General features: G+C 73.4%; 97 protein-coding genes and 1 tRNA gene (1 of these 98 running past the window's edge). 28 read left to right on the forward strand and 70 right to left on the reverse strand.

Annotation, left to right across the window (positions count from 1 at the left end; genetic code table 11):
- A protein-coding gene (locus HOQ23_RS17265; protein WP_367650555.1) for a DNA-3-methyladenine glycosylase I crosses the window boundary here: on the reverse strand, window positions 1-165 show its start. It extends 432 nt beyond the left edge of the window; only the first 165 of its 597 coding nucleotides appear in the window; the start codon lies at window positions 163-165; its stop codon lies beyond the left edge, outside the window.
- 4 nt (window positions 166-169) lie between these two features.
- On the reverse strand, window positions 170-1,168 hold the full coding sequence (locus HOQ23_RS17270; protein ID WP_172216138.1) for a pirin family protein: 999 nt from the start codon (window positions 1,166-1,168) through the stop codon (window positions 170-172).
- Between the two features lie 38 nt (window positions 1,169-1,206).
- Between HOQ23_RS17270 and HOQ23_RS17275 the strand changes: the two genes are divergently transcribed.
- The 4 genes from HOQ23_RS17275 to HOQ23_RS17290 all read left to right on the forward strand — a co-directional run bounded on the left by HOQ23_RS17275 (window position 1,207) and on the right by HOQ23_RS17290 (window position 6,778).
- Window positions 1,207-1,953 (forward strand): hypothetical protein, encoded by a 747-nt coding sequence (locus tag HOQ23_RS17275; RefSeq protein ID WP_172216140.1) that lies wholly within the window; start codon window positions 1,207-1,209, stop codon window positions 1,951-1,953.
- Window positions 1,954-2,233: 280 nt separating this feature from the next.
- A complete protein-coding gene (locus HOQ23_RS17280; protein WP_172216142.1) occupies window positions 2,234-3,184 on the forward strand; it encodes a metallophosphoesterase in 951 nt (316 codons plus the stop codon).
- Between the two features lie 179 nt (window positions 3,185-3,363).
- Complete coding sequence (locus HOQ23_RS17285; RefSeq protein ID WP_172216144.1) at window positions 3,364-6,207, forward strand: FAD/NAD(P)-binding protein; 2,844 nt, start codon at window positions 3,364-3,366, stop codon at window positions 6,205-6,207.
- A 172-nt stretch (window positions 6,208-6,379) separates the two neighbouring features.
- On the forward strand, window positions 6,380-6,778 hold the full coding sequence (locus HOQ23_RS17290) for a thioesterase family protein (RefSeq protein WP_301539836.1): 399 nt from the start codon (window positions 6,380-6,382) through the stop codon (window positions 6,776-6,778).
- 12 nt (window positions 6,779-6,790) lie between these two features.
- On the opposite strand, the gene HOQ23_RS17295 is transcribed toward HOQ23_RS17290, so the two are convergent.
- A complete protein-coding gene (locus HOQ23_RS17295; RefSeq protein ID WP_172216146.1) occupies window positions 6,791-7,393 on the reverse strand; it encodes a cysteine hydrolase family protein in 603 nt (200 codons plus the stop codon).
- A gap of 146 nt (window positions 7,394-7,539) precedes the next feature.
- Window positions 7,540-7,622: transfer RNA gene (locus HOQ23_RS17300), tRNA-Tyr, on the reverse strand.
- A 129-nt stretch (window positions 7,623-7,751) separates the two neighbouring features.
- Between HOQ23_RS17300 and HOQ23_RS17305 the strand changes: the two genes are divergently transcribed.
- Window positions 7,752-8,243, forward strand: a complete 492-nt coding sequence (locus HOQ23_RS17305) for a YajQ family cyclic di-GMP-binding protein (RefSeq protein ID WP_172216148.1) — start codon at window positions 7,752-7,754, stop codon at window positions 8,241-8,243.
- Between the two features lie 202 nt (window positions 8,244-8,445).
- On the opposite strand, the gene cysA is transcribed toward HOQ23_RS17305, so the two are convergent.
- The 4 genes from cysA to HOQ23_RS17325 form a co-directional block, all read right to left on the reverse strand.
- Window positions 8,446-9,417 (reverse strand): sulfate/molybdate ABC transporter ATP-binding protein, encoded by a 972-nt coding sequence (gene cysA / locus HOQ23_RS17310; RefSeq protein ID WP_172216150.1) that lies wholly within the window; start codon window positions 9,415-9,417, stop codon window positions 8,446-8,448.
- Between the two features lie 79 nt (window positions 9,418-9,496).
- On the reverse strand, window positions 9,497-10,375 hold the full coding sequence (locus HOQ23_RS17315; protein ID WP_367650556.1) for a sulfate ABC transporter permease: 879 nt from the start codon (window positions 10,373-10,375) through the stop codon (window positions 9,497-9,499).
- Complete coding sequence (gene cysT, locus HOQ23_RS17320; protein ID WP_172216152.1) at window positions 10,368-11,219, reverse strand: sulfate ABC transporter permease subunit CysT; 852 nt, start codon at window positions 11,217-11,219, stop codon at window positions 10,368-10,370. The genes HOQ23_RS17315 and cysT overlap by 8 nt, the downstream gene beginning before the upstream one ends.
- A gap of 26 nt (window positions 11,220-11,245) precedes the next feature.
- Window positions 11,246-12,274, reverse strand: a complete 1,029-nt coding sequence (locus HOQ23_RS17325) for a sulfate ABC transporter substrate-binding protein (RefSeq protein ID WP_172216154.1) — start codon at window positions 12,272-12,274, stop codon at window positions 11,246-11,248.
- 371 nt (window positions 12,275-12,645) lie between these two features.
- On the opposite strand from HOQ23_RS17325, the gene HOQ23_RS17330 reads away from it, so the two are divergent.
- The 3 genes from HOQ23_RS17330 to rarD all read left to right on the forward strand — a co-directional run bounded on the left by HOQ23_RS17330 (window position 12,646) and on the right by rarD (window position 16,821).
- Window positions 12,646-14,655, forward strand: coding sequence for a 2-oxoacid:acceptor oxidoreductase subunit alpha (locus tag HOQ23_RS17330; RefSeq protein ID WP_172216156.1), 2,010 nt, complete (start codon window positions 12,646-12,648; stop codon window positions 14,653-14,655).
- Between the two features lie 29 nt (window positions 14,656-14,684).
- The gene (locus HOQ23_RS17335; RefSeq protein WP_216654372.1) at window positions 14,685-15,764 is read left to right on the forward strand and encodes a 2-oxoacid:ferredoxin oxidoreductase subunit beta; all 1,080 of its coding nucleotides are present in this window, start codon (window positions 14,685-14,687) and stop codon (window positions 15,762-15,764) included.
- A gap of 145 nt (window positions 15,765-15,909) precedes the next feature.
- A complete protein-coding gene (gene rarD / locus HOQ23_RS17340) occupies window positions 15,910-16,821 on the forward strand; it encodes an EamA family transporter RarD (protein ID WP_172216160.1) in 912 nt (303 codons plus the stop codon).
- 46 nt (window positions 16,822-16,867) lie between these two features.
- On the opposite strand, the gene HOQ23_RS17345 is transcribed toward rarD, so the two are convergent.
- The 16 genes from HOQ23_RS17345 to HOQ23_RS17420 all read right to left on the reverse strand — a co-directional run bounded on the left by HOQ23_RS17345 (window position 16,868) and on the right by HOQ23_RS17420 (window position 35,012).
- On the reverse strand, window positions 16,868-17,872 hold the full coding sequence (locus HOQ23_RS17345; RefSeq protein ID WP_172216321.1) for a polyprenyl synthetase family protein: 1,005 nt from the start codon (window positions 17,870-17,872) through the stop codon (window positions 16,868-16,870).
- Window positions 17,860-19,449, reverse strand: a complete 1,590-nt coding sequence (gene nuoN / locus HOQ23_RS17350) for an NADH-quinone oxidoreductase subunit NuoN (RefSeq protein ID WP_172216162.1) — start codon at window positions 19,447-19,449, stop codon at window positions 17,860-17,862. Before nuoN ends, HOQ23_RS17345 begins: the two co-directional genes overlap by 13 nt.
- A complete protein-coding gene (locus HOQ23_RS17355; RefSeq protein WP_172216164.1) occupies window positions 19,449-21,134 on the reverse strand; it encodes an NADH-quinone oxidoreductase subunit M in 1,686 nt (561 codons plus the stop codon). Before HOQ23_RS17355 ends, nuoN begins: the two co-directional genes overlap by 1 nt.
- Window positions 21,134-23,056: an NADH-quinone oxidoreductase subunit L gene (nuoL, locus tag HOQ23_RS17360; RefSeq protein ID WP_172216166.1), complete on the reverse strand. Its 1,923-nt coding sequence runs from the start codon at window positions 23,054-23,056 to the stop codon at window positions 21,134-21,136. The genes HOQ23_RS17355 and nuoL overlap by 1 nt, the downstream gene beginning before the upstream one ends.
- A gap of 12 nt (window positions 23,057-23,068) precedes the next feature.
- Window positions 23,069-23,371 carry an NADH-quinone oxidoreductase subunit NuoK gene (gene nuoK / locus HOQ23_RS17365; protein ID WP_172216168.1) on the reverse strand — a complete coding sequence of 101 codons (303 nt, stop codon included), beginning with the start codon at window positions 23,369-23,371 and terminating at the stop codon, window positions 23,069-23,071.
- Window positions 23,368-24,168, reverse strand: coding sequence for an NADH-quinone oxidoreductase subunit J (locus tag HOQ23_RS17370; protein ID WP_172216170.1), 801 nt, complete (start codon window positions 24,166-24,168; stop codon window positions 23,368-23,370). The genes nuoK and HOQ23_RS17370 overlap by 4 nt, the downstream gene beginning before the upstream one ends.
- On the reverse strand, window positions 24,165-24,731 hold the full coding sequence (gene nuoI / locus HOQ23_RS17375; RefSeq protein WP_172216172.1) for an NADH-quinone oxidoreductase subunit NuoI: 567 nt from the start codon (window positions 24,729-24,731) through the stop codon (window positions 24,165-24,167). Before nuoI ends, HOQ23_RS17370 begins: the two co-directional genes overlap by 4 nt.
- On the reverse strand, window positions 24,731-26,059 hold the full coding sequence (gene nuoH, locus HOQ23_RS17380) for an NADH-quinone oxidoreductase subunit NuoH (RefSeq protein ID WP_172216174.1): 1,329 nt from the start codon (window positions 26,057-26,059) through the stop codon (window positions 24,731-24,733). Before nuoH ends, nuoI begins: the two co-directional genes overlap by 1 nt.
- Window positions 26,059-28,527, reverse strand: coding sequence for an NADH-quinone oxidoreductase subunit G (locus tag HOQ23_RS17385; protein WP_172216176.1), 2,469 nt, complete (start codon window positions 28,525-28,527; stop codon window positions 26,059-26,061). The genes nuoH and HOQ23_RS17385 overlap by 1 nt, the downstream gene beginning before the upstream one ends.
- Complete coding sequence (nuoF, locus tag HOQ23_RS17390) at window positions 28,524-29,831, reverse strand: NADH-quinone oxidoreductase subunit NuoF (protein ID WP_172216178.1); 1,308 nt, start codon at window positions 29,829-29,831, stop codon at window positions 28,524-28,526. The genes HOQ23_RS17385 and nuoF overlap by 4 nt, the downstream gene beginning before the upstream one ends.
- The gene (gene nuoE, locus HOQ23_RS17395; RefSeq protein WP_172216180.1) at window positions 29,824-30,597 is read right to left on the reverse strand and encodes an NADH-quinone oxidoreductase subunit NuoE; all 774 of its coding nucleotides are present in this window, start codon (window positions 30,595-30,597) and stop codon (window positions 29,824-29,826) included. The genes nuoF and nuoE overlap by 8 nt, the downstream gene beginning before the upstream one ends.
- The gene (locus tag HOQ23_RS17400; RefSeq protein WP_172216182.1) at window positions 30,594-31,940 is read right to left on the reverse strand and encodes an NADH-quinone oxidoreductase subunit D; all 1,347 of its coding nucleotides are present in this window, start codon (window positions 31,938-31,940) and stop codon (window positions 30,594-30,596) included. The genes nuoE and HOQ23_RS17400 overlap by 4 nt, the downstream gene beginning before the upstream one ends.
- Entirely contained in the window at window positions 31,941-32,690 is a 750-nt protein-coding gene (locus tag HOQ23_RS17405; protein WP_172216184.1) for an NADH-quinone oxidoreductase subunit C, read from the reverse strand.
- Window positions 32,687-33,241: an NADH-quinone oxidoreductase subunit B family protein gene (locus tag HOQ23_RS17410; protein WP_172216186.1), complete on the reverse strand. Its 555-nt coding sequence runs from the start codon at window positions 33,239-33,241 to the stop codon at window positions 32,687-32,689. The genes HOQ23_RS17405 and HOQ23_RS17410 overlap by 4 nt, the downstream gene beginning before the upstream one ends.
- A gap of 78 nt (window positions 33,242-33,319) precedes the next feature.
- Window positions 33,320-33,679, reverse strand: a complete 360-nt coding sequence (locus tag HOQ23_RS17415; protein ID WP_172216188.1) for an NADH-quinone oxidoreductase subunit A — start codon at window positions 33,677-33,679, stop codon at window positions 33,320-33,322.
- 643 nt (window positions 33,680-34,322) lie between these two features.
- Window positions 34,323-35,012: a demethylmenaquinone methyltransferase gene (locus tag HOQ23_RS17420; protein ID WP_172216190.1), complete on the reverse strand. Its 690-nt coding sequence runs from the start codon at window positions 35,010-35,012 to the stop codon at window positions 34,323-34,325.
- A 122-nt stretch (window positions 35,013-35,134) separates the two neighbouring features.
- Between HOQ23_RS17420 and HOQ23_RS17425 the strand changes: the two genes are divergently transcribed.
- Window positions 35,135-36,016 carry a L,D-transpeptidase family protein gene (locus HOQ23_RS17425; protein ID WP_172216192.1) on the forward strand — a complete coding sequence of 294 codons (882 nt, stop codon included), beginning with the start codon at window positions 35,135-35,137 and terminating at the stop codon, window positions 36,014-36,016.
- A gap of 64 nt (window positions 36,017-36,080) precedes the next feature.
- On the opposite strand, the gene HOQ23_RS17430 is transcribed toward HOQ23_RS17425, so the two are convergent.
- The gene (locus HOQ23_RS17430) at window positions 36,081-36,683 is read right to left on the reverse strand and encodes a hypothetical protein (RefSeq protein WP_172216194.1); all 603 of its coding nucleotides are present in this window, start codon (window positions 36,681-36,683) and stop codon (window positions 36,081-36,083) included.
- A gap of 96 nt (window positions 36,684-36,779) precedes the next feature.
- Between HOQ23_RS17430 and HOQ23_RS17435 the strand changes: the two genes are divergently transcribed.
- On the forward strand, window positions 36,780-38,051 hold the full coding sequence (locus tag HOQ23_RS17435; protein WP_172216196.1) for an isochorismate synthase: 1,272 nt from the start codon (window positions 36,780-36,782) through the stop codon (window positions 38,049-38,051).
- A gap of 55 nt (window positions 38,052-38,106) precedes the next feature.
- Complete coding sequence (locus tag HOQ23_RS17440) at window positions 38,107-38,682, forward strand: hypothetical protein (protein WP_172216198.1); 576 nt, start codon at window positions 38,107-38,109, stop codon at window positions 38,680-38,682.
- 4 nt (window positions 38,683-38,686) lie between these two features.
- Here the strand turns inward: HOQ23_RS17440 and HOQ23_RS17445 are convergent, their stop codons facing one another.
- Complete coding sequence (locus HOQ23_RS17445; RefSeq protein ID WP_172216200.1) at window positions 38,687-39,325, reverse strand: MBL fold metallo-hydrolase; 639 nt, start codon at window positions 39,323-39,325, stop codon at window positions 38,687-38,689.
- Window positions 39,326-39,414: 89 nt separating this feature from the next.
- Between HOQ23_RS17445 and HOQ23_RS17450 the strand changes: the two genes are divergently transcribed.
- Window positions 39,415-40,293, forward strand: a complete 879-nt coding sequence (locus tag HOQ23_RS17450; RefSeq protein ID WP_172216202.1) for an SDR family oxidoreductase — start codon at window positions 39,415-39,417, stop codon at window positions 40,291-40,293.
- Window positions 40,294-40,398: 105 nt separating this feature from the next.
- Here the strand turns inward: HOQ23_RS17450 and menD are convergent, their stop codons facing one another.
- From menD to HOQ23_RS17465, 3 genes are read right to left on the reverse strand one after another with little or no spacing between them, the layout of a single operon-like run.
- Entirely contained in the window at window positions 40,399-42,039 is a 1,641-nt protein-coding gene (menD, locus tag HOQ23_RS17455) for a 2-succinyl-5-enolpyruvyl-6-hydroxy-3-cyclohexene-1-carboxylic-acid synthase (RefSeq protein ID WP_172216204.1), read from the reverse strand.
- Window positions 42,036-43,007, reverse strand: a complete 972-nt coding sequence (locus HOQ23_RS17460; RefSeq protein ID WP_367650557.1) for an o-succinylbenzoate synthase — start codon at window positions 43,005-43,007, stop codon at window positions 42,036-42,038. Before HOQ23_RS17460 ends, menD begins: the two co-directional genes overlap by 4 nt.
- Window positions 43,004-44,080, reverse strand: coding sequence for an AMP-binding protein (locus HOQ23_RS17465; protein ID WP_172216206.1), 1,077 nt, complete (start codon window positions 44,078-44,080; stop codon window positions 43,004-43,006). Before HOQ23_RS17465 ends, HOQ23_RS17460 begins: the two co-directional genes overlap by 4 nt.
- Before the next feature lie 36 nt (window positions 44,081-44,116).
- Between HOQ23_RS17465 and HOQ23_RS17470 the strand changes: the two genes are divergently transcribed.
- Together HOQ23_RS17470 and HOQ23_RS17475 are read left to right on the forward strand one after the other, a co-directional pair.
- Window positions 44,117-45,394 (forward strand): MFS transporter, encoded by a 1,278-nt coding sequence (locus tag HOQ23_RS17470; protein ID WP_367650558.1) that lies wholly within the window; start codon window positions 44,117-44,119, stop codon window positions 45,392-45,394.
- Window positions 45,395-45,425: 31 nt separating this feature from the next.
- A complete protein-coding gene (locus HOQ23_RS17475; RefSeq protein WP_172216208.1) occupies window positions 45,426-46,310 on the forward strand; it encodes a 1,4-dihydroxy-2-naphthoate polyprenyltransferase in 885 nt (294 codons plus the stop codon).
- 94 nt (window positions 46,311-46,404) lie between these two features.
- Here HOQ23_RS17475 and HOQ23_RS17480 read toward each other — a convergent pair whose 3' ends face one another.
- Window positions 46,405-47,130, reverse strand: a complete 726-nt coding sequence (locus tag HOQ23_RS17480; RefSeq protein ID WP_172216210.1) for a hypothetical protein — start codon at window positions 47,128-47,130, stop codon at window positions 46,405-46,407.
- 243 nt (window positions 47,131-47,373) lie between these two features.
- Window positions 47,374-47,640: a DUF4229 domain-containing protein gene (locus HOQ23_RS17485; RefSeq protein ID WP_172216212.1), complete on the reverse strand. Its 267-nt coding sequence runs from the start codon at window positions 47,638-47,640 to the stop codon at window positions 47,374-47,376.
- Between the two features lie 55 nt (window positions 47,641-47,695).
- On the opposite strand from HOQ23_RS17485, the gene HOQ23_RS17490 reads away from it, so the two are divergent.
- Window positions 47,696-47,929 (forward strand): hypothetical protein, encoded by a 234-nt coding sequence (locus HOQ23_RS17490; RefSeq protein ID WP_216654362.1) that lies wholly within the window; start codon window positions 47,696-47,698, stop codon window positions 47,927-47,929.
- Window positions 47,930-48,043: 114 nt separating this feature from the next.
- On the opposite strand, the gene ccsB is transcribed toward HOQ23_RS17490, so the two are convergent.
- Genes ccsB through hemL form a run of 6 tightly spaced genes read right to left on the reverse strand, consistent with a single transcriptional unit; the run spans window position 48,044 to window position 54,197 of the window.
- Window positions 48,044-49,099 (reverse strand): c-type cytochrome biogenesis protein CcsB, encoded by a 1,056-nt coding sequence (gene ccsB / locus HOQ23_RS17495; RefSeq protein ID WP_172216214.1) that lies wholly within the window; start codon window positions 49,097-49,099, stop codon window positions 48,044-48,046.
- Window positions 49,096-50,835 (reverse strand): cytochrome c biogenesis protein ResB, encoded by a 1,740-nt coding sequence (locus HOQ23_RS17500; protein WP_172216216.1) that lies wholly within the window; start codon window positions 50,833-50,835, stop codon window positions 49,096-49,098. The genes ccsB and HOQ23_RS17500 overlap by 4 nt, the downstream gene beginning before the upstream one ends.
- Window positions 50,835-51,590 carry a cytochrome c biogenesis CcdA family protein gene (locus tag HOQ23_RS17505; RefSeq protein WP_172216218.1) on the reverse strand — a complete coding sequence of 252 codons (756 nt, stop codon included), beginning with the start codon at window positions 51,588-51,590 and terminating at the stop codon, window positions 50,835-50,837. The genes HOQ23_RS17500 and HOQ23_RS17505 overlap by 1 nt, the downstream gene beginning before the upstream one ends.
- Window positions 51,591-51,593: 3 nt before the next feature.
- Entirely contained in the window at window positions 51,594-52,178 is a 585-nt protein-coding gene (locus HOQ23_RS17510; RefSeq protein ID WP_172216220.1) for a TlpA disulfide reductase family protein, read from the reverse strand.
- Window positions 52,179-52,182: 4 nt separating this feature from the next.
- Window positions 52,183-52,866, reverse strand: a complete 684-nt coding sequence (locus tag HOQ23_RS17515) for a histidine phosphatase family protein (protein ID WP_172216222.1) — start codon at window positions 52,864-52,866, stop codon at window positions 52,183-52,185.
- Window positions 52,863-54,197, reverse strand: a complete 1,335-nt coding sequence (gene hemL / locus HOQ23_RS17520) for a glutamate-1-semialdehyde 2,1-aminomutase (protein WP_367650564.1) — start codon at window positions 54,195-54,197, stop codon at window positions 52,863-52,865. The genes HOQ23_RS17515 and hemL overlap by 4 nt, the downstream gene beginning before the upstream one ends.
- Window positions 54,198-54,612: 415 nt before the next feature.
- Here hemL and HOQ23_RS21335 point away from each other — a divergent pair, with 415 nt between their 5' ends.
- Entirely contained in the window at window positions 54,613-55,872 is a 1,260-nt protein-coding gene (locus HOQ23_RS21335) for a lytic transglycosylase domain-containing protein (protein WP_172216224.1), read from the forward strand.
- Between the two features lie 52 nt (window positions 55,873-55,924).
- Here HOQ23_RS21335 and HOQ23_RS17530 read toward each other — a convergent pair whose 3' ends face one another.
- From HOQ23_RS17530 to HOQ23_RS17565, 8 genes are all read right to left on the reverse strand, one after another.
- Entirely contained in the window at window positions 55,925-56,698 is a 774-nt protein-coding gene (locus HOQ23_RS17530) for a TSUP family transporter (RefSeq protein ID WP_172216226.1), read from the reverse strand.
- A gap of 34 nt (window positions 56,699-56,732) precedes the next feature.
- A complete protein-coding gene (hemB, locus tag HOQ23_RS17535) occupies window positions 56,733-57,761 on the reverse strand; it encodes a porphobilinogen synthase (RefSeq protein WP_172216228.1) in 1,029 nt (342 codons plus the stop codon).
- A gap of 107 nt (window positions 57,762-57,868) precedes the next feature.
- Window positions 57,869-59,536, reverse strand: coding sequence for a uroporphyrinogen-III synthase (locus HOQ23_RS17540; protein ID WP_172216230.1), 1,668 nt, complete (start codon window positions 59,534-59,536; stop codon window positions 57,869-57,871).
- Window positions 59,533-60,522: a hydroxymethylbilane synthase gene (gene hemC, locus HOQ23_RS17545; protein ID WP_367650559.1), complete on the reverse strand. Its 990-nt coding sequence runs from the start codon at window positions 60,520-60,522 to the stop codon at window positions 59,533-59,535. Before hemC ends, HOQ23_RS17540 begins: the two co-directional genes overlap by 4 nt.
- Window positions 60,519-61,805, reverse strand: a complete 1,287-nt coding sequence (locus HOQ23_RS17550) for a glutamyl-tRNA reductase (protein WP_172216232.1) — start codon at window positions 61,803-61,805, stop codon at window positions 60,519-60,521. Before HOQ23_RS17550 ends, hemC begins: the two co-directional genes overlap by 4 nt.
- Window positions 61,802-62,491 carry a redox-sensing transcriptional repressor Rex gene (locus HOQ23_RS17555; protein WP_172216235.1) on the reverse strand — a complete coding sequence of 230 codons (690 nt, stop codon included), beginning with the start codon at window positions 62,489-62,491 and terminating at the stop codon, window positions 61,802-61,804. The genes HOQ23_RS17550 and HOQ23_RS17555 overlap by 4 nt, the downstream gene beginning before the upstream one ends.
- Window positions 62,492-62,770: 279 nt before the next feature.
- Entirely contained in the window at window positions 62,771-63,016 is a 246-nt protein-coding gene (locus HOQ23_RS17560) for a glutaredoxin family protein (RefSeq protein ID WP_172216237.1), read from the reverse strand.
- Window positions 63,017-63,020: 4 nt separating this feature from the next.
- Window positions 63,021-64,628, reverse strand: coding sequence for a class I adenylate-forming enzyme family protein (locus HOQ23_RS17565; protein WP_172216239.1), 1,608 nt, complete (start codon window positions 64,626-64,628; stop codon window positions 63,021-63,023).
- A 67-nt stretch (window positions 64,629-64,695) separates the two neighbouring features.
- Here HOQ23_RS17565 and HOQ23_RS17570 point away from each other — a divergent pair, with 67 nt between their 5' ends.
- The 3 genes from HOQ23_RS17570 (at window position 64,696) to HOQ23_RS17580 (ending at window position 67,898) form a co-directional block, all read left to right on the forward strand.
- The gene (locus HOQ23_RS17570; RefSeq protein ID WP_172216241.1) at window positions 64,696-65,577 is read left to right on the forward strand and encodes an HAD-IB family hydrolase; all 882 of its coding nucleotides are present in this window, start codon (window positions 64,696-64,698) and stop codon (window positions 65,575-65,577) included.
- 103 nt (window positions 65,578-65,680) lie between these two features.
- Window positions 65,681-66,484: a sigma-70 family RNA polymerase sigma factor gene (locus HOQ23_RS17575; RefSeq protein ID WP_253945644.1), complete on the forward strand. Its 804-nt coding sequence runs from the start codon at window positions 65,681-65,683 to the stop codon at window positions 66,482-66,484.
- Between the two features lie 151 nt (window positions 66,485-66,635).
- Window positions 66,636-67,898 carry a DUF5667 domain-containing protein gene (locus tag HOQ23_RS17580; RefSeq protein ID WP_172216243.1) on the forward strand — a complete coding sequence of 421 codons (1,263 nt, stop codon included), beginning with the start codon at window positions 66,636-66,638 and terminating at the stop codon, window positions 67,896-67,898.
- Between the two features lie 10 nt (window positions 67,899-67,908).
- Here HOQ23_RS17580 and HOQ23_RS17585 read toward each other — a convergent pair whose 3' ends face one another.
- The 9 genes from HOQ23_RS17585 to HOQ23_RS17625 all read right to left on the reverse strand — a co-directional run bounded on the left by HOQ23_RS17585 (window position 67,909) and on the right by HOQ23_RS17625 (window position 75,580).
- The gene (locus tag HOQ23_RS17585; protein ID WP_172216245.1) at window positions 67,909-68,952 is read right to left on the reverse strand and encodes a lysophospholipid acyltransferase family protein; all 1,044 of its coding nucleotides are present in this window, start codon (window positions 68,950-68,952) and stop codon (window positions 67,909-67,911) included.
- Window positions 68,945-69,970 carry an NAD-dependent epimerase/dehydratase family protein gene (locus HOQ23_RS17590; protein WP_172216254.1) on the reverse strand — a complete coding sequence of 342 codons (1,026 nt, stop codon included), beginning with the start codon at window positions 69,968-69,970 and terminating at the stop codon, window positions 68,945-68,947. The genes HOQ23_RS17585 and HOQ23_RS17590 overlap by 8 nt, the downstream gene beginning before the upstream one ends.
- A 23-nt stretch (window positions 69,971-69,993) precedes the next feature.
- Window positions 69,994-70,095 carry an AURKAIP1/COX24 domain-containing protein gene (locus HOQ23_RS17595; protein WP_008356322.1) on the reverse strand — a complete coding sequence of 34 codons (102 nt, stop codon included), beginning with the start codon at window positions 70,093-70,095 and terminating at the stop codon, window positions 69,994-69,996.
- A 153-nt stretch (window positions 70,096-70,248) separates the two neighbouring features.
- A complete protein-coding gene (locus HOQ23_RS17600; protein WP_153321904.1) occupies window positions 70,249-70,455 on the reverse strand; it encodes a helix-turn-helix domain-containing protein in 207 nt (68 codons plus the stop codon).
- 197 nt (window positions 70,456-70,652) lie between these two features.
- Complete coding sequence (locus HOQ23_RS17605; RefSeq protein ID WP_172216256.1) at window positions 70,653-71,834, reverse strand: acetoin utilization protein AcuC; 1,182 nt, start codon at window positions 71,832-71,834, stop codon at window positions 70,653-70,655.
- 163 nt (window positions 71,835-71,997) lie between these two features.
- Window positions 71,998-72,801, reverse strand: coding sequence for a pyrroline-5-carboxylate reductase (gene proC / locus HOQ23_RS17610; RefSeq protein ID WP_172216258.1), 804 nt, complete (start codon window positions 72,799-72,801; stop codon window positions 71,998-72,000).
- 40 nt (window positions 72,802-72,841) lie between these two features.
- Window positions 72,842-73,774, reverse strand: a complete 933-nt coding sequence (locus HOQ23_RS17615; protein WP_253945645.1) for a proline dehydrogenase family protein — start codon at window positions 73,772-73,774, stop codon at window positions 72,842-72,844.
- 10 nt (window positions 73,775-73,784) lie between these two features.
- Entirely contained in the window at window positions 73,785-75,128 is a 1,344-nt protein-coding gene (codB, locus tag HOQ23_RS17620; protein ID WP_172216260.1) for a cytosine permease, read from the reverse strand.
- Window positions 75,125-75,580, reverse strand: coding sequence for a nucleoside deaminase (locus tag HOQ23_RS17625; RefSeq protein WP_172216262.1), 456 nt, complete (start codon window positions 75,578-75,580; stop codon window positions 75,125-75,127). Before HOQ23_RS17625 ends, codB begins: the two co-directional genes overlap by 4 nt.
- Before the next feature lie 204 nt (window positions 75,581-75,784).
- On the opposite strand from HOQ23_RS17625, the gene HOQ23_RS17630 reads away from it, so the two are divergent.
- Window positions 75,785-77,314: a PucR family transcriptional regulator gene (locus HOQ23_RS17630; protein WP_172216264.1), complete on the forward strand. Its 1,530-nt coding sequence runs from the start codon at window positions 75,785-75,787 to the stop codon at window positions 77,312-77,314.
- Window positions 77,315-77,321: 7 nt separating this feature from the next.
- Here the strand turns inward: HOQ23_RS17630 and HOQ23_RS17635 are convergent, their stop codons facing one another.
- Both HOQ23_RS17635 and HOQ23_RS17640 read right to left on the reverse strand, forming a co-directional pair.
- Window positions 77,322-78,110 carry a sugar phosphate isomerase/epimerase family protein gene (locus HOQ23_RS17635; protein ID WP_367650560.1) on the reverse strand — a complete coding sequence of 263 codons (789 nt, stop codon included), beginning with the start codon at window positions 78,108-78,110 and terminating at the stop codon, window positions 77,322-77,324.
- Complete coding sequence (locus HOQ23_RS17640; protein ID WP_172216268.1) at window positions 78,107-79,111, reverse strand: Ppx/GppA family phosphatase; 1,005 nt, start codon at window positions 79,109-79,111, stop codon at window positions 78,107-78,109. Before HOQ23_RS17640 ends, HOQ23_RS17635 begins: the two co-directional genes overlap by 4 nt.
- Window positions 79,112-79,176: 65 nt before the next feature.
- Between HOQ23_RS17640 and HOQ23_RS17645 the strand changes: the two genes are divergently transcribed.
- From HOQ23_RS17645 to disA, 5 genes are all read left to right on the forward strand, one after another.
- The gene (locus tag HOQ23_RS17645) at window positions 79,177-79,965 is read left to right on the forward strand and encodes a hypothetical protein (protein WP_172216270.1); all 789 of its coding nucleotides are present in this window, start codon (window positions 79,177-79,179) and stop codon (window positions 79,963-79,965) included.
- Between the two features lie 161 nt (window positions 79,966-80,126).
- On the forward strand, window positions 80,127-80,765 hold the full coding sequence (locus tag HOQ23_RS17650) for a VOC family protein (RefSeq protein WP_172216272.1): 639 nt from the start codon (window positions 80,127-80,129) through the stop codon (window positions 80,763-80,765).
- Between the two features lie 89 nt (window positions 80,766-80,854).
- Window positions 80,855-81,466 carry a class I SAM-dependent methyltransferase gene (locus HOQ23_RS17655; RefSeq protein WP_367650561.1) on the forward strand — a complete coding sequence of 204 codons (612 nt, stop codon included), beginning with the start codon at window positions 80,855-80,857 and terminating at the stop codon, window positions 81,464-81,466.
- A gap of 46 nt (window positions 81,467-81,512) precedes the next feature.
- The gene (radA, locus tag HOQ23_RS17660) at window positions 81,513-82,916 is read left to right on the forward strand and encodes a DNA repair protein RadA (protein ID WP_172216274.1); all 1,404 of its coding nucleotides are present in this window, start codon (window positions 81,513-81,515) and stop codon (window positions 82,914-82,916) included.
- Between the two features lie 112 nt (window positions 82,917-83,028).
- Entirely contained in the window at window positions 83,029-84,108 is a 1,080-nt protein-coding gene (disA, locus tag HOQ23_RS17665) for a DNA integrity scanning diadenylate cyclase DisA (protein ID WP_263457792.1), read from the forward strand.
- Between the two features lie 10 nt (window positions 84,109-84,118).
- On the opposite strand, the gene HOQ23_RS17670 is transcribed toward disA, so the two are convergent.
- A complete protein-coding gene (locus HOQ23_RS17670; RefSeq protein ID WP_172216276.1) occupies window positions 84,119-84,964 on the reverse strand; it encodes a hypothetical protein in 846 nt (281 codons plus the stop codon).
- A 70-nt stretch (window positions 84,965-85,034) separates the two neighbouring features.
- On the opposite strand from HOQ23_RS17670, the gene HOQ23_RS17675 reads away from it, so the two are divergent.
- On the forward strand, window positions 85,035-85,910 hold the full coding sequence (locus HOQ23_RS17675) for an A/G-specific adenine glycosylase (RefSeq protein ID WP_216654364.1): 876 nt from the start codon (window positions 85,035-85,037) through the stop codon (window positions 85,908-85,910).
- 95 nt (window positions 85,911-86,005) lie between these two features.
- Here the strand turns inward: HOQ23_RS17675 and HOQ23_RS17680 are convergent, their stop codons facing one another.
- The 9 genes from HOQ23_RS17680 to HOQ23_RS17720 form a co-directional block, all read right to left on the reverse strand.
- Window positions 86,006-88,585, reverse strand: coding sequence for an ATP-dependent Clp protease ATP-binding subunit (locus HOQ23_RS17680; protein WP_172216280.1), 2,580 nt, complete (start codon window positions 88,583-88,585; stop codon window positions 86,006-86,008).
- A gap of 296 nt (window positions 88,586-88,881) precedes the next feature.
- Window positions 88,882-89,220: an Lsr2 family protein gene (locus HOQ23_RS17685; RefSeq protein ID WP_172216282.1), complete on the reverse strand. Its 339-nt coding sequence runs from the start codon at window positions 89,218-89,220 to the stop codon at window positions 88,882-88,884.
- 213 nt (window positions 89,221-89,433) lie between these two features.
- Window positions 89,434-90,222 carry a type III pantothenate kinase gene (locus HOQ23_RS17690; RefSeq protein WP_172216284.1) on the reverse strand — a complete coding sequence of 263 codons (789 nt, stop codon included), beginning with the start codon at window positions 90,220-90,222 and terminating at the stop codon, window positions 89,434-89,436.
- Window positions 90,222-91,133 carry a carboxylating nicotinate-nucleotide diphosphorylase gene (gene nadC, locus HOQ23_RS17695; RefSeq protein ID WP_172216286.1) on the reverse strand — a complete coding sequence of 304 codons (912 nt, stop codon included), beginning with the start codon at window positions 91,131-91,133 and terminating at the stop codon, window positions 90,222-90,224. Before nadC ends, HOQ23_RS17690 begins: the two co-directional genes overlap by 1 nt.
- Window positions 91,130-92,836 (reverse strand): L-aspartate oxidase, encoded by a 1,707-nt coding sequence (locus tag HOQ23_RS17700; RefSeq protein WP_172216288.1) that lies wholly within the window; start codon window positions 92,834-92,836, stop codon window positions 91,130-91,132. The genes nadC and HOQ23_RS17700 overlap by 4 nt, the downstream gene beginning before the upstream one ends.
- 9 nt (window positions 92,837-92,845) lie before the next feature.
- Window positions 92,846-93,265 carry an aspartate 1-decarboxylase gene (gene panD / locus HOQ23_RS17705; protein WP_172216290.1) on the reverse strand — a complete coding sequence of 140 codons (420 nt, stop codon included), beginning with the start codon at window positions 93,263-93,265 and terminating at the stop codon, window positions 92,846-92,848.
- On the reverse strand, window positions 93,265-94,206 hold the full coding sequence (gene panC / locus HOQ23_RS17710) for a pantoate--beta-alanine ligase (RefSeq protein ID WP_172216292.1): 942 nt from the start codon (window positions 94,204-94,206) through the stop codon (window positions 93,265-93,267). Before panC ends, panD begins: the two co-directional genes overlap by 1 nt.
- Window positions 94,203-95,126: a Rossmann-like and DUF2520 domain-containing protein gene (locus HOQ23_RS17715; RefSeq protein ID WP_172216302.1), complete on the reverse strand. Its 924-nt coding sequence runs from the start codon at window positions 95,124-95,126 to the stop codon at window positions 94,203-94,205. Before HOQ23_RS17715 ends, panC begins: the two co-directional genes overlap by 4 nt.
- 296 nt (window positions 95,127-95,422) lie before the next feature.
- The gene (locus tag HOQ23_RS17720) at window positions 95,423-98,197 is read right to left on the reverse strand and encodes a glycosyltransferase (protein WP_172216304.1); all 2,775 of its coding nucleotides are present in this window, start codon (window positions 98,195-98,197) and stop codon (window positions 95,423-95,425) included.
- A gap of 124 nt (window positions 98,198-98,321) precedes the next feature.
- Between HOQ23_RS17720 and HOQ23_RS17725 the strand changes: the two genes are divergently transcribed.
- On the forward strand, window positions 98,322-99,413 hold the full coding sequence (locus tag HOQ23_RS17725; protein ID WP_367650562.1) for a glycosyltransferase family 2 protein: 1,092 nt from the start codon (window positions 98,322-98,324) through the stop codon (window positions 99,411-99,413).
- Between the two features lie 49 nt (window positions 99,414-99,462).
- On the opposite strand, the gene HOQ23_RS17730 is transcribed toward HOQ23_RS17725, so the two are convergent.
- Genes HOQ23_RS17730 through HOQ23_RS17740 form a run of 3 tightly spaced genes read right to left on the reverse strand, consistent with a single transcriptional unit; the run spans window position 99,463 to window position 101,905 of the window.
- A complete protein-coding gene (locus HOQ23_RS17730; protein WP_172216306.1) occupies window positions 99,463-100,410 on the reverse strand; it encodes an ABC transporter substrate-binding protein in 948 nt (315 codons plus the stop codon).
- A gap of 29 nt (window positions 100,411-100,439) precedes the next feature.
- Window positions 100,440-101,183 (reverse strand): ABC transporter permease, encoded by a 744-nt coding sequence (locus HOQ23_RS17735; RefSeq protein WP_172216308.1) that lies wholly within the window; start codon window positions 101,181-101,183, stop codon window positions 100,440-100,442.
- Window positions 101,180-101,905, reverse strand: coding sequence for an ABC transporter permease (locus tag HOQ23_RS17740; RefSeq protein ID WP_367650563.1), 726 nt, complete (start codon window positions 101,903-101,905; stop codon window positions 101,180-101,182). The genes HOQ23_RS17735 and HOQ23_RS17740 overlap by 4 nt, the downstream gene beginning before the upstream one ends.
- Window positions 101,906-101,908: 3 nt before the next feature.
- Here HOQ23_RS17740 and HOQ23_RS17745 point away from each other — a divergent pair, with 3 nt between their 5' ends.
- Window positions 101,909-102,928, forward strand: a complete 1,020-nt coding sequence (locus tag HOQ23_RS17745; RefSeq protein WP_253945646.1) for an ABC transporter ATP-binding protein — start codon at window positions 101,909-101,911, stop codon at window positions 102,926-102,928.
- Between the two features lie 84 nt (window positions 102,929-103,012).
- Here the strand turns inward: HOQ23_RS17745 and HOQ23_RS17750 are convergent.
- Window positions 103,013-103,278 (reverse strand): IS30 family transposase (locus tag HOQ23_RS17750; RefSeq protein WP_172216310.1); only part of this gene is annotated, 266 nt, incomplete at its 5' end.

The raw sequence follows: 103,278 nt of genomic DNA on the forward strand, positions 1-103,278 counted from the left end.
GGACTGGAACGCCTCCAGCGTCAGCCGCTCCAGGTGGGCCGCCTCGCCGCGGACCGGGCGCCCCCACTCGGTGTCGTGGTAGTCGCGCATCATCCCCGGGCCGCCGGCCCACGGGCAGCGTGCAACGCCGTCCTCGCCGACGACCGGGCCGGTCCCCGCGGTCACCGGCTCAGCCGCGCTCGCGCAGCCGCGCGTTGGGCAGCGGCGGCGCGGGGATCGGGGGCAGGTGGTCGCCGACGACGACGCCGAAGCGTCCCGGGCGCACCAGCTGGGAGTCCGTCACGACGCCGCCGCCGTCGGCCCGCAGCTGGGCCTGCCACTCCTCGCGGTGCGCGACGACCTCCTCGTGGGAGCGGCCCACGAAGTTCCACCACATCACGATCTTCTCGCCGAACGGCGTGCCGCCGAGCAGCAGCAGCCGGGTCGGGGCGTCGCCGGCGACCAGGACCAGCCGGTCGCGCCCGGTCGGCACGTGGGCGAGCTCGGCGCGCGCGACGTCGTGGCCCTCCACCTGCACCGCGCCGGTGTCGACGAGCACGCCGTGCTCGAAGGCGGGGTCGACGTCGAGCTCGACGCGCGCGCCCGGGCCGAGCAGCAGCTCGGCGCCGAGGAGGGGCGTGAACGTCGGCACCGGGGAGGTCGTGCCCAGCAGCGAGCCGAGGAAGACCCGCGCCTCGAAACCGGTCCCGCGCAACGGCTCCGGGACGTGGTGGGCGAACCCGGGTGCGGCGTCGCGGTGCGCGGCGGGCAGCGCCACCCACAGCTGCGCGCCGTGCAGGGTGCGGGTCGTCTCCGGCGAGACCTCGGAGTGGCTGATCCCGCGCCCCGACGTCATCAGGTTCACCTCGCCGGGACGCACCATCGCGTGGTTCCCGGCGCTGTCGCGGTGCTCGATCTCCCCGGTGAACAGCCAGCTCACCGTCTGCAGGCCGGTGTGCGGGTGCGGGGCGACCCTCATCCCGCCGCTCAGCGCCACCTCGTCGGGGCCGTAGTGGTCCAGGAAGCACCACGCGCCGATCAGCGAGCGCTGGCGAGAGGGCAGGGTGCGCCGCACGGTCATGCCCCGAGGCCCGCCGAGCGGCACCTCGCGCGGCACCAGCACCTCGATCGCGTCGGCTGGCGTGCTGACGCAGGTCACCACGCCCGGGTCCCGCTCCTGGTTGGTCATCGGGTCATCGTGGCACGCGGGGTGGATACCGTGAAGCGGTGACCGACCGCGTTCCCGCCGCCCTGGAGTCCCTGCTCGACGTCGCCGACCCGACCGCCCCCGCCGCGGTCCTCGACGACCCGCTCACCCGCTCGGTGCGCGTGAGCGACACCGACCTGCCCGCCGTGCCGCGGGCCGAGGGACGGGACGTGCCGGTGAGCGTCGTCCTCACCGGCGGCGCCGGCCAGATCGCCGGCCCGGCGGCGTACTGCGCGCGGCCGGGGCTGCGGCTGAGCGCGCTCGTCGTGACCCTGCGCGACCCCGGCGACCTGGCCGGCAACGCGCGGCGGGTCGTCGCCGCCGTGGACGCCGCCCGCGCCGAGGGGGCGCTCGGGGAGGACGACACGGTGCAGGTGGTGCTGCCCGCCGAGGACCCGACGTATGCCTGGCTGGCGGCTGCCGACGAGGTCGCCGGCGCGGAGCTGGGCCTGTGCCTGCCGGCCGGCGGCCCCGCGGGACCCGCAGTGCCGCCCGGCACGCTCGCCGCCTGGATCGACGCGGCGCTCGACCGGGAGACGCCCTTCGCGGTCTCCGGCGGGTACGGCGTGCTCCCGCTGCTCCGCGCCACCGTGGCGGCGTTCGACGGTGCGGGACCCGCCGCCGTCGCGGACCTGCTGGAGGAGCCGGCGCGAGCGGCCGACGACCTCGAGGAGCTGGTGCGGGCGCGCCGCTGGTGCACCTCGGTCGCGACCACCGATCTCGCCGCCGTGCGCGCGGAGCTGGCCGGGCTCGGCGCCCTCGGCTGAGGCCGGTTCGCCGCCGCTGCGTGAGCGGCGTGGGTGCGCCACGAGCGCCAGCGGCAGCGGGCCCACCGGGGCCGGCCACCGGTGGCGGAGCACCGACGTCGTTCGTCGGACCTCGCACGTGGGCACGGCCCGGACGCTAGCCATCGGCGTCGACGCTGCGCCGACCGTGCGCCGACGGCGAGGTGAACGCGCTGTGGCGATCCGCCGACGGCTCGCCACCACGGAGGGGGTTCACCCGAAAGTGTCACGAGAGCGCCGTGCCCGCGCATAGCCTGCGCGGATGCAGCTCGGCCAGTACCCCGCGCCCACGCACACCCTCGCCCACCTGAGCGACCCGCACCTGCTCGACGGCGGCGTGCGGCAGTACGGAGTCGTCGACACCGAGGCCCGGCTGCGCCGGGCCCTGGAGCGGCTGCGTCACCTCGACCCGGTCCCGCAGGCACTGGTGTTCACCGGCGACCTGGCCGATCTCGGCGACCCCGCGGCGTACACCCGGCTGCGCGAGCTCGTGGAGCCGGTCGCCGCGGACCTGGTGGGGCCCGACGGGTGCGCTGCAGAGGTGGTCTGGGTGATGGGCAACCACGACGAGCGCGCGGCGTACTCCCGCACCCTCTACGGCGCCGAGTCCACCCGGCCCCAGGACCGCGTGCACGACGTCGCCGGGCTGCGGGTGGTCGCGCTGGACACCAGCGTGCCGGGCTACCACCACGGCGAGCTCGACGAGGACCAGCTGTCCTGGCTGGCCGACGTGCTCGCCACCCCCGCCGAGCACGGCACCCTGCTCGCGCTGCACCACCCGCCGGTCCCGGTGCCGGCGCTGCCCGCCGCGGCGCTGATCGAGCTCGCCGACCAGCACCTGCTCGCCGAGGTGATCGCCGGGACCGACGTGCGCGGCATCCTCGGCGGGCACCTGCACTTCACGACCTTCTCCACCTTCGCCGGCGTCCCGGTCTCGGTGGCCTCGGCGAGCTGCTACACCTCCGACCCGGCACCGGTCGGGCGCTTCATCTCCGGCGTCGACGGCAACCAGGCCTTCACCCTGGTCCACGTGTACGACGACCGGATCGTGCAGACCGTGGTCCCGCTGCCCGAGGCGCCGGAGGTGACCGGCTACGGCCACGACGCGGCCGAGCAGCTCGCGGCCCTGAGCCGTGAGGAGCGGCGCGAGCTGCTGTCGCGCAAGGACTCCCCGTTCAACGCCGTGTGGGAGGACCACACCTCGCCTCGCTGACGGGGAGGACGGGGACGAGGCGCACCTGGCCCCGCGACCCCCTGTCGGCCGCCCGTGGCCGGTGCCACACTGCCCGGATGCGTGAGAGGACACAGTCCCGGAGATGCCGCGCCGCCCGCGTCGCCCGGCTAGCCTGTTCATTGTCTCTCAGGTTTATCGACTAGAACGGACTACGCGACATGGCCGACCCCCGCCGCCCCCGCGCCCACCGACCCACCGTCGCCATCGTGGGCGCCGGCGCCGCCGGGACGCTCGTCGCGCTCCACCTCACCCGCGCGGCCGCGCGCCGCAGCACCGGCGTCGACCTGGTCCTCATCGACCCCGCCGACCACCGCGCCCGTGGTGTCGCGTTCGGCACCACCGACGACCAGCACCTGCTCAACGTGCCGGCCTCCGGCATGACCGCGCTGCCCGAGGACCCCGGCCACTTCGTCGCCTGGCGCCAGCGCGAGGACCCTGACGCGGCCACCGACCCCTACGACTTCGCGCCGCGACGCCAGTGGTCGCGCTACCTCGACGACACCCTCGAGGAGGCCCTGCGTGGCGCCCTGGGCGAGGTCGGCGTGCGCCACGTGCGCAAGCAGGTCGTCGGCGTGCGCCGCACCGCCACCGGGGTCGCGCTGCGCACCGCCGACGGCGCCGAGGTCGCGGCCGACGCCGCGGTCGTCGCCCCGGGCCTGCCGGCCGCCGGCCACGCCTGGGCCCCGCCGTCGCTGACCTCCTCCCCCTTCTTCGTCCCCGACCCCTGGGCCCCCGGCGCGCTCGACGTCGTACGCCGGGACCGCGCCGGGCTGGCCGACGTGCTGCTGGTCGGCGCCGGGCTGACCATGGTGGACGTCGCGTTCTCGCTGACCGACGAGCGCAACCGCCCGGACCGGGTGGCGCACGCGATCTCGCGCAGCGGCCAGCTGCCCCGCACCCATGCCCCGCAGCCGCTGCTCGCGGCGATCCCCGACATCTCCGAGTGGGGCAGCACCCTGGACGAGGTCCGCGTCGAGGTCGAGCGCCACGTCGCCGAGGTCGCGGCCACCGCCGGCGACTGGCGTCCCGCGATCGACGGCCTCCGCTTCCGCGTGCAGGAGCTGTGGGGACGCTTCAGCGACGAGGACAAGCTGCGCTTCCTGGCCGAGGACGCCGGGCGCTGGAACGTCCGGCGCCACCGGATGGCGCCGACCAGCGCCGTGCGGATCGCCGGGCTGCGCGAGGAGCAGCGCCTGCGCCTCGCCGACGCGCGGGTGGTCGACGCCGAGCCGCTGGCCGCCGGCGGGCTGCGCGTCACCCTCTCCGACAACACCGTGCGCGAGGTCGGCTGGGTGGTCAACTGCACCGGCCCGCAGACCGACCTGCGGGTGCTGGGCAACCCGGTCATCGACGACCTGCTGCGCGAGCGCGGCGGCGCCTCGCTGGCCACCGCCGACGTCGGCGGTCTCGGCATCCGCACCCGCGAGGGGCGCCTGCTGGCCTCCGACGGCGGCACCGACGCGCCGCTGTGGACCCTCGGCGCGCTGCGGCGCGGGGAGCTGTGGGAGACCACCGCGATCCCGGAGATCCGGGTGCAGGCGGCCGCGGTCGCGCGCGACGTGCTCGACGCCGTCGCGCCGCTCCCCCGCCGCCTCGCCGACGGGCGCCTGGTCGGCGGGCACCACCCGGTCGCCCGGCCGCGCGACCCGCTGGGGCTGCCGCTGTCGACGACCACCGAGGCGGCCGCGGCGTACAACGCCGGGCTGGAGCGGGTGATGCGTCTGCAGGACGGCGCCGAGGGCCTGCTGCGCGAGGCCACCGAGCTCGACCCGGGCTTCGCGCTGGCCCACGCGGCGCTGGCGATGCTCGGTCACGAGGCCGGCGCGGACGCCGACGTCAAGGCGTCGCTGGACGCCGCCCGCAAGGCGGTGCGCCAGCGCGGCGACGAGCGTGAGCGCAGCCTCGTCGACGTGGTCGGGCTGCGGGTCAAGGACGTGCGCCGCACCGGCGCCGAGGCGCTGATGAACCACATCGCCGCCCACCCGCGTGACGTGCTGGCGGTCTCCGCGGCCGTCCCGACCATCGCGTTCTCCGGTGTCACCGACGTGCAGCAGGAGGCGTGGGACCTCGTCGAGGGCCTCGCCCCGGCGTACGGCGACCACTGGTGGTACATCTCCCTGCTCGCCTTCACCCGCCAGGACCAGGGCCGCTTCGACGAGGCCGGCCTGCTCGCGGAGAGCGCGCTGTCCTGCGAGCCCTCCTCCGGGCACGCGGTCCACGCGCAGACCCACGTGCTCTACGAGACCGGCCAGCACGAGACCGGCCGGGTCTGGCTGGACCACTGGGTCGCGGAGAGCGGTCGCGGCGCGAGCCACCGCGCACACTTCTCCTGGCACGCGGCCCTGCACGAGCTCGCGCTCGGCGACACCGAGGCCGTGCGCCGCCGCTACTACTCCCAGCTGGCGCCGCCGGAGGTCTGCGGCGTGCGCGCGCTGATCGACTCCGCCTCGCTGCTGTGGCGCTGGCGGGTCACCACCACCGACTGGGACGGCGCCGTGGGCGCCGTGCTGCCGGGCGCGCCCTCCGTGTTCGCGGGCGAGACCGCCCCGCCGCCCATCCAGCCGGTCCTGGCCGCGGTGGACGAGGCGCTGCTGACCCGACCGCAGACGCCGTTCGTGGCCCTGCACGCCGCGATCGGGCTGGCCGCCGCCGGCGACACCGCCGGCCTGGACGCCCTGGCCCGGCAGTGCCGCCGCTCCTCCGACGCCGTCCTGCGCGGCACCGTCGCCACCGTCTGCGAGGCGCTGGCCGCGGCCGTGGAGGCACGCTGGGGCCGCGCCGCCCAGCTGCTCGAGGACGTCCTGCCCGGCCTGGTCCGGGTGGGCGGCTCTGCCGCGCAGCGCGAGGTGGTCGAGGAGACGCTGCTGCTCTGCCTGGTCAACGACGGGCGCGCCGAGGACGCCGCCCGGATCCTGCACCAGCGCCTGGACCGCCGGCCCTCGCCGCTGGACCTGCGCCGCCAGGTCTCGCTCCAGGCAACGCCGGACCGCGTCGGGAGCTGACCCGGGTCCAGGGCCGCGGACCGCGGCGCCCGGCGGGAGGGCGCACCTCGCCAACCCGAGCAATTGCTAGGTTGGCCAGCCCGTCGGCGTACTGCCGCGCCCCGCCCCGACCTCGGAGACCGCCATCGACACGACGCCCGGCACGCCGGCCCTGCACTCCCTGACGTTCCGGCTGAGCTACGCCGACACCGACCCGGCGGGGATCCTCTACTTCGCGGCCTGGTTCCCCTGGATGGAGCGGGTCCAGAGCGAGTGGTTCCTGCTCAACGGGCTGCGCCAGGACCAGCTCAAGGACACCCACGGCTTCTGGACCGTCACCTGCCACACCGAGTGCGACTACCTCGTCGCCGTGGGCCTGTTCGAGGAGATCCGCGTCGAGCTGCGCCTGGGCCGGGTCGGCGGGGGCTCCTTCGACATGGTCCACCAGATGGTGCGCACCCGCGACGACGTCGTGGTCGCCCGCGCCCTGATCACGATCGTGACCGTCACCCCCGAGGGCTCCGCCCGCGCGATCCCGGGCCTCCTGCGCGAGCACCTGGACAGCTGGGCGCGCGGCGTGGCCCTGCGCTGAGGCCGACGCCCCTCAGGACCAGTGCGTCAGCACGCTCTCGACCGAGGTGACCCACCCGAAGGTGAACCCGATCGTGTTGAGGGCGTGGTCGTGACGCGCTTGGTCGTACTCCGCGCAGGCGTCGGCCGGCACGTGCACCCGGTAGTCGCGCTGGCCCGCGTCGCGGGCGGTGGTCTCCACGCAGATGTTGGTGGTCACCCCCGCGATCACGAGCTGGCGGATCCCCTGGCTGGTGAGCACGGGCTCGAGCTGGGTGCCGTAGAAGGAGCTGGGCCGCGCCTTGTCGATGACGACCTCGCCGACACGCGGCGCCAGCGCCGGGATGATCTCGGCGTCCCAGGTGCCCCTCACGAGCGCGCCGACCTCCCGCATCTGCGGCACGAGCTCGGTCGGCAGCAGGCCGCCGTCGCTGTAGTCGGGCAGGTAGACGTAGCGGGTGAAGATCACCGGCACCCGGGCGTCGCGGGCGCCGTCGATGAGCCGCTCGCACCCCGCGATCGCGGGCAGCAGGTGGGCGTGAGGCATGCCGATCCTGGCCATGGACCCGGCGGGGTCGAGGAAGCCGTTCTGCATGTCGACGACGAGCAGGGCCGTCGTGTCAGGCGACAGGGACATCCTCAACCTCCAGGGGTGCGACGGCCGGTCGACCGTGGGCTCAGTGAATCCCACGGGGTCCGACCGCTCAAGAGCCGCGGCCCTGCCGCCCCACGACGAAGGGCCCCGGTCAGCGTCTCCGCTGACCGGGGCCCTTCGTGCTCCTGTGGCAGGTGAAGGATTCGAACCTTCGAAGGCGTAAGCCGACGGATTTACAGTCCGCTCCCATTGGCCGCTCGGGCAACCTGCCTCAGTGGCTGCCGGCCCGGCTTGGCGGGACGACAACGAGACGAAACAATAGCGTAGGCACCACCGCAGATGAAAAATGCCGGTGTGCCGTCCCGGTCCGGGACGGTCCCGGCCCAACCGAGGAGCAGTCATGGCCGACTCGTCGTTCGACATCGTGAGCAAGATCGACCGTCAGGAGGTCGACAACGCACTGGGGCAGACGGCCCGCGAGATCGCCACCCGCTTCGACTTCAAGGGCACCGGCGCCACCATCGAGTGGGCCGGCGAGCACGCCATCGAGATCTCCGCCTCCGCCGACGACCGCGCCAACGCGGTCCTGGACGTCTTCAAGGGCAAGCTCGTCAAGCGCGACGTGAGCCTGAAGGTCCTCGACGCCTCCGAGCCCCGTCCGTCGGGGCAGCAGTCGAAGATCTCGATCACGCTCAAGGAGGGCATCTCCTCCGAGGACGCGAAGAAGATCTCCAAGCTGATCCGCGACGAGGGCCCCAAGGGCGTCAAGGCGCAGATCCAGGGCGACGAGCTGCGCGTCAGCTCCAAGAAGCGCGACGACCTGCAGGCCGTCATCTCGCTGGTCAAGGGTCAGGACCTCGACTTCGCGGTGCAGTTCACCAACTACCGCTGACCCGCTCGCCGACTCGGCGCAGATGGCGCGCCGAGTCGGCACGAATGGCGCGCCGCGGCGTACGGAAGGCCCGACTCAACGATCGGGACCCTCGACTCGACGGTGAGAACCCTCGATTCGACGGAGGACCCGGACGCAGGACCGCCCGCCTGAGAAGGGGTGCAGGCTCCTCAGGCGGGCGGCGTTCAGGGGGTGGCGGGCGTCAGCCCGCCACCGGGACCGGGGCGGTGTGCGCCCCGGCGGCGGGGGCCAGCCAGACCTGCTGGCCGACCTCCAGGCCGAGCTGGCGGACGTTGGTCCGGGTCAGCAGGACGGTGACGTCGCCCTGGGCGGTCGCCACCGTGATCCGGACCTCGAACCCGACGCGCAGCAGCCGCTTGACCGTGCCGGGGGTCGAGAGCGGGTCGCCGGGGGCGACCATGACCTCGATGTCGTGCGGGCGCAGCCGCACGTTGTCCAGCACCGTCACCTCGCCGAGGAAGCCCATCACGAACTCGTTCGCGGGCTCGTCGTAGAGCTGGTCGGGGGTGCCGATCTGCTCCACCCGGCCCTCGTTGATCACCACGATCTCGTCGGAGACCTCGAGGGCCTCCTCCTGGTCGTGGGTCACGAAGACCGTGGTCACGTGCACCTCGTCGTGCAGGCGGCGCAGCCAGTCGCGCAGCTCCTTGCGGACCTTCGCGTCCAGGGCGCCGAACGGCTCGTCGAGGAGCAGCACCGTCGGCTCGACGGCCAGGGCCCGCGCCAGCGCCATGCGCTGGCGCTGACCGCCGGAGAGCTGCGCCGGCAGCCGGTGGGCGAACTGCGAGAGGTGCACGAGCTCGAGGAGCTCCTCCACCCGCCGCGCCACGTCGGCCTTGGGCCGCTTGCGGATCTCCAGGCCGAACGCGACGTTCTTGGCCACGCTCATGTGCTTGAACGCGGCGTAGTGCTGGAACACGAAGCCGACGTTGCGCTTCTGGGCGGGGAGGTTCGTCGACTCGACGCCCTCGATGACGATGGATCCGGCGTCGGCCGACTCGAGGCCGGCGATGATCCGCAGGAGGGTGGACTTGCCGCCACCGCTGGGGCCGAGGAGGGCGGTCAGCTGACCGCTCGGGATCGAGACGTTGACGTCGTCCAGCGCGACGAAGTCGCCGAACCGCTTGCTCACTCCCTTGACTTCGATGCTCATGGGTTCACGAACCTTTCGGGGTACGTCTCGAGGAGGGGGGCGAGGCTGGCCGGGCTGCACGTGCTGCTCACGGGGCCGCTCACCTCTTCTCCTCCTTGGGACGGATGATCGCGACGATGACGATGCAGGCGACGGAGACCATCGCGAGCAGGAAGGCCACCGCGTAGGCGCCCTGCTGGTCGAAGTTGAGGTACTTCTCCTCGACCACGAGGGTGGCGGTCCGGGTCTCGCCCAGGACGTTGCCGGACACGACCTTCACCGCGCCGAACTCGCCCAGGGACCGGGCCATGCTGAGGACGACGCCGTAGACGACCGCCCACTTGATCGCCGGCAGGGTGATGCGCCAGAAGGTCTGCACCGACGACGCCCCGAGGCTGCGGGCCGCCTGCTCCTGCTCGGTGCCGATCTCCTCCAGCACCGGCACCACCTCGCGGATCACCAGCGGCAGCGCCACGAAGGCGGTCGCCATCACGATGCCCGGCGTCGCGAAGATGACCTGGAACCCGGCGCTCTCGAGCGCGGGCCCGAACCAGCCGTCCCGGCCGCCGTACACCAGCACCAGCGAGACGCCGACCACGATCGGCGACACCGACAGCGGCAGGTCGATGAGCGCGCTCAGCGCCCGCTTGCCGGGGAACTGGTAGCGGACCAGGAGCAGGGACATCCCCACGCCGAAGACGGTGTTGATGACCACCGAGCAGACCGCGACGAGCGCGGTCAGGCGCAGCGCCGTCATCACGTCGGGGTCCTCCAGCACCTCGCGCACCGAGTCGAGGCCGCCGTCGAAGGTGTTGGTCGCGACCAGCGCGACCGGCCAGGCGACCAGCAGGACCAGGTAGACCACGACGACCAGGCGGATCAGGTACGTCGCGGGGCTCTTCGGGCGCCAGCGGCGACGCTGCGTCCGCGGGACCGGGGCGATCCGGACCGGCCGGTCGGCCACGCTCGTGTCAGCCACGGGACGCCACCTTCCGCTGGATGATGTCGAGGGTCACGATCACGGCCAGCGAGATCACCAGGAGCACCGTGGCCACCGAGGCGGCGCCGGCCAGGTTGTTGTTCTCGACGCTGCCGAGGATGCGGACCGAGACGACCTCGGTCTGGAACGGCAGGTTGCCCGAGAGCAGCACCAGCGAGCCGTACTCGCTCACGCCGCGCGCGAACGAGAGCGCGGCGCCCGCGGCGATCGCCGGGGCCAGGCTCGGCAGGATGATCCGGCGGAACGTCGTGAACTTGCTGGCACCGAGGGACGCCGCGGCGTCCTCGACGTCCTTCTCCAGCTCCTCGAGCACCGGTTGCACCATGCGCACCACGAAGGGCAGCGTGACGAACAGGAACGCCAGGAACACCGAGGAGCGCTGGTTGGCGACGTCGATGCCGAGCGGGCTGTCGGTGCCGTAGAGCGAGAGCAGCACGAGGCCGGCCACGATCGTGGGCAGCGCGAACGGGATGTCGATGAGGACTTCGAGGGCGGCCTTGCCGGGGAACCGGTCTCGGACCAGCACCCAGGCGATGAGCGTTCCCATGAAGACGTTGATCAAGGTGACCAGGGCGGCCGTGGTGACGGTCAGCCGGATCGCCGAGAAGGTCTGTTCGTTGGTGATGGTGGTCCAGAAGTTGCTCCAGCCACCCTCTGCGGCGGTGATGACCACCGCGCACAGAGGGATGAGCACGAGCAGGCTGAACCAGAGCATCGCCACGCCCAGACCGAGCCCGGAGGCCTTGGTCAGGTTGGTGGGCGTGGTCGACCGGCGGGAACGCTTCCCCGCCGGCCGACCACTCGCGACAGTGGTCGTGGTCATGCGTTGCACCCAGCCGAGCGGGCCGGTCAGTCGGCCTTGCCGGAGGCGGCGATCGCCTTGGTGATGAGGCCGTCCTCCTCGTCGAAGAACTTCGTCGAGAGGGTGTCCCAGTCACCGAAGTCCTTCGCCACGGTCAGCAGGTTGGGCACGGCGGGGAACGGGTCGCTCGGGTCCTTCGCGCCCTCCACCGTGCCGCCGAAGTCCACGTCGTCGCGGATCGGGCGGAAGCCGGTGAGCGCGAACTGGCGCTGGCCCTCGTCGCTGAGCACGAAGTCGAGCCAGTCCTGCGCGACCGGGTCGGCGTCCTTGAGCACGGCGCCCGGGTTCTCGATGAGCAGGGTGGTCTCCGGGATGAGGTACTCGAAGCCCTCGCCGTTCTGCGCGGCCAGGATCGCCTCGTTCTCGTAGGCCATCAGGACGTCGCCGGTGCCGCCGAGGAAGCTCGTGGTGGCGTCGCGGCCGCTGCCCGGCAGCGAGACGACGTTGGCGAAGAACTTGTCGACGTAGGCCTTGGCGTCCGCCTCGGTGCCGCCGTTGGCCACGACCTGGCCCCAGGCGGCGAGCGCGTTCCAGCGCGCGGCGCCGGAGGAGGCGGGGTTCGGGGTGACGATCTCGACGCCGGGCTTGATCAGGTCGTCCCAGTCCTCGATGCCCTTGGGGTTGCCCTCACGGACACCGAAGACGACGACGGAGCGCGACACGACGCCCTTGTTCTCCCCCGCGTCCCAGTCGGCGTCGACCAGGCCGTCGTCGACCAGGCGGGTCACGTCGCTGGCGACGGAGAAGTGGACGTAGTCGGCGTCCAGGCCGTTCTCGACCGCGCGGCTCTGGTCGCCGGAGGCGCCGTAGGAGGTCTTGAACTTGACCCCCTCCCCGGCGTCGGTCTTGGTGAACTCCTCGCCGATCGCCTTGTTGGCCGCCTCGGGGACCGCGAAGCCGACGATGCTCAGCGTGTTGCCGTCACCGCCGTCCGCGTCACCGCCGCAGGCCGCCAGGGACAGCGCCAGGCCGCCGACGAGTCCGCCGACCACCCACGTCTTCAGGTTCCGCTTCATGACTGCACCCTCTTTCGTAGCCCCGGAGAAACCGAGGCAGAAAACTTAACTCGCTCAGGTTAGTCATGTTTGTGGACTCGGTGCACATCGACCCGCCGAAACGGCGAGCTCGGTCTGGACCACGGCGACATCCCAGGCGAGCGGCGAGCGCGCGGAGAGCCGGGTCGGGCGACCCGGAGGCGGTCGTCCGGACAGGTGAGACAAATCGGCCCGCGTGCGTGGGCGAACTATCGTGGTGGAGGCCGCATCGACCGGAGCGCGGAATCGTATATTCGATACGACCTACTCCTAGTACGATCGGCGGGACGTCTGGTCGACCGAGCTGTCGGCGACCAGCAGGCGACTGACACAGCAAGGGAAGTGGGCGCGAGGTGTCCAGCGAGACCACCAAGCCGGTCAAGCAGCTCGACCGGGTGATCATCCGTTTTGCCGGTGACTCCGGTGACGGGATGCAGCTGACGGGTGACCGGTTCACCCAGGAGTCGGCGTCGTTCGGCAACGACTTGGCGACCCTGCCGAACTTCCCTGCCGAGATCCGTGCCCCTCAGGGCACGATCCCGGGAGTGTCGTCGTTCCAGGTGCACTTCGCCGACCACGACATCCTGACCCCCGGCGACGCGCCGGACGTGCTGGTCGCGATGAACCCCGCCGCGCTGAAGGCCAACGTGGGCGACCTGCCCAAGGGCGCGACGATCATCGTGGACACCCACGACTTCACCAAGCGCAACCTCGACAAGGCCGGCTACGCCGCCAACCCCCTCGAGGACGACTCCGACTCCGGCGTGCTGGCCGAGTTCGCCGTCCAGCCGGTCGACCTGACCGGGATGACGATCGAGGCGGTCAAGGAGTTCGGGCTCTCGCGCAAGGACGCCGCGCGGGCGAAGAACATGTTCGCCCTCGGCCTGGTCTCGTGGATGTACGGGCGCCCCACCGAGTCCACCATCGCATTCCTGACCCGCCGCTTCGCCAAGGTCCCCGCGATCCGCGACGCGAACATCACCGCGTTCAAGGCCGGCTGGTACTTCGGTGAGACCACCGAGGCGTTCGCGGTGCAGTACGAGGTCAAGCCCGCCCCGGTCTCCGCGGGCACCTACCGCAACATCACCGGCAACCTCGCGCTGGCCTACGGCCTGGTCGCGGCCGGCGTGCAGGCGGACCTGCCGCTGTTCCTGGGCACCTACCCGATCACCCCGGCCTCCGACATCCTGCACGAGCTGAGCAAGCACAAGTCCTTCGGCATCACCACGTTCCAGGCCGAGGACGAGATCGCCGGCATCGGTGCAGCGATCGGCGCCTCGTTCGGCGGCGCGCTGGGCGTCACCTCGACCTCCGGTCCCGGTGTGGCGCTGAAGTCCGAGGCCATCGGCCTCGCGGTGATGACCGAGCTGCCGCTGGTCGTGGTCAACGTCCAGCGCGGCGGCCCGTCCACCGGCCTGCCGACCAAGACCGAGCAGTCGGACCTGCTCCAGGCGATGTTCGGCCGCAACGGCGAGTCCCCGGTCCCGGTCATCGCGCCGCAGTCGCCCGGCGACTGCTTCGACGCCGCGATCGAGGCCGCCCGGATCGCGATCACCTACCGCACCCCGGTGATGCTGCTCTCCGACGGCATGCTGGCCAACGGCTCGGAGCCCTGGCGGGTGCCCGAGGTCGCCGACCTGCCCCGCATCGAGCCCGGCTTCGCCACCGGCCCCAACCACGTCTCGGCCAAGAACGCCAAGGAGAACGGCCCCGACGCCGAGCCCGACGAGTTCTGGCCCTACCTGCGCGACGAGGAGACCCTCGCGCGACCGTGGGCCATCCCCGGCACCGCCGGCATCGAGCACCGCATCGGCGGCCTGGAGAAGGCCGACGGCCACGGCAACATCTCCTACGACACCGACAACCACGACAAGATGACCCGGCTGCGCCAGGCCAAGATCGACCGGATCGCCGACTCCCTGCCCCCGCTGGGCGTCGACGACCCGTCGGGCGCCGCGAAGGTCCTGGTCATCGGGTGGGGCTCCACCTACGGCCCGATCGGCGCCGGCATCCGCCGGGTGCGCAAGGCCGGGCACAACGTCGCCCAGGTCCACCTGCGCCACATCAACCCGTTCCCGAAGGACCTCGGGGAGATCCTGAAGCGCTACGACACGGTCCTGGTCCCCGAGATGAACCTCGGCCAGCTCTCCCTGCTGCTGCGCGCGGAATACCTCGTCGACGCGATCGGCTACAACCAGGTCCGCGGCCTGCCGCTGAAGGCCGCGGAGCTCGCCGAGGCCATCGCCGAGCTCGTCGCGAAGGCCGAGGGCGTCCCGGTCGACCTGTCGAACACCGACACCGACGACACCGACGCCAACCCCGTCAGCACCCACACCGCTCAGATCGCGGAGGCGAAGAAGTGACGACCACCGACCCCGGCACCGACCTCGGACTGCCCTCGCTGCGCACCGGCACCGAACTGGTCCCCAGCACGGACGCCACGCAGACCGGCAAGGACTACACCTCCGACCAGGAGGTCCGCTGGTGCCCCGGCTGCGGCGACTACGCCGTGCTCAAGGCCGTCCAGGGGTTCCTGCCCGGCCTCGGGCTGCGCCGCGAGAACATCGTGTTCGTCTCGGGCATCGGCTGCTCCAGCCGGTTCCCGTACTACCTCGACACCTTCGGGATGCACTCGATCCACGGCCGAGCGCCGTCGATCGCGACCGGGCTGGCGACCGCCCGCGAGGACCTCTCGGTGTGGGTCGTCACCGGTGACGGCGACGCGCTGTCCATCGGCGGCAACCACCTGATCCACGCCCTGCGCCGCAACGTGAACATGACGATCCTGCTGTTCAACAACCGAATCTACGGCCTGACCAAGGGCCAGTACTCCCCCACCTCGGAGACCGGCAAGGTCACCAAGTCCACCCCGATGGGCTCGGTCGACCACCCCTTCAACCCGGTCTCGCTGGCCCTGGGCGCCGAGGCGTCCTTCGTGGCCCGCACCATCGACTCCGACCGCAAGCACCTCACCTCGGTGCTCTCCGCGGCCGCCGCACACCGCGGCACCTCGCTGGTCGAGATCTACCAGAACTGCCCGATCTTCAACGACGGCGCGTTCGACGCGATCAAGAGCAACGACACCAAGCACGACGCGATCATCCCGCTGGTCCACGGCGAGCCGATCCGCTTCGGCGCCACCCTCGAGGACGGCCTGGGCCACAAGGGCCTGGTCCGCGACCCCGCCACCGGCGGCGTCACCGTCGCCGAGGTCTCCGAGGTCGGCACCGACGCGATCCTGGTCCACGACGCCCACAACCCGGACCCGTCGATGGCCTTCGCGATCTCGCGGCTCACCGAGATGGGCTACCTCAACCAGACGCCGATCGGGATCTTCCGCCAGGTCGACCGGCCGACGTACGACGACCAGGCCCGCGCCCAGGTCGCCACCGCCCAGGGCGGTCACGACGACCACCCCGGCGACCGCCTCGCCGCCCTCATCGGCGGCGGCGACACCTGGACCGTCGTCTGAGCCATCGCTGACCCCTCGGCAGCCACGAGAGCCCCCGCCCACCGGCGGGGGCTCTCGTGCGTCCGGGGCCACCCGGCGTCGTCGTCTCCTGCGCCCCGTGGGACGGCGCGGAGTACGACGCCTGGACACCGCTTATCCTGCTCGGGTGCCGGAGCATCGTCGAGGTCTGCTGCTCGGTGCCGCGGCGTACCTCATGTGGGGCGCCTTCCCGCTCTACTTCCCGCTCCTCGAGCCGGCCGGCGCCGTCGAGATCCTGGCCCACCGCGTGGTGTGGTCGGCGGTCACGATGGGCGTGCTGGTCCTGGTGCTGCGTCGCGTCGGCGCGGTGCGCGCGGTGTTCGCGGACCGGCGCCGCACACTGCTGCTGGCGCTGGCCGCCGTCGTGATCAGCGTGAACTGGGTGACCTACATCTGGGGCGTCAACAACGGTCGAGTGGTCGAGGCGTCGCTGGGCTACTTCATCAACCCGCTGGTGACGGTCCTGATGGGGGTCATGCTCCTCGGCGAGCGGCTGCGCACGCTGCAGTGGGCCGCCATCGGCGTCGCGGCGACCGCCGTGGCGGTGCTGACCTGGGACTACGGGCACCCGCCGTACGTCGCGCTGGTGCTGGCCCTGTCCTTCGGCAGCTACGGGCTGATCAAGAAGACCGTGGGCGTGGGCGCGATCGAGAGCCTGACGGTCGAGACCGCGCTGCTGGCCCCGCTCGCGGCGGTCTACCTCGTCGTGCTCGGCGTGGGCGGCACCGCGCAGTTCGGGCAGCACGGCATCTGGCACGCGCTGCTGTTCATGAGCGCCGGCGTCGTGACCGCCGTGCCGCTGCTCTGCTTCGGCGCGGCCGCCACCCGGATCCCGATGGTGACCCTGGGGCTGCTGCAGTACCTCACCCCGGTGCTGCAGTTCGCCTGCGGCGTGCTCGTCTTCGGCGAGCAGATGCCGCCGGCCCGGTGGGCCGGCTTCGTGCTGGTGTGGCTGGCGCTGGCGGTGTTCACCGTCGAGGCGCTGCGCCACCGGCGACGCCAGCTGCGCCTCGCCGTGGACGCCAGCACCGCCGCCTGACGCCGCCGACCCCGCCGACCGGGCGGGGCCGCTCAGGCCGGCCGGCTCAGGCGCTGCGGATCGCGACCGCGTCGGCGAACGCCTCGAGCGCGTCGCGGACCGGGCCCGCGGGCACGGCGGCGAGCCGGGCCTTGGCCTCGGCCGCCTGGCCCACGACGTAGGCGCGCGCCTGCTCCATCGCCGGGTGGCGGCGCAGCAGCTCCAGCGCCTCCGCGTGCAGCGCGTCGTCGCTCAGGTCGGCGTCGAGCAGCTCCAGCAGCCGGGCGTCGGCGGGGTCGGTGGAGGCCTTGGCCATCAGCACCGGCAGCGTCGGCACGCCCTCGCGCAGGTCGGTGCCCGGCGTCTTGCCGGACTCCGCGGTCTCCGAGGCGATGTCCAAGATGTCGTCGGAGAGCTGGAAGGCGCTGCCCACGATCTCGCCGTACTCCGCGAGCGCCTCCTCGACCTCACGCGGAGCGCCGCCGAAGCGGGCGCCGTAGCGCGCGGAGGTGGCGATCAGCGAGCCGGTCTTGCCGGCGACGACCTCGAGGTAGTGCGCGAGCGGGTCCTCGCCGGGAGCGGGCGCGACGGTCTCGAGGATCTGACCCTCGACCAGGCGCGTGAAGGTCTCGGCCTGGATCCGCACCGCCTCCGCGCCGAGGGTGGCGGTGAGCTCGGAGGACTTGGCGAACAGGAAGTCGCCGGTCAGGATCGCGACCAGGTTGTCCCAGCGCGCGTTGGCCGAGTCGGCGCCGCGGCGCAGGGCCGCCTCGTCCATGACGTCGTCGTGGTACAGCGAGCCGACGTGGGTGATCTCCACGACGCAGGCCGCCGTGACCACCGCGTCGTCCGCGGGCCGCGGGCCGGTCTCGGCCGCGAGCAGCACGAGGAACGGGCGGAACCGCTTGCCGCCGGCGTCGAGGAGGTGGCTGGCCGCCTCCGTGACGTACGGGTAGCGGCTCTGGACGTGGGCGTAGAGGGCCTTCTCGACCACGGCGAGGCGCTCGCGCAGGCGCGCTTCCAGGGCCGGGTCGGTGACGGGCAGGGCCAGAGTGGAGCTCACCTGAGGAATTGTCCCGCATGGGCCGCGAGGTCGAGCACGGGGCCGGGCACGATGCCCAGCGCGAGCGTCCCGACCACCCCGACGGCGATCACCGAGGAGGTGAACAGCGACGGCGTGACCACGCTGGCGACCTCCCCCTGGGGCTCGGTGAAGAACATCAGCCGGATCTGGCGGACGTAGAAGAAGATCGCGATCGCGCTGGCCGCGATCGCCACCGCGACCACCGGCCAGGCGCCCGCGGACATGGCCACGGTGAAGACCGCCCACTTGCCGACGAACCCGGCGGTCAGCGGGATGCCGGCCATCGAGAGCAGCAGCAGCGCGAACGCGCCGGCGACCAGCGGCGAGCGCCGGCCCAGCCCGGCCCAGCGCTCGAACGACGTCGCCTCGCCGCCGGCGTCGCGCACCAGCGTGACGATGCCGAACGCCGCCACCATCGCGAAGCCGTACGTCGCCAGGTAGAACAGCACCGCCTGGAGCGAGGTGATCTCCCCGACGGCCAGGTCGGAGGTGGCCTGCACGCCGAGCACGCCGGTGAGCAGGAAGCCGGTGTGCGCGATCGAGGAGTAGGCGAGCATCCGCTTCACGTCGCGCTGCGCGACGGCCAGGACCGCGCCGACGAGCATGGTGAGGATGGCGACCGCCCACAGCATCGGCTGCCAGTCCCAGCGGTTGGCGCCGAAGGCGACGTGGAACAGGCGCAGCAGGGCGCCGAACGCGGCGATCTTGGTGCAGGCGGCCATGAACGCCGTGACGGCCGTGGGCGCGCCCTGGTAGACGTCCGGGGTCCAGGCGTGGAACGGCGCGGCGCCGACCTTGAACAGCAGGCCGACCGAGAGCATCCCGATGCCGATGAGCAGCAGCTCGGAGTTGCCGCCGTCGTTGCGCACCGCCTCGGCGATCCGCTCCAGCTGCATCGAGCCGGCGAAGCCGTAGGTCAGCGCGACGCCGTAGAGGAAGAACGCCGAGGAGAAGGCGCCGAGGAGGAAGTACTTCATCGCCGCCTCCTGGCTGAGCAGGCGCCGGCGCCGGGCCAGGCCGCACAGCAGGTACAGCGGCAGCGAGAGCACCTCGAGGGCGATGAACATCGTCAGCAGGTCGCCGGAGGCGGGGAAGAGCAGCATGCCGCCCACCGCGAACATCATCAGCGGGTAGACCTCGGTGTGGTCCAGGCCCTCGCTCGAGGCCCGGCGCTCGGCCTCGGTGCCGGGCAGCGCGGCGGCCTGGCCGGCGAACGCCGAGAGCCCGCCCTCGAGGCGGCGCTCGGCGAACAGCATCAGCCCGCCGGCGGCGAACAGCAGGACCAGGCCCCACAGGAAGACGGTGGGCCCGTCGACGATGATCGTCCCGCCGGCCGCGACCAGGCCCCGGGCGGCGCCGTCGGCGACCACGTCGAGACCGCTGGCGATCCAGACCGTGGCCGCGAACGCCGCGACCAGGCCGGCGCTGGACAAGGTGAGCTGGATCGGGCGGCGCAGGGGGCGCGGCGCGAAGGCCTCGACGACGACCCCGACCACGGCGACGCCGAAGACGATGAGCAGCGGCGCCAGCTCGGCGTACTCGATGGTGGGCTTCACGAACTCCATCAGTGGCCTTCCTCGATGTCGCCGACCGGGGCGGTGCTGGAGTCGACCTCGGGCGGGTCGTCGGTGACCCCGACGTGGCTGAGCAGCGACTCCACGGTCGGGTTGCTGACGTCGAGCAGCGGCATCGGCCAGAAGCCGAAGAGCACCAGCCCGACCACCAGCGGCGCGGCCGCGACGACCTCGCGGACGCCGAGGTCACGGGTGGTGGCCGCCGGGGCGGGAGCGACGGCGACGGGCGGCGCGAGGGCCACTCCCCCGGCGCCGGAGGTGGCGCTGCCGGGGGTGGCGCGGCCGGGGGTGACGCTGCCGTCGAGAGCGTCGGGCGCGCCGGAGCCGGTCGCGCCGGGCGCCGCCTCGACGTCGACGCGGCCCGGGCCGGTCATGATCCGCTGGTAGGCCCACAGCACGTAGATCGCGGCGAGCACGATGCCGGTGACGGCGACCGCGCCGGCCAGCCAGTGGTAGTCGAAGGCGGCCACGATCACCAGGAACTCCGAGACGAACGGGCTCAGGCCCGGCAGGCTCAGCGTCGCCAGGCCGGCGAGCAGGAACAGTCCGGCGAGCATCGGCATGGTGCGCTCGTATCCGCCCATCTCGCTGATGAGCGTCGTGCCGCGGCGCCGGATCAGGTAGCCGGCGGCGAGGAAGAGCGCGGCGGTGCCGAGGCCGTGGTTGACCATGTACAGCACCGCGCCGCTGCCGCCCAGCGTGCTCATCACGAAGATGCCCAGGGTGATGAAGCCGAAGTGGCTCAGCGAGGTGAGGCCGATCAGGCGCAGGACGTCGTCCTGGCCGATCGCGACGAGCGCGCCGTAGACGATCGAGACGAGCGCGAGCACGACCACCAGCGGCGTCGCCCACTCCGAGGCCTCGGGGAAGATGCCGAGGCAGAAGCGCAGCATCCCGAAGGTGCCGATCTTGTCGAGGACGCAGACCAGCAGGATCGAGGTCCCGGGCGTCGCCTTCTCGGTGGTGTCGGCCAGCCAGGTGTGCACCGGGAACAGCGGCGCCTTGATCGCGAAGGCGATGAAGAACCCGGCGAAGAGCCAGCGGCCCGCCGTCGTGTCGATGTCGAGCGCCATCAGGTCGCTCAGCAGGTACGACGGGGTGCCGGCGTCGGCCGACACGACGTACAGCCCGATGACGGCGGCCAGGAGCACCAGGCCGCCGACGAGCTGGAACATCAAGAACTTCACCGCGGCGGCCGAGCGGCCCACGCGGCCGAAGCCGCCGATCAGGAAGTAGGCGGGGATCAGGGTGGCCTCGAAGACGACGTAGAACAAGAACACGTCGGTCGCGGTGAAGACCGCCAGCGAGAGACCCTCCAGGGCCAGGGTCCAGGCGACGAAGGCGCGGGGGTCCTCGTCGCCGTCGTGCCAGGCGCCGAGGAGCACGACCGGCACCAGCACCACGGTGAGCAGCACCAGCAGCAGGCCGAGGCCGTCGATGCCGAGCGCGTAGTGGACGCCGAACGCCTCGATCCAGGTGTGGGTCTCGGTGAGCTGCATGCCGCCGTCGACGTCGTACTGCACGGCGATCGCGACCGCGACCGCCGCGGTCAGCAGCGAGACCGCGATCCCGACCTGCTTGAGCACGGTCGCGGAGGAGCGCGGCAGCAGCGCGACCAGCACCGCGCCGAGCAGCGGGACCGCGAAGAGGACGGTGAGCCAGGGGAGGTCGGTCATCAGATCGTCACCGCCAGGAGGGCGACGACGACCAGCAGGCCGCCGCCGAGCACGGACAGGGCATAGGAGCGGACGTAGCCGTTCTGGGCCCGCCGGAGCCCGCGGCCCAGGCCGCCGATCCCGGCTGCGATCCCGGTGAAGAAGCCGTCCACGACCCGCCGGTCGGCCGTGGTGAGGCCGCGGGCGAGCGCGGCGCCCGGCCGCACGACGAGGTGGTCGTTGACCGCGTCGCCGTACAGGTCGGCGCGCGCGGCACGGGTGGCCAGCGAGACCCGCTGCGGCGGGGTCACCGGCACCTCGTGGCGACCGACGAGGAACCAGGCGAGCGCGACGCCGACCGCGACGACGCCGACGGCGAGTGCGGTCACCGCCAGCACCGGGATCGGCGGCTCGTGGTGCTCGGCGGTCCCGACCACGGGCGCGAGCCAGTCCACGATCCAGTCGCCCAGCAGCAGCACGCCGCCGAGGACGGAGAGCGCGGCGAGCACGATCAGCGGCACCGTCATCACCGCGGGCGACTCGTGCGGGTGCGCGTCGTCGCGCCAACGCTTGGAGGTGAGGAAGGTGAGCAGCATCAGCCGGGTCATGTAGAACGCCGTGATGCCGGCGCCGAGGAGGGCGAGCAGGCCGACCAGCCAGCTGTCCGCGAGCGCGGTCTCGATCAGCTTGTCCTTGGACCAGAAGCCGGAGAAGCCGGGGAACCCGATGATCGCGAGGTAGCCCATCGCGAAGGTCAGGAAGGTGACCGGCATCGCGTGGCGCAGCGCGCCGTAGCGGCGCATGTCCACCTCGTCGTTCATGCCGTGCATGACCGAGCCGGCCCCGAGGAACATGTTGGCCTTGAAGAAGCCGTGGACGAGCAGGTGGAAGATCGCGAAGGCGTAGCCCGCGACGCCCAGCCCGGCGCCGAGCATCATGTAGCCGATCTGGCTCATCGTCGAGCCGGCCAGCACCTTCTTGATGTCGTCCTTGGCGCAGCCGATGATCGCGCCCCACAGCAGCGTGACCACGGCGACGGCCACGACCGCGGTCTGGGCGTTCGGGGCGAGGTCGAAGATGAAGTTGGAGCGCACCACGAGGTAGACGCCGGCGGTGACCATGGTGGCGGCGTGGATCAGCGCGGAGACCGGGGTCGGGCCCTCCATCGCGTCCAGCAGCCAGGCCTGCAGCGGGACCTGCGCGGACTTGCCGCACGCGGCGAGGAGCAGCAGCAGGCCGATCGCGGTCAGCGTCGACTCCGTGGCGGCGCCGGCCAGGGCGCTGACGCCGCTGAAGCTGGTGGTGCCGAAGGTGACGAACAGCAGCGCGATCGCCAGCGCCATGCCGATGTCGCCGACCCGGTTGATGACGAAGGCCTTCTTCGCGGCCGCGGCCGCGCTCGGCTTGTGCTGCCAGAAGCCGATCAGCAGGTACGACGCCAGCCCGACGCCCTCCCAGCCCAGGAACAGCACCAGGTAGTTCTCCGCCAGGACCAGCAGGAGCATGGCCGCGACGAAGAGGTTGAGGTAGGCGAAGAACCGGCGCCGGCGCGGGTCGTGGCTCATGTAGCCGATGGAGTAGACGTGGATCAGCGCGCCGACGCCGGTGATGAGCAGCAGGAAGAGCGCCGACAGCGGGTCGTAGAGCAGGTCCATCCCGACGTCGAGCCCGCCGACCCGGATCCAGTCGTAGAGGTGGAGCACCACCTGGCGCTCGTCCTCCCCGCGGTCCAGCAGGTCGACGAAGAGCAGCACGCTGACGACGAACGAGCCGGTGATGGTCGCGGTGCCGAGCCAGTGGCCCCAGCGGTCGGTCGCGCGACCGCCGAGCAGCAGGACGACGGCGCCGGCCAGCGGCAGCGCCACCACCAGCCACAGCAGCGACAAGGTGCCGTCCGCGGTGGCCGGGTCGACCAGGGGGGCGCTCTCTGCGAGGGCATACATCGAGGCGGGCTCCTAGTACTTCAGCAGGCTCGCGTCGTCGACCGAGGCCGAGCGACGGGTCCGGAAGATGGTCATGATGATCGCGAGCCCGACCACCACCTCGGCGGCGGCGACGACCATCACGAAGAACGCGGCGACCTGGCCGTCGAGGTTGCCGTGCTGCTTGGCGAAGGTGACCAGCGCCAGGTTGCAGGCGTTGAGCATCAGCTCCACGCACATGAAGACCACGATCGCGTTGCGGCGCACCAGCACGCCGACGGCGCCGATCGTGAACAGCACCGCGGAGAGGGCGATGAACGGCACCGGGTCGCTCACGGCTGCTCCTCCTCGGTCGTGGCCGGGGCGGGTCCCTGGCCGGCGGCCGGTACGCCGAGGGAGCGCTGCACCTCGTCGATGTCGTCGGCCAGGTCGGGCGCGGAGCGGACCACGCCGCGCGCGACGAGCACCCGGGAGACCGAGGAGGGCAGCGGCGAGCCGTCGGGCAGCAGTGCCGGGGTGTCCACCGCGTTGTGCCGGGCGTAGACGCCGGGTGCCGGCAGCGGCCCGAGGGGCGCGCCGGTCTCGGCGTAGTCCCGCAGCCGCTGCGCTGCCCGGTCGGCCTGGGTGGGCTTGGGCGTGAGCCGCTCGCGGTGGGCGAGCACCATCGCGCCCATGGCCGCGGTGATCAGCAGCGCGCTGGTGACCTCGAAGGCGAAGACGTAGTGGGAGAACAGCACGTTGGCGATCCCCTGGATGTTGCCGCCGCTGTTCGCCTCCTCCAGCCCCACGACGGTGCCCAGGGAGATCTGTGCGATCCCGATCAGGAGCAGCACGCCGAGCAGGATGCCGAACACGCCCGCGGTGACCCGCTGGCCGGGGATCGTCTCGACCACCGAGTCCGAGGCGTCCACGCCGACCAGCATCAGCACGAAGAGGAAGAGCATCATGATCGCGCCGGTGTAGACGATGATCTGCACCGCGAACAGGAACGGCGCCTCGAGCACCGCGTAGAGCACGGCCAGGCTGATCATCACCACGGCCAGCAGGAGCGCGGCGTGCACCGCCTTGCGCACGAAGAGGATCGCGGTGGCCGCGGCCACCATCACCGGCGCCAGGATCCAGAACGCGGTCATGCGGTGCCCTTCCCGTCCGTCCCGGTCGACCCGGGGGCGTCGCCGCGCGCGGCGTACGCGCCCCGGTAGTAGTCGCCCTCGTCGTCGCCCAGGCGCATCGGGTGCGGGGGCTGCTCCATGCCGGGCAGCAGCGGGGCGAGCAGGTCGGACTTCTCATAGATCAGGTCGGCGCGGTTGTCGTCGGCCAGCTCGTACTCGTTGGTCATCGTCAGCGCCCGGGTCGGGCAGGCCTCGATGCACAGCCCGCACAGGATGCAGCGCAGGTAGTTGATCTGGTAGACGCGGCCGTACCGCTCGCCGGGGCTGTAGCGCTCCGCGTCGGTGTTCGAGCCGCCCTCGACGTAGATCGCGTCGGCCGGGCAGGCCCACGCGCACAGCTCGCAGCCGATGCACTTCTCCAGGCCGTCGGGCCAGCGGTTGAGCTGGTGGCGACCGTGGAAGCGCGGGGCCGTCGGCTGCTTCTCGAAGGGGTACTGCTCGGTGACGACCTTCTTGAACATCGTGCGGAAGGTGACCCCGAACCCGGCGACCGGGTCCCAGAACTGCTCCTTGAGCGTGGCCATCAGGCTGTGCCTCCTTGTCCGGCCGGGTCGGGTTCGCCGGCCGGGACGGTGGGTCGCTGGTCGAAGGTCAGGGGGTCGGCCGCGCCGCGCACGGCGCCGCCGGCCGGCATCGGCGGGACCGGGAACGAGCCCGGCCGCGGGGGCGAGGCGACGGGCGCCGGGGCCGGCTCCTCCTCCTCGTCGTCACCGACGAAGAACAGGGCCAGGGAGATGACGAGCACGACGCCGGCCGCGATCGCCGCCCAGCGCAGGTCCACGCGGTCCTCCAGCGCGCGCACCGTGGCGACCGCGACGGTCCACAGCAGGGCGGCCGGGATCAGCCGCTTCCAGCCGAACGCCATGAACTGGTCGTAGCGCAGGCGGGGCAGCGAGCCGCGCAGCCAGATGAAGATGAAGATGAAGAACAGCACCTTGCCGAAGAACCACAGCACCGGCCACCAGCCCTCGTTGAAGCCGACGTAGAGGCGGTCGATCCAGAACGGCGCGTGCCAACCGCCGAGGAACAGCGTCGTGGCCAGGGCCGAGACGGTGGCCATGTTGATGTACTCGGCGAGGAAGAACAGCGCGAACTTGATCGAGGAGTACTCGGTGTGGAACCCGCCGACCAGCTCGCCCTCGGCCTCCGGGAGGTCGAAGGGGGCGCGGTTGGTCTCCCCGACCATCGAGATCACGTAGATCACGAAGGACGGCAGCAGCACCAGGCCGAACCACAGGTCGTCCTGGGCGGCGACGATCTCGGAGGTGGACATCGAGCCGGCGTAGAGGAACACCGCGACGAGCGCGAGGCCCATGGAGACCTCGTAGGAGATCATCTGGGCGCTGGAGCGCAGGCCGCCGAGCAGCGAGTACGTCGAGCCGCTCGACCAGCCGCCGAGCACGATGCCGTAGATGCCGATCGAGGCCATCGCGATCACGAACAGGACCGCGACCGGCATGTCGGTGAGCTGCAGCGGCGTGACGGTGTCGGTGAACGGGATGCTCACCTCGGGGCCGAACGGGACCACCGCGAAGGTCGCGAACGCCGCGACGGCGGCGATCACCGGGGCGAGCAGGAAGACCACCTTGTCGGCGGCCGCCGGGATCAGGTCCTCCTTGAACATCAGCTTGGCGCCGTCGGCGAGCGACTGGAGCAGGCCGAAGGGGCCGTTGACGTTCGGGCCGATCCGGTGCTGCATCCGGGCCACGACCCGGCGCTCCCACCAGATGTTGAACAAGGTGAGCAGGACCAGCACCACGAAGATCAGCACGGCCTTGAGGGCGATCACCCACCACGGGTCGCCGCCAAAGGCGCCGAGGCCGATGTCGCTGGAGATGTCGGTGCCGAGCATCAGGCGTGTCCTCTCATGACGCGGACCCGGGACCCGGGCGAGGCGAGGCCGGCGAGGACGCCGCGGCCGAAGGAGTTGGCCGGCACCCACACCACGTCGTCGGGCAGCTCGCGGTTGATCACCGTGGGCAGCGTCGCGCGCCCGCGGTCACCGATGACCGTCATCAGGTCGCCGACCTGGTCGTAGACCGCCCTCGGCACCCGGGCCACCGGGATCCGGGCGGTGGCGCGCAGGTGGTCCTCCCCGTCGAGCAGGGAGGCGTTGTCGATCATCTGCTTCCACGTCGCGAGCCGCAGGCCCTCGGTCGGGGCCGCGTCGGCGGGCCGGTCGCTGCGGCGGTCGGGGGCGGTCTGCGGCTCGGTGTCCGACCGGGCGCCCAGTGCGGGCCGCTCTCCGTCCCACGGGCCCATCTCGCTCATCTGCGCACGGGCCCCCTCGACGGTGCGGAACCCGAGCGGGGCACCGACCCCGAGGGCGGCGAGCTCCTCGGCGATGCCGGCGAGGATCCGCAGGTCGGGCAGGGACGCGGGATTGGTGAAGACCGCCTCGAAGGGACGCGTGCGCCCCTCCCAGGTCACGAAGGTGCCGGCCTTGTCGATGACGGGCGCGACCGGGAACACGACGTCGGCCGCGCGGGTCACGTCGGTCTCGCGCAGCTCCAGCGACACCACGAAGCGCGCCGCCTCGAGGGCCGCGCGGGTGGCGGCGGGGTCGGCGGTGTCGTCGGGGTCCACGCCGCCGACGACCAGGCCGCCGAGCTCGCCGGAGCGCAGCGCCGCCACGATCGCATCGGCGTCGCGGCCCGGTGTCTCTGGCAGGTGCTCGACGCCCCAGGTGGTGGCGGCGTCGACGCGGGCGGCGGCGTCGGCGACCGGGCGGCCGCCGGGCAGCAGGTGGGGCAGGCAGCCGGCCTCGACGGCACCGCGGTCCCCGGCCCGACGCGGCACCCAGGCCAGCCGGGCACCGGTACGACGGGCCAGCGCGGCGGCCGCGGTGAGGGCGCCGGGCGAGGTCGCCAGCCGCTCCCCCACCAGCAGCACGGTGTCGCTGTCGACGCCGTGCTCGGCGTGCTCGGCGAGGGACTCGATGACCGCCGCCTCGTCGCCGGGACCGGCCACCAGCACGCGGCCGCGCATCTTGCGCAGCCCGCGGGTGCGGTACGGCGCCACGGCGAGCACCCGGGTGCCGGCCAGGGCGGCCTTGCGCAGCCGCAGGAAGAGCGTGCCGGCCTCCTCCTCGGGCTCCAGGCCCAGCAGCACGACGGTGCGGGCGCGGTCCAGGTCGGCGTAGGTGACCCCGCCGTTGCCGGGCGCGGTCAGCACCACCTCGGAGGCGAGGAACTCGGCCTCCTCCGCCGAGAGCGGGCGGGCGCGGAAGTCGACGTCGTTGGTGCCGAGCGCGAGCCGGGCGAAGGCGGCGTAGGCGTAGGCGTCCTCGGCGGTGACCCGGCCGCCGGGCAGCACCGCGGCGCGACCGGCGGCCGCGAGGCCGCGTGCGGCCACCGCGAAGGCCTCGGTCCACGAGGCCGGGCGCAGCTCGCCGTCGCCGCCGTCCTCGACGCGGTCGCGGACCATCGGGTGGGCGAGGCGGTCGGGCCGGGTCGCGTAGGTGAAGGCGAAGCGGTCCTTGTCGGTGATCCACTCCTCGTTGACCTCGGGGTCGTTGCCGGCCAGGCGGCGCATGACCCGTCCGCGCCGGTGGTCCACGCGGATCGCGGCGCCGCAGGCGTCGTGCTCGGCCACCGAGGGGGTCGAGACCAGGTCGAAGGGGCGGGCCCGGAAGCGGTACTCGGCGGAGGTGAGCGCACCGACCGGGCAGATCTGGATGGTGTTGCCCGAGAAGTAGCTCTGCAGCGGCTCCTTCTCGTAGATCCCGACCTGCTGGAGCGCGCCGCGCTCGACCAGCGCGATGAACGGGTCGCCGGCGACCTGCTCGGAGAAGCGGGTGCAGCGCGCGCACAGCACGCACCGCTCGCGGTCGAGCAGGACGTTGGCGGAGAGGTTGATCGGCTTGGGGTAGGTGCGCTTGACGCCCTCGAAGCGGGACTCCCCGCGCCCGTTGCTCATCGCCTGGTTCTGCAGCGGGCACTCCCCTCCCTTGTCGCACACCGGACAGTCCAGGGGGTGGTTGACCAGGAGGAACTCCATGATCCCCTGCTGCGCCTTGTCGGCGACCGGGCTGGTGGCCTGGGTGCTCACCACCATGCCGTCGGCGACCGGGAGGGTGCAGGAGGCCTGCGGCTTGGGGAAGCCGCGCCCGTTGCCGGCGTCGGGGACGTCGACCAGGCACTGGCGGCAGGCGCCGACCGGCTCGAGCAGCGGGTGGTCGCAGAAGCGCGGGATCTGCACCCCGACCTGCTCCGCGGCGCGGATCACCAGGGTGTCGCGCGGGACGCTGACCTCGATGCCGTCGATGGTCAGCGTGACCAGGTCGGTGTCGGCCTGGACGTTGTCCGGTGTGGTGGTCACGAGACCCCCTCGGTCGCGAAGACGGTCGAGGCCACGGGGTCGAACGGGCAGCCCCCGTGGCTGAGGTGGGCGAGGTACTCCTCGCGGAAGTGCTGCACCGAGCTCGTGATCGGGCTGGTGGCGCCGTCGCCCAGGGCGCAGAACGCGCGGCCCAGGATGTTGTCGCACTGGTCGAGCAGGAGGTCGAGGTCGGCCTCGGAGCCCTCCCCGCGCTCGAGCGCGGCCAGCGTCTGGGCCAGCCACCAGGTGCCCTCGCGGCACGGGGTGCACTTGCCGCAGGACTCGTGCTTGTAGAACTCCGTCCAGCGCAGCACCGCGCGCACCACGCACACCGTCTCGTCGAAGACCTGGAGCGCGCGGGTGCCGAGCATCGAGCCGGCCCCGGCGACGCCCTCGAAGTCCAGCGGTACGTCGAGGTGCTCGGCGGTCAGCAGCGGGGTGCTGGACCCGCCGGGGGTCCAGAACTTCAGCTGGTGCCCGGCCCGCACGCCGCCGGCGAGGTCGAGCAGCTGGCGCAGGGTGATGCCGAGCGGCGCCTCGTACTGCCCGGGGCGCTCGACGTGCCCGGAGAGGGAGAAGATGCCGAAGCCGGCGGACTTCTCGGTGCCCATCGAGGAGAACCAGGCCGGCCCGTTGCCCACGATGCTGGGCACCGAGGAGATCGACTCGACGTTGTTGATGACCGTGGGGCTGGCGTAGAGCCCGGCGACCGCGGGGAACGGCGGGCGCAGCCGCGGCTGGCCGCGGCGGCCCTCGAGCCCCTCGAGCAGCGCGGTCTCCTCGCCGCAGATGTAGGCCCCGGCGCCGGCGTGGACGACGACGTCGAGGTCGTAGCCCGAGCCGTGGATGTCGGTGCCGAGGTGGCCGGCGAGGAAGGCCTCCTGCACGGCGCGCTGGACCCGGCGGATCACGTGGAGGACCTCGCCGCGGATGTAGATGAACGCCTTGTTGGCCCGGATGGCGTAGGCGCTGATGATCACGCCCTCCACCAGGGTGTGCGGGCTGGCCATCATCAGCGGGATGTCCTTGCAGGTCCCCGGCTCGGACTCGTCGGCGTTGACGACGAGGTACTTGGGCCGCGGGTTGTCCTGCGGGATGAAGGACCACTTCATCCCGGTCGGGAACCCGGCCCCGCCGCGGCCGCGCAGCCCGGAGTCCTTGACCGCGCCGATCACCGCATCCGGGCCCATCTCGAAGGCCCGGTCGACCGCGGCGTACCCGCCGCGGCGCTCGTAGGCCTCGAGGGTCCAGGAGCGCTCCTGGTCCCAGTTGTCGGTGAGCACCGGAGTGAGCACGTCAGGCATCGCTGCCCTCCTCCTCGATCGTCTCGGACTCCGCACGCGAGGTGTCGGCCTGGGCCGCGGCCGCCTCCCGCTGCGTGGGCTCCTCGGGCACGTCGTGCCCCGAGCTCGCGGTGGCGCCGTCCGGGGCGCTCCAGCCGCGCTCGCGGGCGATCCCGAGGCCGACCAGCGAGGCCGGGCCGGCCGCCGGGCCCTCGTCGGCCCGGTCGTCGGGGAAGCCGGCCAGCACCCGCTCGGCCTCGCGCCAGGTGCAGATGCGCGGGCCGCGGGTGGAGCGGACCTCGGCGCCGCTGCGCAGGTCGTCGACGATGCCGACGGCCGACTCGGGGGTCTGGTTGTCCAGGAACTCCCAGTTCACCATCATCACCGGGGCGTAGTCGCAGGCCGCGTTGCACTCGACGTGCTCGAGGGTGATCTTGCCGTCGGCGGTGGTCTCGTCGTTGCCGACGTCGAGGTGCTCCTTGAGCCGCTCGAAGATCAGGTCGCCGCCCATCACCGCGCACAGGGTGTTGGTGCAGACCCCGACGAGGTAGTCGCCGACCGGCTTGCGCTTGTACATCGTGTAGAAGGTCGCGACGCCGCTCACCTCGGCGGCGGAGAGGCCGAGCACGTCGGCGCAGGCCTCGATGCCCTCCGGGGTGATCCGCCCGGCCACCGACTGCACCAGGTGGAGCATCGGCAGCAGCCCGGAGCGCGCCTCGGGGTAGCGGGCGGCGATCTGCTCCAGCTCGGCGTAGGTCTCGTCGCTGATCTCGTGGGTCGCGCTCACCGGTCGACTCCTCCCATCACGGGGTCGAGGGAGGCGATGGCGACGATGATGTCGGCGACCATGCCGCCCTCGCTCATCACGCTCGTGGCCTGCAGGTTGGCGAAGGAGGGGTCGCGGAAGTGCACCCGCGCCGGGCGGGTGCCGCCGTCGGAGACGACGTGCGCGCCGAGCTCGCCGCGAGGCCCCTCGAGGGGGACGTAGGCCTGGCCGGCCGGGACCCGGAAGCCCTCGGTCACCAGCTTGAAGTGGTGGATGAGGGCCTCCATCGACTCGCCCATGATGTGGCGGATGTGGTCCAGGGAGTTGCCCATGCCGTCCGAGCCGATCGCCAGCTGGCTGGGCCAGGCGATCTTCTTGTCCGCGACCATCACCGGCGCGCCCTCGAGCCCGGCGAGGCGGTCGGCGGCCTGCTCGACGATGCGCAGCGACTCCCACATCTCGTTGAGCCGGATCCGGAAGCGGCCGTAGGCGTCGGCGGTGTCCCAGGTCTGCACGTCGAACTCGTAGTCCTCGTAGCCGCAGACCGGCTCGGTCTTGCGCAGGTCCCACGGGTAGCCGGTGCTGCGCAGCACCGGCCCGGTGATCCCCAGCGCCAGGCAGCCCTCGAGGTCGAGGTGGCCGACGCCCTCGAGGCGGGCCTTGAAGATCGGGTTGGCGTTGCACAGGGCGGCGTACTCGGGCAGCCGCTTCTTCATCAGCGCGATGAAGGAGCGGATCTCCTCCAGCGCCCCGACCGGGAGGTCCTGGGCCACGCCGCCGGGGCGGATGAAGGCGTGGTTCATGCGGAGCCCGGTGATCAGCTCGAACAGGTCGAGGACCAGCTCGCGCTCGCGGAAGCCCATCGTCATCACGGTCAGCGCGCCGATCTCCATGCCACCGGTCGCGATCGCGACCAGGTGAGAGGAGATCCGGTTCAGCTCCAGCAGGAGCACCCGCATGACCTGGGCCTTCTCGGGGATCTCGTCCTCGATGTCGAGCAGCCGCTCGACGCCTAGGACGTACGTCGCCTCGTTGAACAGCGGCGCCAGGTAGTCCATCCGGGTGCAGAAGGTGACGCCCTGCACCCAGGAGCGGTACTCCATGTTCTTCTCGATGCCGGTGTGCAGGTAGCCGATGCCGCAGCGGGCCTCGGTGACCGTCTCGCCCTCGAGCTCCAGGATCAGTCGGAGCACGCCGTGGGTGGAGGGGTGCTGGGGGCCCATGTTGACCACGACCCGCTCGGCGCGCTCGCTGTCGGGGTCGTCGGCGAGGCCGGCCGCGATCTGGTCCCAGTCCTGGCCGGAGACGGTGAAGACGCGCCCCTCGGAGGTCTCGGAGGTCCCGGCGTAGATGTCGTGAGCCATTTAGTTGTAGCTCCTGCGCTGGTCGGGAGGCGGCACCGAGCCGCCCTTGTACTCCACGGGGATGCCGCCGAGCGGGTAGTCCTTGCGCTGCGGGTGGCCCGGCCAGTCGTCGGGCATCAGGATCCGCGCGAGGCCCGGGTGGCCGTCGAAGACGAGACCGAACATGTCGTAGGTCTCGCGCTCGTGCCAGTCGGCCGTGGGATAGACCGCGACGACCGACGGCAGGTGCGGGTCGGCGTCGGGGACGGCGACCTCCAGCCGGATCCGGCGGTTGTGGGTCATCGAGAGCAGGTGGTAGACCGCGTGCAGCTCGCGCGCGGTGTCGCCGGGGTAGTGCACGCCGCTGACCCCGGAGAGCAGCTCGAAGCGCAGCGCCGGGTCGTCGCGCAGCACCCGGACCACCGCGAGCAGGTCCTCGCGGCGCACGTGGAAGGTGATCTCGCCGCGGTGCAGCACGACCGACTCGACGGCGTTCTCGACGCCGCCGGCGCGCAGTCGCTCCTCGAGCGCGTCGGCGACCTCGTCGTGCCACCCGCCGTACGGGCGGCGCGCGGGGGCGGGCAGCGTGACGGCCTGGCGCAGCCCGCCGTACCCGCTGGTGTCGGGGGTGCCGCTGGCGCCGAACATGCCGTGGCGCTCGCCGACCTGGTGCACCTCGCCGGGCGGGGCCGGGAGGTTCTCGGGCGACTGCTCGACGGCCGGCTGGCCCGGGCCGGCGGTCTTCTCGGGGGTGCTCTCGGGGTCGCTCACCGCAGCTGGCCCTTCATCTCCGAGGTCGGCAGCGCGCTGAGGGCGGCGGTCTCCAGGCTCACGATCTCGGCCTGGCGGTGCGCGCCGAGCTTGGCGTGCTGGACCTGGTCGTGCAGCTTGAGGATCGCGTCGATCAGCATCTCCGGGCGCGGCGGGCAGCCGGGGAGGTACATGTCCACGGGGACCACGTGGTCGACGCCCTGCACGATCGCGTAGTTGTTGAACATGCCGCCGCTGGAGGCGCACACGCCCATCGCCAGCACCCACTTGGGGTTGGGCATCTGGTCGTAGATCTGGCGCAGGACCGGGGCCATCTTCTGGCTCACCCGGCCGGCCACGATCATCAGGTCGGCCTGGCGGGGGCTGGCCCGGAAGACCTCCATGCCGAAGCGGGCGAGGTCGTACTTCGGCCCGCCCGAGGTCATCATCTCGATCGCGCAGCACGCCAGCCCGAAGGTCGCCGGCCAGAACGACGCCTTGCGCATGTAGCCCGAGAGCCCCTCGACGGTGGTGAGCAGCACCCCGCTCGGCAGCTTCTCCTCGATACCCATGTCCCGCTCCTGTCCTGCCTCAGTCCGCCTCGACCTGCCGGTGGTCCCGAGCCGCGCCCGGTCCCGCTCCGGCCGCCCTCAGTCCCACTCCAGCCCGCCGCGGCGCCACACGTAGGCGTAGGCGACGAAGACGGTGGCGAGGAACAGGACCATCTCGACCAGGCCGAACAGGCCCAGCGCGTCGAAGTGGACGGCCCAGGGGTAGAGGAAGACGATCTCGATGTCGAAGACGATGAAGAGCATCGCGGTGATGTAGTACTTCACCGGGATGCGACCGCCGCCGACCGGCTGCGGTGTCGGCTCGATGCCGCACTCGTAGGAGTCCAGCCGCGCGCGGTTGTAGCGCGCCGGCCCGATGACCGCCCCCGCGGCGACCGAGCCCACCGCGAACAGGGTCGCGATCGCGACCAGGACCAGCACCGGCGTGTAGAGCTCCATGCCGTCGGTTCCTCCTAGCGCGTGGCGACCGGGTCCGCGTCCACTTGTGACCTTGTGAAACTAATCACGAAGTGGCGTGGCCCACATACTGCCACCGCCAAGGTCGCCACGCACGCAGGGGGGTGACTTTCGTCGCACGCGTTGCCATCGACCCGATCACGGGCCGGTCACGCTCCGGTCACGGCCCCGCCGAGTCGGCCCGTGTGGTCGCGCGAGTCGGCCCGTGTGGTTGCGCGAGTCGGCCCGTGTGGTTGCGCGAGTCGGCCCGTGTGGTTGCGCGAGTCGGCGCTCGTGTGGTTGCGCGAGTCGGCCCGTGTGGTTGCGCGAGTCGGCCCGTGTGGTCGCGCGAGTCGGCCCGTGTGGTTGCGCGAGTCGGCACGTGTGGTTGCGCGAGTCGGCCCGGGTGGTTGCGCGAGTCGGCCCGGGTGGTTGCGCGAGTCGGCCCGTGTGGTTGCGCGAGTCGGCCCGTGTGGTTGCGCGAGTCGGCCCGTGTGGTTGCGCGAGTCGGCCCGTGTGGTTGCGCGAGTCGGCGCTCGTGGCGGAGTTGTCCCCAGCCGGCGCGAGGAGAGGTACGTCGTCAGCGCCGCGTCGGCACGCCATTGGCGCCGACTCGTGGCGCCATTGGCGCCGACTCGGCGAGAGGTCAGGCGGTGGCGCGGTGCAGGGCGACGATGCCGCCGGAGAGGTTGCGCCACTGGGGGGCGTTCCAGCCGGCGCGGGCGACCATGTCGGCCAGGCCGCGCTGGTCGGGCCAGGCGCGGATCGACTCGGCGAGGTAGACGTAGGCGTCGGGGGCCGAGGAGACGGCGCGTGAGATCGCGGGGAGTGCCTTCATCAGGTACTCCAGGTAGACCACGCGGAACGGCTTCCAGGTCGGGTGGCTGAACTCGCAGACCACCAGGCGGCCGCCCGGCTTGGTGACGCGCTGCATCTCGGCGAGCCCGGCGAGCGGGTCCACGACGTTGCGCAGCCCGAAGGAGATCGTCACCGCGTCGAAGGTGTCGTCGGCGAAGGGCAGGCGGGTCGCGTCGCCGGCCGTGAACGGCAGGGCGGGACGCGCCTTCTTGCCGACCTGGAGCATGCCCAGGGAGAAGTCGCAGGGCACGACCGTCGCGCCGCGGTCGGCGAACGGCTGGCTCGAGGTGCCGGTGCCGGCGGCCAGGTCGAGCACGAGCTCGCCGGGTCGCGGGTCGACGGCGTCGATGACGTCCTTGCGCCAGCGCCGGTCCTGGCCCAGCGACAGCACGTCGTTGGTGAGGTCGTACCGCTTCGCCACGGTGTCGAACATCCGCCGGACGTCGATCGGCTGCTTGTCGAGTTCTGCGCGGGCCACCTGCGCAGCCTAGGCGGTCGCCCCCGGACCGGACCGACCCGGATCCCCCACAACCAAACCGCCGGTCCCGGCGTCACCACTGCACCACTCGCCACCGACTGCTCCACCTCGAAGGATCCGCCATGTCCCGCCGCCTGCGCCGCCTGCTGATCGTCAGCGTCCTCTCCCTGCTCCTCTCCACCACGGCGTACGGCGCCGGCTGGGCCGCCCGCCTCGTCGACGGCGCCTGGCCGGGCCCCGCGCCTGCCGCCCGCGAGCCGGGCGCACCGGCGGCGCGCGACCTCCCGGACCGCCCGGGCGCCCCGGCCACCACACCGACATCCGCGCCGATCCCCGCACCGGCCGGCCCTGCCCCGCTCCGGCCCGGGCCGCGGCTGCTCGGCCCCGGCGACGACGGCGCCGAGGTGCGCGAGCTCCAGGCCCGCCTGGCCCAGATCGACTGGTTCGACGCCGACGTGACCGGCCACTACGGCGAGGTCACCGAGGCGGCCGTCCGCGGCTTCCAGGCGAAGCGGCAGATCCCGGTCACCGGCGAGGTGGACCGGCGCACCCTGGCCCGGCTGCACGCGATGACCCGCGAGCCGAGCGCGGCCGAGCTGAGCGGGAAGCCCGCCGGCAACGCCGCCGGGCCGCTCGACCCGCGGTGCCGCACCGGCCGGGTGCTGTGCGTGGACAAGACGACGCGCACGCTGCGCTGGGTCGTCGACGGCGAGGTCCTGCGCACCGTGGACACCCGCTTCGGCGCGAGCGGCACGCCGACGCGGGAAGGCACCTTCACCGTCTACCGCAAGAGCCGCGACCACGTGTCGTCGATCTACGGCTCGCCGATGCCCTACGCGATGTTCTTCGACGGCGGCCAGGCCGTGCACTACAGCTCCGACTTCGCCGCGGTCGGGTACGCCGGGGCCTCCCACGGCTGCGTCAACGTCCGCGACCTCGACGCGATCGCCTGGCTCTACGACCAGGTGCAGGTCGGGGACCGGGTGGTCGTGGCCTGGTCGTGAGCCGGAACGGCAGCGGCCCGGACCCCTCGTGAGAGGGGCCCGGGCCGCGGAGCGCTGGGGAGGGTCAGCCGGCCAGGTCCTGGAGGACCTCGACGGCCTGCTCGGCCGGGACGCCCTCGGCCTCGATCTGCCAGGTGTCCTCGGAGTCGCTCAGCTGGCAGCGCACGAACACCGGGTCGCCCTCGGGGATCTCGGCGCCGCCGGTCACCGCCTGGGCCCACAGCACGTTGCACACGGCGCCGTCGACCTTGACCAGCTCGCTGGAGAGACGCTCGGCACCGACCAGCTCCGCGTCGTACGGCGGGCCGTCGGGCAGGAACGGGCCGGGCGTGGCGTCGATCGCGACGACGCGCAGCTGCTGGGTGCCGTTCTCGCCGGAGTACATCCGGACCGCGGCCGGGGTGTCGTAGAGCTCCTCGAGCTGCTCGGCCGAGGCGGCGAACAGCTTGCCCTGGAGCTCGGGGTCGGCACCCTGGGGCAGCGCGGCGTCGTCGCCGTCGCGGGCGACGTCCACGGCCGTGAAGCCGCCGGGCAGGGTCTCGGGGAGCTCCAGGGTCTCCTCGGAGGTGAGCTTGGGCAGCACCACCGCGAGCACCGCCAGGAGGCCGAGGACGATGGCACCGAGCACGATGCCGCGGATGCGCTGGACAGCAGGCGTGGGAGTCACGCCCGCGACGGTAACGACCCCGCCTGAGCATTCGCTGTGCGACCCCCGGGCGACCAGCGCCCGCGTGACGTGGATCTCGCGCGTAGGCTCGGGCGGGTGACGACGAGCGCGACCCCTGGGGACCAGGCACCGGCCGGCACCCTGGTGGCCCGCACGAGGCGACTGGACCCCACGCTCGCCGAGGCGCTGGTGGACCTGCTGCCCGCCGAGCGCCCGCTGGCCTGGCTGCGCCGCGGCGACGGCATCGTGGGCTGGGGCGTGGCCGCCGAGCTGCGCACGAGCGGGAGCACCCGCTTCGCCGACGCCGCCAAGTGGTGGAGCGAGACGACCGCGCGCGCCGACATCCTCGACGAGGTCCACGAGCCCGGCACCGGCCTGGTGTCCTTCGGCGCCTTCGCCTTCGCCGACGAGCCCGGCAGCTCGGTGCTGGTGGTCCCCTCGGTCGTGGTCGGCCGGCGCGGCGACCTGGCCTGGATCACCACCGTGGGCCGCGGCGCGCCGCTCGAGGAGCCGGAGCTGGCGCCCACCGACCTGCCGCGCGCACCGGTCGGGGTGACCTACGCCGACGGCGCGCTCAACGGCGAGCAGTGGATGTCGGTCGTCGCCGACGCGGTTGCCCGGATCAGCGCCGGCGACCTGGAAAAGGTCGTCCTGGCCCGCGACCTGGTCGCCACCGCGACCGAGCCGATCGACGTGCGCTGGCCGCTGCGCCGCCTCGCCGCGGGCTACCCGATGTGCTGGACCTTCCACGTCGACGGCATGTTCGGCGCGACCCCGGAGATGCTGGTGCGCCGCGAGCGCGGGCTGGTCACCTCGCGCGTGCTGGCCGGCACCATCCGGCGTACCGGCGACGACGAGCGCGACCTGGCCCTGGCCGCGACGCTGGCCCGCTCCTCCAAGGACCTCGAGGAGCACGAGTACGCCGTGCGCTCGGTCGCCGACGCCCTCGAGCCGCACTGCTCCTCGATGAACGTCCCCGAGGCGCCGTTCGTGCTGCACCTGCCCAACGTGATGCACCTGGCGACCGACGTGAACGGGGTCGTGCACGACGCGGCGACCGTCTCCTCGCTCCAGCTCGCCGAGGCGCTGCACCCCTCGGCCGCCGTCGGCGGCACCCCCACGCCGGTCGCGACGGTCCTGATCGAGCAGATCGAGGGCATGGACCGCGGCCGCTACGCAGGCCCGGTCGGCTGGATGGACGCCAGCGGCGACGGCGAGTGGGGCATCGCCCTGCGCTCGGCCTCCCACGAGGGCGCCAGCATCCGGCTCTTCGCCGGTTGCGGCATCGTCGCGGACTCCGACCCGGAGTCCGAGCTCGCGGAGTCGCAGGCGAAGTTCGTGCCGGTGCGCGACTCGCTGGTGCCCTGACGCCTGCCCCTGAGGCGGCCCGGAACCGCTCGATGCGTGGGGGCGTCGTACCCCCATGAGCCGTGTCCTGGTCGCCCCCGCCGCGTTCGCCGTCTCCGCGGCACTCCTGACCCTTCCCGTCCTCACCGCGCCCGACGCCGCCGCGCTGTCCTGCGCGATGCCCGCGCCGGTGATCCGAGGGGCTGACGTGCTCATCACCGGCCGGATCATCGACGGTGCGAGTGACCAGGACGGCAGCCGGATCCTGGTCGAGGTCGACACGGTGAACCGCGCGCCGACGGACACCCACGTGCCCGAGCGGTGGTGGCTCGAGGTCGACCTGGCCGGCTGGACCAACTGGGCCGACGAGACCGGCGCGATCCCCGCCGGATACTCGAGCCCGCGGCGCTGGGTGTTCGCGCCCCACGGGGGCGACGTCAACCCGTGCACGGCCTGGCCCGCAGGCTCGGTGCGGGTGCCGGCGGGCGAGCCCGTGCGCGCTGTGGCCGCGCCGTCGGTGCTGCCCCGCGACACCGGCGAGACCCCCGGCACCCGCGCTGCGTGGACGTGGGTGGGCGCCGGGCTCGGCGCAAGCCTGCTGGGGCTCGGTGCGGTCGCCGCGGCGTCCGTCGTACGACGCCGCCGGGCCTGAGGCGTCAGTCCAGGTCCGCACCGTCCGCGCGCCGCAGGAACTCCTGGTCGGCGCCCAGCAGGGCCCCCATGTGCTGCTCGAGGATGCCGAGGCCGAAGTCGGAGTAGACCCGGTCGTGGATCGCCAGGTTGCGCGGGGCGCCGACCTCGCGGGCGAACTCGATCGCCTCCGAGCTCTTCAGCCACGGCGCCGAGGACGGCACCAGCAGCACGTCGACCTCCTGGCGCGGGGCCACGAGGGCGTCGCCGGGGTGGTAGACCGAGGTGTCCCCGCCGGTGAGCACGTAGCCGCTGTTGTGGATGCGCGGCATCTCGGGGTGGATCACGGCGTGCCGCTCCCCCACCACGCGGACCCCGAGGCCGCCGAGGTCGAGCTGCTGGCCCGGGGCGACGACGGTGACCCGCTCGGCGACGTCGGGGGCGTCCTCGCGGATCTTCGCCGCGACGTCGGCGATCGTCCAGATCGGCGCACTGCTGTCCTGGAGGAGCTCCGGGGAGTAGTGGTCGGCGTGCTCGTGGGTGATCAGCACCGCGTCGGCGCCGTCGAGGGCCTCCGGGGTGGCGAAGACGCCGGGATCGAGGACGACGGTCGTCCCGCCGTGCTCGACGCGGACGCAGGCGTGACCGAACTTCGTGATCCTCATGCGCCCCACGTTAGTGCGCCCAGGACCCACGGGGCGGGACCTGTCCGCGTCCGGTGAGCGCCGTGGGTGCCCTGCCTAGGCTGGCCGCCATGACCGATCCAGCGAGGACCGAGCCGGCCGCGAACGGCGCCGGCACCATTGCCGTCACCGGCGTCACCGGAGCGCTCGGCGGGCAGGTCGTGCGGCTGCTCTCCGACGACTTCCGCGTCGACCTGCGGCTGCTGGCCCGCGACCCCGACCGGGCCCCGGACATCGACACCGACATCCGCGCGTGCGAGTACGGCGACCTCGACGCGAGCGTCGCCGCGCTGCACGGGGTCGAGTCGCTGCTGATGGTGTCGGCCTCGGAGTCCGCCGACCGGCGCACCGAGCACCGCACGTTCGTGCGGGCCGCGGTCGAGGCAGGCGTGCGCCACATCGTCTACACCTCCTTCGCCGGCGCGGCCGCCGACGCCGCGTTCACCCTCGGGCGCGACCACCACGACACCGAGCAGGCGATCCGCGACTCGGGGCTCGACTTCACCTTCCTGCGCGACAGCTTCTACCTCGACGTGCTGCCGCTCTTCGCCGACGCGGAGGGCGTGATCCGCGGGCCCGCCGGGGACGGGCGAGTCGCGGCGGTGGCCCGCGCCGACGTCGCGGACGTCGCCGCCGCGGTGCTGCGCGACCCGGACGCCCACCGCGGCGCGACGTACACGCTCACCGGGCCGGAGGCGCTCAGCCTCGCCGACGTGGCCGAGCGGGCCGGCGCGGTCCTGGGCCGGCCGCTGCGCTTCGTCGACGAGAGCGTGGAGGAGGCCTACGCCTGGCGGCGCGAGCAGTACGGCGCCGCCGACTGGCAGCTCGACGCCTGGGTCAGCACCTACACCGCCATCCGCGACGACACGCTCGCCGAGGTCTCCCCCGACGTCGAGCGCCTCACCGGCCACCCGCCCCGCACCCTCGAGGACGCCCTCACCGACGGTTGAGTCGAGACTCGTGACGCTTGAGTCGAGACCTCCGACCGTCGAGTCGAGGGTGCCGTGGTCCGAGGTCTCGACTCGACGGGAGAAAGCCTCGATTCAACCCGCGGGTCAGGGGCGGAGGGCGCGCAGGGCGAGGTCCAGGTCGCGGCGGGTGTCACGGCGTACGACGGCCTCGACGACCTCGATGCCGCCGTTCGGGCTGGCGAGGGCGTGCTCGAGCTCGGGCAGGGAGTCCACGCGCCAGTGCGGGGTGCGGGTCGCCGCGCACAGGGAGGCGAGGTCGACGCCGTGCGGGGTGGCGAAGATCTTCTCGAACGGGTCGGCGTGCGCGGGCGCGCCCTGCTCGAGCGTGGCGAAGATCGAGCCGCCGTCGTCGTTGACCACGACGATGGTCAGGTCCGGGCGGGCCTCGGCCGGACCGAGCACCAGGCCGTTGGAGTCGTGCAGGAACGTCACGTCGCCGACCAGCGCCAGGTTGCGGGTGCCGCGCGGGCGCCCGAGCGCGGCCCCGATCGCGCTGGACAGCACGCCGTCGATGCCGGCCAGGCCGCGGTTCGCGACCACCTTGCGCCGCTGCCCGACGGGGTACCGCGCGGCCATCAGGTCCAGGTCGCGGATCGGGTTGGAGGCACCGACCCACAGCAGGCCGCCGGCCGGCAGCGCGCGGCTCACCGCCCCCGCCACGGCGTACGGCGTGAGGTCCGGCCCGGCGTGCACGAGCGCGTCGACCCGGGCCGACACCGCTCGGTCGGCCTCGCGCCAGGCGGCCAGCCAGCCGCCGTCGACCGCGCCCTCGCTTCCGGAGACCTCGGCGGCGCTGCCGGTGACGCCCGGGACGGCGTCGAGGAGCGTGGCCGGCCACGGCGGGCGGGCCCACACGCCGGGGTGGCGCACCGCGAGCACCTCCACGTCGGGGCGCGACAGCAGCCGGGTGACCGGGCGCGAGAGCGTCGGGCGTCCCACGACCACCACCCGCTGGACCTGCTCGCCCAGCCCGGTGCCGAGCAGCAGCCGGTAGCTGCGGATCGCGTGGCTGCCGGTGCGCGCCCCGCTGGTGGGCTCGGCCAGCAACGGCCAGCCGGCCCGCTCGGCCAGCACCCGCGCCGCGGGACCGGCGCCGTCGCCGGCCACCACCACGGTGCGCAGGTCGTCGGTCCCGAGCGTCACGGCGCCGCCCGGCTCGGCCCAGCCGTGCGCCTCCGGCCCCCGTCGTACGGCGGGGGGCACGGGCACCCAGCGGTCCTCGGGCACCAACGGCTCGTCGAGCTGGACGTTCCAGTGCGTGGGGGCGTGCTCGGCCAGCGGCGGGAGCCCGGGCGATCCGTCGGCGAGCACCTCGGCGTCCAGGTCGGTGGTGGCGACCAGGGGGCCGAAGATCCCGACCTGGTCGGTGGTCTGGTTGGCGTCGGTGCCGCGCAGCCGGGCCGGCCGGTCGGCGGTGAGCACGACCAGCGGCAGCCCGGAGTGGGCGGCCTCGAGCACCGCGGGGTGCAGGTTGGCGACGGCGGTGCCGGAGGTGCACAGCACCGCGGCGCGGGCGCCGACCTTGGTCAGGCCGACCGCGACGAAGCCGGCGGAGCGCTCGTCGAGGCGGGTGTGCAGCCGCAGCCGTCCGGTCGCCGCGGCGTCGAAGACCGCGAACGACAGCGGCGCGTTGCGCGAGCCCGGGGAGAGCACGACCTCCCGCACGCCCGCCTCCAGCAGCGCCTGGACGACGGCGCGTGCGAGGGCGGTGGCGGAACGGGTCACGGTCGCCGATCCTTCCGTACGGCGCGGACCGCGGCGAGGCGGGTCTGCCAGTGCGCCACCCGGTCCGGCGCCGCCGCGAGCCGCGCGAGGGCGTCGGGGTCCACCTCCACGGGGGCGACCGGGAGCATCCCGTCGACCGGGAGCAGCGGCTCGCGGGCCACGTCGTCGGTGAGCAGCTGCACGGTGGCCAGGCCGCAGGCGTGCGGCAGCTCGGGCAGCGCCGCGGCCAGCGCGACGCCGGCGGCGATCCCGACCGACGACTCCAGCGCGGAGGAGACCACGATCGGCAGCCCGATGTCCTCGGCGATGCGCAGGCAGGCGCGCACCCCGCCCAGCGGCTGGACCTTCAGCACCGCGATGTCGGCGGCCTCGAGGTCGCGGACCCGGTAGGGGTCGGCGGCCCGGCGGATCGACTCGTCCGCGGCGACCCGCACCTCCACCCGCCGGCGCACGGCGGCCAGCTCCTCGACCTCCGCGCACGGCTGCTCGACGTACTCCAGCCCGCCGGCGGCCCGGTCGAGCGCCCGGACGGCGGCGACCGCCTCGTCGACCGACCAGCCGCCGTTGGCATCGACGCGCACCTGGCCCGCGGGCCCGATCGCGTCGCGCACGGCCTCCAGCCGAGCGACGTCGTCGGCGAGGGTCTGCCCGGGCTCGGCGACCTTGACCTTCGCGGTGGCGCACCCGCCGCGGCGCACGATCGCGTGCGCCTGCTCCGGGCCGACCGCGGGGACGGTGACGTTGACCGGCACCCGGTCGCGCAGCGGCGCCGGCCAGTCGCCCGCGCTCGCCTCCTCGGCGGCGCGCAGCCACGGCTCGGCGACCTCGGGCGAGTAGTCCAGGAACGGGCTCCACTCCCCCCAGCGGCCGCTCTCGGGGTCGCGCACCAGCACCCCCTCGCGCACCGTGATGCCGCGGAACCGGGTGCGCATCGGCACCGACCAGACGTGCACCTCGAGCGCGGTCACGCCTCCCCCTCCGTGGTTCCGTCGTGCGCGGTCTCGTCGCGACCAGCCGTGGCCAGGGCGCGCAGCCGCAGCCGGTCCGGCTTGCCGTTGGCCAGCAGCGGTACGTCGTCCAGCGCGACCAGCTGCCGCGGCGCCCAGGACCGCGGGTGCTCGGCGGCCACCCAGTCGCGCAGCTCCGCCAGCGGCGGCGGCGCCGCGTCGCCCACCACGAACGCCACCACCCGGTTGCCCCACTCCTCGTCGGGCACGCTGAGCACCTCGGCGGCCCGCACGCCCGGGTGCGCGCGCAGCCGCGCGGCGACCGCAGGGCCGGGCACGTTCACGCCGCCGGTCACGATCACGTCGTCGAGGCGGCCCAGCACCTGCAGCCGCCCGTCCTCGTCGAAGCGGCCCGCGTCCGAGGTGAGGAACCAGCCGTCGACCAGCACCGACGCGGTCAGCTCCGGGTCGTCCTGGTAGCCCTCGAACAGCGTCGGGCCGCTGATCCGTACCCGTCCGCCCGCGCCGAGCGCGACGGCCACGCCGTCCAGCGGCACCCCGTCGTACACGCAGCCGCCGGCGGTCTCGGCCGAGCCGTACGTCGCCACCACCCGCACCCCCGCCGCCCGCGCCCGCTCGCGCAGGGCCGGGTCGATCGGCCCTCCCCCGAGCAGCACCGTGTGGAAGCCGGCGAGCGCGGCCGCGGACTCCGGCTCGCCCAGCAGGCGGCCCAGCTGGGTCGGCACCAGGGACACGAACCGGTCCCCCGCGGGCATCGCCTCCGCCGCGGCGGCGAAGGAGGCGTGGTCCTCCAGCAGCACCGGCTCGTGCCCGGCGACCAGCGAGCGGCAGACCACCTGCACGCCGGCGACGTACGCCGCCGGCAGCGCGAGCAGCCACGAACCACCGGCGCCGAGCCGCCGCGCGGAGGCCTCGACAGAGGCCAGCACCGCCGCCCGGGACAGCAGCACCCGCTTCGGGCGACCCGTCGACCCGGACGTCTCGACCACCCACGGCGTCGGCTCGTCGTGTGATTCCAGCCACGCGCGGAGCGCGGCCACGGTGGCGGGGGTGGTCGGGGAGGCGAAACTCACGGGACGAACGCTATCCCCGCGTGCTCTGATCACTCCGTGCCATCCCGTCTGGACCAGTTCAAGCCACCCACCCCGCTCGCCGGCCGCCTCTCGGTACAGTCGGTGCTCTACGCCGTCGGGGACGGCACCTTCATGACCGCCAGCGCGGTCTTCTTCACCACCGTCGTCGGCCTGTCGCCGGCGCAGGTCGGCCTCGGCATCACCCTCGCCGGCGTCGCCTCGTTCCTCGTCGCCGTCCCGGCGGGCAAGCTGGCCGACCGGATCGGCCCGCAGCGCACCTGGTCGCTCGGCGCCCTCGGCACCGCCGCGGGGTACGCCGCATGGCCCTTCATCGACGGCTTCGCCGGCTTCCTCGCGGTCAGCATCCTGCTCGAGGTGGTCAACAGCGCCGGCGGCGCCGCCCGGGGCGCCTACGTGCTCGACCTGGTGCCGCGCGCCGAGCGGGTCGCCTCGCAGGCCTACATGTACGCCGCGCTCAACCTCGGCTTCACCGGCGGCGCCGCGATCGGCGGCATCGCCCTGGCCTTCCACAGCGACGCCGTCGTGACCGCGCTGCCGGTCTTCACCGCGGCGCTGATGGTCGCCAACGCCTACTGGATCACCCGACTGCCGAGGGCGCCCCACCGCGAGCGGCCCAGCGCCCTGGAGCAGGCGGTCACCGGGGCGGTCGAGGACGCCGCGGAGGAGCGCGTGGTGCCCGGCGCGCTGCGCAACCCCGGCTACCTGCTGACCTCGTTCTTCGGCGGCGTGCTGAACACCAACCAGGTCCTGCTGCACACCGTGATCCCGCTGTGGCTGATCGCCGAGACCGACGCCCCGCGGGTGCTGCTCGCGCTGCTGTTCGGCACCAACACGGTGATGTGCATCTTCTTGCCCATGGTCGTCGCGCGCACCGTGCGCGGGCTGCCGACCGCGCTGCGGGCCTCGCGGATCTCGAGCGCCTTCTTCGTCGTCTCCTGCCTGATCACCCTGGTCACCCACGACACCCTGGGCTGGACCACGATCGTGCTGGTGTGGCTGGGCCACATCACCGTGACCGGCGCCGAGCTGTTCATCTCGGCCGCGGGGTGGGCCTTCGAGTCCGAGCTCTCGGACCCGGAGCGACGCGGGGAGTACCAGGGCGCCGGCAACCTCGGCAGCACCCTCGGCTACGTCTGGGCCCCGGCGGTCTACACCTACCTGGCGATGGAGTGGGGCGCGAGCGGCTGGCTGCTGATCGCCGGCATCATCGTGCTCGCCACGGTGCTCATCCACCCGTCCTCGCGGATGGCCGAGCGGTTCCTGGAGCGGCACGAGCTGGACCCGGCCGCGTGAGCGGGCCGGCGGGCGGGTTGAATCAGTCCTCGTGGCTCCTTCGACTCCGACGCCGGCCCAGTGGCTCGCCGGCTCCCGACCCCGCACCCTTCCCGCCGCGATCGCCCCGGTCCTCGTCGGCTCCGGCGTCGCGGCGTACGCCGACGGGTTCGTGTGGTGGAAGGCCCTGCTCGCCCTCGGGGTGAGCCTGGCGCTCCAGGTCGGCGTCAACTACGCCAACGACTACTCCGACGGCATCCGCGGCACCGACGATGACCGGGTCGGCCCGATGCGCCTGGTCGGCTCGGGCGTCGCCTCCCCGGGCGCGGTCAAGCGCGCGGCGTTCACCGCCTTCGGCGTGGCCGGGGTGCTGGGCCTGGTGCTCGCCGCCACGACCGCGTGGTGGCTGGTCGCGGTCGGCGTGGTCTGCGTGCTGGCGGCCTGGTTCTACACCGGCGGCTCGACGCCGTACGGCTACCTCGGCCTCGGCGAGGTGATGGTCTTCGTCTTCTTCGGCCTGGTCGCCGTGGTCGGCACGACCTACGTGCAGACCGAGACCTTCGAGCTCCCCGCGCTGCTCGCCTCGATCGGCATCGGCGCGCTCGCCTGCGGCGTGCTGGTCGTCAACAACCTGCGCGACATCCCCACCGACACCGTCGCCGGCAAGCGCACCCTCGCGGTGCGCCTGGGCGACCGCGCCACCCGCGGGCTGTACGTCGGCCTGGTCGCCGTCGCCGCCGCCTCGGTCGTGGCCGTCGCGGCCGCGACGACCTGGTGGGCGCTGGTCGGCCTGCTGTTCGTGGTGCCCGCGCTGCCGGGGCTGCGCGTCGTACGGTCCTCGGCCACCGGCCCGGCCCTGGTGCCGGTGATCCAGTCCACGGGCCTCGCCGAGGTCGCCTGGGCGGTCCTGGTGGCGGCGGCGCTCGTGCTGGCCTGAGCACTCGCCCGACGATCGGCCCCAGCGCTCCGGCATGGGCAAGGACCCGGTGCGACCTCCTCGGTGGCGCCGGGTCCTTGCCGTCTCGGCGTCCTCAGGCGATGGTGCCGGTGCCGGTGCCCTCGATGCGGTCGTCGTGGAGCAGCTCACCCTCGGCGTCGACGGGGGTGATCACCGCCTCGAACGTGATCGGCGAGCCCTTCTGGTGCTTGAAGTTCTCCGCGTAGGAGTACTGCTCGCCCGCGCCGAACGGGTACACGGACGGATCGCGGTAGGCGTCGGGCGTGAACGCGGCGTCGTTCACGCCCAGCTGCTCGAAGAGGGCGTCGTCGACGATCGAGTCCATGCCCTGCATCCACTGCCAGTCGTCGTAGCGGGCCGTGATGTTGACCAGGCTGGAGCCGAGGTCGATGGGCTCACCGTTGTTGGTGACGACGTAGTTCACGAACACGAGCTGGTCGCCCTTGGCCAGCAGCGGCTTGTTGGTCTCGGGGTCGGCGAAGTTGCCGTCCTTGGTCGCCTCGGCGGTCCCGACCTGGTAGGCCTCGACGGTGACGTCGCCGACCTCGAAGGTCGAGATCAGGTCTCCGGCACTGGTGACCGGCTGCGCCCAGTCGGGCTGACCCTCGGTCGCGGCCGGAGACGCGTCCGCCTCCTCGACGGCGTCCTCGGGTGCCTCGGAGGTGTCGTCGACGGGCGTCTCGTTGCTCTCGGCGGCCTTCGGCTCCGGCTCGGAGTCTCCCGAGCAGGCGGCCAACGACAGCAGGCCGGTGCAGGCGACAGCGGCGACGGATATTCGAACGGAACGAGCAATACGCATGGAAGTGTCCCCCGGTAGGTGGAAGGCCACCGCTCGGCGGCGCCGATGACTCGGCGGCCCTCATCCACGTTCTGCCACGGCACAGTGGGCCACAAACGAGCGCCGCCCACATCGCGGGACGGTCGGCGTCGGAGGATCGCGCCTCCGGCATTCGGACCGGGCGGGTGGGACGGGCGCCAGGAGGGTTGCGCGCAGTTGCGCGGTTGGGCACCGACCACCGGCAGCCACCACCTCAGCGGTGGGTCAGCGCTCGTCCTCGTCCTCGCGCGCAGCGCGCTCCTGGAACTTCGCGGCGGCGCGGTCGGCACGCTGCTGGACGCGCAGGGCGAACGCCTCGCGCCGGCGGTCGAGCAGGACCAGGGAGCTGAAGCCGCTGATCAGGAAGGCCACGATCACGGCGAAGAAGAGGTCGACGCCCCCGGTGAGCAGCTGCCACACGACCGAGACGACACCCAGGGCCGCCACGAAGAGCAGTGCCCGCAGGCCGGTGTAGATCCAGAACTCCTTCACCCCTCCAGCGTATCCGCCGACCCGCCCACGACCGGCCCCGGCCTAGGCTGGAAGGGTGCTGAAGCTCCTGCTCGTCGTCGTCATCTTCGCCGCGGTGACCTATCTCGCCGCCCGTGCCCTGCAGCGCTCCGGCCAGGCCCCGACCCTGCCCCGGCCGCGTCCCCGTCCTCAACCGCCGCGGATCGTCGCGCCCGACGACGACGAGGAGTTCCTGCGCGACCTCGAGCGCAAGCGGAAGCGCCCGCACCCGAAGGACCCGGAGGGCCCCGCCAAGCCCGACCCGGCCTGACCGGCCCTTCCGGCCGGCAGGGCCGCCCGGAGGAACCACGGCCAGCCCCCGACGTACGAGAACGGGCCCCGACCACCACTGGTGGTCGGGGCCCGTTTCGTGTGTCGGGCGGGATCAGCCGGTGACGACACCCGGCTCGGCGGGCGCCACGACACCGACCTCGGGAGCGGCGTAGGAGTGCTGGCTGGTGGAGGAGAAGAAGTTGATGCCGATGAAGTTGAACCACAGCGTCGCCAGCCCGACCAGCGCCAGGATCGAGGCGTTGCGGCCCTTCCACCCGGCCGTGGCGCGTGCGTGGAGGTAGGCGGCGTAGATGACCCAAGTGATGAACGCCCAGACCTCCTTGGGGTCCCAGCTCCAGTACGACGCCCAGGCCTGGTGCGCCCAGATCGGACCGGAGATCAGCACCGCGAAGGTCCACACCGGGAACGCGAAGGCGTGCATCCGGTAGGAGACCAGGTCGAGGCGGGCCGGGGACGGCACGCGGGCCAGGTAGCCGCCGGTGCGGCCCTTGGCCACGGCGCGCTCCTTGAGCAGGTACAGCACCGAGCCGATGCCGCCGAGGGTGAAGGCGCCGGTGGCGATGATCGCGGAGACCACGTGGATGACCAGCCACGGCGAGTCGAGCGCCTCGGTCAGCGGGGCGACCTCGTCGTGCAGCCAGATCGCGGCGGCCATCAGCACCGACACCTGGATGAAGGCGACGATCGGGCCCATCCACGCCAGCGAGAAGCGGCGGTAGGCCAGCAGGTAGCCCAGCGACACCACGAAGGTGCCGGAGAGGGTGAACTCGAACATGTTGCCCCACGGCACCCGGTTGGGGTCCGCGGCCAGGCCGCGCGAGACCAGGGACACGCCGTGCACCGCGGTGGCGATGACCAGCAGCAGCAGGCCCAGGCGCCCGAAGAACGTCGTACGGCGCACGACGTCCTCGTCCACCGTCTCGTCGGCCCCGGCGTCCCGGGCACCGCCCTGGGGGCCGCCGGTGGCCACGGCGACGCCGCCGCGGCTGCGGGCGGACTCGGCCGGCGCGGTCACGGACCCCACCGAGGCGGGCAGCTTGCGCAGCGCCGACCACTCCACGAGATGGGCCAGCAGGGCCAGGAAGTAGACAGCTCCACAGACGACGAGCGCCTGGTTGCTGAGGGTCTCCCATGCTGCGTTGCTCACGAGTCCTCCTTGGACCGGGGGTGCTGCTCAGTCTGGTTCTGGGGGTCGATCGGGTCGTGCGGGGTGGTCCGGGCCGGGTCCGGACCGGCGGGCGCCTCGGGCGCCTCGAGGGCCTCGAGGAGGGCCTCGAGCTCGGCGGTCACGTCGCCACCTCCGGAGCGGTCGAGCGCGGCCACCTCGACCAGTGTCGCCCCACCCTCGCGACGGGCACGAACCCAGACGCGGCGGGGGCGGATGAACAGCGAACCCAGCAGGCCGACCAGGGCCAGGACCACGCCGGTGAGGGCGACCATCTTGCCGGGGGTCTGGCTGATCTGGAGCCGGTTCCAGCGCTCGACGCCGTCGAAGGTCACCGAGCCGAGGTCGTCGGGCAGCCGGACGGTGTCGCCGGGCTGCATGTCCAGGCGCAGCGGGGTGCCGTCGGGGTTGGTGACCTGCTCGGCGTCGGTCTTGGGCAGCACGTAGACCGACTGCGGGACGCCGTCGTCGAGGCCCAGGTCGCCGGTGTAGACGAGCACCGAGAGCAGCGGGTTGGCCAGGTCGCCGAACACGTTGACCGGGTCGCCGTCCGGGGTCATCGAGAAGGTCGGGTAGAAGACGCCCTCGAGGCCGACCTGCCCGGTCGGGGAGTCCGGTGCCTTGACGACGCCGAAGGAGAACAGGCTCATGTCCTGGGGCAGGAAGATCGTTGGGCCGCTGTAGGTCACGTCGCCGTTGCCGTCGCGGATCGTGATGACCGGGGCGTAGCCGTGGCCGATGAGGAAGACCTCGGTGTCGCCGATCGCCAGCGGGTGGTTGACCCGCAGGTCGTACTCCTTCTCCTCCGCGTCGGGCGCCTCCTTGTAGCGCAGGGCGGCGTTGAACTTCTGCGCCATGCCCGCGCGGGGGCCCGTGGTCAGCCACTCCACGTCGAAGTCGTCGACGGTGAAGGAGAACGGCTCCATCTCGTCGGCGTCGAACAGGTCGCCGGGGACGAAGTCGTCGTACTGGGTGAGGCTGTTGGAGAAGCCGTTGCCGACCACCAGCAGCACGCCGCCGCGGTAGCCGAACAGCGAGCCCGCCGCGAAGCCGACGAGCACCACGATCACCGAGACGTGGAAGATCAGGTTGCCGACCTCCCGCAGATAGCCCTTCTCACTGGCCACCGCGTCCTCGCCCTCGGGGTCGAGCGCGGCCGGGCGCACCCGGTAGCGCCGTCCCCGCAGGGCGCGGCGGGCCTTCGCGAGCACCTCGTCCACGCTCTCGTCGGTCGTGTACGACGCGTGGTCGGGCAGCCGGCCGAGGTTGCGCGGGGCGCGCGGCGGAGGCTTGCGGATCGCCTTCAGGTAGTGGAACGTCCGCGGCAGGATGCACCCGATCAGCGAGAGCATCAGCAGGATGTAGATCGCGGAGAACCACACCGTGCCGTAGACGTCGAAGAGCCCGAGCCACTCATAGACCGGGGTGAGGTCGGGGTGCTCGTCCTTCCACTGCGAGGTGGCGAGGGAGTCCACGCCCTCCTGCGGGATGATCGAGCCGGGCACCGCGGCGAGCGCCAGCAGCAGGAGCAGGATGAGCGCGGTGCGCATCGAGGTCACCTGGCGCCACACCCAGCGCAGCAGCTCCCCGACGCCGAGCTCGCCGGCGCCGCGCCCGGAGCGGCCGCCGGAGTCGCCGGAGTCGCCGGGACCGCCGGGGCTCGCGGGGGTGTCGAGCGGAGCCTCGGGGGCGTCAGGCTCGCGGGACGTGGATGACATCAGACCGCCACTTCGAAATCGGAGATCAGGTGGATCTGGAGCCAGCTGACGGCGTAGTCCCACCAGCCGGTGACCAGCGCGAGGCCGATCAGGATGAGCATGCCGCCGCCGAGCCGGGTGATCAGGGTCTGGTGGCGACGCAGCACCTTGAGGGCGCCCATCGCGCGGTCCCAGAAGATGCCGGCCACGATGAACGGCAGCCCGATGCCCAGCGAGTAGCAGCCGAGCAGCAGCGCGCCGCGGCTCGCGGTCCCCTCGGCGTAGGCCAGCGTGGTGATCACGCCGAGGGTGGGGCCGGCGCACGGGGTCCAGCCCAGACCGAACAGGAAGCCGACGACCGGTGCCGCGGCCAGCCCGACGGAGGGGATCTTGTGCACCCGGACGTCGCGCTGGAGCAGCGGCACCAGGCCCATGAAGGCCAGGCCCATCAGGATCGCGATGACGCCCAGGACGATGTTGAGGGTGTCCTGGTTGACCTGGAACCAGCGCGCGACGCCGCCGCTGGCCAGGCCGAGCATCACGAACACCGCGCTGAAGCCGAGCACGAACAGCAGCGAGCCGAGCGCCATCCGGCCGCGGCGCACCTGGCCGGTGGCCAGGTCGGCGCCGGAGAGCCCGGTGGAGTAGGAGAGGTACGCCGGGAGCAGCGGGATCACGCAGGGCGAGAGGAACGCGACCAGTCCGGCGAGGATCGCCACCGGGACGGCCAGGATCAACGACCCCGACCCCGCGGTCGAGGTGAACCAGTCGACCATCGCTCAGGCCTCCTCGGCCGCGATCTCCTCGACGACGTCGGTCAGGGTGACCTTGCCGGGGATCGCGCCGTTGATGAGCGCCGCGACCCGGCCCTCGCGGTCCAGCACGATCGTCGTGGGGACGCTGCGCAGGTTGGTGACGTGGGAGAAGGCGAGCAGCGCCTCGCCGTCGACGGCGTAGATCGAGGGGTAGTCGACGCCGAAGGAGCGCTCGAAGGCCTGGCCCTGGGCCGGGCTGTTGTCGCGGATGTTGATGCCGACGAAGGACACGCCGTCCTTCGCCAGCTCCTTCTCGGCCTCGACCAGCATCGGCATCTCGGTGCGGCACGGCGGGCAGCCCGACCACCAGGTGTTGACCACGACGACGTCGCCGCGCAGGTCCGCCAGGTCGAGCTCCTCGCCCTGGAGGGTCTCGCCGGCGAACTCGACCGGGTCGGAGCGGTCGTCGACGGCGTACTGCACCACGGCCCCGTCGCCGGTGATGTAGCCGCCGGAGTTGGTGCCGCCGACCGAGGAGCACGCGGTGAGCACCACGAGGGCAGCGGCGAGGAGGGCGCCCAGCAGGGCGCGGGGGTGGGACTGGGTCACGGGGTCACGGCCTGCGTTCCTCGGGGGCGCCGCCCGCGGAGAACGGCGCCTTCTTGTCTGCGGTGGGGATGAGGTCGCCCGCCGGCTCGGAGTAGCTGACCTGGGCCAGCCGGTCGCCCACGAAGTGGAAGGAGGTCAGCGAGCACAGCGTGCACTGGCGGCTGCGGGGGTCGTGGAGGAAGGAGCGCTTCTCGGCGGCCAGCCGCGTGGTCCAGATCGGCAGCTGGTGGGAGACCACGACGGCCTCGTGCCCGGAGGCGGCGACCCGGGCGTCGTGGACCGCCGACATCATCCGGTCCACGATCTCGGTGTAGGGCTCGCCCCAGGAAGGACGGAACGGGTTCCACAGGTGGCGCCACAGCCGCGGGCGCTTCACCAGCGTCATCGGGCCCTCGCCGAAGCTGATCCCCTCGAAGGCGTTGCTCGACTCGATCACCCGCGGGTCGAGGGTGACCTCGAGCCCGCGCGCGGCCGCCAGCGGCGCCGCGGTCTCCTGCGCACGCTCCAGCGGCGAGGAGACGATGTGGGTGATGTCGCGGTCGCCGATGGTGTCGGCGACGCGCTGGGCCATGGTGCGCCCGAGCTCGGAGAGGTGGAAGCCGTCGCGGCGCCCGTAGAGCACGCCGCCGGGGTTGTGGACCTCGCCGTGGCGCAGCAGGTGGACGATCGTGTCGGGGGTCGCGCTCATCGCTGCTCCTCCTGCTCGGCCGGCACGGCCTGGTCCTGGGCTCGGGCGGCGGCACGGGCCGCGGCCGGAAGTGCGTCGAGCACCGTCTGCACGGCGCGGTCGTCGTGGGCAGCGGAGAGGAACCAGGTCTCGTACGCCGAGGGCGGCAGGTACACGCCCGACTCCAGCATCGAGTGGAAGAACGCGGCGTACGCACGGTCGTCGGTGCGCGAGGCGTCGGCGAAGTCGCGCACCGGGCCCTCGCACAGGAACACCGAGAACATCGTGCCGCTGCGCTGCACCGTGTGGGTCACGCCCGCCTCGGCCAGGGCGGCGGCGGCCGCCTCCCGCACGGTCGCGGCGGCGGCGTCGATGTGCGCGTAGACCTCGGGGGTGGCCAGGCGCAGCGTGGTCAGGCCGGCGGTGGTCGCGACCGGGTTCCCCGACAGGGTGCCGGCCTGGTAGACCGGCCCCTCGGGCGCGAGGTGGGCCATCACGTCGGCGCGACCGCCGAACGCCGCGGCCGGGAAGCCGCCGCCCATCACCTTGCCGAAGGTGGTCAGGTCCGGCGCCCAGCCCTCGACGGCGCCGTCGAGGCCCCACTGGCCCTGGCGCGAGGCCCGGAAGCCGGTCATCACCTCGTCGCTGACGAACAGCGCGCCGTGCGCGGCGCAGGTCTCGGCGAGGAAGGCGTTGAAGCCGGGCTCGGGCGGGACGATGCCCATGTTGCCCGGCGCGGCCTCGGTGATCAGGCAGGCGATCCGCTCGCCGTGCTCGGCGAAGGCGGCCTCGACGGCCGCGCGGTCGTTGTAGGGCAGCACCAGCGTCAGCTCGGTCGAGGAGACCGGGACGCCGGGGGTGCCGGGCACCGCGAAGGTGGCCAGGCCGGAGCCGGCCGAGGCGAGCAGCGAGTCGACGTGGCCGTGGTAGCAGCCGGCGAACTTCACCACGACGTCGCGACCGGTGAAGCCGCGGGCCAGCCGGATCGCCGACATGGTGGCCTCGGTGCCGGAGGAGACGAAGCGGACCCGCTCGACCGAGGTGCGCGCGACGATCTCCTCGGCGAGCTCGACCTCGGGCTCGGTCGGGGTGCCGTACGACGTGCCGCGCGCGACCGCCTCCTGCACGCGGGCGATCACCTCGGGGTGGGCGTGGCCGAGCAGCATCGGGCCCCAGGAGCCGATCAGGTCGACGTAGCGGTTGCCGTCGACGTCGGTGAGCCAGGCGCCCTCCGCGGAGCGGATGAACCGGGGCGTGCCGCCGACGGCGTTGAAGGCGCGCACCGGCGAGTTCACGCCGCCGGGCGTCACCGCACGGGCGCGCTCGAAGAGCTCGGAGGACGTCGCGGTCACGCGGGGGCTCGGCGTGGTCGCCTGAGGTGTGGAGGCAGGCACCGGATCATTGTCGCCCAGCGCTCCAACCATTTCGAGCCGGGTCAAGGGCCCCTCGTCCCGGTTCCCGCGGGTGAGATGACCAGCCGCCAGGGGTTTGCATGACGGGGATCACACGGAAGGATGGTCCCCGGGCGTTCCGGGCGCCCCCGGGGCGACCCCGGAGCACGTGGTGGGCATCTGCGGGCTCCCGAGCAGCACCCGAGGACACCGGCGCGTAACCGCAGGTGACATCGCTCGTTACCAACATCACACGGACCAGGTGTGGCACCGACGACCACGGGGCAACACCCGCACCACCAGCACCACCCCCCTTTTCACCACAGCACCACCCCAGCACCGCCACACCGATCGCGAACAAGGGCCAGGAGAGCGCATGTCTGCCACACGACTCAGCCGGGTGCAGAAGGCCACGGCACTGGTGCCGCTCGCGCTGCTCTCCGCGGCCTGGACCGCGAGTCTGGCGGGCGCGGGAGCGGGGCCGGTGCTGGCCTCCGCGAGCTCCGAGCCCGACTCGCTCGCCCAGCTGCCCGACGGCACCAGCGTGCCGGGCCGCGCGATCGAGGACCCGGCCAGCGTCTCCGCCCCCGAGAGCGTCGTCCCGGGCTCCGCGCGCCGCGGCGCCACGCGCATCTCCGACGTCTCCACCGCCGCGATCCCCGCCGCCGCGCTGTCGGCGTACCAGCGGGCCGAGACCGTCATCAACGCCGCCGACAAGGCCTGCAACCTGCGCTGGCAGCTGGTCGCCGCCATCGGCCGCATCGAGTCCGACCACGGCCGCTACGGCGGCAACCAGCTCGACAGCGACGGGGTCGCGAACCCCGGCATCTACGGCATCCCCCTGGACGGCACCCGCAACACCGCGCGGATCGCCGACACCGACGCCGGCCAGTTCGACCTCGACACCGTCTGGGACCGCGCGGTCGGCCCGATGCAGTTCATCCCCTCGACCTGGTCGGTCGTGGGCGTGGACGCCGACGGCGACGGCAAGCGCGACCCCCAGGACATCGACGACGCCGCCCTCGCCAGCGCCGTCTACCTCTGCTCCGGCGAGGAGGACCTCGCCACGCTCGCCGGCCAGCGCGCCGCCGTGCACCGCTACAACAACAGCGACGCCTACGTCGACGCCGTGCTCGCGGTCATGAACTCCTACCTCGCCGGCGACTTCACCTCGGCGCCGAACAGCACCACCACCGCCGGCTACCTGGTCCCCGACACCGACCCGGTCCCCGGCCAGGGCGGCTCCGGCGGCGGGTCGCAGGGCGGCGGCGGCAAGGGCCCCGGCCCGGGCAAGGACGAGACGGTCCTCGCCGCGCCGCAGCCCAGCCAGCCCACCCAGGCCCCGCAGCCGAGCGCGACGCCCACCCAGCCCGGCGGTGGCACCGGCGGCGGCACCGGTGGCGGCACCGGTGGCGGGGGCGAGGACGGCAAGGGCGGCGGCAGCAAGGGCGGTCTCGGGATCCCCGGCGCCCCCACGATCTCGCTGCCCGCGCTCCCCTCGACCGGGGTCACGCCCCTCGACGGCCTGCTCTCCCACGCCCAGGCGGTGGTGCAGTGCACCCTCGACGGCTACTTCGACAACATCTTCAAGACCGACGACCCCTTCGACCAGTGCGTGAAGCGCTACACGACCTGACCCGCCCTGGCGGATCCCTCGGCCCGGTCGGCACCGCGGACCGGAAGCGTCCTCACCCCAGCGCCTGCACGACGTAGAGCCCCGCCAGGCCCAGCGCCAGCACCCCCAGCAGCCGGCGCAGGGCGACCTCGGGCAGCCGCGGTTGCAGCACCGCGCCGAGCCAGCCGCCGGCCAGGCCGCCGAGGCCGGCCGCGACGCCCAGGCTCCAGTCCGGCCCGACCGGCCCGGGGAGGTCCAGCGAGAGCACGGCGTACGCCGCGACGCCGACCAGCGAGGCGACCCAGGTGGCCAGCAGCGCGGCCGGCGCCACGACGGCCACCGTCATCCCCGCCGCCACCAGCACCGGGCCGACGACCGAGCCGCCGCCGATGCCGTAGATGCCGCCGACGACCCCGGCCCCGAACGCGAGCGCCCGCACCGCGCCCGGGCCCGGACGGCGGCCCGTCGAGGCCGGGCCGGCACGGCGCAGGAGCACGAGCCCGACCGGGGCGAGCACCGCGGCCGCGAGCAGCCGGAACGCGTCCGGGTCGGTGACCAGGTGCACCCGCACCAGCGCGCCGACCACCACCCCCGGCACCGACCCGAGGACCAGCGCGCGGGCCAGGTCGCGGTCCAGCCGGCCGCGACGCCGGTGGCGCAGCAGCGCCGCCGGCGCGGAGACGACGTTGAACAGCAGGTTGGTCGGGGTGACCCGCGGACCGGGCACGTCCAGCACCGAGAGCTGCACCGGCAGCAGGAACACCGCACCCGAGACCCCGACCGGCGTGGTCACCAGCGCGACGGCGAACCCCACCAGGAGCGCAAGGAGGTCGCGTGGGAGGTCCATGTCGGCATCCTGACCGACGCGGCGCGACGGTGCGTCAGCGACGCGCGAGCAGGCGTGCGGCCTCGCTGGCCCAGTAGGTCAGCACCACGTCGGCGCCGGCCCGGCGGATCGAGAGCAGCGTCTCGAGGATCGCGGGCTCGCGGTCGATCCAGCCGTTCGCGGCGGCCGCCTCGACCATGGCGTACTCCCCCGAGATGTTGTACGCCGCGACCGGGACGTCGACCGCGTCGCGCACCTGGCGCAGCACGTCGAGGTAGGCCAGGGCCGGCTTCACCATCACCAGGTCGGCGCCCTCGGCCACGTCCAGCAGCGCCTCACGCACGCCCTCGCGGGCGTTGGCCGGGTCCTGCTGGTAGGTGCGCCGGTCGCCCTCGAGGGCCGAGCCGACCGCCTCGCGGAACGGTCCGTAGAAGGCCGAGGCGTACTTCGCGGAGTAGGCGAGCACCGAGACGTCGGTGTGCCCGGCAGCGTCGAGGGCGGCGCGGATCACCGCGACCTGGCCGTCCATCATCCCGCTGGGCCCGACCATGTGGACGCCGGCGGCCGCCTGGGCGCGCGCCATCTCGGCGTACGCCTCGAGGGTGCGGTCGTTGTCGACGCGGCCGTCGGCGCTGAGCAGGCCGCAGTGGCCGTGGTCGGTGAACTCGTCGAGGCACAGGTCGCTCATCACGGTCAGCGCGTCGCCGACCTCGGCGACCACGTCGGCGATCGCGACGTTGAGGATCCCGTCGGGGTCCAGCGCGCCCGAGCCGGTCGCGTCGCGGCGCGCGGGCACGCCGAACAGCATCACCCCGCCCAGGCCGAGCTCGGCGGCCTCGGCGACGGCGGCGCGCAGGGTGTCGCGGGTGTGCTGGACGACGCCGGGCATCGAGGAGATCGGCACCGGCTCCTCGATCCCCTCGCGCACGAAGACCGGCAGCACCAGCTGGCGTGCCTCCAGCGAGGTCTCGGCGACGGTGCGCCGCAGCGCCGCGGTGGTGCGCAGCCGCCGGGGCCGGATGACGGGAGGGGTGACGGGAGGGGTGACAGGGGCGGACGGCTGGCTCTGGGGGGCGTGCTCCATGCGCACCATCCTTGCGCGCGCCTGGATGACACCAGGCCGCGGACGCCCGAGACCCCGCAGGCGCCGGAGCGCGTGCGGGGTCTCGGGGATGCTGCGGGGTGCGCGTCCTACTCGGCACGGACCTTGCGCGAGCGGGCCGAGGGCTTGCGGTCCGACGGCTTGGTGACCGGCTGACCGGCCTCGACCAGCGCCGTACGACGGGCGGCGCCGAAGTCGGCGAGCGCGTCGGCCAGCAGCTCGACGTCCGGGCGCGGGGCCAGCACGTCGACGCGCAGGCCGTGCTCCTCGGCGGTCTTCGCCGTGGCCGGGCCGATGACCGCGATGATCGTCGAGGGGTGCGGCTTGCCGGCGATGCCGACCAGGTTGCGCACGGTCGAGGACGAGGTGAACACGACCGCGTCGAACTTGCCCGACTTGATCGCGTCGCGGGTCGGCGCCGGCGGCGGGGTGGCCCGCACCGTGCGGTACGCCGTGACGTCGTCGCACTCCCAGCCCAGGTCGATCAGGCCGGCGACGAGGTTCTCGGTCGCGATGTCGGCGCGGGGCAGGAAGACCCGGTTGATCGGGTCCAGCACCTCGTCGTACTCGGGCCAGTCCTCCAGCAGCCCGGCCGCCGACTGCTCGCCGGAGGGGATCAGGTCGGCACGCAGGCCCCAAGCCGCGATCGCCTGGGCGGTCTTGTCGCCCACCGCGGCGATCTTGAGCCCGGAGAAGGCACGCGCGTCGAGGCCGTACTCCTCGAACTTCTCCCGCACCGCCTTGACGGCGTTGACGGAGGTGAAGGCGATCCACTCGTAGCGGCCCTCGACCAGGCCGCGCACGGCCTTGTCCATCTGCTGGGGGTTGCGGGGCGGCTCGACCGAGATGGTCGGGACCTCCTCGGGCACCGCGCCGTAGCCGCGCAGGCGGTTGGTGAGCGGGCCGGCCTGGTCCTTCGTGCGCGGGACGAGCACGCGCCACCCGAAGAGCGGCTTGGTCTCGAACCACGACAGCGTCTCGCGCAGGTCGACCACGTCGCCGACCACCGTGACGGCCGGCGGGGCCATCCGGGCGGCACGGGCGTCCTCGGCGATGCTCGCCAGGGTGGAGGTGACCGTCGCCTGGGTGGTGGTGGTGCCGACCCGGGTCATCGCGACCGGGGTGCTCGCCTTGCGGCCCGCGGCCACCAGCGCCTTGCTGATCTCGCCGATCTGGCCGACCGCCGAGAGCAGCACCAGGGTGCGGTTGTCGGCGTACTGGCTCCAGTCGATGGTGCCGTCGCAGGTCACCACGGCCACCTCGCGGTGGTCCTTGGTCGTCAGCGGGATGCCGGCGTAGGCCGGGACCGCGTTGACCGAGGAGATGCCGGGGACGATCTCGAAGCCGATGCCCGCCTTCACGCACGCCTGGGCCTCCTCGGGCCCCGAGGCATAGACGAACGGGTCGCCGGTCATGAGCCGCAGCACGCGCAGGCCCTTCTTGGCGTGCTTGAGCACCACCTTGGCCCGCGCCGCGTGGGTCAGCGGCTGGCCGTCCTCACCGAAGCCGCCGTCGACGATCTGCGGGCCCACCTGCTCGGTGGGCTGCTCCGCCTCGTCGGCCGCAGGCTCGGGCAGCCCGAGGACCACCCGGACCATCTCGGCGTGCTCGGGAGCCTCGGTGACGACCACGTCGGCCTGTCGAAGCAGCTCCACGGCACGGACGGTGAGCAGGTCCGGGTCTCCCGGCCCGCTCCCCACGAAGGACACCCAGGCTCGGGTCGGCGCCTCGGACGTACTGGTCTTGCCTCGCGTCATGCGTTTCGCACCTTGTCTGACTCTCGGACTGCTTCGTCTTCTGTCTGCGCCGCAGCGAGCTCACCGGCCCCGTCTGCAAGCATTTCGTTGCCCAACCGGGTCCCGACACCCGTGGCATCCTCGGGCGCTCCCGTCGCGGACCTCCGCACCGCGAGCGCGCCATCTGGTGAGAGCGCGACCGCGCGCACCCAGAGCTCGTCCCCGTCCTCGCCCTCGACCACCTCGGCGAGGGTGCCGATCGGTGCCGAGCAGCCGCCCTCCAAGGTGGCCAGGACCGCGCGCTCGGCGTCCACGGCCGCACGGGTGTGCGGGTCCTGGACCGCGGCGAGCTCGGCGGCCAGCGGGTCGTCGCTGCGGCACTCGATGCCCAGCGCGCCCTGGCCGGGGGCCGGGAGCAGCTGGAGCGGGTCGAGCACCTCGGTGATCGCCTCGAGCCGGCCGATCCGCGCCAGCCCGGCACGGGCCAGCAGGATCGCGTCGTACTCGCCCTCGCGCAGCTTGCGCAGCCGGGTGTCGATGTTGCCACGGATGCCCGCGATCTCCAGGCCGAGGCCGAGGGCGTGCAGCTGGGCCGCACGCCGCGGCGAGCCGGTGCCGACGCGCGACCCGGCGGGGAGCTCGGCGAGGGTCAGCCCGTCGCGGGCCACCACCACGTCGCGCGGGTCCTCGCGGGTCGGGACCGCGGCGAGCACGATGCCCTCGGTCGGATAGGTGGGCAGGTCCTTGAGCGAGTGGACGGCGACGTCGACGTCACCGCGCAGCAGCGCGTCGCGCAGCTCGGCCACGAACACGCCGGTGCCGCCGTACGACGCGAGCGGGGTGCCCGACGCCTGGGTCCGGTCGCCGTCGGTGCTGATCTCCACGAGCACGACCTCGCGGCCGAGGCGCTCGCGGATGAGGTCCGCGGCCCAGCCGGCCTGGGTGGTGGCCAGCAGGGAGGCGCGGGTGCCGACCCGGATCGGGCCGGTGGTCTGGGGAGTGGTCACTGGAGCCCCTCCGGTCGGGTCACGGCGGTCACGGTCGAGGGGTCGAGCGCGAACAGCTCGGCGAGGGCCTCGGTGTAGGACACGACGTCGCTGGTGTTCGCCAGCTCCTTCACCCGCACGGTCGGCTCGTGCAGCAGCTTGTCGGCGACCCGGCGCACGGTGTGCAGCACCTCGGCGCGGGTGGCGTCGTCGAGCTCGGGGAGCCGGTTGACCAGGCGCTCCATCTCGGTCTCGACCACCTGGGTCGCCATCGAGCGCAGCGCGACGACGGTGGGGGTGACGCTGGCCTGGCGGCGCGCGGCGAGGAACGCCGCGACCTCCTGGGTGATGATCCGGCGGACCTCCTCGATCTCGCGGCCGGCCGGGCTGAGGTGCAGCGCGGCGGCCAGGTCGGCGAGACCGACGAGGGTGGCCCCGGGGACCTCGCGGACCTCCGGGTCGATGTCGTGGGGCAGCGCCAGGTCCACCAGCACGGCCTCGCGGCCGCCGGCGAGCGCCTCGCGGACCATCGGCTCGGTGATCAGGGCGCCGCGGGCCCCGGCGCAGGTCAGGACGACGTCGGCGTGGGCGAGCTCGGCGCCGAGGTCGGCGAGCGGGACCGGGCGGCCGCCGTACTCGCGGGCGAGGCGCTCGGCGCGCTCGGCGGTGCGGTTGGCGATCACCACGTCGCTCGCGCCGCGGCGGGTGACGGTGGCGGTGGCCAGGCCGGCCATCGCGCCGGCGCCGACGACGAGCACGCGGCGACCGGCGAGGTCCTCGCAGCCGACCCGGTCCAGGGCGGCGGAGACCAGCGACGGGGCGACGGTGTCCACCCCGGTCTCGGTGCGGGCCCGCTTGCCGACGCGCAGCGCCTGCTGGAAGAGCACGTTGAGGGTGGAGCCGACGGTGCCGAGCTCCTGGCCCAGGCGCAGCGCGCTGCGGGTCTGGCCGAGGATCTGGCCCTCGCCGACGGCCATCGAGTCCAGCCCGGCCGCGACCTGGAACAGGTGCGAGACCGCGGCGTCGTCGTAGCGGACGTAGAGGTGCGGGAGGAACAGCTCCGGGTCGCCGCCGGCGCGCTCGACCAGGTGCGCCGAGAGCTCCTCGACCGAGCCGTGGAAGCGCTCGACCTCGGCGTAGATCTCCAGGCGGTTGCAGGTCGCGATCGCCGTGGCCTCGCTGACGTGCTCGCTGGTGCTGACGTCGGTGATCAGCTTCTGCAGGCTCTCGGCGTCGACGGCCAGGCGCTCGAGGAGCGCCACGGGTGCGGTGTTGTGGGAGATGCCCACCACCAGGACGCTCATGCGGTCTCCTCCTCTGCAGCGACGCCCGCCTCGCCCTGGGCCTTGCGCTGCTCGTGGTAGGCGAGGATCTGCAGCTCGATGGACAGGTCGACCTTGCGGACGTCGACCCCGTGGGGCACCGCGAGCACGGACGGCGCGAAGTTCAAGATGCTGGTGATGCCGGCGTCGACCATCCGGTCGGCGACCGACTGCGCGGCGACCGCCGGGGTCGCGATGACACCGATCGACACGCGGCGCTCGAGCACGATCTGCTCGAGGTCGTCGAAGGGGCGTACGGCGACGCCGGCCACCAGCTCGCCGTGGCGCGCCGGGTCGGCGTCGAGCAGGGCCACGACCTGGAAGCCGCGGCTGCGCACGCCGGAGTAGTTGGCCAGCGCCTGGCCGAGGTTGCCGATGCCGACGATGACGACCGGCCAGTCCTGGGTCAGCCCGATCTCCCGCGCGATCTGGTAGCGCAGGTACTCCACGTCGTACCCGACCCCGCGGGTGCCGTAGCTGCCGAGGTAGGACAGGTCCTTGCGCAGCTTGGCGCTGTTCACGCCCGCCGCGGCCGCCAGGTCCTCGCTCGAGCACGTGGTGGTGCCGCCCTCGACGAGGGTCGACAGTGCCCGGAGGTAGATGGGGAGCCGAGCGATCGTGGCCTCCGGGATGTCCCGGGGGCTCTCGCTGGGTGCTCGTGGGGTCACGACTTCTTCTCTCCATGCCACTGCGGGCAAGCGCGCCGTGGCGCAGGGCCGGCCCGGCCCGGGGTTCGTCCGACGGCTCCGTCACTGTAGGAGTTTGTGAACGTGAGAACAAACTGCGGTCGCCCGGATCCCGAGGCGTGGGCTACCACATGTGACGTCAGCCACGTGCAGCGGGGTCCCCTCGGTCGCCCAGGCCCCGACGGGGCAGGTCGCGAGCGCGTCGTACGCCGTGGCGGGCGGTGACCGACGACTCAGGCGGACCTGGGTCGGCCCGGCCGCTCAGCCGGTGAGCGCGCGGCGCAGACGGTCGGGGTCGACGCGCCAGAAGTCGTGCTGGCGACCGTCGACGAAGGTCACCGGGATCTCCTCGCCGAACCGCTCGGCGAGCGCGGGGTCGTCGAGGATCGAGACCTCCTCGAACTCCTCGCCCAGCTCGGCGCAGACCGCCGCGACGATCGCGCGGGCGTCCTCGCACAGGTGGCAGCCGGGCTTGCCGTAGAGGGTCACACGGGGCGTCTTGGCCATGTCCCTATTCCAGCAGGCCGAGCACGCGGCGTCGTTCCTGGCCCCGCAGCCGACCCTTCTGCACCTTGCCGGTCACGGTGCGCGGGAGCTCCTCGACCACCTCGATGCGGCTGGGCTGCTTGAAGCGCGCCAGCCGCTGCGCGCAGCGGGCCCGCACCGCGGCCTCGACCTCGCCGGGGTCTCGGCCCGGCGCCACGACGTACGCCACGACGGCCTCGCCGGTGAGCTCGTCGGGGGCACCGACCACGGCCGCCTCGGTGACCCCGTCGAGGCCGGCGAGGACCTCCTCGACCTCGACCGGGTAGACGTTGAACCCCGAGACGATCACCAGGTCCTCGACCCGGTCGACGAGCGAGAGATCCCCGGCGGCGTCGATCAGGCCGACGTCTCCGGTGGCCCACCAGCCGTCCGACCCGGGCCCCTCGCTGCCGTCGGGCCAGTAGCCGCTGAACAGGTTGGCGCCGCGCACCTGGATCTCGCCGGGGTCCTCCCCCGTCGCCTCCCGGCCGGCCTCGTCGACCAGGCGCACCTCGACGCCCGGGAGGGCGGCGCCGACCGAGCCGGCCGGCGCGGACGCGCTGACGAGGGTGCTGGTGACGACCGGGGCGGCCTCGGTCAGCCCGTAGCCCTGGTGCACGGGCACGCCGGTGCGCGCCGTGAAGTCCTCGACGACCTCGGCCGGCAGCGGCGCCGAGCCGGAGAGCACCAGCCGGACCGGGCGCAGGTGGTCGGCGAGCTGCTCCTCGCCGCGCCAGTGCGCGAACGCCGCCGGCGCCAGCGGGAGCACGCTCACCGCCTCGTCGTCGACCACCTCGAGCACGCCCTCGGGGTCGAAGCGGTCCAGCAGGACCAGCTTGGCGCGGTGGCGCAGCACGCCGCCCAGCACCGCGTTGAGGCCGTAGACGTGGAAGAGCGGGAGCACGCCGAGCACGACGTCGTCGCCGTGGATCATCGGCGGCTGGACGCGGGCCACCTGCTCGATGTTGGCCAGCAGCGCGCGGTGGGTGAGCATCGCCGCCCGCGGGCGCCCGGAGGCGCCGCTGGTCCACAGCAGGCAGGCGAGCTTCTCGGGGTCCGGCAGCGGCGGCACCGCGCGGCCGGGCTCCGCACGCAGCCGCTCCCAGGGGAGCTCGCCGGGCCCGGGCTCGGCCCCGACCAGGACCACCCGGGGGGCGACCGGCACGTCGACGTCGGCCAGGGCGGCGCGCACCGCGGTGACGCTGTCGGGGTCGCACACCACCAGGCGGGCCCCGGACTCGGAGACGAAGCGGGCCAGCTCGGCGGGGGTCGACCCCGGGTTCACCGGCACGGCGACCGCCTGGGCGCGCAGCACGCCGAGGTAGCCCGTGACCATCTCGATGCTGTTGCCCATCGCGAGGACCACCCGGAGCCCCGCGACCACGCCGAGGGAGCCCAGCCCGGTGGCGACCCGCGCGACCTCGTCGGCCAGCTCGGACCAGGTGACGCTGCGCCCGCTCGCCTCGACCAGCGCCAGCTTGTCGGGGCTCTCGGCCGCGGCGGTGAGGACCAGGTCGGAGAGGTCGCGGACCTCCGGCCCGTCGGCGTCGTCCGCCGTCCCGACCGCGTCCCGTGCGGTGTCGGAGGAGGACATGCGCGGGATACTTCCACACCTCCTCGCGCCTGTCCCCTGGTGACGTGGATCGCACTACATTGGGCACGTGACCCCGCATGCTCCCCGGCGCACCCTGCCCGACCTCCGGCAGCGCTCCCGTCTGGCCGGCGAGGCCGCCGCGGCCATCGCCGAGGTCGAGACCGCCCTGCACGTCCGTGCCGACCCCCGCGCGGCGGCGTTCTTCGACGTCGACAACACCGTGATGCAGGGGGCCAGCATCTTCCACCTCGCTCGCGGCCTGCACCGCCGCGACTTCTTCACCACCCGCGAGATCGCCGGCGCCGCGTGGAAGCAGCTCTACTTCCGCGTCGTGGGGGTCGAGGACCCCGCCCACGTCGCCGAGGCCCGCTCCTCGGCGCTCTCCTTCATCGCCGGCCACACCGTCGCCGAGCTCGAGGAGCTCACCGAGGCGATCTTCGACGAGGCGATGGCGCACCGGATCTGGCCCGGCACCCGTGCCCTCGCGCAGCTCCACCTCGACCGCGGGCAGCGGGTCTGGCTGGTGACCGCGGCACCGATCGAGATCGCCCAGATCATCGCCCGGCGCCTCGGGCTGACCGGCGCGATGGGCACCGTGGCCGAGCACGAGGACGGCGTGTACACCGGCCGGCTGGTCGGCGACATGCTGCACGGCCCCGCCAAGGCCGAGGCGGTCCGCGCCCTCGCCGAGCGCGAGGGCCTCGACCTGGCCGCGTGCTCGGCGTACTCCGACTCGGCCAACGACCTGCCGATGCTCTCGCTGGTCGGGGACCCGTGCGCCATCAATCCCGACGCCCGGCTGCGGGCCCACGCCCGGGCCAACGGCTGGCGGGTCCGCGACTACCGCACCGGACGCAAGGCGGCCCGTGCGGGCGCGGTCGTGGGCGCCGTCGCCGGCGCGGCCACCGGCACCGTCGCGGCCGGGGTCGCACTGCGCCGGCGCCGCTGACGCCGGAGCCCTCCCGGGCCAGGTCGTCGCGCAGCGGTTCCGCCCGGGGTGTGTCGGCGGTAACATCCCCAGCGCTCCGGCTGGAGCACCTGGGAGGGGACTCATGTCACGGGACGGGGAGCTGACCGAGCACGGGCTGGACCGCCTGCGCCGGGCCCTTCTCGACGTCCTGGCCGTGCCCGCGCCGGTGCCGGCGGGTGCCGTGGCCGCGAGCGGGTGGCTGCTCGCCGGCGCCGACGAGTCCTCCACGCGCACCACCCCGGCGTCGCGGCCCGGCGACGCGTACGCCGCACCCGGTCCCGACGCCGGCCCCGAGGACGACTCCGCGCTGGCGGCGTCCTCGGAGGAGTCCGCCAGCGAGCGGCAGCGCCTGATCGCGCTCGTCGAGCTGGCCCGCACCGGCGACGCCGACGCGTTCGGGCTGCTCTACGACCACTACCACCTGGCGGTCTACCGCTTCCTCTTCTACCGCACCCGGTCGAGCACGCTGGCCGAGGACCTGACCTCGGAGACCTTCTTCCGCGCGCTGCGGAGCATGAAGGGCTTCCGCTGGCAGGGCAAGGACTTCGGCGCCTGGCTGATGACGATCGCCCGCAACCTCGCCACCGACCACTTCAAGGCCGGCCGCACCCGCCTCGAGCAGACCACCGAGGACATGGGCCGGCACGACGACGCCACCGAGAGCCCCGAGGAGGCGGTGCTCGCGAGCCTGACCAACGAGATGCTCCTCGAGGCGCTCACCAAGCTCCCCGACGAGCAGCGCGACTGCCTGGTGATGCGCTTCCTGCAGGGCATGAGCATCGCCGAGACGGCGCAGGTGCTGGGCCGCAGCGACGGCGCGGTCAAGCAGCTGCAGCTGCGCGGCGTGCGCAACCTCGCCAAGCTGATGCCGGAGGGGATCCGATGAGCGCGGCGGCGCCGGTCCGTGCCGCCGTGCCGGGTGACGCACGCCCCCTCGTCTCGCGCGTAACCAACCCGCGCACCGCCTCGTTGAGCCCGGCGTCGGACCCGGCGCACCCGCCGGTCCCGGCGTGGCACGAGACGACAGGACAGAGACGATGAGCCCGGTGTTCGCAGCTCGGCGGCGCGCGGAGGAGTTCGACGCGCTGGTGCAGCGCGGCCCGGACCCGGCCCGGCGCGCCCCCGAGGACGCGCGGTACGCCGAGCTGCTCGAGCTCGCCGGCGCGCTGCGCGCCGTACCCGCGCCGACGCCCCGCCCGGAGTTCTCCGCCTCGCTGCGCGAGCGGCTGTTGGCCGAGGCCGTCACCGAGCTCGCCGCCACCGACGACGCCAGGCCCAGCGTGGAGGAGCGGCTGACGGTCCCGGCGCGGCGTACCGCACGCGAGCGCCGCATCGCCATCGCCGTCGGCGGCTTCGCCGTCGTGGGTGCCACCACCTCGATGGCGGTCGCCTCGCAGTCCGCACTGCCCGGCGACATGCTCTACCCGATCAAGCGGGCCATCGAGAACGCGCACTCCGGCGTCAGCGTCGGCGACCGCCAGAAGGGCTCCACCCTCCTCGGCAACGCCTCGGCCCGGCTGCGCGAGGCCGAGCAGCTGGCCCGCGAGGATCCCGAGCGCCAGGACGACGAGGCGATCCGCGACACCCTGGGCGACTTCGGGCGACAGGCGGAGGAGGCCTCGACGCTGCTGCTCGGCGAGTACACCCGCAACGGGGACCGGGGCGCCGCGGACGCCCTGCAGTCCTTCCTCACCACGAGCCACGCCTCGCTCGAGGGTCTCTCGGACCGAGTCTCCGAGGACTCCCGCGACGCGCTGGTCGGCGCCGGCAACGTCCTGATCGGCATCGACCTGAAGCTCCAGCAGGTCTGCCCGGACTGTCCCGAGACCCTCTCCCAGATCCCGCAGTGGCTGATCACCCAGGCCTCGTCGTCCGCCGGCGGGACCCGCCCGCCCGAGGACGCCGCGCCTCCCCCCGGAGACGGCGCGGGCACGGCGAGCGACGGCAGGGGCCGCGGTCCCCGTGGCGGACAGGGCCTGGACGATGTGCCGTTCTCACCGGTGCTGCCCACCGACGTCCCCGGCGGCCTGCCCGGCACCGCCCCTTCCCCGGAGCCGACCCCGGGTGCGGGCGACGGCAGCGGCGGCAGCGGCGGCAGCGGCGGCAAGGGCTCCGGCAAGGGCTCCGGCAAGGACCGCGAGAAGGGTCCGGTGGGCAACCTGATCGAGGGCCTGACCGGCGGCGAGGACAACCCCGTCCCGATCGTCCCCGAGCTGCTGGCCGGCGTCGGCGAGCTGCTCGACGCGGTGACCTCCCCGCTGCTCGGCGGCCTCACCGGGCAGGACCGCAACGGCCAGTGACGCCGCGGCGTCAGCCGAAGACCGAGTCCCGCTCCATCAGCAGCGAGTAGAGCGTCTGCTGGATCGACTCGCGCACCTGGTCGGTGACGTTGAAGACCAGCATCGGGTCCTCGCTCGCGCCCGGCTCGAAGTCGTCGGTGCGGATCGGCTCGCCGAACTCCAGCAGCCACTTCGAGGGCAGCGGAACCAGCCCGAGCGGGCCGAGCCAGGGGAACAGCGGGGTGATCGGCACGTACGGCAGCCCGAGCAGCCGGGCCAGCGAGGGCAGGTTGCCGACCAGCGGGTAGATCTCCTCCGCGCCCACCACGGAGAGCGGCACGATCGGCACGCCGGTGCGCAGCGCCGCGGCGACGAAGCCGCCCCGGCCGAAGCGCTGGAGCTTGTAGCGCTCCGAGAACGGCTTCCCGATGCCCTTGAAGCCCTCCGGCCAGACCCCGACCAGCTCGCCGCCGCGCAGCATCCGCTCGGCGTCCTCGTTGCAGGCCAGGGTGGCGCCGCTCTTGCGGGCGAGGGTGCTGACGATCGGGAGCCGGAAGACCAGGTCGGCCCCGAGCGGGCGCAGGAACCGGCCGGTGTGGTCGTGCACCGAGACCATGGTCATCAGCCCGTCGACCGGGATCGTGCCCGAGTGGTTGGAGACCACCAGCGCTCCACCGTCCGCGGGGATGTTCTCCGCGCCGCGGACCTCGATGCGGAACCACTTCTGCGCGATCGGACGCAGCGCAGCCATGAAGAACCGCTCGGTGACCTCCTGGTCGAAGCCGTACTCGTCCACGACGTACTCACCGGTGACTCGGCGGCGCAGGAAGGCCAGGAAGCGGGCCAGCTGCGGCTCCCACTGGTCGCCGAAGACCTCCTGGGCGGCGACCTGGAACGCGGCGAGCCACTCCCCGACCGGGATCCCGTCGAGCGGGCCGCGGTCCGCGGTCCGCACCGGCGGGCGTGCGGCGCCGGCCGCGGGCTCCGCGACGTGGCCCGGCGCCGGCTGGGGCCCGGTGCCGCGCGCCGCGGGACGGCCGCCCGGGCCGATCGGGATGATCTCGGCGTCACCCATGGGTCGCACCTCCGGCGAGCTGGCGCTCCGCGGCGAGCAGGGCCCGCTCGAGCCGGGCCGCGGGCGTGGGCAGCGAGGCGGCGAAGTCCGCGAACGCCTCGTGGGTCGTGCGTGCCGGGGTGAACCCCAGCACCTCGCGCATCCGGGTCGTGTCGACCCCGCGCCCGTAGGTGAGGAACCCGAGCTGCTCGGGCGAGAAGTCGGCCAGGCCGGCCGAGCGCAGCGTGGTGCCGAGGTTGCCGACCGCGAGGCCGGGCAGCGGCAGCCAGGGGCGGCGCAGGCGGCGTATCGCCTGGGAGAGCATCAAGATGTCGGGGCCGGCGACGTTGAACGTGCCGGCGACGTCGGTGAGCACGGCGTGGCGCAGGACGGCGTACAGGTCCTCCTCGTGGAGGAACTGCATCCGCGCGTCGTGCCCGATCACGGTCGGGATCACCGGCAGCCGGAAGTAGGAGCTGATCGGGCTGCGCACGTGCGGTCCGATGACGTTGGCGGCGCGCAGGAGCGTGACGCGGACGTCGGAGCGCCGGCGGCCGAAGCCGCGGACGTAGCTCTCGATCTCTGCGACGTCCTTGCCGTAGCCCGAGCGCGGCGCTCGCCGAGGACCCATGTCCTCGGTGAACATCGCCGGGTCGCGGCTGCTGGCGCCGTACACGGTCGTCGTCGACTTCACCACGAGCGAGCGCAGGCTCGGCGCCTTCTGGCACGCAGCGAGCAGCTGCATCGTGCCGATGACGTTGAGCTCCTTCATCGTCCCTCGCCCGCCGGCGGAGCCGGGGGTGGAGATGATGCTCATGTGGACGACGGTGTCGACATCCTCCTTGGCGATCACCTTGGCGATCACGGGAGTGCGGATGTCGGCCCGCACGAACGAGACGTCGCCGATGTCGCCGCGAGGCGGCACGACATCGACTCCGATGACCCGCTCCACGGAGGGGTCGGCGGCGAGGGAACGCGCGAACGTCCGCCCGAGGTCACGGGAGACCCCGGTGACGAGGACGACGTTCCCGGTGCTCATGCCGACCGTCCCCCGGGAGGGGGCTACTTGCCGAGCTTGCGGCGCTGGACGCGCGTCTTCTTCAGCAGCTTGCGGTGCTTCTTCTTGGCCATGCGCTTGCGCCGCTTCTTGATGACAGAACCCACGGGATACCTTTCAACAGCTGATCAGGTACTTCGAGCACTGTGCTCGCAGAACCGGGTCAGCCTAACGGCCGACCGGTGGAGGTCAGAATCCCGGGCCACGCAGTGGTCGCTCCAGGACGGCGCCCGGCGGGCACCCGGAGGGGGTCGCGGACCTCAGCCCGCGTCGTAGAAGCTGCGCCGGATGTACTCGTCCGCGTCCTCCTCGCGCACCCGGAACGAGCGGCCGACACGCACCGCCGGGAGGTCCCCGTTGTGCACCAAGCGGTAGACCGTCATCTTCGAGACCCGCATCATCGCTGCGACCTCGGCCACGGTCAGGAACTTCGCCTCGGAGATGTCCCCCCGGGAGTTGGCTGCCATCGAGCACCGTTCTTTCTCTGCGGCGCGCCACCGGCTTCCCCACCGGTGCTGACACGGCCACGTAAGCGTGAGGATAGGGGCAGATGTGACTCGTGGGGAAGAGCTGAAGTCAAAGATGGGACGCCTGACCGGCGTGTCGGCTTGCGCGCCACCTTCTCGAGCCACCCTACGCCGGATGTGAAGGCCGACCGAGGGCCTCAGGGCATGGGGTCGAGGCCGTGCAGAGGGAACGCCTCCAGGCGGGTCGCGTGGATCGCCCGGTCCAGCCAGGTGTCGGGGTCGTAACCCTGGCTCCAGTCGCGGTAGGACGGCGTACGCCCGTCGGTCATGCGGTACGGCGCGGAGAGGTCGAGCGCCTCGCGGACGTGCTCGCGCCACTCGTCGGAGGTCTGGCGCTCCGGGTCGACCGGGTTCCCGGCGACGATCGAGAGCAGGTGGGTCCAGGCGCGGGGCACCACGTCGACGACGGCGTAGCCCCCGCCGCCGGTCGCGACCCAGCGCCCGCCGGCGACCTCGTGGGCGAGGTCGTGCAGCGCCAGGTAGGCGGCGCGCTGGCCGTCGATGCTCAGCATCATGTGCGCGAGCGGGTCGTCGGCGTGGGAGTCGCAGCCGTGCTGGGTCACCAGCACCTCCGGCTCGAAGGCACGCACCAGCGGCGGGACCACCGCGTGGAAGGCGCGCAGCCAGCCGGCGTCGGAGGTCCCGGGCGGCAGCGCGACGTTGACCGCGCTCCCCTGCGCCTCCGGCCCGCCGAGGTCCTGAGGGAAGCCGGTCCCGGGGAACAGCATCTGTCCGGTCTCGTGCAGGGAGATGGTGAGCACGCGGGGGTCGTCCCAGAAGATCCGCTCCACGCCGTCGCCGTGGTGCACGTCGACGTCGACGTAGGCGACCCGCTCGGCCCCGGCGTCGAGCAACGAGCGGATCCCGACGGCGATGTCGTTGTAGATGCAGAACCCGCTGGCCCGGTCCGGCATCGCGTGGTGCAGGCCGCCGGCGATGTTGACCGAGTGCAGGGACTCCCCGCTCCACACCTGGCGGAACGCCTCGAGGCTCGCGCCGACGACGTGGGCGGAGGCCTGGTGCATGTGGCGGAAGATCGGGTTGTCCTCGGTGCCGACGCCGCGCAGCTCGTCGGGGTCGGCGGTCGTGCCGGCCTTCATCACCGCCTCGATCAGGCGGGGGTCGTGGACGGTGACCAGCTGGTCCTCGGTCGCCACGCTCGCCGGCACCAGCTTCACGCCGTCGAGCACCCCGAGGTCGCGGGCGAGCCGCATGGTGAGGTCGACGCGCAGCGGCGACATCGGGTGATGCGGCCCGAAGTCGTAGCCGGTCAGGACCGGGTCGTACACGACCGTCGCCGGCCCCTCACACGTGGACATGGCGCGGACGCTACCTGCTGGGGCCCAGCGCCGCTCAGCCCGCCGTGCTCAGCACCACACGCGCCGACTCGGCGCACCACGAGCGCCGACTCGGCGCACCACTAGCGCCGACTCGCCGCACCACGAGCGCCGACTCGCGGGGAGCCGGGAGGGAGAGGGAGGGTCAGTCGCCGGCGGCGAGGGCGCGGGAGCGGTCGCGGGCGGCCTCCATGGCGGCGAGGAAGGCCGCGCGGACGCTGTGCACCTCCAGCTCGCGCAGGGCGGCGGCGGTGGTGCCGGCCGGGGAGGTGACCTGCTCACGGAGGACGGCGGGGTGGGTGCCGGTCTCGCGCAGCATCTTCCCGGAGCCCACCACCGTCTGGATCGCCAGCCGGGTCGCGGTCGCCCGCGGCAGCCCGAGGTGGACGCCGGCCTCGATCATCGACTCCACGACGAAGAATACGTACGCCGGGCCGGAGCCGGAGATCGCGGTGACGGCGTCCTGCTGCTTCTCCGGGATCCGCAGCACCTCGCCGACCGAGGACATCAGGCTCTCGGCCTCGAGGAGCTGGTCCTCGGTGCAGTGCGAGCCGGGCGAGACGGCCGACATGCCCTCGTCGACCAGCGCGGGGGTGTTCGGCATGACCCGGACGACCGCGACGCCCGCGGGCACCCGCTCCTCGATGAACGCGGTCGTGATGCCCGCGGCCAGCGAGACCAGCAGCTGGCCCGCGCGCAGGTCGGGGGCGATCTCGTCGAGCACGGCGCCCATGTCCTGCGGCTTCACCACGAGGGCGACGGTGTCGGCGCCGCGGACCGCCTCGCGGTTGCCCACCACCGAGACGCCGTAGCGCTCCTCGAGCTCGCGGGCCCGCTCCTCGCGCTTCTCGCCCACGAGGAGCTGGTCGACGCGCCGTCCGGCACGGACGAGGCCCGACAGCAGGGTCTCCCCCATGACGCCGGCACCGAGGATCGCGGTCTGGGACATGACGATTCCACTCTTTCCCGGGGCCTCCCGGCCACGCGGCTCAGCGCTTGGAGACCAGGGAGGTGATGAACAACGACAGGTTGCGCGGCCGCTCGGCCATCCTCCGCACGAGGTAGGCGTACCACTGCGCGCCGTAGGGAACGTACACCCGCACGCTCTCGCCCGCCTCGGCCAGGCGGCGCTGCGCCTCCGGGCGCACGCCGTACAGCATCTGGAACTCATAGCTGTCCTGCGAGCGGCTGTGGCGCCCGGCCAGCGCCAGGGCGACCTCGATCAGCCGCGGGTCGTGGGTGGCCACCATCGGGTGGCCCTGGCCGGCCATCAGGGTCTTCAGGCACCGCACGAACGCGCGGTCCACCTCGTGGGGGTCGGTCCAGGCCAGGGACTCCGGCGCGGCGTAGGCGCCCTTGCACAGCCGCACCCGGGAGCCCTCGTGGGCCAGCGCACGGCAGTCGTCCTCGGTGCGGTGCAGCTGGGCCTGGAGCACCGCGCCGGTCTCGGGGAAGTCCTTGCGCAGCTCGCGCAGCACCGACAGCGTCGCGTCGGTGGTGGTGTGGTCCTCCATGTCGACGGTGATCGTGGTGCCGGCGTTGCGCGCCGCGCGACAGATGGTGCGGGCGTTCTCCAGGGCGAGGGCCGGGCCGTCGGGCAGCGCCAGCCCGATCGCGGAGAGCTTGACCGACACCTCGGTGCTGCGGCTCAGCCCGCGCCCGGGCAGTCGCCCGAGCAGGTCGAGGTACGCCGCCACGTTGGCGTCGGCGCGGGCGAGGTCACGCGTGTCCTCGCCGAGGTGGTCCAGGCTGGTGCCCAGCCCCTGCCCCGCGAGCTCCTCGGCCACGGCCAGGGCGTCCTCGGTCCCGGTGCCGGCGACGTAGCCCGCGACCATGCGGGCGGTCACCGGCAGCCGGGTCACGAGGTCCTGGAGTCGGTCGCTGCGCGACAGCAGCAGGATCGGCTGGCGGAGCAGTGACATGTGAGCGAGATTACGCGCTGGCCTCCACCGGGTCGTCCGACGCGTCGGCGCCGCGCCCGCCGCGATCCACGCGGGAGCTGTGCAGCACCACGGCCGCCGCCACCGCGACCACGATGCCGATCAGCGGCGGGATGCCGATCTCGGCCTCCTTCGAGCCCCACGCGGCGAGGCTGCCCACGGCGTACGCGACGACGTTGCGCACGTCGAGGGGGACGGTGCGTTGGCCGGCAGCGATCCCGCGACGCCAGCGCAGGAAGAAGTCCGCGATGATCACGCCGCCCAGCGGCGGGATGAAGGTGCCGAGCAGGCCGAGGTAGTCGACCAGGTGGTTCTGCACCCCGGTGAGGGCGAGGACCGTGCCGATGACCGAGCCGCCGATCACGAACGGGGTCTTGCGCGGCCGCTCGAACAGCTCGGCGCCCGCGACGCCGAAGGCGTAGGCGGTGTCGGCGTTGGACTTCCACAGGTTGCCGAAGAGCAGGAACACGCCCCAGCCGACCAGGCCGAGGTTGTAGAGCACGAGGACGAAGTCGCCCTCGCCGAAGGTGATCGCCCCGATCGCGCCGAACAGGATCATCAGCCCGTTGCCGATCAGGAAGCCGATCAGGCAGGCCCAGACCGCCTGGGAGCCGGAGCGCCCGAAGCGGGTCCAGTTCGGGGCCTGGGTGCCGGCGGAGACGAAGGTGCCGACGACCGTCGTGATCGCCACCGGGATCGCCATGGTCGCCGTCGGCTCGACCGCGAACAGGCCCGAGAGCCCGTCCACCTCCTCCAGGGAGCGCAGCACCACCCAGAAGGCCAGCACCAGGATCAGCGGCGTCGAGACCAGCGAGACCCAGTACATCCCGCGGTAGCCGTAGCAGGCGGTGGCGCACATCAGGATGCTGGTGAGCACCATGATCGCCGCCTTGGCGCCGTAGGACTCCCAGCCGGCGGCGCGGGCAGTGAGGTCGCCGATGGTGCCGACGACCACGCCGTACCAGCCGATCTGGGTGCCGCCGAGCAGCACCGAGGCGAGCTTGGAGCCGCCGTGGCCGAAGGTGTAGCGCGCCATCACCACGGTGGTCAGGCCGGTGCGCGCGCCGACGTAGCCCATCAGCGCGACGTAGGTGCCGAGGATCAGCGAGCCGCCCAGGATGACGAGCAGCAGGTCGCTGAACGTGAACGCCGGCCCCAGGGCCGCGCCGGCCAGCATCGTCGGGGTGAAGACGGTGAAGCCGAGCAGGACCACGGCCAGGGACAGGAACGACTTGCGGGCGTGCAGAGGGACCGGGGTGACCGGGTAGTCCGGGTCGACGGGCTCGACCGGCTCGACGGGCCCCTCGCCCGCCCGAGTGCCGGGGGCGATGCTCACGACTCCTCGCCGATGTCCTCGGCCCACAGCTGCGGGCGCTCGGCGATCATCCGCTCCATCAGGGCCACGCAGGCGGGGTCGTCGACCACGTCGACCTGCACGCCTCGGCTGCGCAGCCAGTCCTCGGAGGCCTGGAAGGTGCGGTTCTCGCCGACCACGATCCGCGGGATGTCGTAGAGCACCGCGGTCCCGGCGCACATGAAGCAGGGCGAGAGGGTCGTGTAGAGGACGCTGCGCCGGTAGACGCTGGCCGGCAGCCGGCCGGCGTTCTCGATGCAGTCGGTCTCGCCGTGCCGGATCGCGCTGCCGAGCTGGACCCGCCGGTTGCGACCGACCGCGAGCACCTCGCCGGAGTGGACGAGCGCGGCGCCGATGGGGATGCCGCCCTCCTCCCACCCGAGCCGTGCCTGCTCGACCGCGAGGTCGAGGAAAGTCCGGTCGCTGTCGTCCATGGGGGCTCCTCCGGGGGTGGGGATGGGGGGTGGGGATGGGCGCGGGATGGCGCGGCCACCAGCCGACCAGAGCCCGCACGGGCCCAGCAAGGGACGAGATGTCCCGCCCATAGCGTCGAATGCCTGACATCGTGTCGTGTCCACGGGGTGTCCAGCGGGTGACAGGACCTTCCGAGGGCGCCGACGGACCCGCAGGATGGCCCGGTGCTGCCGACCCTGCGCGAGGTGCTCGCCCTCCCCTCCTTCCGTGCCGCCGCCCCCGAGGTGCTGACCGGTGACGCCGACGCGGTCACGGTCCGCTGGGTGCACTCCTCGGAGGTCTACGAGATCGCCGGGCTGCTGGCCGGCGGCGAGGTGCTGCTCACGACCGGGCTCGGGCTGCACGGGCGCACCGCCGCACAGCTCACGGCGTACGTCGACCGGCTCGCCGACGCCGGCTGCGCGGCCCTCGCGCTGGAGATCGGGCGCTCGTTCTTCGAGGCGCCGGCGCCGGTCGTGCGGGCGGCACAGCGCCGCGGCCTGACCCTCGTCGCACTGCACGCCGTGGTGCCGTTCGTGCGGATGGTGGAGGACTTCCACGACCTCACCGTGCGGCGGCACCCGGACGCCCCACGGCTGGCCGAGCGGGTCTGGCAGGAGGTGCTGGCCCCGGTCGTGCACGGCCAGGGGATGACCGCGCTGCTCGACGCCGCCGCGCGCCTGGCGGGATGCGGCGTCGAGCTCCTCGACGTCGACGGCACCCTCGTGGAGCGCAGCCGGGTGGCGGTGCCCGAGGACGACGGCGAGTGCGTGGACGCCGACGTGCGCGGCCCCGGCGGCCCGGCCGGGCGGGTGGTGCTGCGCGGGCGCTCCAGCGCGCGGCGGGTCGCGGTGCTCCAGCGGCTCTCGGTGGCGGTCGCCCTCGAGCTCGGCCGCCACCCCGGCGCGGAGCACCGTCCCTCCCTCGCCCAGGCGGTGGTCACCGACCTCGCCGCGGGCGCCGTCTCCTCCGGAGCCGACCTGCGCGACCGACTGGTCGCCGCCGGCTGGGTCCCGGCGCCCGGGCGCCACCTGCTCGTCGCGGCCCTCGACGTCGACCCACGGGTGCCCGCCCACGAGCTGGTCGCGCCGCTGCGCGAGGCGCTCACCGGCGAGCTGGGGCCGGTCGTCGCCGGCGCCGCCGGCAACCACGTGGTCGCGCTGGCCCAGGGCTGGAGCCGGCCGCTGCCCCAGCGGGTGCGAGCGGCGTTCACCGCGGCGTACGACGGGCTCGGGCCGGGCGCCGCCGGGGCCCGGGTGCTGGCCGTCGCGGCGCCGGTGGCCGACCTCGCCGACGTCGGCCCCGCGGTGGCCCAGGTCCGCGAGGTCGCGCAGGTGGCGCGGCGCGTCGGGACCCGCTCGGGGGTGGTGCTGGCGCGCGACCTCGGCGTGCCACGGCTGCTGGCCGCCGGCTCGGACCCGACCGCGACGGCGGCGTTCGTCGCGGAGCAGCTCGGCCCGCTGCTGGAGTACGACATCGCCGCCTCCGCGGACCTGATGCGCACCCTGGACGCCTTCCTCGCCCGCGGCGCCAGCAAGTCGCGGACCGCGGCGGCGCTGGGCATCCGCCGGCAGTCCCTCTACGCGCGCCTCGAGCGCATCGAGCGGCTGCTCGGGGTCTCGCTGGGCGACGCCGGGCAGGTGAGCTGCCTGGCCGTGGCGCTGACCGCGTGGCGGATGCGCACCGGGCTGGACCCGCAGACGGCGTTCGGCTGAGGCCGGCTCAGGAGGCGGCGACGCCGAGGTGCTCGCGGGCGAACTCCAGGGACTCCAGCAGGTCCGAGGCCCGCTCCTCGACGCTCGAGCAGCGCCGGGTGTTGATCTCCACGACGACCTCGCCGTCGAAGCCGGTGCGGGCCAGGTGCTGCAGGAACGCCGCGGCGCCGACCGTGCCGCGACCGGGCACGAGGTGCTCGTCCTTGGCCGAGAGGGTCCCGTCGGTGAGGTGCACGTGGCGCAGCCGCGGGCCGAGCCGCTCGGCCATCGCGACCGGGTCGTCGCCGGCGATCGCGGCGTGCGACAGGTCGACCGTGGCGTTGGCGAACGGCTGCGCGGAGGGGTCGCGGGAGGGCAGGTACATCTCCACGCCGTGGCGCTGGGAGGCCCGCCACGGATACATGTTCTCCACCGCGAAGGCGATCCCGGTGGACTCCTCGAGGGCCGCGATGCCGTCGACGAAGCCCGCGGCGTACTCCCGCTGCCAGCGGAACGGCGGGTGCACGACCACCACCTCGGCCCCCACGGCGGCCGCCATCTCGGCCGAGCGCTCGAGCTTGCCCCACGGCTCGGACCCCCAGACCCGCTGGGTGAACAGCAGGCAGGGCGCGTGGATCGAGCACACCGCGATCCCGTGGTGCTCGGAGAGCTGCTGGATCGCGGCGGTCTGCTGGGAGAGCGCGTCGATGCCCACCATCACCTCGACCGCGTCGTAGCCCAGCCGGGCGGCGTGGGCGAAGGCGTGCGCCGAGGACTCGGGGTAGACCGAGGAGGTGGACAGTCCGATGCGGTTCACGACTCGTCCAGCACGCTGAGCTGGTCGAGGCGCTCGAGGATCACGCCCTCGCGCAGCGCCCATGGACAGATCTCCAGGGCGGTGAGCCCGAACAGGTCCATGCACGCCTCGGCCACGAGCGCCCCGGCGACCACCTGGTGGGCGCGGTTCAGCGAGACGCCCGGCAGGTCGCCGAGCTCCTCGAGGCTCATCGCGGCGAGCTTGGGGATCCACGGCCGCAGCGCGGTCAGCGGGATCGAGCGCGGGACCATCGGCCCCTCCCCCGACGGCGCCGCGCCGCAGATGCGCGCGAGGGAGCGGAAGGTCTTGGAGGTGGCCACGGCCCGGTCCGGCGCGCCGGCGCGCAGCAGCCGCCCGGCGTCGCGCGCGATCTCGGCGCGCACGAGGCGGCGCACCTCGCGCACGGTGTCCTCGTCCAGCGGGGCGCGCGGCGTGCCGGTGGCCGGGTCGGCGAAGTGCGCCCGGGCCAGCCGGGCCGCGCCCAGCGGCAGCGACCAGGCGACCTCGGGGGCCTCGTCGGCGCCCCCGGCGATCTCCAGGGACCCGCCGCCGATGTCGAAGACCGCCAGCCGGCCGGCCGACCAGCCGAACCAGCGGCGTACGGCGAGGAAGGTCAGGCGCGCCTCGTCCGCCCCGGCGAGCACCTCGATGCGCACCCCGGTGCGGGAGCGGACCTCCTCCAGCACGGCGTCGGAGTTGGCGGAGTCGCGCACGGCGGAGGTCGCGAAGGCCAGGATCTCCTCGCAGCCCTGGTCCTCGGCCACCCGCAGCGCGTCGGCGGTGAAGCCGGCGAGCGCGTCGATGCCGGCCGCGGAGACGATCGCGTCGTCCGGTCCGCCCGGCGCTGCGTCGTCGGCCGGGGCTCCGCTCGGGACGAGGTGCTCGGCGAGGCGCAGCGGCTGCTTGTACGACGACGCGGGCAGCGGAGCGGCGCCGCCGTGTGCGTCGACGACCAGGAGGTGTCCGGTGTTGGAACCGATGTCGAGGACGCCCAGGCGCATGCCTCCAACGTACTCGCCGTCCAGCAGCGTCCGCAGCCAGCCGTCGGCCCCCGTAGGCTTGCCGGGTGCCCGAGGTCGACCTGGTGTTCCCCCGCGCGTGGGTGGAGTTCGTGAACCCCGACGACGCCGACGAGGTGCTGCGCTGCGACCTGACCTGGCTGACGTCGGCGTGGACCTGCATCTTCGGCCAGGGCTGCCCGGGCATCTACGCCGATGCCCCGGACGTCGGGTGCTGCACGCTGGGCGCGCACTTCTCCGACGAGGACGACGAGCGCCGGGTCGCCGGCTTCGTCGCCGAGCTGACCCCCGAGCAGTGGCAGCTGCACCCCGGTCGCGAGGTCCGCAGCGAGGACTGGGTCGAGACCGACGACGAGCGCGCCCGCAAGACCCGCACCGCCGAGGTCGACGGTCAGCAGGCCTGCGTGTTCCAGAACCGCCCGGGCTTCACCCCGGGCACCGGGCCCGGAGGCGCCGGGTGCGCGCTGCACGGCCTCGCCCTGGAGCGCGGGCTGCACCCGCTGGAGACCAAGCCCGACGTGTGCTGGCAGCTGCCGATCCGGCGTACCTTCCGCGAGGTCGAGCGACCCGACGACACCAGCTACACCGAGGTCTCGATCGGCGAGTACGACCGGCGCGGCTGGGGCCCCGGCGGCCACGACCTGGACTGGTACTGCTCGGGCAACACCGAGGCCCACGTCGCCCCCGAGCCGGTGTTCCGCACCCACGCCGCCGAGCTCACCGCGCTGATCGGCGCCGCGGCGTACGACGAGCTGGTGCGCCACTGCGAGGCGCACCTCCGCGCCCGCTCGCTGCTGACCCTGCATCCGGCCACTTCCGCGCAATTGCGCCGATAGGCACCGCTACCGGCTGGTTCCACAGTGCATAGCTCAGCAATTGCTGAGTCACGCGCACCCACCGGACGGACCGGCGCGCCAAGAGCGGGGCTTACCTCTCGACGTCAAGAGACCACCACCCCAATGTCGGGGCGCGGTGAGGTCTCGCCCACAATCGGGACATGCGCCTGGACCATCTCTCTTTCGCTGCCGGACCCGACGGACTGCGGGGCACTGCCCAGCGCATCGGGGAGCTCCTCGGACGTGAGTTCGTCGACGGCGGGGTGCACCCGCGCTTCGGCACTCGCAACATGATCCTGCCGCTGGCCGGCAACACCTACCTCGAGATCGTCGAGGCCCTCGACCACCCCGCCTCCGACAAGGCGCCGTTCGGCCAGGCGGTCAAGGCCCGCTCGGCCCTCGGTGGCGGCTGGCTCGGCTGGGTCGTGGCGGTCAAGGACATCTCCGTGGTCGAACAGCGCCTGGGCCGCGAGGCCGTGGCGGGCAACCGCCACCTGCCCGACGGCAGCGAGCTGAAGTGGCGCCAGATCGGCATCAACGGCCTGATCGCGGACCCGCAGGTCCCCTACTTCATCGAGTGGGACGCCTCCACCGCGCCGCACCCGAGCACCGGCGCGGACCCGGCGTGGGCGCTCGCCTCGCTCGAGATCGCCGGCGACCCGCACCGGGTCAGCGAGTGGCTCGGCGAGACCGTCGACGCGCCGCTGGAGGACGTGAAGGTCGACTGGGTCGCCCCCAACGGCACCCCCGGCGTCCTCGCCATCCAGGTGCAGACCCCGCGCGGCCTGGTCCGGATCTGAGGCTCCCGGACGGGGCTCGCCCGAGCCCCAACATCTGGCACCACACCGCGACCTACGAGCTGGAGAACCGCGCCGTCGACCCCGACGGCGTGATCGAGGCCGCCATGCGCGCGGTGCTCGGGGCCGGCGGCTGGACCGGGCGCACGGTCCTCGACGTCGGCTGCGGGAGCGGCTTCCACCTGCCCCGGTTCGCCGCGGAGGCAGCCGCGGTGATCGGCGTGGAGCCGCACCCCGACCTGGTCGCGCTCGCGCGCCGCCGCAGCCGGCGCCACCCCGGGGTCGCGGTCCACCAGGGCACCGCCCAGGCGCTCCCGGTCCCCGACGCCTCCGTCGACGTGGTGCACGCGCGCTGGGCCTACTTCTTCGGCCCCGGCAGCGAGCCCGGCCTGCGCGAGCTGGACCGCGTCGTACGTCGTGGCGGCGCGGCGTTCGTCATCGACAACGACCCGACCCGCTCCACCTTCGGGCGCTGGTTCCGCCGCGGCTTCCCCGAGGTGGACCCCGACGCCGTCGAGCGGTTCTGGTCCACCCACGGCTGGGACCGCACCCCGCTGGACATCCGCTGGTCGTTCTCCACGCGGGCCGACCTGGAGGCGGTGGTGCGCATCGAGCTGCCGCCCGCCGCCGCCGAGCAGGCGCTCGCCGAGCACACCGGCACCGAGGTCGACTACGCCGTCAACCTCTGGTCGCGGCGGTACTGACCCCGGGCCGCTGACGCTGTCGGCGGCGTCGCCTAGCGTCTGGGCCATGTCGAAGACCGGTGCCCGTGCCTCCCGCCCGAGCTATCGCTGCACCGAGTGCGGCTGGGAGACCGGCAAGTGGGTCGGGCGCTGCGGGGAGTGCCAGGCCTGGGGATCGGTCGCCGAGGCGGCCGCGCCGACGGTCCGCGCCGCCGCGGCCCCGGTCACCACCGCGGCCGTGCCGATCGGGCAGGTGTCGGTCAGCGAGTCCGCCTTCCGCACCAGCGGCGTCCCCGAGCTCGACCGGGTGCTCGGCGGCGGCCTGGTGCCGGGCGCGGCGATCCTGCTCGCCGGCGAGCCGGGCGTCGGCAAGAGCACGCTGCTGCTCGAGGTCGCCGCCCAGACCGCGCGCTACCGCCACCGCACGCTCTACGTCACCGGCGAGGAGTCCGCCTCCCAGGTGCGCCTGCGCGCCGACCGCACCGGCTCGGTGCAGGACGAGCTCTACCTCGCCGCCGAGACCGACCTGGGCGCCGTGCTGACCCACATCGAGCAGGTGCGCCCCACCCTGCTGGTCGTCGACTCGGTGCAGACCATCGGCGCCTCCGGCACCGAGGGCGTGCCCGGCGGCGTCACCCAGGTCAAGGAGGTCGCCGCCGCGCTGGTGCGGGTGGCCAAGACCCGCAACATCACCACCGTCCTGGTCGGCCACGTCACCAAGGACGGCTCGATCGCGGGCCCGCGCGTGCTCGAGCACCTCGTCGACGTGGTGCTGCACTTCGAGGGCGACCGCAACTCCCGCTTCCGGATGGTCAGGGCGATGAAGAACCGCTTCGGCCCGGTCGACGAGGTGGGCTGCTTCGACCTCGGCCCGGACGGCATCACCGCGGTCACCGACCCGACCGGGCTCTTCGTGGAGAACCACCACGGCCGGGTGCCGGGCACCTGCGTCGCGGTCACCATGGAGGGCCGGCGCCCGATGCTCGCCGAGGTGCAGGCGCTGGTCACCCACAGCCCGCTCGAACGCCCCCGGCGCACCACGTCGGGCCTGGACTCCTCCCGGGTGGCGATGGTGCTCGCCGTGCTCCAGCAGCACTGCGGGGTGCGCCTGCACAAGATGGACGTCTTCGCCTCCACCGTCGGCGGCGCGCGCCTGCAGGAGCCGGCCAGCGACCTGGGCGTCGCGGTGGCGCTCGCCTCCGCCTCGCTGGGCCAGGCGGTCCCCCACGGCGTGGTGGCGATGGGCGAGATCGGCCTGGCCGGCGAGCTGCGGCGGCTGCGCGACCTGCCCCAGCGCGTGGCGGAGGCCGAGCGGCTCGGCTTCCGGGTCGCGGTGGTCCCCTGCGAGCCCGACAGCCGGGACCCGCAGGGCCTGCGCGCGAGCCCCCCGCCGGTCTCCGAGGGCATCCGGGTCGTCGAGGTGCCCGACGTCAGCTCCGCGCTGCGGGTCCTCCGGCTGGTCCAGGACTGACCCGAGCGTGCCCCAGGGCTGAACCAGCTGCCGGGCTCGGCCACACCACCGCGTCGCGACCACTAGGATTCTCCTGCGGCACGCTGCCGCCGTGGAGAAGGGACAACGCCTCGTGGCCACCGATCGCTCGGACGATGCCCGGATGCGCGAGACACTCGCCGCCATCGCCCCGGGGACCCCGATGCGCGACGGCCTGGAGCGGATCCTCCGCGGCCGCACCGGCGCGCTCATCGTGCTCGGCATCGACAAGACCGTCGAGTCGATCTCGACCGGCGGGTTCCAGCTCGACGTCCCCTTCACCGCCACCGGCCTGCGCGAGCTGGCCAAGATGGACGGCGGGATCATCGTCGACAAGGACATCACCCGGATCAGCAAGGCCGCGGTCCACCTGATGCCCGACCACACCATCCCCTCCGAGGAGACCGGCACCCGGCACCGCACCGCGGACCGGGTGGCGCGCCAGACCGGCTACCCGGTCATCTCGGTCTCGCAGTCGATGCAGATCATCGCCGCCTACGTCGGCGAGCGGCGCCACGTGCTGGAGGACTCCGGCCAGATCCTCTCCCGCGCCAACCAGGCCCTCGCCACCCTCGAGCGCTACAAGCTGCGCCTCGACGAGGTCTCCAGCACGCTGTCCGCGCTGGAGATCGAGGACCTCGTGACGGTGCGCGACGTGGCCGTGGTCGCCCAGCGCCTGGAGATGGTCACCCGGATCGCGCGCGAGATCGAGGACTACGTGCTCGAGCTCGGCAGCGACGGCCGGCTGCTCGCCCTCCAGCTGGAGGAGCTCATCACCGGTGTGGACGCCGAGCGGGAGCTGGTCATCCGCGACTACCTGCCGACCGGAAAGCGCAGCAAGAGCCCCGAGGAGCTGCTCTCCAAGATCGAGGCGCTCTCCGCGACCGAGCTGGTCGATCCGGCCTCCACCGCGCGGGTGCTCGGGCTCGGCAACGGCGAGCACCTCGACGGCGCCGTGGCGCCGCGGGGCTACCGGCTGCTCGCCAAGGTCCCCCGCCTGCCCGCCTCGGTCGTGGACCGCCTCGTCGACCACTTCGGCACCCTGCAGAAGCTGCTCTCGGCCGGCATCGACGACCTCCAGGCCGTCGAGGGCGTCGGCGAGCTGCGCGCGCGCAGCGTGCGCGAGGGCCTCTCCCGGCTGGCCGAGTCGACCATCCTCGAGCGCTACGTCTGAGCCGTCCGGCTCAGGGCCGGGTGCCCGCCGTGCCTGCCGCACCCGGCGTGCGGGCGGCGGACCCGTCGGCGGCGTCGTCGTCACCCTCCGCCTCGGGCGTGGCCGTGGCCCGGCCGGTGACCTGGGCGCCGGCGGCATCGGCGGCCAGGACGAGCTCGAACTGGGCGTCGTCCGGCTCGCCGGCCAGCGCCGCCGCGGTGACGTGGTAGAAGCCCGGCATCGCCCACTCGGTCTGGCTGGAGCAGTCCGCGTCGGAGCGGCGCGCGTTCCACGGCACCGTGATCGTGGTGCTCACCGCCCGGCGCACCGTGACCTCCTGGGTCTCGATGGCCCGGGGGCAGTGCTGGCTGAACCAGATGTCGTCGTTGCCGGAGGTGATCTTGAGCGTCAGCGTGCGCGGGGAGACCGTCCAGGTGCACGCCTCGGCGGTGAGGGTGCGCAGCGAGAGCACGATGTCGACCCCGTGGTCCGGACCGGCGATCGCCGTGCCGACCTCGGGGGTCACCGCCACGTCGCGGTCCAGGCACGGGCCACTCGGCTCGGCCAGCACCGGCTCGACCGGGCGCTGGGGGCGCGTGCGGTTCTCGCGGTCCCGGGCCGGCACCGTCCCGGCCGTGGGGCCGGGGCCCGCGTCCCCGGCAGCCGCTGAGGCATCGGCGTCGGCGGGCTCGCTCGTGTCCGCCGCGCTCAGTGCCGCGCTCGCCTCCGGCTCGGAGGAGTCCCCGCCGCCGCCGAGGAGCTGGAGCAGCACCACGACCACGACGACCAGCGCCACGAGCAGCACCAGCCGACGACGCCAGTAGACCGCGGCCGGCAACGGGCCGCGCGGAGCCAGGGGGGAAGGCCGCGAGCTCATGGGTTCACGTTATCGAGCCGGGAGGCCGGTTGCCGGGGCGCCACACCGGGCACACCCTCCCCCGAGCAGAATGAGGCCGGTGAGCGCCCTCCACGAGCCCCTCCTGCGGTGGTACGACGAGCACGCGCGCGACCTCCCGTGGCGCTCGCCCGCCGCGACGCCGTGGTCGGTGATGGTCTCGGAGTTCATGCTCCAGCAGACGCCGGTGGCCCGGGTGCTCCCCGTGCACGAGCAGTGGATGCAGCGCTGGCCGACGCCCACCGACCTGGCCGCCGAGAGCACCGGCGAGGCGGTGCGGGCCTGGGGCCGGCTGGGCTACCCCCGCCGCGCGCTGCGCCTGCACGCGGCCGCCTGCGCGCTCGTGGAGCGCTTCGGCGGCGAGGTGCCGCCCGACTACGACGCCCTGCTCTCCCTGCCCGGGGTCGGCGACTACACCGCCGCGGCCGTGGCCACCTTCGCCTTCGGCCGGCGCCACGTCGTGCTGGACACCAACGTGCGCCGGGTGCTCGCGCGCACCCTGCGCGGGGTGGCGATGCCCTCCCCCGCGGTGACCCGGGCGGAGCGGGACCTGGCGGCCGGGGTGCTGCCCGAGGACGTGCCCACCGCAGCCACCTGGTCGGTCGCCACGATGGAGCTCGGCGCCCTGGTGTGCACCGCCGGGCGCCCGCGCTGCGAGGCCTGCCCGGTGGCCGACCTGTGCGCGTGGCGAGCCGCCGGCCACCCGGCGTACGACGGGCCGCAGCGCGCTGCCCAGGCCTGGGCCGGCACCGACCGGCAGTGCCGCGGCCGGCTGCTGGCGGTGCTGCGCGACGCCGACGGCGCGGTGCACCGCCGCTCCCTGGAGGCGGTCTGGAGCGAGCCGGTGCAGCGCGAGCGCTGCCTGGCCGGGCTGGTCGAGGACGGGCTGGTCGCCCGGCTCTCCGCCGACTCCTACAGCCTGCCCTGAGACGCGGGGTCCGCGGGGCCCGGAGACGGCACGAGGCCCCGGCTCCTCACGGAGCCGGGGCCTCGGGTGCTGCAGTGCTGACTGCGGGGACTGCCTCAGTCGTTGTCGGTGGACTTCGGCACGTCGACGGGACCCTCGCTGTCGTCCGGGCCCTCGATCGCGCCCTCGCCCAGCGTCGCGGTCTCCAGCGGCGGCATGTCGGGCAGCTCGCTGACCTTCTGGCCCTCGAAGGTGAAGGTGGCCGACGGCCCCTCGCCCTCGACGTCGACCAGCACGATCATGCCGGGGCCGACATCGCCGAAGAGCATCTTCTCGGCGAGGGCGTCCTCGATCTCGCGCTGGACCGTGCGGCGCAGCGGACGAGCACCGAGCACCGGGTCGAAGCCGCGCTCGGCGAGCAGGTCCTTGGCCGCGCGGGTGAGCTCGAGCTTCATGTCGCGGTCGCGCATGCGCAGCTCGACGGAGGCGATCATGTTGTCGACCATCTGCACGATCTGCGGGCGCGAGAGCGGCGGGAAGACCACGATCTCGTCGACACGGTTGAGGAACTCCGGGCGGAAGTGCTGCTTGAGCTCGTCCGCGACCTTCGCCTTCATCCGCTCATAGGAGCCGGCCACGTCACCGGACTGCTGGAAGCCGAGGTTGACCGACTTGTTGATGTCGCGCGTGCCGAGGTTGGTCGTCATGATGATGACGGTGTTCTTGAAGTCCACGACCCGGCCCTGCGAGTCGGTCAGGCGACCTTCCTCGAGGATCTGCAGCAGGCTGTTGAAGATGTCGGGGTGGGCCTTCTCGACCTCGTCGAACAGGACGACCGAGAACGGCTTGCGGCGCACCTTCTCGGTGAGCTGGCCGCCCTCCTCGTAGCCGACGTAGCCGGGGGGCGAGCCGAAGAGGCGCGAGATCGTGTGCTTCTCGCCGAACTCGCTCATGTCGAGCTGGATCAGCGAGTCCTCGTCGCCGAAGAGGAACTCCGCGAGCGTCTTGGACAGCCACGTCTTGCCGACGCCCGAGGGGCCGGCGAAGATGAACGACCCGCCGGGACGCTTGGGGTCCTTCAGGCCGGCACGCGTACGCCGGATCGCCCGGGAGAGCGCCTTGACGGCCTCGTCCTGGCCGATGACGCGCTTGTGCAGCTCGTCCTCCATCTTGAGCAGCCGGGTCGACTCCTCCTCGGAGAGCTTCACGATCGGGATGCCGGTGGCGACCGCCAGCACCTCGGCGATCAGCTCCTCGTCGACCTCCGCGACCTCGTCCATGTCACCGGCGCGCCACTGCTTCTCGCGGTCGGACTTGGCGAGGATCAGCTGCTTCTCCTCGTCGCGCAGGCGCGCGGCGGCCTCGAAGTCCTGGCCGTCGATCGCGGCCTCCTTGCGCTGACGGACCTCGGCGATCTTGTCGTCGTACTCGCGCAGGTCGGCGGGCGCGGTCATCCGACGGATGCGCAGGCGCGAGCCGGCCTCGTCGATGAGGTCGATCGCCTTGTCCGGCAGGAACCGGTCGGAGATGTAGCGGTCGGCGAGCGTCGCCGCCGAGACCAGGGCCTCGTCGGTGATGGTGACGCGGTGGTGGGCCTCGTAGCGGTCGCGCAGCCCCTTGAGCATCTCGATGGTGTGCGCGATGGACGGCTCGGCCACCTGGATCGGCTGGAAGCGACGCTCCAGCGCGGCGTCCTTCTCGAGGTACTTGCGGTACTCGTCGAGGGTGGTCGCACCGATGGTCTGCAGCTCGCCGCGGGCGAGCATCGGCTTGAGGATGCTGGCCGCGTCGATCGCGCCCTCGGCCGCACCGGCACCGACGAGGGTGTGGATCTCGTCGATGAACAGCACGATGTCGCCGCGGGTGCGGATCTCCTTGAGGACCTTCTTGAGCCGCTCCTCGAAGTCACCGCGGTAGCGGGAACCGGCGACGAGCGCACCCAGGTCGAGGGTGTAGATCTGCTTGTCCTTCAGCGTCTCGGGCACGTTGCCCTTGACGATGTCCTGGGCCAGGCCCTCGACGATGGTCGTCTTGCCGACACCCGGCTCGCCGATGAGGACCGGGTTGTTCTTCGTGCGGCGCGAGAGGATCTGCATCACGCGCTCGATCTCCTGCTCGCGCCCGATCACTGGGTCGAGCTTGCCCTCACGGGCGTCCTGGGTGAGGTTGCGACCGAACTGGTCGAGCACCAGGGAGGAGGACGGCGCGTCGCCGGCGGCACCGGTCGCGGCGGCGGCGGACTGCGCGGACTCCTTGCCCTGGAAGCCCGAGAGCAGCTGGATGACCTGCTGGCGCACCCGGTTGAGGTCGGCACCGAGCTTCTGCAGGACCTGGGCGGCGACGCCCTCGCCCTCGCGGATCAGGCCGAGCAGGATGTGCTCGGTCCCGATGTAGCTGTGGCCGAGCTGGAGGGCCTCGCGCAGCGAGAGCTCGAGGACCTTCTTGGCACGGGGGGTGAAGGGGATGTGGCCGCTCGGGGCCTGCTGGCCCTGGCCGATGATCTCCTCGACCTGGGCGCGGACCGCCTCCAAGGAGATGTCGAGGCTCTCGAGCGCCTTCGCGGCGACGCCCTCCCCCTCGTGGATCAGGCCGAGCAGGATGTGCTCGGTCCCGATGTAGTTGTGGGAGAGCATGCGGGCCTCTTCCTGGGCCAGCACGACAACTCGTCGGGCTCGGTCGGTGAACCGCTCGAACATGCGCATCGCTCCTGAACTTCGGGGCCACCCGACCACGGGGCGGCAGGGTGGTGTCGAGAGAACTAACCCCGCGGACAGCCTACGCGTTCCCGCCACAGGCCCCTCCTGCATCCGCTGAGAGCGAACACGGAAGGACGGCCTGTCGCGGGAGCGCGCCGACGTCCACGGGGGCCACGGGCCGGGTGCCCACCCGGGAGGACCCGGACACGGGGCGGCCCGTCACCTGCGTGAGGTGACGGGCCGAGGTCCGTGAGCCGGGTCAGGTCGGGGGGCGGCTCCGTGGAGGAAAGGGTGGATCAGTGCGCGGCGGCGTACGCCTCGCGCACCTCGGCGGAGACCCGGCCGCGGTCGGGCACGTCGTAGCCGTTCTCGCGGGCCCAGTCGCGGATCTCGCGGGCCGCGGGGCCCGAGGAGCCACCGGAGCCGTTGGCGCGGCGTGCGGCGCGACGACCGCCGCCACCGCTCACCTTGCGGCCGTGGCCCACGTAGGGCGCGAGCACCTCGCGCAGGGCCTGGGCGTTCGCATCGTTGAGGTCGATCTCGTAGCTGGTCCCGTCGAGGCCGAAGGAGACCGTCTCCGTGGCCTCGCTGCCGTCGAGATCGTCCTCGAGCACAACATGGATCTTCTGCGCCATCGTGATTTCCTGACCTTTCAGGAGAAGAAAAACGAACGGTCCCCGTATTCAAATGCATCATAACCACGGCACGCGGGCCGCCGGCAATTAATCACTTCTCCGAGGAACACCGTCACCAATGCGGGGTGCGCCGGCCCGCGACCACCCGCAGCGCAGCGGTCGTCGTGAACGAACTTGGTCGAGCGGCCGGCGCGCCAATACGGGCGGCGGTTCTCAACGATTGCGCTCGAAGACCAATTCCAGGCCGCGCAGCGTCAACCACGGGGAATGCGCGGTGAAACAGCGACATTCGCCGAGCACCAGCGGAGCCAGATAGCCGGTCGCCACCACGCTGACCTCGGCCGGGTCCGCGTCGAGCTCCTGGATCATCCGCGCCACGATCCCGTCCACCTGGCTGGCCACGCCGAAGACCAGACCGGACTGGAGCGCCTCGACGGTGTTCTTGGCGATCACCGAGCGGGGCCGGGCGATCTCCACGTGGCGCAGCTGCGCGCCGCGGCGTCCGAGCGCCTCCAAGGAGACCTCGATCCCGGGCGCGATCGCGCCCCCGACGTACTGCCCGGACGCGCTCACCACGTCGAAGGTCGTCGCCGTGCCGCCGAAATCCACGACAATCGCCGGGCCGCCGAATTCGGTCACCACCGCGAGCGCGTTGATGATCCGGTCCGAGCCGACCTCGCGCGGGTTGTCCATCACGACCGGGACCCCGGTGCGGACACCCGGCTCGACCACGACGTGGCGACAGCCCGGGAAATGCCGCGCGATCATGTCGCGCCATTCGTGCAGGACGGCGGGAACCGTCGCGCAGACCGCGATCTTGTCGACCTCGCCGTGGCGCTCGCCCAGCAGCCCGCGCAGCAGCACCGCCCACTCGTCGGCCGTACGCCGCGCCTCCGTGCCCACCCGCCAGTCGGCGACCACCTCGCCGCCGGGCCCGTCCGGGGCGTCGGCCAGCAGCCCCAGGACCGTGTGGCTGTTGCCGATGTCGGCGGCGAGGAGCATCACTCCTCCCGCAGGTCCAGGCCGAGGTCGAAGACCCGCACGGAGTGGGTGAGGGCGCCGACGGAGATGTAGTCGACCCCGGTGGCGGCCACCTCGCGGGCCCGCTCGACGGTGAGCCCGCCGGAGGCCTCGAGGACCGCCCGGCCGGCGGTGATCCGCACGGCCTCGGCCATCGTCTCGGTCGGCATGTTGTCGAGCAGGATCTCCTCGCAGCCGACCTCGAGCAGCTCGCGCAGCTCCTCCAGCGTGGTCACCTCGACCTCGACGCGCAGCCCGGGGTGCGCGGCGCGGACCGCCTCGAGGGCGGGCACCACCCCGCCGGCGGCGACGACGTGGTTGTCCTTGACCATCGCCCGGTCCGAGAGGCTGAAGCGGTGGTTGACCCCGCCGCCGCAGCGCACGGCGTACTTCTGCAGGGCGCGGTAGGTGGGCAGCGTCTTGCGGGTGTCGAGCACCCGGGCGCCGGTCCCGGCGAGCGCGTCGACCCACTCCGCGGTCGCGGTCGCGACCCCGGAGAGGTGGCTGGCGTAGTTGAGGGCGGTGCGCTCGGCGGTGAGCAGGCCGCGGATCGGGCCGGCGACGCGCATGACGACGTCGCCGGGGGCCACCCGGGTGCCGTCGGGGACCCGGTCGGTGACGGTGACGTCGTCGCCGAGCACGAGGTGGAGGACCAGCGCGGCGACACCGAGCCCGGCCACCACGCCCTCCTCGCGCGCCGCGAAGTCCGCCACGCCACGCGCCTCGGCCGGGATCGTGGCCTCGGAGGTCACGTCGCCGCCGGGCAGGTCCTCGGCCAGGGCCAGCAGCACCTGCTGGTGCAGCGCCCGCGGGTCCAGCCCGCCGGCCTCGAGCTCGGCGAGCAGGTCGCCGGGCAGCGCGTCGTAGGAGGTGGTGGAGAGGAGCGTGGTCATCGTGCGCCGCCTGCGGGTTGGGTGGGGGTGTCGGTGGGTGCGCCGGGGACGAAGGCGACCGCCACGTCGGGGGCCCCCTCCTCGGCGCCGAGGGTGACGTCGACGTGGCCGGACCAGCGGGCGTCGTCGCGCTCGGGGTGGTCCTCGCGCCAGTGCGAGCCGCGGGTCTCCTCGCGCGCACGGGCCGCGGCCACGAGCGCGGCGCTGACGGTGAGCAGGTTGGTGGTCTCCCACGCGGCCTGGGCGACCACGCCGTCGTCGCCGGCCGCCAGGCGACGGATCGCGGCCTCGGCCTCGGCGAGCCCGTCGGCGCTGCGCAGCACGCCGGCACGGGCGGTCATCGTCTCCTGCAGCTCGGTCCGTGCGGTGCCGGGCGCCAGCCCCGCGGCTCGGAGGTCGGCCACCGGGTCGGCCCAGGGCCGGAGCTCGCCGGGCAGCACGGTCGCGATCCGCCGCGAGAAGACCAGGCCCTCCAGCAGCGAGTTCGAGGCGAGCCGGTTCGCGCCGTGCACGCCGGAGCAGGCGACCTCGCCGGTGGCGTAGAGCCCGGGCACGTCGCAGCGCCCCCACAGGTCGGTGCGCACCCCGCCGGAGGCGTAGTGGCAGGCCGGGGCGACCGGGATCAGGTTGCGCACCGGGTCCACGCCGTGGGAGCGGGTGGTGGCCAGGATGGTCGGGAAGCGGCGCTCCCAGAACTCCGCGCCGAGGTGGCGGGCGTCGAGCCACACGTGTGGTCGCCCGGTCTCGTGCATGCGCCGGGTGATCGCCTTGGCGACCACGTCGCGCGGGGCCAGGTCGCCCAGCTCGTGGACGCCCTCCATGATCCGGCGCCCGCCGTCCTCCGGCGGGCCGTCGACGAGGAACGCGCCCTCGCCCCGTACCGCCTCGGAGATCAGCGGCTGCTGGCCCACCGAGTCGGGACCGAGGTACATCACGGTCGGGTGGAACTGGACGAACTCCAGGTCGCGCAGCGTCGCGCCGGCCCGCAGCGCCAGCGCCAGGCCGTCGCCGGTCGAGACCGCCGGGTTGGTCGTCTGGGAGAACACCTGCCCGAGGCCGCCGCTGGCCAGCACCACCGCCCGGCAGTGCACGGCGCCGACGCCGTCGCGCTGGCCCTCCCCCATCACGTGCAGGGTCACCCCGGCCACGCCGCCGTCCTCGGCGAGCAGCAGGTCCACGGCGAGGGCGTGCTCGACGACCTCGATCTCGGGGGCCCGCTCCACGGCCGCGATGAGGGCGCGCTGGATCTCCGCGCCGGTGGCGTCGCCGCCGGCGTGCGCGATCCGGTCGCGGTGGTGCCCGCCCTCGCGGGTCAGCGAGAGCTCGCCGTCCAGGCCCAGGTCGAAGCGCGCGCCGAGCGCGATCAGCTCGTGGACCGCCTCGGGCCCCTCCGTCACCAGGACGCGTACGGCGTCCAGGTCGCAGGCGCCCGCCCCCGCGACGAGGGTGTCCAGCTCGTGCTCGGCCGGGGTGTCCCCCGGTCCGAGCGCCGCCGCGATGCCGCCCTGGGCCCACTGCGTGGAACCCGCCGCGAGCTGGTCCTTGGTGACCACCAGGACCTGGTCGACCTGCTCACGCAGGCGCAGCGCCGCCGTCAGCCCGGCGATGCCGGAGCCGATGACGACGACGTCCGCGCGGGTCGTCCAGCCCGGGGCCGGCGCGGTCAGCCGGCGCGGCACGCGGCGTACCGCTGAGGTGGGCATCGAGGCAGGCTACCGGCCGGCGACGGTGTCGCCCCGGACGAGACCGGTGCCCGCCAGCGCCTCGGCCGGGTCGAAGCCGGTGGCCATGATCTTGTTGTCGGCGTCCACGAAGACCACGCGGGGCTGGTACTCCTTGGCCTCCGCGGTCTCCATCTGGCCGTAGGCGATCAGGATGACCAGGTCGCCGGGCTGGACCAGCCGAGCGGCCGCGCCGTTGATGCCGATGATCCCCGAGCCGCGCTCGCCGGCGATCGTGTAGGTCTCCAGACGGGCGCCGTTGGTGATGTCGACGATGTGCACGAGCTCGCCGGGCAGCAGGTCTGCCGCGTCGAGCAGATCCTCGTCGACCGTCACGGAACCGACGTAGTGGAGATCCGCCTGCGTCACGGTGGCGCGGTGGATCTTGCTCTTCATCATGGTGCGCAGCATCAGCTGCCTCCCTGCCTGGTGTGCGTGGTGTTCTGCATGTGCGTGCCCGCCACGGACGTGGTCGAGCCGGGTCCCGTCCCCAGGATCAGGGGCAGGTTGTCGATGAGCCGGGTGGCGCCGACCCGCGCGGCGACGAGGATGCGTGCCTCGGTGCCGGTCGGGACGTCGTCGGGGAGCTCCTCGAGGTCGGGGGTGGTGATCACCAGGTAGTCCAGGGCGACCTGCTTGCCGTGGCGCAGCTCGGCACGGGCCTCGTCGAGCGCGACGGCGGCGCCGTACCGGGCGTTCTCCTGCGCGGCGCGCAGGGCGCGGCTGAGCCACAGCGCGTCGTGGCGCTCGTCTGCGGAGAGGTAGCGGTTGCGGCTGGACAGGGCCAGGCCGTCGGCCTCGCGGACGGTCTCCGCGCCGACGACGTCGATGCCCAGGCACAGGTCCGCGACCATCCGCCGGATGAGCACGAGCTGCTGGTAGTCCTTCTGGCCGAACACCGCGACGTCCGGGCGGACCAGCCCGAACAGCTTCGCGACGACGGTCAGCACGCCGCGGTAGTGACCGGGACGAGTGCGTCCCTCGAGCACGCTGCCCAGCGGGCCGGGGTCGAGGGTCACCTGCGGGTCGCCGCCGGGGTAGACCTCCTCGACGCTGGGCGCGAAGACGATGTCGACGCCCTCGCGGGCGCAGACCTCCAGGTCCGCGTCGAGGGTGCGGGGGTAGCGCTCGAGGTCCTCGCCCTCGCCGAACTGCAGCGGGTTGACGAAGACCGACACGACGACCGGGCCGTCGCCGACCCGCTCGCGGGCGGTGCGCACCAGGCTGGCGTGGCCCTCGTGCAGGGCGCCCATCGTCGGCACGAGGCCGACCGGGCGGCCCGCTCCGCGGGCCTCGGCGAGCAGGGCGGCGAGCTCCTCGCGGGTGGACGCGAGGACGGGACGAGCGCTCACGGCAGCCGCACCCCGGTCCCGGTGACGGGCTGGGCCGGCGGAGCCGCGGCGGCGGCGTCGTCGAGGGTCTCCAGGATCCGCGCGGCGCGGATCGGCAGCAGCCGCCCGTCGGTGACCGCGCGGGCCAGGGTGGCGCGCGCGAGCGCGAGGTAGGAGCCCAGCGTCTGCGGGGCGTTGGCGACGAGGTCGGCCAGGTGGGCCTGGACGGTGAGCACGTCGCCGCGCACGATCGGCCCGGTCAGCGCCGCGTCGCCCTGGGCGAGCGCGTTGTCCAGGGCCGCGGAGAGCAGCGGGCGCAGGGTGCCCGCCGGGTCGTCGGCGCCGGCTGCGGAGAGCATCTCCATGGCCTCGCTGACCAGGGTGACCAGGTGGTTGGCGCCGTGCGCGAGGCCGGCGTGGTAGAGCGTGCGCATCTCCTCGCGGACCCACATGGGGCGCCCGCCGAGGTCGGCGACGAGGGACTCGGCCAGCGCCCGCTCAGCCGCGCCCGCGGTGAGGCCGAAGACGCAGCCGGGGAGCCGGTCCAGGTCGAGCTCGCTGCCGGTGAAGGTCATCGCCGGGTGCATCGCGACCACGCGGGCGCCCACGGCGAGGGCCGGCGCGAGCACCTCGAGCCCGTGGCGCCCGGAGGTGTGCACGACGTACTGGCCCTCGCGCAGCGCGCCGCTGGCGGCCAGCACGGACACGACGTTGGGCAGGCTGTCGTCGGGCACGGTGAGCAGCAGCAGGTCGGCGGCGCGGGCGACGGCGCTCGGCTTCTCGAGCGGCGTGCCCGGGATGAGGGCGGCGATCCGGCCCCGGGAGGCGTCGGACTCGCCGGCGGCGGCCACGATCTCGTGACCTGCGCCGCGCAGGGCGGCGGCGAGGACGGCGCCGACGCGGCCTGCGCCGACGACACCCACCCGGAGGGGCTGCGTCATGGTTTTCGAACCTTACGTTTCAGTCCCTCCGCCACCTCCGCGCTGCGGAGGCCGGGACGGGTACCGGACGATGCTCGGACTGTGCTGGTCTTTGGTGGTGCGACTGGTGCGTGCGTTGCTGCTCAGGCGGTGGCGATGGGTCCCCGCGCTCGGGTGACCACTCGCGTCGCACCTGAAGCATGCACCAGGGCAACAAGGAATGTACGCGCGTGTTTCCCGACTGTGAACGGCGCGGTCCGTGACCTGGGACACGCGGCCCCGGCCGGACCCGTGGGGCCCGGCCGGGGGCGGCGCGCTCAGGCGGGGGCGTGCCCCCGGCGGTCGCGGAACCGGGCCGCGCTCGCGCGCCAGCGCTCGCCCTCCGGGACCGGGAGGTCCGACCACGGCTTGCCGGACCCGACGTAGTGGACGATGCCGCCGTCGCCGACACGGTCGTAGGTCGGCCAGGCGTTCCACTCCGGTGCCAGCTCGGCGCGCTCGGCGCCGGCGTAGGCGTTGAAGACGTCCTGGTCGTTGAGCCCGTACGCCGTCGCCATCGCGATGAACTCGTGGCTGAACCGGTCCGCACGCAGGCGGGCCAGGTCGAGGACCAGCACGCCGGCGTTGAAGGTGCGCGCACCGAAGGGGTGGCGTGCCGCCATCGCACGCCGCAGGTCCGAGGCGGCCGGGGCGGACAGGTCGTTGCCGGCGTGGCGCCAGTGCAGCGCCTGGGTGACGAAGCTGGAGCGCGCGGCGAGCGGGTGCCCCTCGAGGTCGGTGCGCGCGAGCTCGCACACGTCGCCCTGCACGACGGTGTCGCCGTCGACGTAGGTGATCCGGTCGAGGTCCTCGAGCAGCTCGGGGAGCAGCAGCCGGTCCATGGTCGCCACGGTGATGTGCTTGATCATCCGCGAGACCTCGCCGTAGTCGATGTCGTCGCACGGCAGGAACGTCATCGCGACGTCCGGGAAGGACTCGGAGAGCCACTCCTCGTAGGCCGTGCTCACCTCGCGCGTGGTGATCCACAGGCGCAGCGGACCGGAGGCGTTCTCGACGAGGGTCGCCAGCGCGACCGGGACGATGTCGCGGAAGTTCGCGTCGGTGCTCATCGCGATGTCGGTGACCTCACCCTCGACCACCCGGTCGTGGGGGCCGCGACGGCGGGCCCGGGCGCGTACGGCGGCCACGGCGGCCTCGACGTCGAAGTCCTCCAGCGGCGTCGCCAGCGGCGCCGCGAGCCGCTCGCGGGCCTCGTCGACCAGCGGGGCGGTCACCTCGCGCCAGTGGGCGCGGATGCGCTCCTCCGGCTCGCCGGCGAGCACCAGCTCCCAGGCGCCGGCGATCAGCGCGCGGATGTTCTCGCGCATGCCGAGCAGCTCGGGGCTGTCGGGACGCATGCCGAGCAGGCCGTCGTAGCGCACGTCGCCGGTCTTCGGGGGCAGCAGGCGGGTCGGCACGCCGAGCGAGGAGGCCGGCAGGTAGCAGTGCAGCCGGCTGGTCACCAGGCGCCGGAAGCGCTGCTGGTAGTCGGCCAGGAGGTCGATCGCGGCGTGCACGCCGTCGACCAGGCCGATCATCCGGTACTCCGGGCCGTCGTGACGCACGATCTCGTAGGGCCCCTGCATCCGCTGCAGCTGGCGCGGGCGCAGGTCGACGGCGCCGACCACCCGGTTGCCGTCACCGCTGGCGCGGTCGGGGAAGACGGCGTCGGAGGTGGTGGTCAGGCAGCCGGTGAAGAAGGCCTCGACGCCGGCGGAGAGCAGCAGGTCGACGGTGGTCCAGTCGCGGCAGCCGATCGGGCCGTGGGCGCGCAGGTAGTCCAGCGTCTCCTCGTCGAGCAGCGCGATGTCGTTGACGTGGAAGGACACGAAGATCGGCTTGACGTGCGGGTGGTACGGCATGCCGTAGCGCACCTGGAAGGACGGGTGCATGTGCCAGCCGAAGACCACCGTCCAGGTGTCGGGCGGCAGCGGGTCGCCCACGCTGAAGTCGCGGTTGACCTCGACCAGGCGGACCTCGGCGTCACCGCCGGGGAGCTGCAGCTCGGGCCGGACCCGCGCCTGCACCTCCGTGGCGAGCTCGCCGAGCCCGCCCTCGCCGGTGAAGCGGGTGCCGCGGAAGCGGGCCAGGTTGCCCAGCAGCGCCAGCGTCTGCACGTAGTCGCCGACGTTGCGCGAGGCGCGCTCGAGGTCGGGCTGGTCGTAGCTGATCAGGCCGACCGAGATGGTGCCGGCGGGGAGCCCCTCGGCCGTGGCCGGCTCGGTCCAGCGACGCAGGTTGTCGAGGGTCTCGAGGTCGCGCTCGGACAGCTCGGCGGCGCGGCCGCGCGCGGCGGCGGCGACCTCGGCGGCGGTGTCGGTGCGACCGAGGACCACGAGGCGGCCCGCGATCTCGATCCACACCTGGGCGTCGTGGCTGGTGTCGGCGACCGCGAGGGCGGCGATCGCGCACGCCCGCTCGTCGCCGGCCACGGTGCCCAGCGACATCGCGGCCGTCATCGCCTCGACCGGCGCGACGTCGGCGAGCAGCGCGTCGTCGAGGTCGGCGAACCTGCTCCAGGCGGCGTCCGGGTGGCCCATCACCGTCAGCAGGGCGATGGCCTCGGTGATGGCGCGCAGCGTCTCGCCCTGGGGCTGGTGCTGCATGCCGACGGCGAGGGCGCGGGCGTGGTGGTCCAGGCCGCGGGCGCACAGCGCCCGGGCGGCCGCGATCTGGGCGCGGGCCGGCGAGTCGCCCGCGATCAGGCGCTCGGCGAGGACGGCGTACCCGGTCGCGCGGCGCGTGCTGGCCGCCATCGCGTCCAGCACGTCGGGGTCGAAGCGCACCTCGGCGGGCGTGCGGGGCAGCACGTCGGCGCCGAGCAGCTGGCGTCCCAGTGCCCAGTAGGTGCGCACGAAGGGGTAGCCCGGGGTGCCGGGGAGGATCGCGTCGGTCGAGGTCTCGTCGACGTCGGCCGTGCCCGCGGGATTGCTCTGGGCTCGGCGCCTCGCCGAGGACGCCGTGGCGACGGTGCGCGCGCGGAGGGACCGAGCCGCGCGAGCCGCGCGTCGTACGACGTCACGGGACTCCGGCAGGGACGGGAGCGGGGACATGTGACCTCTTCGATAAGACTGCGAGAACCGACCATGGACGGTATCGCGCGAGGCGGCCATCTCCGCTTCCACCGGTAGGTTGCGTGACGTGAGATTGCTCCGCCGCCGTTCTCGGAACCCTGTCGTGAGCCTGGTCGTTCCGGCCTACGACGTGGCCGCGTTCCTGCCCGCCTGCCTGGACAGCATCCTGGCCCAGAGCTTCGAGGACCTCGAGGTCGTCGTGGTCGACGACGGCTCTCCGGACTCCTCCGGCGACATCGCCGAGTCCTACGCCGCCCGCGACCCGCGGGTGCGGGTGCTGCACATCGCCAACCGCGGCCTGGGCGGCGCCCGCAACGAGGGCATGCGCCACGTGCGCGGGGAGCTGCTCGGCTTCGCCGACTCCGACGACCTGCTGCCCCCGGACGCGATCGCCCACCTCGTGGAGGCCCAGCGCGCCGACGGTGCGGACCTCGTCGTCGGTGGCGTGGAGCGGCTCCAGGGCGACGGCGACGCCGCCGAGCTGGTCCCGCTGCCCTGGATGCGGCGCCTGCACCGCGAGCGGCGCACCGTCGCCATCGAGGAGCACCCCGAGATCCTGGGCGACGTCTTCGCCTGGAACAAGCTCTTCCACCGCGACTTCGTCGCCTCCGGCGAGCTGCACTGGCCCGAGCGGCTGCGCTACGAGGACCAGCCGGCCACGACCGAGGCCTACCTGCGCGCGCGCCGGTTCACGGTGATCCCCGAGGTCGTCTACCACTGGCGCGTGCGGGAGGACGGCAGCTCCATCACCCAGCAGCGCGCCACCCTGGCGGACCTGCGCGACCGGTGGCGCACCAAGCAGATGAGCCTGGACTCCGTCGAGGCCCACGGCTCACCGACGGTCACCCGGGTCTTCCGCAACCGGGTGCTGCCGGGTGACCTGGCGCGCTACTTCACCGAGATCCCCGGCTGCGAGGACCAGTGGTGGAAGGAGCTGCGCGAGGGCGTCGCCCACTTCTGGGACGAGCGGTGGCCGATCACCGGCACCCGGATGGCGCCGGTCTTCCGGCTCGTCGGATGGCTGGTCGTGGCGGACCGCCGCGAGGAGGCCGCGGCCGTCGTGACCTACGCCCGGGACCTGGGACGCCCGCTGGACCGGGTCCCCGAGGCCGACCACGTGCGCATCGACGTACCGGTGCTGGACCCGGGCAGCGTCGACCCCGCGGCGCTGCGGCTGCACCCCGAGGAGCGCTGAGCCGTCCGCAGGGCCGCACCCGGCCCCGCGGCGCCCTGCAGCACCGGGGTCAGGAGATCAGGTCCTGCTCCTTCAGCCACTCCTCGGCGACGTCGTCGGCCTGCTCGCGCTCGACGGTGACCCGGGCGATGAGCTCACCGAGGGTGTCGTTGTCGAGCGAGGCCATCAGCTCGTCGAGGCGCTCCTCGACGTCGGGGTGCTCCTCCAGGAAGGTCTCGCTGACCAGCGGGACGAGGTTCTGGGCCGGCTGGATGCCCTTGTCGTCCTCGAGCAGCACCAGGCCCTGGTCGTCGAGGGTGCCGTCGAGGGTGCCGGTCTGGCCCAGGTCGGCCTCGCCGTCCAGCACCGCCTTGAAGGTCTGCGGGGAGGCGAAGCCCAGCGGCAGCACCTCGGTCACGTCGATGCCGTAGGTGTCGATCAGGCCGGCCTCGCAGTCGCTGCGTCCCGGACAGTCCTCGGCGGCGGCCAGGACCACCGAGCGGCCCTCCAGGTCCGAGAGCGCGGTGATGCCCTCGCTGTCGGCGAGCTCCTGGGTCACGAAGTAGGCGTTCTGGGAGGTCGCCGGCGACGGCTCGAGCAGGGTGAGGCCCTTGTCGGCGAGCAGCGGGGTGACCGCGTCGACGGTCTCGGTGGTGTCGCTGGTGGTGATCGGCTCGGCGTCCGCGCCGTTGGCCGTGGTGTTCATGAAGTCGGTGATGCCGCCGACGTACTCCGGGGCGATGTCGACCTGGTCGGGCATCTGGTTGACGTAGATGTCGCGGCGCCCGACCTCCTTCACCGTGACGTTGTAGCCGGCGTCGTCGAGGACCTGTTCGTACATCGCCGCGACCAGGACCGCCTCGTCGAAGTTCTGGGTGCCGATGGTGACCTCTCCCCCGGCCTGGGGCGACTCGGAGGAGGTGGTGTCGTCGTCGGCGAGGTCGTCGCCGGCGCACCCTGCGGAGAGGGCGAGCGCAGCAACGGCTGCGAGCGACAGCAGTGATCGGCGTGCGTGCATGGGTCCACCTCGCGCGGTAAGCGACCGGGCTACCCGGCCGGGTTCTCCACCCTAGGGGCGTCCGCCGACACTGTCCGCCCCCGCGCCTGACGTTGGCGCGGCGTGGCGAGGCGCTGCGCGAGCGCCGAGAGCAGCTCCAGCACGAGGGCGACGACGGCGACCACCACGGCCCCGGCGATGCCCTTGCCGTAGTCGTTGGCCGCGAAGCCGTCGGTGATCACCCGCCCGAGGCCCGGTCCGGCGACGAGCGCGGCGATCGTGGCGGTCGCCCAGACCTGCACCAGGGCCAGGCGCAGCCCCGAGACGACCAGCGGCAGGGCCAGGGGCAGCTCCGCGCGGGTGAAGACCTGCCAGCCGGTCATCCCCATCCCCCGTGCCGCCTCGACGACGTCGCCGGGCACCTCGCGGACCGCGACGTAGGCGTTGGTGATGATCGGCGGCAGCGCGAAGAGGGTGAGCGCGATCAGGGTCGCCAGCCCGGCGCGGCCGTAGGGCCCCAGCGTGGCCGTGCCCGGCCAGTCCGCGGTCACCAGCACCGCCAGGAGCGCGAAGGTCGGGACCGCGCGCCCCACGTTGGACACGTTGACGGCCAGGAAACCGCCGCGGCCCAGGTGCCCGAGGGCGAGGGCGACCGGCAACCCGATCAGTGCCGCCACGACCAGCGCGGTGACGCTGAGCAGCAGCTGCTCGACGAGCAGCGCCAGCATCCCCCCGCCGCCGGTCCAGCTGGCCGGGTCGCTGAGGTAGGACCAGGTGTCGGCGAGGATCCTCACGAGCCTGCCCCCGGGGCTCCCCTGGTCCAGGGCGTCAGCAGCCGCTGGGCCACCACGATCACGGCGTCGAGCAGGAGCGCGAGCAGCACGCACAGCACCGAGGCGGTCAGCAGCTCGGCGCGGAAGTCGCGGGCGACGCCGTGCGCGATCAGGTTGCCCAGCCCGCCGTACGACACCAGGGTGCCGACGGTCGTCAGCGCCACCGTCGAGACCGCGGCGACGCGCAGCCCGGCCATCAGCACCGGCAGGGCCAGCGGCAGCTCGACGCCGAGCAGCAGCCGGGTGGGCCCGTGGCCCAGCCCGCGCGCCGCCTCGCGCACGTCCTCGGGCACCGAGCGCAGGCCGTCCAGCACGGCGCGCACCAGCACCGTCAGGGCGTAGAGCGCGAGCCCGAGCACCACGGTGGTCGCCGACAGCCCGGTGAAGGGCAGGAACAGCGGGAAGAGCGCGAGCGAGGGGATCGTGTAGATCCCGGTGCTCACCCCCAGGACGGTGGACTCCAGGCGCGGGTAGCGGCGCGCCACCAGCCCCAGCGGCAGCGCCACGAGCACCGCGAGCGCCAGCGCGGCGAGGGTGATGGCGAGGTGCTGGGTGGTCGCGTCGAGGAGCTCCTCGCGGCGGTCCACGACGTAGTCCCAGCAGAACCAGTCGTTGCGCAGCTGGCTGTAGCAGGTGGGCCCGCTCGCCTCCTGCACGGGAGCGCCGGCCGCCAGTAGGGTCACCGCATGGACGCTACCGGCACTCCGGACGCCCCGGCGCCTCCCGCGATGATCCGGCTCACGGGTGTCGCGAAGACCTATCCCGACGGCACCCGCGCCGTGCAGGACCTCGACCTCGAGGTCCGAGCCGGCGAGCTGGTCTGCCTCGTCGGTCCCTCGGGCTGCGGCAAGTCGACCACGCTGAAGATGGTCAACCGGCTGATCGAGCCGACCAGCGGCACCATCGAGGTCGACGGGGACGACGTCACCCACGCCGACCCGGTGGCCCTGCGGCGCAGCATCGGCTACGTCATCCAGCAGGTCGGGCTGTTCCCGCACCGCACGGTCGAGGCGAACGTGATGACGGTGCCGCGGATGCTCGGCCGTGGCCTGCGCCGCGGCCGCCGCGCGGACGCGGACCGCGCCCGCGAGCTGCTCGAGCTGGTCGGCCTGGACCCGGCGGTGCACGCCGGGCGCTACCCCCACGAGCTCTCGGGCGGCCAACGACAGCGGGTCGGCGTCGCTCGCGCGCTGGCGGCCGATCCCCCGGTGCTGCTGATGGACGAGCCGTTCGGTGCCGTGGACCCGGTGGTGCGGCTGCGCCTGCAGGACGAGTTCCTGCGCCTGCAGCGCGACCTGGGCAAGACGGTGCTGCTCGTGACCCACGACATCGACGAGGCGGTGCGCCTGGGCGACCGGGTGGCCGTGTTCGGCGCCGGCGGGCGCCTGGCGCAGTACGCCACCCCCGCCGACCTGCTCGCGCACCCCGCGGACGACTTCGTGGCCGACTTCGTCGGCTCCACCAGCGGCCTGCGCCGGCTGCGCGTCACCACCGTCGACCCCGCCCTGCTCGAGCCCCTCGACGGCGTACGCGCGAGTGACCTGGGCGCCGCCGTCGACGTCGGCGCCACCCTCGAGGAGGCGCTCGCCGCCATGCTCCGCGACGACCGCCCGATGATCGGTATCCGCGACGGCGTCCGCTTCCTCGGCGTCCTCACCCCCACCGGCGTGCACCGCACGCTGCGCGCCAGCCTGCGGACCGACTGACGCTGCTCGCAGATGACCTGCCTGGCGCGGGTGTGCGCGGAACTGCGCAATTGCTGGGAAAAGCACCTGGTCCGCGCGGCGGCCTCAGGTGGTCGGTGCAACATCCAGTAGTTCGCGGAGCCTATCGGCGGGGGTGTCCCAGTCGAGGGTCTGTCGGGGTCGGATGTTGAGGAGGCGTTCCATCTCGGCGATGTCCTCGTCGCTGACCTGGTTGAAGTCAGTTCCCTTGGAGTGGAAGTCGCGCACGAGGCCGTTGGTGTTCTCGTTGGTGCCGCGTTGCCAGGGGCTGTGCGGGTCCGCGAAGTAGACCCCGCACCCGGTGGCCAGGGTGAACGTCGCGTGCGTGGCCA

It is taken from the genome of Nocardioides sp. zg-DK7169 (assembly GCF_013155365.1).
GTDB lineage: Bacteria > Actinomycetota > Actinomycetes > Propionibacteriales > Nocardioidaceae > Nocardioides.

Bases quoted from the DNA above. Each gene is read 5' to 3' on its own strand.
- HOQ23_RS17270 (WP_172216138.1), bottom strand. From the start codon at position 1,168: ATGACCAACCAGGAGCGGGACCCGGGCGTGGTGACCTGCGTCAGCACG.
- HOQ23_RS17280 (WP_172216142.1), top strand. From the start codon at position 2,234: ATGCAGCTCGGCCAGTACCCCGCGCCCACGCACACCCTCGCCCACCTG.
- HOQ23_RS17285 (WP_172216144.1), top strand. From the start codon at position 3,364: ATGGCCGACCCCCGCCGCCCCCGCGCCCACCGACCCACCGTCGCCATC.
- HOQ23_RS17295 (WP_172216146.1), bottom strand. From the start codon at position 7,393: ATGTCCCTGTCGCCTGACACGACGGCCCTGCTCGTCGTCGACATGCAG.
- HOQ23_RS17305 (WP_172216148.1), top strand. From the start codon at position 7,752: ATGGCCGACTCGTCGTTCGACATCGTGAGCAAGATCGACCGTCAGGAG.
- cysA (WP_172216150.1), bottom strand. From the start codon at position 9,417: ATGAGCATCGAAGTCAAGGGAGTGAGCAAGCGGTTCGGCGACTTCGTC.
- cysT (WP_172216152.1), bottom strand. From the start codon at position 11,219: ATGACCACGACCACTGTCGCGAGTGGTCGGCCGGCGGGGAAGCGTTCC.
- HOQ23_RS17325 (WP_172216154.1), bottom strand. From the start codon at position 12,274: ATGAAGCGGAACCTGAAGACGTGGGTGGTCGGCGGACTCGTCGGCGGC.
- nuoN (WP_172216162.1), bottom strand. From the start codon at position 19,449: ATGGAGTTCGTGAAGCCCACCATCGAGTACGCCGAGCTGGCGCCGCTG.
- HOQ23_RS17355 (WP_172216164.1), bottom strand. From the start codon at position 21,134: ATGACCGACCTCCCCTGGCTCACCGTCCTCTTCGCGGTCCCGCTGCTC.
- nuoL (WP_172216166.1), bottom strand. From the start codon at position 23,056: ATGTATGCCCTCGCAGAGAGCGCCCCCCTGGTCGACCCGGCCACCGCG.
- HOQ23_RS17370 (WP_172216170.1), bottom strand. From the start codon at position 24,168: ATGACCGCGTTCTGGATCCTGGCGCCGGTGATGGTGGCCGCGGCCACC.
- nuoI (WP_172216172.1), bottom strand. From the start codon at position 24,731: ATGGCCACGCTCAAGGAGCAGTTCTGGGACCCGGTCGCCGGGTTCGGG.
- nuoH (WP_172216174.1), bottom strand. From the start codon at position 26,059: ATGCTCGGCACCGACATCTCCAGCGACATCGGCCTCGGCGCCTTTGGC.
- nuoF (WP_172216178.1), bottom strand. From the start codon at position 29,831: ATGCCTGACGTGCTCACTCCGGTGCTCACCGACAACTGGGACCAGGAG.
- HOQ23_RS17400 (WP_172216182.1), bottom strand. From the start codon at position 31,940: ATGGCTCACGACATCTACGCCGGGACCTCCGAGACCTCCGAGGGGCGC.
- HOQ23_RS17410 (WP_172216186.1), bottom strand. From the start codon at position 33,241: ATGGGTATCGAGGAGAAGCTGCCGAGCGGGGTGCTGCTCACCACCGTC.
- HOQ23_RS17415 (WP_172216188.1), bottom strand. From the start codon at position 33,679: ATGGAGCTCTACACGCCGGTGCTGGTCCTGGTCGCGATCGCGACCCTG.
- HOQ23_RS17425 (WP_172216192.1), top strand. From the start codon at position 35,135: ATGTCCCGCCGCCTGCGCCGCCTGCTGATCGTCAGCGTCCTCTCCCTG.
- HOQ23_RS17440 (WP_172216198.1), top strand. From the start codon at position 38,107: ATGAGCCGTGTCCTGGTCGCCCCCGCCGCGTTCGCCGTCTCCGCGGCA.
- HOQ23_RS17445 (WP_172216200.1), bottom strand. From the start codon at position 39,325: ATGAGGATCACGAAGTTCGGTCACGCCTGCGTCCGCGTCGAGCACGGC.
- HOQ23_RS17450 (WP_172216202.1), top strand. From the start codon at position 39,415: ATGACCGATCCAGCGAGGACCGAGCCGGCCGCGAACGGCGCCGGCACC.
- HOQ23_RS17480 (WP_172216210.1), bottom strand. From the start codon at position 47,130: ATGCGTATTGCTCGTTCCGTTCGAATATCCGTCGCCGCTGTCGCCTGC.
- HOQ23_RS17500 (WP_172216216.1), bottom strand. From the start codon at position 50,835: ATGTCATCCACGTCCCGCGAGCCTGACGCCCCCGAGGCTCCGCTCGAC.
- HOQ23_RS17505 (WP_172216218.1), bottom strand. From the start codon at position 51,590: ATGGTCGACTGGTTCACCTCGACCGCGGGGTCGGGGTCGTTGATCCTG.
- HOQ23_RS17515 (WP_172216222.1), bottom strand. From the start codon at position 52,866: ATGAGCGCGACCCCCGACACGATCGTCCACCTGCTGCGCCACGGCGAG.
- HOQ23_RS21335 (WP_172216224.1), top strand. From the start codon at position 54,613: ATGTCTGCCACACGACTCAGCCGGGTGCAGAAGGCCACGGCACTGGTG.
- HOQ23_RS17530 (WP_172216226.1), bottom strand. From the start codon at position 56,698: ATGGACCTCCCACGCGACCTCCTTGCGCTCCTGGTGGGGTTCGCCGTC.
- hemB (WP_172216228.1), bottom strand. From the start codon at position 57,761: ATGGAGCACGCCCCCCAGAGCCAGCCGTCCGCCCCTGTCACCCCTCCC.
- HOQ23_RS17540 (WP_172216230.1), bottom strand. From the start codon at position 59,536: ATGACGCGAGGCAAGACCAGTACGTCCGAGGCGCCGACCCGAGCCTGG.
- HOQ23_RS17550 (WP_172216232.1), bottom strand. From the start codon at position 61,805: ATGAGCGTCCTGGTGGTGGGCATCTCCCACAACACCGCACCCGTGGCG.
- HOQ23_RS17560 (WP_172216237.1), bottom strand. From the start codon at position 63,016: ATGGCCAAGACGCCCCGTGTGACCCTCTACGGCAAGCCCGGCTGCCAC.
- HOQ23_RS17565 (WP_172216239.1), bottom strand. From the start codon at position 64,628: ATGTCCTCCTCCGACACCGCACGGGACGCGGTCGGGACGGCGGACGAC.
- HOQ23_RS17575 (WP_253945644.1), top strand. From the start codon at position 65,681: ATGTCACGGGACGGGGAGCTGACCGAGCACGGGCTGGACCGCCTGCGC.
- HOQ23_RS17580 (WP_172216243.1), top strand. From the start codon at position 66,636: ATGAGCCCGGTGTTCGCAGCTCGGCGGCGCGCGGAGGAGTTCGACGCG.
- HOQ23_RS17585 (WP_172216245.1), bottom strand. From the start codon at position 68,952: ATGGGTGACGCCGAGATCATCCCGATCGGCCCGGGCGGCCGTCCCGCG.
- HOQ23_RS17590 (WP_172216254.1), bottom strand. From the start codon at position 69,970: ATGAGCACCGGGAACGTCGTCCTCGTCACCGGGGTCTCCCGTGACCTC.
- HOQ23_RS17600 (WP_153321904.1), bottom strand. From the start codon at position 70,455: ATGGCAGCCAACTCCCGGGGGGACATCTCCGAGGCGAAGTTCCTGACC.
- HOQ23_RS17605 (WP_172216256.1), bottom strand. From the start codon at position 71,834: ATGTCCACGTGTGAGGGGCCGGCGACGGTCGTGTACGACCCGGTCCTG.
- proC (WP_172216258.1), bottom strand. From the start codon at position 72,801: ATGTCCCAGACCGCGATCCTCGGTGCCGGCGTCATGGGGGAGACCCTG.
- HOQ23_RS17615 (WP_253945645.1), bottom strand. From the start codon at position 73,774: ATGTCACTGCTCCGCCAGCCGATCCTGCTGCTGTCGCGCAGCGACCGA.
- HOQ23_RS17625 (WP_172216262.1), bottom strand. From the start codon at position 75,580: ATGGACGACAGCGACCGGACTTTCCTCGACCTCGCGGTCGAGCAGGCA.
- HOQ23_RS17640 (WP_172216268.1), bottom strand. From the start codon at position 79,111: ATGCGCCTGGGCGTCCTCGACATCGGTTCCAACACCGGACACCTCCTG.
- HOQ23_RS17650 (WP_172216272.1), top strand. From the start codon at position 80,127: ATGCGCCTGGACCATCTCTCTTTCGCTGCCGGACCCGACGGACTGCGG.
- radA (WP_172216274.1), top strand. From the start codon at position 81,513: ATGTCGAAGACCGGTGCCCGTGCCTCCCGCCCGAGCTATCGCTGCACC.
- HOQ23_RS17670 (WP_172216276.1), bottom strand. From the start codon at position 84,964: ATGAGCTCGCGGCCTTCCCCCCTGGCTCCGCGCGGCCCGTTGCCGGCC.
- HOQ23_RS17675 (WP_216654364.1), top strand. From the start codon at position 85,035: ATGAGGCCGGTGAGCGCCCTCCACGAGCCCCTCCTGCGGTGGTACGAC.
- HOQ23_RS17680 (WP_172216280.1), bottom strand. From the start codon at position 88,585: ATGTTCGAGCGGTTCACCGACCGAGCCCGACGAGTTGTCGTGCTGGCC.
- HOQ23_RS17685 (WP_172216282.1), bottom strand. From the start codon at position 89,220: ATGGCGCAGAAGATCCATGTTGTGCTCGAGGACGATCTCGACGGCAGC.
- HOQ23_RS17690 (WP_172216284.1), bottom strand. From the start codon at position 90,222: ATGCTCCTCGCCGCCGACATCGGCAACAGCCACACGGTCCTGGGGCTG.
- nadC (WP_172216286.1), bottom strand. From the start codon at position 91,133: ATGACCACGCTCCTCTCCACCACCTCCTACGACGCGCTGCCCGGCGAC.
- HOQ23_RS17700 (WP_172216288.1), bottom strand. From the start codon at position 92,836: ATGCCCACCTCAGCGGTACGCCGCGTGCCGCGCCGGCTGACCGCGCCG.
- panD (WP_172216290.1), bottom strand. From the start codon at position 93,265: ATGCTGCGCACCATGATGAAGAGCAAGATCCACCGCGCCACCGTGACG.
- HOQ23_RS17715 (WP_172216302.1), bottom strand. From the start codon at position 95,126: ATGACGCAGCCCCTCCGGGTGGGTGTCGTCGGCGCAGGCCGCGTCGGC.
- HOQ23_RS17720 (WP_172216304.1), bottom strand. From the start codon at position 98,197: ATGTCCCCGCTCCCGTCCCTGCCGGAGTCCCGTGACGTCGTACGACGC.
- HOQ23_RS17730 (WP_172216306.1), bottom strand. From the start codon at position 100,410: ATGCACGCACGCCGATCACTGCTGTCGCTCGCAGCCGTTGCTGCGCTC.
- HOQ23_RS17745 (WP_253945646.1), top strand. From the start codon at position 101,909: ATGGACGCTACCGGCACTCCGGACGCCCCGGCGCCTCCCGCGATGATC.